The sequence below is a fragment of the Acetobacterium sp. UBA5834 genome, from assembly GCF_002435675.1.
Classification (GTDB): domain Bacteria; phylum Bacillota; class Clostridia; order Eubacteriales; family Eubacteriaceae; genus Acetobacterium; species Acetobacterium wieringae.
Map to the genome: position 1 here is coordinate 57,672 of NZ_DJGY01000012.1, position 97,581 is coordinate 155,252.

Genomic DNA, 97,581 nt, shown 5'->3' on the forward strand with positions numbered 1-97,581 from the left:
GACTGGCTGAAAAACTGGTGGCCTATCTGGAAGAATTCAAAATGTTACGGCAGCTTTATGACGGCCGGGAAATCGAGATCCTGCCGCTGGCGGGAAAACTCATGGGGAGTTATCCAGAAGCGGTGACAAAAGGAAGTGGGGAGAATTAAGATGCAGGACAATCGATGGGTAATGAACCGGGCTGGTTTGGTTAACTTCTGGTATTATGATGAAGAAACCTTTGATTTTCCCCAGGGGCGGCTACTATTGCGGGGCTCTAATGGCTCGGGAAAATCAGTGACAATGCAGAGCTTTATTCCGCTGCTGCTGGATGGTAATAAAAGTCCGGAGCGGCTGGATCCCTTTGGTTCAAAGGCTCGAAAAATTGAGAACTACATTCTGGGGGATGATGAAAATGGAAAGGATGAATCCATCGGCTATCTTTTTATGGAATTTAAAAAGAAGCACTCCAACAATACTGTCACGATTGGAATGGGGTTTAAGGCAAACCGGGGAAAGCCCCTAAAATCCTGGGGTTTTTCCATTACTGATGGCCGTCGGATTGGTGAAGATTTCTTTTTATATAAACAAATGGGTGAGAAGATACCGCTGACCATGAAAGAGCTGGAAAACCGGATCGGAGCCGGTGGCCAGGTGGTGGAGGGTCAAAAAAACTATATGAAGCTGGTGAACGATCTGGTTTTTGGATTTGATGATCTGGACGAATATGATGAGCTGGTAAAATTACTGGTTCAGCTCCGCAGTCCCAAGCTATCCAAGGACTTCAAACCAACAGTGATCTATGAGATCATGGAAAATTCACTACAGCCGCTGTCAGAGGACGATCTCCGACCAATGTCCGAGGCCATTGAAAACATGGATAACATCAAAAGTCGTCTGGAAGTTTTAAAGGAATGCAAGAGCGCCGCCGATCGGATCCGCCAGGCCTTTGACCGCTATAATCATTTTATTGTGCTGGATAAGGCCAGACAGTTTCATGACCAGCACCTTCGTTTGGAACAGGAAAAGAATCTAAAACTTAAAAAAACCCGAGAGATCAATCAGGCGGGAAAAGCAATTACCAGTCTGCAAGAAAAAATCAGCAGTCTGAAAATTTTGCTTCAGACCCAGCAGGAAAAAAAGCTGGAACTAGAAAACCATGACAGCGTGAAAATCCGGGAAAAGATCATTCAAACTGAAAAAGAAGTCGAGGAACTGGTCATACAGCGGTCTGAAAAGGATAAGCAACACGAAACAAAAAGGCAGCAGGAGCGGGATCTGGACAATCAGGTAGCCAGTTGCCGACAGGAAATTGAAGCCGGAGAAAGCAGCATCATCAATCAGCTGGCAGAGATGGATGGTTTGGCAGAAGCCTTTGCCTTTGATGAACATGATTTCATGCGGGACGAAGTCAAAAAAGATATCACCGAGCCTTTTGATTTCGACTATGTTACGACCACCTTGAAAAATCATACCCAGACCATCAGTCGGGCGGTTAAAGCGCTGGAAAAGGAAAAACAGATGTCGGAAGTGTATGACAAACTGTTGATGGAGCTGGATGAACTCAAAAAAGAATTGGGTGCGAAAGAACGCCTGCTGGAACAGGCGAACCGCCAGTTAACAGAAATTCAGGATGAATGTCTGGAAAAGCTGTATCAATACAATCAGAATAATCAGGAATATATTATTTCAGCCGATGGTTTAACGCAGCTCTCCCGGGAAATTCGGCAATTTGGCCCGGAAAGCAATTTTAACGACATCGCCCAGATTTTTCAAAAAGAGCTGATTGGTCTAGAACAGGTAAAACGGAATCAGCTCTACCAGGAACAATCCGAATGGGCAAAAATAGACCAGCAAAAAACCGAGAAAGAAGCCGAAATTGATGTCTGGAAAAAGATGAAAGACCCGGAACCCTTCCGCACAGAAAAAGTAAAGAACAACCGAAAAAAACTGGTGGAGTTGGGGATTCCTCATCTGCCGTTGTACAAGGCGCTGGATTATGTGAAAGGGGTGGACAGTTCGACCCAGGCGGCCATTGAAGAAGCTTTAGCCGATATGGGAATCCTGGATGCTCTGATCATCCCCACGGCTTATCGCGAAAAACTGGCATCAATACCGGAGCTGACCGGGGATAAGTACCTTTATCCAGCCCCCCAGTTTATGGTACACAGCATCAATCAATATCTGAAGGTGGAGCCGTCACTTACCGAGATTGCGCCGGAAGAGGTGGCAAACGTATTGACCAGTATTCTCATTGATGAAAACCATCATACCCACTTAGATGAAAAGGGTCATTATCGTTTGGGAATTTTAAGAGGAAGGGCCAGTGGTCTGGAAACACCCAAATTCATTGGTTCCTCGGCTAGAAAAAAGTATCGTGAAGAAATTCAGAAGACGCTGGAAGCGGAATTGGCAGCCATTATGGTTCGTCTGGCAGCAAGCAGTGAAGCGCTGGCTAAAATTAATCAGGAAATTGAAACCTTGAAGCGGGAGTTTTCCGAAGGTCTCCATCCGGAGGATCTGGTTACGGCGGCTAAGGTGGTTAAACAGGCTGTTTTTGACTACGAGATGGCTTTAAAAACAGCGGAAAAGAAGACCGCTGAAGAAAAAATCTTGTTTGATGCGGTGAAAAAAATAAAGCAAGAGGTTTTCGAGATCACCCGTAGAATCACCCTGCCTTTGAATCTGGAAGCCTATGGCGAAGCCGAAGCTTCGGCTTTGGCCTATCGTGATGAGCTTCATGGTCTGGAAAAGCAAAAGCTGCAATTAAATTATAGTCTCGACAGCTTAAGGGTGGCAGAAAATCGGTATCAGGAAGTTTTGCAGGAAATTGATGATGTGCTGTATGAGATCAATGGCATCAACACTCGGCGGGCTACCATGGAAATGATGCTGACGAATCTTAATGAGCAATTAAAACTCACCGATTATGAGGCCATTAAGTCCGAACTTGAACAATGTCTGACAGCATTAAAGGAACTCCCAATCGAAAAAGAAGACGCCGCTATCCAGCTGGAAAGAGAAAAAATGGGCGTTAAGCATATGACCAGGGAGCTTTGCGATCTGGAGCAGGTACTTAGACAGCATGAGCAAATCGACTTAATTATGGAAGCGGCCTTTAAAGAAGAGCTTGATCTGGGCTATGTGGTCAAATCGCCGGAAGGCGATCTGTTTGGGATCGCCGTGAAGATGCTTAATAAAAATCCGGTTGCCGACAAACAAAGCAAAGAGCAGGCTACTCGCAAAATCGTGGAAAATTTAAATATCAATAGCCAATACCTCCGGGATTATTCGCTGAACAGTCAATATATTTTTGAAAAAGAATGGTATGACGAAGAAGAGGAGGCGGTAAAAAAAGCCCATGAGATCAGAAGTCGGCTGAACATCACGGCGAAAGTCGCCGGGATGGTGGTCAATTTCTATGATTTATCTGAATATTTGAAAGATAGTCTGGAGGAAACTGAAAAGCTTCTGAAAGAAAGTGACCGGGAACTATTTGAAGACATTCTGGTTAAGAATATCAGCAAAAAAATCAGTGCCCGGATTTTCCACAGTGAAAAATGGGTCGATAACATGAATCAGCTGATGGAAAAAATGGACACCTCGATGGGGCTCAGTTTTAGCCTCAAATGGTCCAGTAAAAAAGCTGAAACGGAAGAACAGCTGGATACCAAAAAGCTGGTCAACCTCCTGAAAATGGATGGCAATCTGTTAAGGGCTGAAGATCTTAATGCCCTTTCTGAACATTTCCGATCAAAAATTGCCCTGGCTCGACGAGCCCTGGAAGAGAAGGAGGTCAATCTGACCTTCCATGCGATTATGAAGGATATTCTGGACTATCGAAAATGGTTTGAATTTAAACTGTTCTTTAAAAAAACCGGGCAGCTCAGTAAGGAACTGACCAATAACGGCTTCTTTAAATTTAGCGGTGGCGAAAAGGCAATGGCGATGTATGTGCCCTTATTTTCGGCGGTTAACGCCCGGTATGAGGCCGCCAGCAAAGAAAGTGCCCGGATTATTTCCCTTGATGAGGCCTTTGCCGGGGTCGATGAGCAAAATATCCGGGATATGTTCCGGCTCCTCAATGAACTGGATCTCAGCTATATCATCAATTCCCAAATCCTCTGGGGCGATTATGACACCGTTGATGCGCTGGCGATCAGTGAGTTGATCCGGCCGGATAACGCCGATTTTGTCACCGTGCTGCGTTATCACTGGAATGGTAAGGTGCGAAAACTGGTGATCGATGATGCTTCATGAGTTTGTCGCCTATTTGCAAGCCAACCCCGGTTATCACCGAATTATGAAACAGATCCGTGAAAAATACCAATCCCTTGGTCATCTGGGCGGCACCATCCGATTGGATAAAATAACCAGTGACGAACGGGAGGTGCTGAGAAGTCTGTTTAAAAAGAATTATCTTCAGAAGAGTGCTGCTTTTTCGGTGGAAAAATTTATCAGTGCTTTTGAAGAGACAAAATATCAAGGGGTAGATTTTGAAGAAGTGCTGACCTGCTATTTTGGTGAAAAGCTGAGCTGGAAAAAAGATTTAAGAAGCCAATATGCTGACGAAAGAAGCTGCTTTTTTCAGGAAATCATAGAAGCCTTTAATGAATCACCGGCGGCCTTATGGTTGGAAACTGTTTTGGCGAATAAAAATAATGCCTATGCACTGCTTAATTTAAAGTATAACGAAGATCCGGAGCATTTAAAGAGACTCCTGATACAGGTTGGCCAAGGCTTGAATCAGTGTGTGGTAGAACCGGAAAAGATTCGGCTGGCCCTCTTTGCTTCGCAAATCACCAAAGATCCTCATGCCTTTGATATGAATCGGGATAGTGGTCGCTTGCTGCTTTACGCCTTAGCAAGTTATTATCAACTTGATTATCCCAAAAATGCGCAAGCCCAGATGGAACTTTTATACCGGGCCGGTCTTATTTATGATGAGGTTTCCAATTATACCATTGGTCGAGGAATAAGGGCTTTTGTAGGGGATAAAATCCATTTGGGCTGGGTGGGTTTTGCTGAAGCTGGTGAACCACTGCATATTTCGCTGTGGAATATCAGCAAGATCGACCGGGTCAGCTGCTTCAAGAAGCGGATCTTTGTTTTTGAAAACCCGACCGTATTTAGTGAAATTGCCGGGATTCTGGAAGATCGACCCGGCTCGCTAATTTGTTCGACGGGTAACGTCAAGGTAGCTACCTTATTGCTGCTGGATAAAATTGTTCAAGGGGGCGGTGAGATTTATTACAGTGGTGATTTTGACCCGGAAGGGTTGCTTATTGCCGATAAGCTTAAAAAAAGATACGGTCCACAATTAATCTTATGGCATTTTACCCCGGAAGCTTATCAAAAGATCCAGTCAAGAAAGATGATCTCGGCAGCCCGCTTGAAAAAGCTGGACAGCATTGAATCACCGGAATTAAAAAAGCTGGCTGAAGTGATAAAAAAATCCGGTTACAGTGGTTATCAGGAAATGCTGGTGGATCAATATCGCAACGATATTGAAATACTTTGAGGTGTCGAAAAGAATGAATGCGTCAATTTATCAATCGGCTTCAAGTAAAAAAGAACCCTCTAAATAAAGAGGATTCTTTTTTGTGAGAAAGGAGTTCATGAAAAGAAAATCTATGTTAAACCAGAGGATTATTGAGGGATAATCCTTTGGTGAAAACCCGGCAAAAAGATGGTAGCGGTGTATCGTGCAGTCTTAGTTTACCGCCAGTCTGTGGTCGGGTCTTGATTATTTTGTGATAGTTAGGTGAAGATTTAATTAAATTGAAATTAACAATGTGCTGGTATAATTTTAGAAACTGGCCGCCTAGTTATGAACGACCAGGCAGAAACAAAGAAAGAGGGAGCCAATGAAAGACTATCGACCCGATGATTTTGATTTTAATAAAACCCTGGGTGAAATCAGCGCCGGGATCAAAAAACCCAATATTCTCATCTGCGGCGCCACCGGGGCCGGAAAAAGTTCGGTGGTGAATTATGTCTTTGGCGAGAACCTGGCCCAAATCGGCCATGGTGTTCCAGTCACCCGGGGGATCACCCGATACCAACGGGAGGATACCGGGGTGGTCCTTTATGACACCGAAGGCTATGAAATCGGCACCGAGAAAATTTCCCAATACAAGGCCAATGTGGAAGACTGGGTCAATGCCTTTGGCGATACGGCCATTGCTTCAGCTAAAGAAGCAGGTGTCAGTCAGGAACTGAATAACCGGATTCACGAGGTCTGGTATTGTATTTCGGCTGGAAACAAACGGGTTACGGATATGGATATCGATGTAATCCAGATGCTTAAAGCTAAGAAGCTGCCGGTGGCAGTGGTATTGACTCAAATTGACAGCCTTGATGCCGAGGAACTTGCGGCGATGGAAGCGGCCATCAGAGAGTATTGCCAGGTGGATTTTTTTCGGGCCAGTGCATCTGCTGATCCGGACGTGATTGCCGCCTTGCAGGATTATCTGCAATGGGAGGAACTGATTGGTTGGGCCATTGATCATCTCGATGAGTCCTTGCGGGAAGGGTTTATCAGTGCCCTCAAAGGAAATCTGGCGGCTAAAAAAAGACTGATCAATCACAAGATTATTCCCCTCTATACCAGTGGTGCAGCCGGGGTCGCCTTAACGCCAATCCCTTTTTCGGATGCGGCGCTGCTGGTGCCGATCCAGATTAAGATGTCGCTGCACATCATGAAAACCTATGGACTGGATCAGAAGCTGGGAAATCTATCGTCATTGGTGGGCTCGGTGGTGGTTTCGGAATCCGGCCGGTTATTGGCCCAAACTCTCAGTACCAATCTCTTTAAATTGATTCCCGGGGTCGGAACCGCCATCGGCACCACCGTCAACACGGTAGTCGCCTCCAGCTTTACCGCCGCCATGGGTTATGCCATTTCGGAGATCTGCTTTCGCTGTGCCACCGCAGTGTTTGAAGAAGGCAAAGAAATTGTCTGGGCCGATTATTTCAATGGCGAAAATATTGCGACTTTAATGAACGAATGGTTCAAGGTTTCCCGACATGGCTAAACGCTGCGAAACTAATGTGCTAATTTTAGGAAAAACCGGGGTCGGGAAAACGTCGCTGTGCAATTATATTTTTGGCGCTGAAGTGATGAAGACAGGGGCTGGTCGGCCGGTCACCGGGATGGGGATTTTTACCGAAACGATCCCGTTGAGCCCCGAGCTGGTTCTTCATCTTTATGACTCCTGGGGCCTGGAAGCGGATAAATCGGAAAGTTGGAAAGCTCTGATCCAGGAGGTGCTGGAGCAGCATGATGTCCGGGAGATTAAAGACTGGTTCCACACCATTATCTATTGTTTGTCGGCCAAAGCTGCCCGGGTGGAAGATTTTGATCTGGACATGATCAAGGCTCTGGGCAAGGATGGCAATCCGGTGCTGGTGGTATTGACTCATTGCGATGTGATGAATGTGGAAACCGCTATTGCAGCGATGCGAACAGCGATCACAACCAAAACGGGAGTGCACAACCGGGATATCATCGAGGTCGCAAGCCACGCCAAAATACTGCTCAGCGGCAAGACCACTCAGACCTTTGGCAAGGAAAAAATCATTCATCGGATCAAGGTCAATCTGCTCGATTCCATTTCCGGTAAAATGCCGCAGATATTGGCAGCCATCGGCCAGGAGAAAATAAATAATTGGTTCAAAGATTGTCAGGAAGTGGTCCAGCAGCAGGTCAGTTTTTTAAACCCGACCTCCGGAAAAAAAGAAGTCAGCCGCAATGAATATTTCGATATCTATGCTCAGGATATTTTTGATGAGATTGGCCGGGAATCGGATGCGCTTTTTAATGAAGCCTTTGAATTCTATACGGTCTTCAGCCGCCAGTTTTCCGGCAATGCCCTGGTGGAAGTGACGGATCAACAGCGCATGCCCCAGATTACCCATTTTCAGATTAAAAAAAGCGACAAAATTGGCACCTCAATTGCCGGGGCGGTGTTTTTGGCTATCCCGGTGGTGGGACTGCTGGGCAAATTTGCCATCCAGGAAAAAACCCGGGCCTATTATCGGGAAGGGTTGCGGCACAACAAGGCCTTGTTGGAAGACCATCTGCAAGTCTGCGTTGAGATCTTGGCGCAGGAATTAAAAAAAATTAATTCCGGATTGGAATGTGAAGAATAATCGCCGGGTTTTGGGGTATATAATCAGGCAACGTAAATTTTCATAAGAAGGAGAAGCAGAAATGGAACTGGTAGATAAAATTGGCGTGATCTATTGGAGTTATAAAGAAAGCACGGAGATCATGGCTGAAAAAATTTCCAATGGTATTGACGAAGCCGGTGCAAAAGCAATTCTCGTCAATGTGGTTGACTTTGATATTAATACGATTGACAGCTATTATAAAATTGCCCTGGGGTGTCCGGCGATGGAGGGGGAAACCCTGGAAAAAAGTCAATTCGAGCCGTTTTTTAAAGCGATTTCCGGTCATTTAAACGGAAAAAAGATTGCCCTGTTTGGCTCTCACGGATGGGGTGAAGGGGAGTGGATGCAGATCTGGGAGAACCAGGTGAAAGATTTGGGAGCCCTTCTATTTGATCATGGTCTGACCATCCTGGGAGAACCCGATAAAGCCGGGCGCCGCCGTTGTGTTGAGTTTGGCAAGGCTTTTGCTGAATTTTAAAGGCACATACAAAACATTGAGTTAAAAAGAAAGCCCGGGAAGTTTTTACTTCTCGGGCTTTTGTCACAACATGGGGTTTTAATAAGACTTAATCAGATCCGTCAAATAATGGAACAAGGGGGGTGTTCCATTATCTGCCGGGTGATTGATGTGATTTTGTGGGATGAAGAGCGAAATGGAGTCTTAGTTCATCCGGCTGACAAAGTCAGAGTACGCTTCAATACCGTGTTCGTGAACGTCGAGGCCTTCAATTTCAACCACTTTTTCAACCCGGAGGCCAACTGTTTTCTTAAGGCCATAGAACAGCAGGAAGGAAGTTCCTAAGGTCCAGGCAGCAACCGACACGACACCGATAGCCTGAACAGTTAACAGATCGATTCCACCGCCATATAATAATCCCAGAATGGCATCTTCTGTGCCTGGCAGGTAGTTGGCAAATAAACCAACCAGCAAGGTACCGGCTACACCGTTCATACAGTGAACGCCAACAGCCCCAACCGGATCATCGATTTTAAGCTTCTGATCAATGAACGGAATCCCAAAGGTGATAATCACACCGGCGATGACGCCAATGACAATCGCGCCCCAGAGGGTTACAACCAGACAACCGGCGGTAATGGCAACCAGACCACCCAGCACACCATTAAGGGTCATGGAGATATCCGGTTTTTTATAACGGGCCCAGGTTAGTGCCATAACAGTGATTCCACCGGCAGCAGCGGCCAGATTGGTGGTCATGGCGATATGGCCAATATCCAGGTTGACTGCCAGGGTGCTACCACAGTTAAATCCAAACCAGGCAAACCAGAGAATAAAGACGCCCAGGGCACCCAGGGTTAAACTGTGACCGGGTATGGCATTGGCTTTGCCGTCTTTGTTATATTTACCAATTCGGGGCCCGACAATGATGGCACCCATCAGCGCCGTCCAGCCACCTACCGAGTGAACAACGGTTGAACCGGCGAAGTCAACAAATCCCATGGAGCTGAGGAATCCGCCGCCCCAGGCCCAGTGACCAACGACCGGATAAATAATCAGGCTGACAAAAGCGGAGATTATACAGTAAACCGAGAATTTCGTTCGTCCGGCGACTGCCCCGGATACAATGGTGGCGGCAGTGGCACAAAAGACCGTCTGGAAAAAGATAAACAGTTCTGGAGTAACCGCCTCAAAAGCCGAAACATTGGTCAGATTTTCGGGGTTGAAGAAACCACCCATGCCGATGAGTCCACCGACGTCCGGACCAAACATAAAAGCAAAACCAAAACAGAAAAATAAGATGGAGCCGATCATAAAATCGACAAAGTTCTTCATGATGATGTTCCCGGCATTTTTAGCCCGGGTAAAGCCGGTTTCGACCATGGCAAAGCCTGCCTGCATAAAGAAGACCAGGACTGCTGCCAAAAACACCCAGACAATATCGATGTATTGTTGTAATGCTAATAATTCCATAATAATAACCTCTCTTACTTGAATTGAAAAACACAAATATAATCATGCAAATGGAAGCAAAATAATCTAATGCGGTATAAAAAAAGAAGACAGCTTTAATAGTTCATTAAAACCTATCTCCTTTGATAGTTTTGTTTCGCTTCTCTATTCATCTTATATTGCATCAACGCCGTGATCACCGGTACGGATCCGGACAACATCGGCAACATCGTAGACAAAAATCTTTCCGCCGCCGATTTCGTCATCTGCTGCGAGTCGGTCTTTGATGATCTTAATGATAATCCCGGCGGTTTCAGCATCAGTTACCGTTTCTACTTTAATTTTAGGTAGAAAGTTAACGGTGTAAGCAGTGCCTCGATAGGATTTTTGATAACCCTTCTGGTTTCCATAACCCATGATATTGGTAATCATCATGCCCTGAACATCACAGGTGTTTAAGATTTCTTTTAAATCTTCCAATCGTTCAGGTTTAATGACTATTTCAAGCTTTTTCATATTGAACCTCCTTATCGTCTAACATGAATGGATAATTGGGGGGAGGGGTATACCCCCCCAGCCCCGATTACTTTTATTATTGGGAATTAAATTATACGTAGAATAAAATATCTTCGTAGGTTGGGAATGGCCAGTATTTTTCGGCGACAATTTCTTCTAACGAATCAGCAGCGGTGCGCAGAGCGCCCATCGCAGGGATTACTTCAGCACAGAAGTAATTGGCTTCAGCCTGTTCCCCTTCGCATTCTTCGGCGGCTGCCAGCGTTGTTTCCAGGGTGTCGATAGCTGTGATAAAGGTACCAAAAAGAGTGGACAATTTTTCAGCCAAGGCGGTTTCTGCACTTAAATCGATGGAACCAATGGCTTTTTTAGCGGTAAGGGTATCAACCACTTCTTTGGTATAGGTAACAATGGCTGGGGAAATTTCCCGTTTAGCCAGGCTCAGCATGGTTAAAGCTTCGATGTTGATGGTTTTGATGTATTCTTCCAGCAGGATTGTCTGACGGGAATCCATTTCGGCAGGAGTGAAAATATTATGTCGTCCGAATAAGGCCACATTTTTTTCGGAAGTAAATTCGGCCAGGGCTTCGGGGGTTGTTTTTAAGTTGGGCAGACCACGGCGGGCAGCTTCCTCAACCCATTCATCCGAGTAGTTATTCCCATTAAAGACAACATTTTTATTTTCTTTAACAGATTTTTGAAGCAGAGCATCCAGTGCTGCATCAAAATCTTCGGCTTTTTCCAGAATGTCAGCATAATCAGAAAGGACATCTGCAACAATGGTATTTAAGGTGATGTTTGGACCGGCGATGGATTGGTTTGAACCAAGCATTCTAAACTCAAACTTATTACCAGTAAAGGCAAACGGAGAGGTTCGGTTTCGGTCAGTTGCATCGATGATGAATTTTGGTAAGCTCTTAACACCAAGCTGCATGACCAGGTCTTTGGCTTCAGTTACGGGTTCGCCTGTTTCGATGGATTTTAACACGGCAGTTAACTGCTCACCCAGGAAAACAGAAACGATGGCTGGTGGGGCTTCATTGGCACCTAAACGATGGTCGTTACCAGCAGTTGCTACAGAAATTCGTAACATTTCGCTGTATTTATAAACGGCTTCGATGGTGGCACAGAGGAACAGCAGGAATTGTTTGTTTTCTGATGGGTTATCACCAGGATTTAATAAGTTTTCGCCAGTGTCAGTCGACATTGAAAAATTATTGTGTTTTCCGGAACCATTAACGCCGTCAAATGGTTTTTCATGTAACAAACAAGTCAGATCATGACGGTAGGCAACCCGTTGCATGAACTCCATAATGAGTTGATTATTATCGGTGGCAACATTGGTGTTGGTAAAAATTGGGGCCAGTTCATGCTGGGCTGGCGCAACTTCGTTATGACGGGTTTTGGAAGCGATTCCCAGGCTCCATAATTCACGATCCAGCTCTGCCATATAGTTGGCAACACGGCCACGGATACGGCCAAAGTAGTGTGTTTCCATTTCTTGACCTTTTGGTGGTTTGGCACCAAACAAAGTCCGGCCAGTCAGGATTAAATCTTTACGCTGTTTGAACATGTCCCGTTCAACCAGGAAGTATTCCTGTTCTGCACCGATGGTGGTGGTTACCTTCTTGACGTCTTTACCAAACAGTTTTAGGATTCGTTTAGCATTTTCATTGAGGGTTTCCATGGAGCGTAACAGCGGTGTTTTTTTATCAAGCACTTCGCCGGAGTAAGAACAGAAAATAGTCGGGATATAAAGGGTGGTTCCCTTAATAAAAGCATAAGAGGTGGGATCCCAGGCGGTATAACCACGGGCTTCAAAGGTGGCTCGTAATCCGCCGGAAGGGAAGGATGAGGCATCCGGCTCGCCCTTGATCAGTTCTTTACCGGAGAATTCCATAATCACCTTGCCATCTTCAGTGGGGTTGATAAATGCATCATGCTTTTCAGCAGTGATACCAGTCATTGGTTGGAACCAATGGGTATAATGAGTGGCACCCAGTTCTAGTGCCCAATCTTTCATGGCATTTGCCACGACTTCAGCAACGTTTTCTTCCAGAGGTAAATCCTCTTTCATTGTTTTTAACAGAGAAGCGTAAATGTGCTTTGGTAAGCGCTTGCGCATCACTCCAGCATTAAAAACCTTTGATCCGAAAAGATCAGATACATTTTCATTATTTGGCACGAGCGTGTCCTCCTAAAATATAATTTGTATAATTATAACATAACTGTCACCATTGTCAGAGATGTTACAATAAAAGCTAATTAAAATCAAATCGAAGGTCTCTTACTAAAAGATAATGGCAGTCCTTCTTTCTGACAAGGCATTGCTTTTCAGCTGGTGGATCTGAAAAGGTCAATAATTGCCGGCAAAAAGTGATTAAAAAAAAAGCGCCTCAGAAAGTGTTCTTACACTCTCAAAGCACCATTGCTATCGTCACTCTCGTGGCAGTTACTACTATTTAATTTAAGCTTATTATAGACGATGGAAGAACGCTTGTAAAGAAAAATTTGCAAAAAATTACATGTAATGGTTATCAACTTGGAAAGACTTCAGGAATGATTTACAAAAACAAAGGCCTACTATATAATAGAGCTAAATAATACATGATAACAAAGAGAAGTGTCTGCTATTTTTGTCGGCACAGGCTGATGATTAAAAAGGAAAGGAAATTTAAAATGAGTATCGAGTTTAAAATGGATGAAGAAAAGCACATTAAGGTGCTGGATGCTTTATTGGGTGATCCAGATCTGATGATGGCTTTAAATGCTGCTGAAGACTTCGAAGCTGGATATCGTCTGGTGGCGGAACGAGTGCCCGGTTTAAGTCTGGAAGAATTTGCCGGGTCGATGGAGATGATCCGCCAAATCGTCATGGCCCAAATGGCAAAAGGGCCGGTTCAGTAAACAAAGACCGGAATTTTGCTGAAAACCCATAAAACATAAGGTTAATGGGTTTTCAGCGGTAAACTGAAAACCTTGTCAGGCAAAATAAAGCAAAAAAAAATTGAAACCGCAGTGAAAATATGGTTTAATGATAGAACCACTCACTGAAGTACATTGTATACAAAAATAGAATAAGAAGTGTGCAAAGAACAAAGGCGTTCGATCCTCCTGAAATTTTTATGGCAGAGGGGATCATTTAGCATGTTCTTTTTTTGTTTGTTGGTCGATGGCAGAAAACCTGTGGATTCAGGGGACAAGTGGGTAAACATACAGAAAGCAACGATAACCGCCGATTGCGGCCTGGTTTGATCTTAGGAAGCGATAGCATAACTAGGTGAACACATAAAAATTAAATAATCGGTTTTTAAAATAATTGGAGGTTTTAAAATGAGCTTAGCAAAGAATATAATTGAAGCGATGAAATTTATTGAAGCGAATGATGTAAAATTTATTCGGCTTCAGTTTTGCGATCTCTTTGGGCAAAATCGTAATATTGCGATAACGGCGATGCAAATCGAACGGGCCTTGGCCAATGGGATTCCCTTTGATGCCTCGTTGGTGGTGGGTTTTTCAGAGTCCCGGTATACGGATCTGATTCTGCATCCGGATATCAGCACCATGCAACTGCTGCCCTGGCGGCCACAACAGGGCAAGGTAGCCAGAATTCTCTGTGATATCCGTTATCCCAATGGGGATATTTTTGAGGCGGACAGTCGCTATATTTTAAAAGAAACCCTCAAACGGGCCAGAGACCTGGGCTATCAGTTCAATACCAGCGCTGAATGCGAGTTTTATCTCTTCAAGCAGGATGAGAACGGCGATCCGACCACAATTCCCACCGACCAGGCCGGTTATTTTGATCTGGCACCCTATGATCGGGGTGAAAACACCCGCCGGGAGATTTGCCTGACCCTGGAAGATATGGGTTTTGAAATTGAAAGTTCCCGCCACGAAGCTGGTCGGGGTCAGCATGAAATTGACTTTAAGCACGATGACGCTTTGTCGGCCGCCGATAAAATTATGACCTTTAAAACGGTGGTCAAAACGGTAGCTCAGCGCAATGGGGTCCACGCCTCATTTTTACCAAAACCGCTGATGGAAGAACCTGGCAGTGGAATGCACATCCATGTGTCGCTTTTAAAAAACGGCCAGGATATTTTTGAAAACCGGGATGGCGTTCTGAGTAGCGAAGCCAAACAGTTTATGGCCGGCGTGCTGGCGCATGTTAAAGGGATGACGGCTATTGCCAACCCTCTGGTAAACAGCTATAAGCGTTTGACCGGCGGTAAGGAAGCGCCCCGGCATATCGGCTGGGGCTTTGGTAACCGCTCCCCACTGATCCGGATTCCGCTGGAGGCAGATGAGTATTATCGGTTTGAACTGCGGGGGCCGGATCCCACCTGTAATCCGTACCTGACCTTTGCCATTATTCTGGCGGCCGGTCTGGAAGGGATCGATAAAGAGATGGTGTTGATGGATGAGTTAAAACTGGACGAAGATGAAATCACCAGAGATCCCATGGCGGTTCAGAATATCCAGGAGCTGCCGATCACCTTAATGGAGGCTCTGACGGAGATGGATGCTGACCCATTGATTAAAAATGTGCTGGGGGAAAACCTGGCCGCAAAATACATTGAATTGAAAACCGCTGAATGGATGGATTACATTAAAACCGTTCATCCCTGGGAAATTGATCGCTACCTCTTAACTTATTAATCTGAAAAAAATCAAACCGGCAGGAGGTGAAGGGGATGAGCAGCGTATTATTAGTATGTAAGCAAGATGACGTGATTCGTGGGCTGGCTGATATTCTCCGGCCGATGAATTTTCAACTGATTGATTCGGCCAACTCAGCCGCCGAAGGGCGACGGAGACTTCAGGAAATTGAATATGACCTGGTAATCGTCAACACCCCTTTAGGCGATGAATTCGGGGTTGATTTCGCCGTTGATATTCTGGAAAAATTCATGGTCGGAGTGATCCTGATCGTCAAAAGTGAACTGGTTGATCACGTTGAAGAAAAACTGACGGATACTGCGGCTTTTGTGGTCCCCAAACCGCTAAACCGGCAACTGTTGGTCCAGAATGTCCGCTTTGTCTGCCAGTCCCGGGAAAAAATCCAGAAGCTGCAAAGTCAGAACCAGGCCTTGAAAGCTAAAATTGACGATCTTGGGGTGGTTTATCGGGGCAAATTGTTTTTGATGGGCCATCTGGATATGACTGAAGATCAGGCGCACCGCTACATTCAAAAAAAGGCCATGGATATGCGAACATCCCCTCGAAAGGTAGCGGAACAGATTATCAAAACCTATGAAAAAAAGTAAAGTGGTGAACGCGCTATATTAATAAATCTTAAGTGGTATAAAAATGATTGAAAATTTCATAGTTGATATGATATACTTATGAAAATAAATGAGTTGTGATTGAGATCGGCTGATTATGGAATCCTGTTTGGAGGAACTTCAGTGACAAAAGGACAAATTGAGGCGAAAATAAGCGAAGCAATTAGTAAGTTTGAAATTGAGCAAATGGGCAGAGGGCCGGAGAAAATCAGAACAATTATTTTTCAGGATTTGATTATTGTGAGGCTGACCGGGTTTTTAAGTATTTCAGAAAAAAGCTTGGCGCAAAATAAAGAAGGCATTGAACTGATCAAAAAAGTGAGAACGGCCTTATTCGAAAATGCCCAGGAATCATTAATTGAAGCGATTAAATCGGTGATCGATGTGGACATCATCAGTACCTATTCTGACGTTAGTACCAAAACGGGGGAAAAAATTATCGCCATTGTTGCTGATCGCAATATCGAAGAAGATTTATAAATTATAGTTGGAAGATCGATTGAAGGGTTCGAAACCAGTCAAAAAATAAGCCAACAGCAAGAACTGTTAAAAGTTTTTGCTGTTGGCTTTTTTGTTTAAAAACGGGAGGTTAAAGGGATGGATAGAAAAACAATAAGGCGATTAGACGCACCATCGACCATTGGGATTATTGGCGGGGGGCAATTGGGGCGAATGCTGGTGCTCGAAGCCAAGAGATGGGGCTTAAATGTCATTGTACTGGATCCCAAAGAAAATTCTCCAGCGGGTCAAATTGCGGATTTTCAAATGGTTGCAGAATTTGATGATTTAACGGCATTAAAACTGTTGGCGCTGAAAACGGATGTAATGACCTATGAGTTTGAGCATATCGACGTAGCGTTATTAAGTATCATTGAAGAAGAGGGGGCTACCATATATCCCTCAGCCAAAACCCTGGGTATGATCCAGAACAAATACCGACAAAAATCACGATTACGAGATCTCGGCATTACAGTGCCTGATTTTTATCGGATTGAAAATTTAGCGGAGCTGGTATTTATTTTTGACAGACTTGATCAAAAGCTGGTCTTAAAAACCTGCACGGGTGGTTATGATGGCAAAGGCAGCCGGGTTATCACAGACCGCTGTGAACTTGAAAAAACTTGGGCAGAGTTTTGTGACTATGGTGTGATGGCCGAGGAGTTGATCCATTATGAAAAGGAAGTGTCAATCATTTTTGCCATGAATCATGATGGTATCCGGTTTTATCCGGTGGCCGAAAATACCCATGATCAGGGAATCCTGATCAATTCTTTTGTTCCGGCCAATATTTCGCTTGAAATGGAGAATCGCATTAAGACAATTGCCGGAAAAATTGCTGAAGAACTAGACGATTATGGGGTTTTTTGCGTTGAATTTTTTATTGATGACAGGGCTAATATTTTTGTCAATGAAATTGCCCCCCGACCACATAATTCGGGCCATTATTCGATTGAAGGCTGTGTTGCTTCGCAATTTGAACAGCTGGCCCGGATAATGACCGGGATGCCATTAGGATCGACGGAACTTCGCTTACCCTGTGCGATGTACAATATCCTCGGGAGCAAAGCGACAACCGGCAAATACCAGATCGGCGGTCTCGATTCAGTGATGGCGCTGACCGATTGCCATTTGCATTTATACGGAAAGCCAGAATCGGGAGAAGCAAAAAAGATTGGTCATATAACCGCATTGGGGGATTCTGTTATTGCGGCAAATAGTAAAGCAGAAAAGGCCTTGAGCCTGATAAAAATAAATCGTATAAGGAGTGCTTGATATGTTAAAAATTCCAAGTAGCATGGCGACCCAGCATCCGGATAATGCCAATCGCTATATTAATATTCAACAGGAACCCGAAGAAGCGATTCAGGGCTTGACCGCTCAGGAAAAAGGCGGATTGGGGATTGAAGAAATCATGATTGATTTTGAAGGAAAATTGACCCCTTATCATCAAACCTCCCAAATAGCCTTGGGTTTAATCGGTCAAGGGATCATCCCGGGTGAAGCGGTGGCCTTAACCCCCAGAATTCCCAATGCCAAGAAAGAGCCGGTTTTCCGGCAGCTGATGAGTATTATGTCGCTGGTGGAAACTAACGTTCTGTCTTATCAGCAAACGGGGGTACAGGCAATCACCGAAACCATTGTGCCAATGGTCGAAACCGGGATTGAATTGATTCATTTGCAGGAACGCATCAACTCGGTCATCGAACTGGGAAATAAAAATTATGAGATTCAATTTCCCCTGAACAGTATCAAAATTATCCCGCTGATTGAAAGCGTTCCTGCCCTGGTTAATGTCGATGCGATATTGACTGAGTATTATCAGAATTCGCTGAATGATGGACATCCAATCGAGCGGTTAAGAATCATGTTGGCCCGATCGGATTCGGCTATGTCTTATGGCATGATCGCATCGGTGTTGTCGGTTGTGATTGCCATTGATAAAGCCCTGAAATGGGGTGAAGCAAACAAGGTTGCGGTATCACCGATTTTGGGGTGTGGAGCTCTGCCCTTCAGAGGCCATTTCACGGCCGAAAACCTGGACCGCATCTATGAAACCTATGCCGGGGTCAAAACCTACACCATCCAATCAGCCTTAAGGTATGACCATGGGGCCGAAAAAACAAAAGCTGTTGTTAATTGTCTTAAGAAAAACAGTGACCAGCACGGGCGGCGAAACTTTGCCCCTGCCGACCTTGCCTTGATGCAGGAATCCATCGGTATTTTTACAAAATATTATATGGATACCTTTGTCAAAACGATTGATATTGTCGCTCTATTATCTAAGTATATGCCTAAAAATCGGGATCGGCTGGCAAGTGTCAAAACCGGGCTGGAATATATCAGAGAAATTGCCAATATGCAGGAAATAGCTGATCTGGTGGAAGATCAGGAATTGAAAAAAGAACTGCTGGAGATTAATACGAATGTGAAATGTTCGGTGCCGCGAGCGATTTCCTTTACCGCAGCCCTCTATACCCTGGGTCTGCCGCCGGAGTTTATCGGGGTCGGCAGAGGCTTGCAGGAAGTGCAGCGGAAATACGGTGAGGAGGGTATCACAAAGCTGATTGATTTTTACCCCCAATTGCGAGCCGATCTCTCCTTTGCCGCTCAATATGTCAATGTCAAGAACGCCAAGGGAATTATTGATGAACAGGCCCGGGTCGCCTACCAGGAGGATTATCAGTTGGCCTGTGAGATCCTGGAGATTGACAATGCTGTCGATGATAAAAGCGAAAATGCCTGGTATCAGATGTTGCTGAAATCAATCCGGCCGATTATCCTGCACTTGATCGAAAAAGAAGATCCGGGTCAGGGTCAGGAGGAAGAAAAAATCCTCAATGATTGGATCATAAAAATGGCGACGATTCGAGGGAGTCTCGGTTAAAACCCGAAGATCATGGTCGGGCATTGTGATCAAAACGGAATAAGCGTTAAGGAAAGAAGGAAAGATGATAAAAGAAACGAAGCATGCTGCGGCGCCAATGGTTGGCATTATTATGGGCAGCAAATCAGACTTAAGGGTAATGCGTGAGGCGGTTCTGATCATGGAAAAATGTCAGATTCCCTATGAAATAAAGGTCGTTTCGGCCCATCGAACCCCGGAGCGGATGGTTGATTATGCTAGAAATGCACAAAGCAGAAGCCTCGAGGTGATTATTGCCGGGGCCGGTGGGGCAGCTCATTTGCCGGGAATGGTTTCAGCATTGACGGCCTTGCCGGTTATCGGGGTACCGGTAAGATTGGCTGAGTTGGATGGGTTGGACTCCCTGCTGTCAATTGTGCAAATGCCCAAAGGGGTGCCGGTGGCCACCGTGGGCATCAATAACGCCAGAAATGCGGGGATACTGGCCGCCCGGATCCTGGGCATCAAATACCCGGAAATAAGAGCGAAACTGGAAACTTATGTAATCAGTGAAAAAGAAAAGGTTGGCTATGATTTGGCGGACGAGGTCAAAGAAAGCATGGACCCGGAAAGTAAAAACGAACCAATCAATCAGGGTAGAGGCTGACGAAGTCAAGCTAATCGCGCAGCCATGCTTGATGAATAATTAATACCGATTAAGATAAAGAACCTTCCCGAAAACTATGAAAACAATATCATCGAATTTTTGAAAAAAAGATGGATCAATTCCGGTGACTTTATGTTATAATGCTATGGGTAAAAATGATCCCAAAATGAACAAATTAAAAGCGAATTTAGGTCATAGTATAGATAAGAAATGCAATTGTTCTGATTGTATTTTCTGGTCTGAGGTTGATGGAAGGAATGAGAATAGATGTCGATTTCTGTATTAGTTGGCGCCCAGTGGGGCGATGAAGGCAAAGGCAAAATGGTGGATTATTTCGCCAAACAGTCTGATTTAATTGTTCGGTTTCAAGGGGGCGACAACGCTGGTCATACGGTTATTAATGATTATGGTGTGTTCAAACTTCATTTAATTCCCTGCGGTGTTTTCAACAAAGACTGCCAATGTTTAATCGGAACCGGCGTGGTGGTTAATCCGGATGTTTTGCTTGAAGAAATGCAACAGATCATCGCCGCAAAGGTCAGTCTTGACGGACTTAAAATATCGGCCAAAGCACATATTCTCATGCCCTATCACCAAAAACTGGACGAACTGATGGAAGCCAGCGGCGGGATTGGTACAACCAAGCGGGGCATCGGTCAGGCTTATGCTTATAAAGCAATGCGAAAAAGCCTGCGCTTTGAAGATCTTTTGAATCTTGACAATGCCAAAAAGAAACTGGAAACCATTGTGCCAGTGGTCAATGACCAGATGGCTTCTTATAAGATAGAACCCTACACGGTGGAAGCCCTGTTTGCCAAATGTCAGGATTGGGCAAAAACCTTTGGTCATATGATTGTCAACCCGGTTGGTTATTTACACGACATGATTGACGCTGATAAACGAATTCTTTTTGAGGGTCAATTGGGTGCCATGAAAGATATCGATTTGGGAATCTTCCCCTATGTGACCTCGTCCAATCCGATTGCGGCCTATGCGGCCGTCAGCGGTGGTTTTCCGGCCAAGAAAATTGATAAGGTCATTGGCGTGGCCAAAGCCTTTTCCAGTGCTGTTGGCGCCGGTCCTTTTCCGACGGAAGAATTTGGTGGCACCATTGATATCCTGCGAGGTACCGGCGAAAAACCGGACGATGAGTTTGGTGCCAGAACCGGTCGTTCCCGTCGTTTGGGCTGGATCGATATTCCGGTCCTTAAATACACCCATGCCATCAACGGATATGATGAACTGGCTTTATGTAAAATTGATAAATTGGATGATCTGCCGGAGATTAAAATCTGTGTTGATTATAAATTAGATGGAGAATTGGTAACCAGTTTTCCCAACACCGAAGACCTGGAACGGGTCGAACCGGTTTATATTACCCTTCCCGGTTGGATGAGTGATACCACAAAAATCCGCCGATTGAAAGATTTACCAGAGAATGCAAAAAAATACATTAAAACAATTGAAGACTTGGTTGGAACGACCATTGCCTATGTCGGCGTTGGCCCGAATCGAGAGGACTTAGCAATTCGATAAATGTGCTAAATTGAAATACCTGGTTGCGTGCAATCAGGTATTTTTTGGAAATAAAGAATACGGAGGTAGACAATGTCTTATTACAAACGAGATAAGCGGGCCTGGCTGGTGCTGTCGGATGGCAGTGTTTTTGAAGGCTATAATTTTGGGTGCGAAGGCACCACCATTGGCGAAATCGTCTTTACCACAGGGATGACCGGTTACCAGGAAGTGTTGACGGATCCGTCTTATTATGGACAGATTGTGCTGCAAACCTATCCTTTAATCGGAAACTATGGAATCAATAGCGACGATATGGAATCAGAACGAAGCTGGATCAACGGTTATATTACCAAAGAATGGTGTGAAGAACCGTCGAATTTCAGAAATACGCACAATATTAACGAGTTTATGATCGAACAGGATAAAATCGGGATCTGGGATGTGGACACCCGGGCCATTACCCGGGTAATCCGGGAACATGGTACCATGAACGGTGCCATTACCACCGAAGATATTGAAACGACTAAAGAAGCGCTGATGGAAAAAATCCACGCTTTTAAAGTGGTCAATCCGGTTCAGGCCGTGACCCGCAAAAACAAGGGCTGGTATTACAGCCAGGTCAACCGGGCGAACCACGTGGCTCTGATTGATTATGGGTATAAACATAATATTTTGCGGATGCTGCTGCGTTTAGGCTGCAATGTGACCGTGATGCCGGCCAATACCACGATTGAAGAAATTCGGATGCTTAATCCCGATGGGATCATGCTGTCCAACGGACCGGGCGATCCGGCCGAAAATATTGAAATTATTGAAAACCTCAAAGATTTTGTTAAATATGGCAAGCCTATTTTTGGCATCTGTCTGGGCCATCAGTTACTGGCACTGGCCATGGGCGGCGAAACCTTTAAGCTTAAATACGGCCATCGGGGTATGAATCAACCGGTTAAAGATGTTACCAGAGACCGGGTTTTTATTACCAGCCAGAACCATGGCTATGCGGTGGTACCGGAAAGCATTCCCGCTGAAGTGGGAAAAGTGACCCATTTCAACCTGAATGATGGCACCTGCGAAGGGGTTGAATATCCGGACATTCATGCCTTTACGGTCCAGTTCCATCCCGAAGCCAGCGCCGGCCCCAACGATACCGGCTATTTATTTGAACAATTTACCGATCTGATGGAAAGGGGGCAACAAGGATGCCTTTAAGAAGCGATATTAAACGAGTCCTGGTAATCGGCTCCGGCCCGATTGTCATCGGCCAGGCAGCTGAATTTGATTATGCCGGCACCCAGGCCTGTAAAGCCTTAAAAAATTATGGGTTGGAAGTCATTCTGGTTAATTCCAATCCGGCAACGATTATGACCGATAAGGCCATGGCCGATAAAATCTATATTGAACCCCTGACCCTGGAAGTGATCAGACGGATCATCCTGATGGAAAAACCTGACAGCATTCTCTCCACCCTGGGCGGCCAAACCGGGCTGACCTTATCGATGCAGCTGGCAAAAGAAGGATTTTTGGATGCTCACGGCGTCAAGCTGTTGGGTGCCAACCTGGAAACCATTGAAAAAGCTGAAGACCGTCAGGCCTTTAAGGATATGATGCGGGAAATCGGCGAACCCTGTATTCCCTCCGAAGTGGTTGTCACCATTGAGGATGCGGTTCGTTTTGCCGCCACCATCGGTTATCCGGTGATCGTTCGTCCGGCCTTTACCTTAGGTGGTACCGGCGGCGGGATTGCTAATAACCAGCAGGAGCTGGAAGAAATCGCTACCCACGGCATTCGTTTATCACCGATCAGCCAGATTCTGGTCGAAAAAGGGATTGCCGGCTGGAAAGAAATCGAATTTGAAATCATGCGGGATGCCAAGGGCAATGTCATCACCGTTTGTAGTATGGAAAACTTTGATCCGGTTGGGATTCACACCGGCGATTCCATCGTCGTAGCACCCTGTCAGACCCTTAGTGATAAAGAATTCCAGATGTTGCGAACCTCGGCGCTGAAAATTATTTCCGCCCTTGGGGTTGAAGGGGGCTGTAACTGTCAGTTTGCCCTGAACCCGGAAAACTTTAATTACGCCGTCATTGAGGTAAACCCCCGGGTTTCCCGTTCATCGGCGTTAGCCTCAAAAGCCACCGGCTATCCGATCGCCAAGGTCGCCAGCCAGATTGCCATTGGCTTCTCGCTGGATGAAATCATCAATGAGGTTACCGGAACCACCACCGCCTGTTTCGAACCAGCCCTGGATTACATTGTCGTTAAGTTCCCGCGTTGGCCCTTTGATAAATTTGTCTATGCCAAACGAACCCTGGGTACCCAGATGAAGGCCACCGGCGAAATCATGTCGATTGGCTCGAGCTTTGAACACGCCATGATGAAGGCTGTCCGCTCCATTGAATTAGGTCTCGAAACCCTGACCATTGAGCGACTGGTGGAAGCCAGTGATGAGGACATCATGAGGATGCTGGCCGCTTCCGACGATGAACGTTCCTTTGTGGTCTATGAAGCCATCAAACGGGGGGTCTCGATGGATACGATCACCCAGATTACCCGGATTGACAAGTGGTTCCTTGATAAACTGCGCCATCTGGCGGTGATGGAAAAGGACTTAAAAACCCTGGGATTAACCGACGAGCGGGTTCGGGTGGCCCGGGAGCTTGGGTTCCTCGATAAAACCATTGAAGAATTGTCCGGCCAGAAAATTGCCGAAGTCAAAAAAAGTTACGCCTCCTTTAAAATGGTTGACACCTGCGCTGGCGAATTTGCCGCCCAGACCCCCTATTTTTATTCCACCCGGGATAAAGAAAATGAAGCGGCCCTCTTTATTGCCGATCATCCGACGGGCAAAGAAAGGGTGCTGGTGCTGGGGTCCGGCCCGATCCGGATCGGCCAGGGGATTGAGTTTGACTATTGCTCCGTGCACTGCGCCTGGGCCCTGCGGGAAAAAGGCTACGAAGCGATCTTTATCAACAACAACCCGGAAACCGTGTCGACTGACTTTGATACTTCGGATCGTCTTTATTTTGAGCCGCTGACCAAAGAAGACGTTCGTTCGGTGGTGGAAACTGAAAAGCCGATTGGGGCCATTGTCCAGTTTGGCGGCCAGACGGCCATTAAGTTGACCCGCTATTTAGAGGAAATGGGTGTGCCGGTACTGGGTACCTCGCCAGCTAATATCGATGCTGCCGAAGACCGGGAGGTTTTTGATCAGTTGCTGGAATCCTGCCAGATTCCCCGGCCCCAGGGCGAAACCGTCTATACCACGGCTGAAGCGGTGGCCGTGGCCGAAGGCTTGGGCTTCCCGGTACTGCTGCGACCATCCTATGTCCTCGGCGGCCAGAATATGATCATCGCCTACGAACCGGAAGACGTGGTGGAGTACATGGATATTATCACCGCTGTGGAACTGGAAAACCCGGTATTGATTGACAAGTACCTGATGGGCAAAGAGGTCGAAGTCGATGCCATTTGCGATGGCGAGAGCTATCTGATTCCCGGGATCATGGAACATATTGAACGGGCCGGGGTCCATTCCGGTGATTCGATTTCGGTTTATCCGCCCCAAACCCTGGATGCCCGCACCCGGGAGACCATCATTGACTACACTGGCCGGTTGGTCAAGGCCCTGGATATTGTCGGAATGGTCAATATTCAATATGTCATTTATGAAGATGAAGTCTATGTGATCGAGGTCAATCCCCGATCCTCCCGAACGGTGCCCTATATTTCCAAGGTTACCGATATTCCGATGGTCAACATTGCCACCAAGATGATGCTCGGCGACAAGCTGGCCGATCTCGGTTATGCCCCGGGTCTGCAACCAGAAGGCGACTACGTGGCCGTGAAGGTGCCGGTCTTCAGTTTTTCCAAGTTGCAGGATGTTGATACCCAACTGGGACCAGAAATGAAATCCACCGGCGAAGTTTTGGGGGTCGCCAAAACCTTTGCTGATGCCCTGTATAAAGGTCTGGTGGCTTCCGGCCGGAGTATGGAGCGTTCCGGCGGCGTGCTGCTGACCGTTAAAGACCGGGATAAAGAAGCAATTGTCGAAATTGGCCGCCAGTTCCATGAAATGGGCTTTACCATCTACGGAACGGTCGGTACCGCCCTGATTCTCAACGAAAACAATATCCCCACCAAGGTGGTTCGTCGATTGGCCGAAAGCAAGCCCAATATTGGCGATCTGATTGAGAGTGGTAAGCTCAACTATGTCATTTCGACCTCCAGCAAGGGCCGGATGCCCCATCATGATGACGTCCGGATGCGTCGCAAATGCGTGGAAACCTCCATTGCCCTGCTGACCTCCCTCGATACCGCCCAGGCGCTCCTGGATTGTCTGAAATCCAATCGCACCATGGCCGAAATCGAACTGGTGGATATTAAAGATATTCGCTAAAAAGCGGGATTCTTAACAAAAGAACTTATTCAATCGCATTGAATAAGTTCTTTTTATTTGGTAGAATGGAAGGAACGATATAACAACAAAAACGAAAGGATAACAGATGATTGTCAAATCAAAAAAGATTAAAGCCAGTTTTATTGCGATTGTAACTGTTGTTCTTTTTTTTGCGCTGAGCTGGTATTATGTTACTCTGATCGATAACGCCTTAAAGGCGCAGACCTTTTTATATCTTTCCGAAGTTGGCACCCGGGGGGCGGCCCTGGTTGAGAGCAAGGTCGATAATGAGTTGGAAAATCTGGAGACCACCGCCCGACTGATCGAAGCCCATGGCGACTATGATCAAAATGCCATGCTGAAGCTGATCACGCTGCAGGCGACAAAAGGACACTATAAACGGATGGGGATTGCGTTGCCGGATGGTACATCACTGACAACCGATGGTTTGTCAGTAAATGTGGCAGAACGGGATTATTTTAAGGAAGCCATCAATGGCAAAGCAACTGTTTCTGATACCATCAACGATTACACCGATGACAAGCCCATCAATGTTTATGCCGTCCCGATTTACCGGGGCACCGAGGTGGTGGGACTGGTACTGGCTTCGGTCAACACCGAAGATTTAAAAAAATATCTGGAAGTGGAAAGCTTTGCGGGTCAGGGGTATTCTTATATTGTCAAGGCCAATGGCGATGCAGTGGTCACCTCGACGCATGTCAATAGCCCCGGCGACTTTGAGAATGTGCTGGAGCGCATGCAAAAAGCCGAGCTGCGGGATGGCGACACTTTCGAGACCATTGCAGCCAACATGGCCGCCGGTAAAAGTGGCAGTTTTACCAGCTTTTATGGGGGAATGGAGCGGCATACCATCTATAAACCGTTGGCTATCAATGACTGGTATATGATGACTGTGGTACCAACCCAGGTGGTCAGCACCCAAACCCAGCAGATCAGCTGGTATTCCTTTTCGCTGATTGTTGCGGCGCTGCTGGCGATGACTTTGTTGTTTGTGATCATTCTGATTTTTCAATACCGCTCCAAGCGACGGCTAGAGCGGGTTGCCTATGTCGACGAGATTACCGGCGGTAACAACTGGCAAAAATTCAAACAGGAAGCTACGGAAATTCTGGAATCAAAAAACTGCAATCAATGTGCCTTGTTAACCTTTGACATTGACCGCTTCCGTTTTATTAATGAAGAGTATGGCCATGAAAAGGGCGATCAGGTGTTGCGACTGGTGGTTGGGATTCTTAAAAAGCGGATGGCCAAGCAGGAAACCTATGCCCGGGTCTCGGGCGATCATTTTGCGATTCTTTGCGTCTGTGACGATCAGGATAAAATAATCCGGCGGATTAAAGAATTTATCCAGATTTTAAATGACAGGCGAGAGACTATCGGGATTAAGGAAAAGCTGTCCTGTCATTTTGGTATTTATATCATTGAAGATAAAACCGGGAATCTGGAAAAAATCCGAGAAAAGGCCAACATGGCCCGGATTGCTGCCAAGACGGCGGAGAACCAGCGTTGGTTTTTCTATTCCGATGCTTTCCGGAAAAAAATTGGCGATGAAAAAGAAATTATCGATCAAATGGAAGATGCCCTGGAAAACCAGGAGTTTGAAATGTATCTGCAGCCCAAGTACAATCTCCACACCAACCGCTATTGTGGTTGTGAAGCCCTGGTACGCTGGCGAAACCCCCACAAAGGGCTGATCTCACCCGGGGAGTTTATTCCCATTTTTGAACAAACCGGGTTTATTAAAAAGCTGGATATGTTTATGCTGGAAGAAGTATGTCGCATTCTGAAACGCTGGGAAACAGACGGTTATCCGGAAATTTCCATTTCTGTTAATCTTTCCCGTAAGAATCTTAAACAGAGCGATTTTGTTGAACGGGTTTTAAACATTACCAATCAGTATCGGATCAAGCGGAGCAATCTGGAAATCGAGCTGACCGAATCCAGCATTTTTGAAAATGTTGATCGGATGATTGAGATCGGCGAAGCTTTTCGTCTTTACGGTTTTAAAATGGCCATGGATGATTTTGGCTCCGGTTACTCCTCCATCAATCTGCTGGGTAATTTACCCCTGGATGTCATTAAAATGGATCAGGGTTTTTTCAACAGTCATCTCAAGCGGGAGCAGAATCTGATTGTGGTGGAGTCTGTCATTAAGATGATAAAAAAACTGGGGATGACGGTGGTGGCCGAAGGGATTGAAACCGAAGCCGAGGTCGATCTGCTGCGGTCTTTGGGCTGCGATATTATCCAGGGCTATTATTTTGGCAAGCCGATGACGGTTTTTGAATTTGAAGAACAGATTTTTTAAAATGCCAGAAGGTATTGGAAAAGGAAGATAATGGAAACTAAGAACATTCGTATTGGTGATATCTTAATTAACGCCGGCTTTATCCGAGAAGAACAGCTTCAGGAAGCCCTGGCCTACCAGAAGGTCGATAAAAGCAAGCGACTGGGAGCGATCCTGGTTGAATATGGTTATGTCACCGAGGATCAGCTGCTGACGGCTCTGTCCAAACGGCTGAATGTGCTGGTGTTGGACTTGCAGGATACCCCCATCGATCTGGAAGCTGCCGCAAAAATCCCCCAGAATATTGCCTTTAAATATACCCTGATTCCGATTGGTGAAGAAAACAACCACCTGGTGGTGGCCATGAATGACCCCCTCGATTTTTATGCCATTGAGGACCTGCGGCTGATTACCAATATGAACATCGATGTGGTGCTGGCCACCCGGGAAGTGATTCTCGAGACCATCCGCAAAACCTATACCGAAATTGAAGCCAAAAAAGCTGCCAAAGCCGCCAATAAAACCGTCGAGGGCAGCAGTTTGTCATTTGTTGAGGATATTCTCACCAATGAGGGCGATGCCCCGATTGTCAATCTGGTCAATTCGGTGCTGTTAAAAGGCCATAACGCCGGGGCCAGTGATATTCATATCGAGCCCTTTGAAAAAGAAACCATTATCCGGTTGCGGATCGATGGCCTGATTGTCGACTACCTGACCCTGGCCAATAACCTCCACCAGTCCCTGATTGCCCGGATCAAAATCCTCTCCAATCTGGATATTGCCGAGCGGCGGGTGCCCCAGGATGGGCACTTCCGGATCCGTATTGATGGGGTTGAAATGAATGTCCGTAGCTCCAGTATTCCTACCGTCTACGGTGAAAAAATGGTCATGCGGTTTTTGAGTATGAACGTCCCCCTGGATCATGCCGGTCAATTCGGGATGAACGATGGGGATTATCAGAAAATCCTCCAGATGCTGCAAAGCCCCCATGGGGTGGTCTATATTACCGGCCCCACCGGTAGTGGCAAAACCACCACCCTTTATATGATTTTGGAAATGCTCAGTCAGCGAAATGTCAATATTGCCACCATCGAAGATCCGGTGGAACGAAACCTGCCCAAGATCAATCAGACCCAGGTCAATATTTTGGCCGGGCTGACCTTTGATGTGGGACTCCGCTCGATCCTGCGGCAGGACCCTGACATTATCATGGTCGGCGAAACCCGGGACACCGAAACCGCCTCGATTGCCGTCCGTTCGGCCATTACCGGTCATCTGGTGCTGTCCACCCTCCATACCAACGACGCCGTGTCGGCGGTAGTTCGGCTCCAGGACATGGGCGTCGAACCCTATCTGGTGGCCAACTCCCTGACCGGGGTGGTAGCCCAACGACTGGTCAAGAAAATCTGTCCCAACTGCCGCGAAGCCTACGTCGCCTCAGAGTTTGAAAGAGAACTGCTGGGAGAACCCCGGCTGACCACCCTCTACCGGGGTCGGGGCTGTCATATCTGCAACAATACCGGCTACAAGGGCCGAACCGCCATCCATGAAATTCTGGCGATTGATAAAACCATCCGCAATCTGATTTCCCGGAAAGAACCGATTGAGGATATTTATAACTATGTGGAACAAACCGGGAAGCTGATTCCGCTTAGAAAAAGTGTTGCCAATCTGACCATCCAGGGGATCACTTCGATGGAAGAATTTCTTAAATTATCATACTATGTGGAATAGGGAGGAGCCTGAGAATGCGTTTTTTAGATCTGGTCAACTATGGCCGCCGCAACGATTGTTCAGACATTCATTTATCCCGGGACCTGCCCCCGGTTTTTAGAAAAAACGGCAAGCTCTATCAAAGTGATTTTGAGCACAACCCGCAGATTATTGAACAGCTGATTTTTAGCATCCTGACCCCGGCGGAGCGCAAAAAGCTGGAAGATGGAAGTGACCTGGATTTTTGCCATGTTACCCCGGAAGGGCTGCGGCAGCGGGTCAATATCTATAAACAGCAGGGCAGCTATGCCGCCGCTATCCGCCTCCTTAACGATACCATCCCCAGCTTTGAGGAACTCAAGCTGCCACCGATTATCCGCAAGCTGGCATCGGAGCCCCGGGGCCTGATTTTAATTACTGGGCCCACTGGTAGCGGGAAATCCACCACTCTGGCTTCGATGATTGACTATATCAATGTCAACCGGGCGGTCCATATCTTAACCATTGAAGACCCGGTGGAGTATAAGCATGCCCATAAGCACAGCATTGTTCATCAGCGGGAAATCGGGGTCGATGCCAGCTCCTTTGCCGCCGCTTTGCGCTCGTCCCTGCGGGAAGACCCGGATGTTATTCTGGTGGGCGAAATGCGGGACTACGAAACGGTATCGGCCGCCGTCACCGCAGCCGAAACCGGCCATCTGGTGCTGTCGACCCTGCATACCATCGGCGCTGCCAATACCATCGACCGGATCATTGACGTCTTTCCCCCCCACAGCCAGCAGCAGATCCGCACCCAGCTGTCCAGCATTTTAAAAGGGGTCGTCACCCAGCAGCTGGTGCCCCTGGCCGATGGCGAGGGCCGGATGGCCGCTCTGGAGGTGCTGATCGGTACCGATGCAGTGCTTAATTTGATCCGTGAAAATAAAACCCACCAGCTGGCCTCGGTGATGCAAACCGGTGGCCGGGATGGGATGAAAACCCTCAATGCCGATTTGGCGATGCTGGTCCGCGACCAGAAAATAAGCTACGAAGTCGGCCTGGAGTGGGCCAGTGACAAGCAGGAGTTTAATCAGTATTTTGGGCGGTAGCCTGTTATTAAAATAACGTCAATTATAATTTGTAGGGGCGGTTCGTAACCGCCCGGACGCAGTGGATTCTTAAAACGAACCCAATCCCCAGCACTAACCCGTAGGGGCGGTCCGTGACCGCCCACAACACGGTTGAAAATTCAGAACCTGTTCATAAAATGAACAAGTTAAAAACACTTGGCTGAAAAACCACCTTATCCCATTAAAAATTTGTAAAAAGATTAACTTGACTTTTAATTGAAAAAGAATTACCCTAAGAGAGCGAAGAGCAAATCAGATGAAAGTCTGTGACGCAAAGCTTCAGGGTCTACGTTATGGTGGCGGTTTATACGCCAGATAATAGGACAGCCAGCTGCCACACATAGGGGTGGCTTTTTTTGTGCAAAAAAATTGAATGTTAGTATACGACATCAAGATAAACAAGCCATAATTATTATCGAAATGAGGGAGATTAATGAAGTGGTTTAAGCAACAGATCAGCGGCAAAAAAGGGTTTACCCTGGTGGAAATTATTGTGGTGCTGGTGGTGCTGGCGGTTCTGGCGGCTTTTACCATCCCAACGATGCTGAGATTTGTGGCGGATGCCAAAGGAAAAGCTTATATAGCTGAAGCGAGGGAAGTCTATGTGGCAGCCCAGGCCGTGGCGACGGAGTACAGTGCGACAACAGAGTTGAGCGATGGGGCGCCAACAAGTGGAGATTTAGTGGAATGGGAAGGCTTGAGCAACAGTTTAAGCTCATATACAATTCAGGAACGGCGCCAGTGGAAGCCGGGTGAAGACGAGTACGAGCTGTCTAGAGTTAGGGCTAGCCGCCAGATGGATAATTATCTGGGAGCGGATATTACAATTTCGAAATTTAATGTTATTAAAAATAAAACAACGACTCCAACTAAAACAGAAGTAATACCGGAGCAGTCGGCCTGGCGGGTAACGGTGGGATTGGACGAATCAACTGGAAAGACTGCAAAGGTAACAAAGGTCGTTTATTTTAAAAATGGCTACCGAATAACCATTGAAAAAAATAATGCACTGGTTGAAAAATATAACTATTAAATAGAATAAGCTACGATCAATTGAAATAGATCTAGTCAGTGTTCATAAGTCTGAGTGGTTTGGTAAAATCAGTATTGTTTATTATTTTGGATTGATATTATTGAGTATGAGTAAGGAAAAGAGGGGCGTATGAATGAGAAAAACAAAAGAGTGAGATTAGAAAAAGGCTTTACCCTGGTAGAGATCATTGTGGTACTGGTAGTGCTGGCGGTCCTTGCGGCTTTTACGATTCCGACGATGCTGGGCTTTGTTGAGGATGCTAAAGCAAAAGCGTATATTGCCGAAGCCAGAGAAGTGTATGTGGCAGCCCAGGCCGTGGCGACAGAATATATTGGAACTGGTCAAAACCTAGAGACGGGAAGCGATAATCCTGCTGATGCCTTGAACTCGTACTGGGTATCTGGTGCTAATAATAGTAGTAGTAACCCTAATAAAGCAGCAAGTTTGCAAATGAGAAAATACCTCAGTAATGATTTGAAAATCTCTAACGGTAATTACCGAAGTACTTATCAAAAAGGGGACTCCTACTGGTTCGTTATAATGGATAAGACACCCGGTAAGGAAGGTGCGGTAAAACAAGTGTACTATGTAAAAAATGATCACGTCATTTGGTATAGTGATGCAACGATTACGGTAGAAAAACTTATCAAAGAGGGCAATTTGCGGCCGAATGTCCCCTGGAATAAGAAAGATGGAGTGCCAACTCGTGTTTATTAATCACAAAGAAAGAAGCTTTATTGTATTTTAAAGGGGGAGTGATGGAATATATTAAAAAGAGAGTAAAACTACAGAAAGGTTTTACCCTGGTAGAAATTATCGTGGTATTAGTGGTGCTTGCTATTTTAGCCGCCTTTACCATTCCAACCATGTTGGGATTTGTGGCAGATGCCAAAGGTAAAGCCTATATTGCCGAAGCGAGAGAAGTCTATGTAGCAGCTCAGGCTGTGGCAACCGAGTATAGCGGAACAACGGATATGACGGATGGTAGTAACAATACTGGAACGGGTGGTGGAGATCCGTGGTCAAATGGTTTGGCCGTCAGTCTCAGTTCAGGCGAAGTTCAATATCGCTACAAGACTTTTCATCCAGGTGACAAGTTGTATGGAACATCCCAAGTCAACGCCAGCCATCAAATGTACCGGTATTTGAGTGCAGATCTGCCTTGGCTGGACGGAGTATATAATCAGAAGTCAATTTCCCAGATTAATTTGTTTAAGTATCAGGATGCCACGCCAGCTGGTCATCGCGCAGCATGGAGAGTAACAGTCGGTCCGGGGGATGATAATATAGATGGTACGGGCGCAAATAAGGATCAAAGAACCGCTAGGGTAACAAAGGTTGTCTATCTGAGAGATGGTTATCAAGTAACGATTGAAGGTAATAATGCTAGCGTTGTAAAAAAGTATGAGGTTGATATGACTAAGAGGGAGACGGACGACTTTGGTAATTCTATAGTAAAAGTCCCATAAGCTGATAAAAAAGAGTAAACTGATAAAACAGCAAGGATATACGTGAATAAAGATGTTTAGCCATCTAAGAATTTTTACCCCATGCGCACCATGGGCTGGGAGGTTCTCTGCCTATGTTAAAACGGTGTGGTTTGTTGAAAAACTTGTAACATTCTTGTAAAGTTTTAACTTGACTTTTAATCGGCTTTAAAATATGATTAAATTACAAACAGATAAAAGAGTAAAGGCAAAACGGATGAAAGTCCGGGACGCAAAGCTAAAGGGTCTAAGTCAGATGATAATCAATGCATCATGATACGACAGCCAGTTGCCACACGGTACCGTGTGGCTTTTTTTGACAAAAAAAGCCAGTACAATTCATTATTAAGATGAAATAATGGGTATTAAGATAAAATTAGAATGTTTTAATAATGACTTTCGTTTATAAATCATCTTTAGGCGCAGATGATCATATAGAGCAAAAATACAAAAAATAAGGAGTGACGCAAATGGAATTAATTAACAGAATGCGTAAAAACAGAAAAGGGTTTACCCTGGTAGAAATTATTGTAGTATTGGTGATCCTGGCGATTCTGGCAGCTTTTACGATTCCAACGATGTTGGGGTTTGTCAATGATGCAAAGGGAAAATCGTATATTGCTGAAGCAAGAGAAGTATATGTAGCAGCCCAATCGACTGCAACAGAATTCAGCGCTAAAAATCAAACAAGTGATGGCGATTTATCGACAGCTTTAGATTCAACAAAAGTTAAAGCTCAGGCAGCTGCCCCGGCCACAACGGATACTGATTATAAAAGTAAAATAGTGAGTTATCAAATGAATAAGTACATAGGTACAGATCTCACAATTTCGGCTAATGCTACACCAACTGCGGGAACTGAAGAATCAGCATGGACTGTAATTGTTGGAGATCCCACAGATGATACTAGTAAGGCAAAGACAACAGCGAAAGTAACAAAACTTGTTTATTTAAAAGGTGGTTATGAAGTAACCATTACTGGTGGGAACGCTACTGTTGTTAAAAAGTAGACAAGCTCTGCCCTATGCGCCATAGGGCATTCTCTCCCTATCCAAGGCGCAAACCCGTCATTGGGTTTGCGCAGGATAGGGTATTTTTTATTTTAAAATAACCAGGATTACGGCATTCCAGTAAGGCAGTGGGCGATCCAGCAGGGCAACGATCGTTGCTTATTTAGATCTGTGGTTATGATTAAACGAATTTAAATCCAATAATTTAAGTCAATCCAATTAATTTTATGATAGAATGATTCCGCCTGCATTTTAGTGCAGAAGATAGTTTGCCACAATCGGTTAATCATTTTGAGAGGTAATCCTTGCGTCCAATTAAAGACTATGAGTTTGCGTCCGCAGACCCTGAGCCAATCGGGTTTAGCCGGGGGTTTGTGCTGACGGTGGTGCTGATCCTCCTGGTGGTCATGCTGATTATTGCCGGCCTGGTCACCATTTTTCGTCAGACTACCAACGCCGCCAATGCCAAGCTGGTTTATCTGGCCGCCCGGGCCCGGGCCATTGAATTTCAGGCCGGGGGTCATTATCGGGTACCGGTTCAAGCCGATCTGACTGATCTGATTGGCGCCGAAATCAATCAGGAGGCCAAGATCCAGGTGGTTGACGAAAACCGGGATGCCACCATTGATTATATTATCTATAGCCGGAATGGTTGGGCAACCCGGTATTCTCCGGGTGAGACCAGTGCCGTCAAGCTAAACGAATAAAACGACCTTTTGAGTGGTCATTTCCAGGGAAGGGCTTGGTATGCTTGTATTTGTTAATAGTATCCTTTATTTATATATCTTTGTCATCGGTATTGTGGTGGGCAGTTTTCTCAATGTCGTCATCTATCGGGTGCCCCAGGAAATATCGGTAGCCAAAGGCCGTTCGTTTTGTCCCCATTGCCAGGCACTGATCAAGGGGTATCATAATATTCCAGTCTTTAGTTATCTGTGGCTGCGGGGCAAATGTGCCGATTGTGGTGGGCCCATCGCCCTCCGCTATCCCCTGGTTGAACTGTTTACCGGGCTGCTGGCAGTATTGATTTTTGCAGTCTATGGGTTTTCCTTTGCGTGGCTGGTGGTTTTTGTGGCCGGGGCGATTTTAATCTGCATCACGATGATTGATTTTGATACGATGACGATTCCCAACGGTCTGGTCATCGCCCTGATGGTTCCGGCTCTGGCCAGCTTTTTCATTTTCCCTGAAGTCGGACTGCTGTCCCGAGTGATTGGCATCGTTGTGATCAGCCTGCCGATGCTGGTGCTGACGCTGTTTGTTCCCGATGCTTTTGGTGGCGGTGACATTAAACTGATGGCCGTGGCTGGCTTTATGCTGGGCTGGGGCAACACCTTGCTGGCAGCCTTTATCGGCATTTTGCTGGGTGGTGCGGTGGCAGTGGTATTGCTGGTAAAAAAAACAGCGGATAAACATATGGCCTTTGGCCCCTATTTGTGCATCGGGATCATGACAGCATTATTGTTTGGTGATATAATAATACGATGGTATCTTAGCCTGTTCGGGCTATGATATTTCAGGATGAAATTAAAAGTTGCGAACAAGATTTGCTTTGATGTCAGTTTCACAAACAATTTTGTAACGTGTAGGCGAACAGTCGATAGACTGTACGTCGTACAGTGTAAAAATTGTTTCGTGCAAACTGGCAGCGAAGCTCGTGGCAGTTGATTATTCAACATCAATTACGGAGGCCCTATGCCGGTTTATAAATACACAGCTAAAAATTTACAGTCTCAGCTCATCAAGGGCACCATGGAGGCCACATCTCCGGAGCTGGTGCGGCGCACCCTGCGTCAGAATAATGAATTTGCACTGCATATTCAGGAGATTCAGGAGCACAATAAGATCTATAAATTAAAACCGATGGAAATATCGGACTTCTCCCGGCAGATTGCCAGTATGCTGGGATCGGGGATTACCATGATCCGGGCCATCAAGATTATGGAAGAGCGGGATATTAAACCGGCGATTAAAAAGGTTTATGGGGTCCTCTATCAGGAAATTCAGCGGGGAAATACTCTGTCCTATGCCATGGAAGCAACCGGTGGCTCGTTTCCGGAGCTTTTGATCAATATGTATAAATCCGGCGAGGCCAGTGGTCAGATGGAGGGCACCGCCCGGAAAATGGCCGATCATTATGAGAAGGAGCACAAGCTCCGGGGCAAAATCAAAAGTGCCATGACCTACCCGATCATTCTCTTTGTGATTACGATAATGGTGGTAGTGTTGATCTTTACCCTGATCTTGCCGCAGTTTTTTACCCTCTTTGAGGGCATTGAATTGCCGGCGATTACCCAGCTGATGATTAATATCAGCAATTCCATGACGACCTACTGGTATATCTATCTGATCGGATTATTGATTTTGATTGTACTGGGGGGCTTTTTAGTGACCGTTCCCCAGGTCAAAAAAGCGCTGGATCAGTTTAAACTAAAAATTCCCAAGATTGGCAAGCTGATGAAGATTATTTATACGGCCCGCTTTGCCAGAACCCTAAGCTCTCTGTATTCCAGCGGTCTGGCGATGATTAACGCCCTGACCATCAGCGGCGCCACTATTGGCAACAGCTATTTACAGTCCCAGTTTCCCCAGGCCATTGAACAGGTGCGCAACGGTGAGCCACTGTCGGCTTCAATCCAGACCATTGAGGGCTTTGATGCCAAGCTGGTATCGACCATTTATATCGGCGAAGAGTCCGGGAACCTGGATGACATGCTGGAATCCGTGGCGGATTCGTTTGACTATGAGGCCGAAATGGCGACCACCCGGCTGGTCACCTTTATTGAGCCGATAATGATTATTATTATGGCCTCAATTGTCGGCGCCATCATTTTATCGGTCATGCTTCCAATTATGACCTTGTACCAAAATATCGGATAGGAAGGCTTTATATGCAGACACTGGTCTATTTTTCAAACGATGGCATTCAGGTCCTCCAGGGGACAATTAAAAAGGGCCGTCTTAATATATCCAATTATAAAATCCTGCCAGTGGAGGCCGGTGGGCTGATTAATGGGGTTATCACCAATGAAGAGGTGGTGAAAGAAACCATTACCGCAGCACTAAAAGAAAATCCGCGTTTGTTTAAAAATATGAAACTGGTTATCGACAGCAGCCTGATTGCCACTAAAAATGTTGAGGTGCCCAAGCTCAAACCAAAGGAACTGGCTGCCGTAGCGACCACCGAGTTTGAAGATACGGCCGGTAATTATGATGAGCTGGTGGTGGATTATACCCGGATTCCCGGTATGTCGGGAAATAATCTGTTTTGCTGCGGGGTTGAAAAGCGGGTGCTGGATTCCTATGTCACCTTGTTTGCCAGCCTGAAGATACAGATAAAGAGCATTGATGTCGGCCTCAACAGCCTGATTCAATATGTGACGGCCACTAAAGACTTCAAAAAAATGACCTTTGCCCTAAATATTCTGGACGGGAAAAACCTGGTTTCGCTCCTCTTTGAAAATGGTATTTATATTTTTTCCAACCGGTCGCGGTTACTTTCGGAGCGGGGCACCGATGCCTTTGCCGATGAGCTGTCCGGGAAGCTGTCATCCCTGATTCAGTTTAACAAATCCCAGAAATCAGAACATACCCTGAATATGAGCCTTTATGCTGGGTTGGATGAGTTTGAACTGAGCAGGCTCCGGGAGTTGAATTTCGATCCCGAGCTCAATCTGTTCATTATTCCCCAGACCCCGAACATAAAGAGTGGCTTTGTGATCGATGAATCCTTTGATTTTGGGTCTTTTATCTATCCCATTGCCGGATTTTTTGACGGCCTAAAGCCCCTTAATCTGTTTACGGCGTTCAAAAAAAGCAATGTGAAAAAAAAGGAATTACCCTTTGAATACAAGGTCTTAATCCTTCCGGCGGCCATGATCCTGATCAGCCTGGTTGTATTTGGGGTCTTCTTTGGCTTGAAATACAGTGCCCAGAAAAGTTTGGAAGCATCCAATGCCTATATCAGCGATGCCAACAATCAGGCGGAGTATCTGCAGGCTACGGAACTGGCAGAGGAGGTTAGTGGGATTCAGTCAGAAATTTCAAATGTGGAAGCCATCACTGCGGCAATCAGCAGTAACCCCAATCTGGGGGCTCAGACCATGACTACCCTTTCAACCATGGGCAATGGAGTGATTGCCTTGAGTTCTCTGGATTACGATGGCAGCACCGGGGCAATCCAGATCGTGGCCATCGCCAATAACGAAAAGGAAGCGGCCCGCTATATTGAGCGATTAAAAAGCACTGGCTATTTTACCGAGGTGGAATATACAGGCTATGCGGAAATCTCATCACAGACAAGTACAACCACCCCGACAACGACGACATCAACGACATCAACGTCCAGTGGATTTGGGTTTGTGGCGGTTGCCTATCTTAAGGCAGGTGGTAGCCAATGAAAAAGTTGACGCAAAGAGAAAAGTTGCTCATCTATATTTTGGGCTGCTTTCTGATTGGTTTTTTCAGTCTCTATTTTGTAATGTTACCAAGCTATAGCAGTTATCAGGTGGTTCGTGATCAGGCGACGGAGGCCCGCTTTACTCAGGAGTCGATGGTGATGGCCATTGATAGTATTCCATCCACCATGCAGGCCCGGGATGACGCCACCACCAATCTGGCCAGTCTAAAGGGGCCGTTCCAGCCGAAGCTGACCAATGAGGGATTGGATAAGTTGTTGACTCAATTATGTCTGGACTATAGTTTATCGCCCAAGGTTTTGGCGATCGAAAGTAATGCGTTGGCTGGGGTGGAGACATTTACCGCCTACATACCAGACCAACAGGCGTCGGCATCAGTGGGCACGGAAAGTACAACCACCGATTCAATATCAACAGAAGATATAACCGCTGCTGCAAAAGAGGTGGTTAGTAGTAGTAACGAAACAACTGAAACAACAAGCTCTGAAAGTACGGATTCGGAAGCCAGTGGGGATGGAGCTGAAACCTGGACCGGGGTGGTGAGTATGGAGCTCGCCGGCACGCAAACAAACTTTTATCGCTTGCTGGATGCCGTAGCTGCCCGGCCGGATATGGTGATTACAGCGTTTGCCATTGCCCCGGAAGCGACAACAACGGCGGGAACAACAGCCACCACAGTGCCACAATTAAATGGCGGTAATATTAGTATTAGCGTAACATTTACGGTATATATGATGGAAAAGTAAACAGTCATTAAAAGCAGGTATTGTTGATGGTATTAAGATCGGCTGGCACAATGTCAGTAACACAAAGGCTTTTTGAAATATAAACCATATGAATTGGGTGGAGGGCTACCGTGAGTATTAGAATCATTGAAAAACTAAAGAATCAACAAGGCAGTTCATTGGCGTTTGTTCTGATTATCGGTATGATTATCATGATTATGGTGGCCTCGCTGCTGGCCGTGGCCAACAGTGATTTTACCTTTACCCAGGAAACAGTGGAGAGCCGTCAGGCCTATATTGATGCCAAGTCGGTGATTGAGTATGGGAAGATTGAGATTAATGAGCGGATGAAGTGGCTGGACACGGAGAATAAAATCCTTAATGAGTACTATCAAACCAGAGCGGCTATTCTTCAGCAGAAAAACCCTGATACAACAGCCATCGACAATCAAATCCGAGTTAAAATTGATTATATAAAAAGTAATATGAAAATTTCATATTATATTGGCGGCAGTAGTGAAGCAGTATCGACAACGCTTAGCAAAATTGATCCGGATGATGTCAATGCTTTGGGTATTCTTACCGTAACTTCTGTGAATGAGCCTGAATTTGGGGAAGACTTTACGGAAACCATTTTTGCTTATAATATAGATACCCAGAATTTGCGGCGGGAACTGGATTACAAGGTAGATATTTCGCTTGCAATGATAAACGGGGGTACCGTAATTGTAACGCCAACTGAACCGATAAAACCGGTTGATAACACTGGTGATTGGTTGCAGACTACAATTAATGCTAAATACAACCCTGATGCTAATATCCAGTGTGAAATTCAGTCTCAGGGGGAACAAAAAAATATATACGATTCAGTACAAAAAACCTTAACGCTCAATAAACCGGAACTGAATTTGGATATCGGAAAAAACAATAAAAAGTTTGAATGGATTGAGTGGAATACTTTGAAATTGACGGCTGCAAATATTGCTGTTTCCACACCAATGCCAACAGATCATGTGTATGGTGGAATATTTTTTATGACTGCTCAGGCAAGTGATGGATCCTATGGTGACATTATATTTAAAGATAATTACAACCAAGCAAATGGTGACAATAAAACAAATACACTTCGAGCAAAAAATGTTATCTATAAGGGTGACTTAACGATTGAAGATTATAACACCCTTGATATTTATTGTGAAAATTTGTATGTAACTGGAAAAATTATTATGAATTCGCCAAAAGGAACAAATGCGAATTTCTATGTCCATGGATTAACAGGTTCAGACAGCAAAGCGAAGAATATCTATGTTGGTGGCAGTATCGAAGTCGGTAATCTATCAAAAATTTCGTGGAATGCCGAAAACATCTGGGTGAAAGGTAATATTTTAACTCGGTCTACTCAGGCTAGCCTGGAATTCAAAGGTTTTAATTATCTTGAAACTGGCGATGTTAGCTTAAATGACCGTACGCAATTATTGGTAACAGGATCAAATCCAGAAACCAGCCAGATGAAGTCAAAATCAATCACGAATGCGGTAAGTGCTTATTGCGAATTGACTATTAATATTTCAAATCTTTGGTTATTTAGCTGCGATGATTTAGCAATAAACGGGTATTCAAAGATGTCACTAACGTCAAATGTTGTAAAAATTAATAAGAATTTGACGCTATATGAAAAGGTGAGGAGTTTTGAAGTGAAAACGCAATACTTTGACTGTGCAGGTATGACAAGTATCACTAACATCGAAAATGATTTGCATATTACCCGGATCAATGATCTTAAACCACTTAATGTCCGTTTTGCGGGGGGGTATAAAGAAATTAGCACTGCTGGTCCAACACAGAGTCTTTTTATTGGAGAAGGAAGTAAACCAGCAACCATGGTAGTTTTTGGAAAACCTACGAATGATAGCGTTGAAGGGTCTATTTCGATGACTGGTTGGTTCAAGGCAGGGCCTCAGGTCTGGGCGGAAAGTATTTATTTTGATAGCAATAGAATTAATGTCGATGAGAGGGTTAATTTCATTTATTATGGAAACCAGTCAGGGCAAAAGACGAACCTTCATATCAGATCAAAAATTGATTATCGCAGTGTTTCGGCAGGAAGTTATTTGGGGGTAAGTGGCTTATATCCAGCGGGTTTAACAGATCCTAAACCTTACTCAGCACCCGATTTTAAAAGCGCACCTACTTCGACTGGAGGAACGATCCCCGGCAGCGAACCTGGAAATGGCAACAGTAGTCCAGGCGGTGGAGACACGCAAACAGATACCGATAGGATCAAAGAAATCTATTATTGAGGAGGGCAGCGTGAAAAAAACAATAAATGATCAGCGCGGGATCACTTTAATTGAAACCGTTGCGGCCACTGCGATTATGGCAATCATATTAGTGACAATTGTCGGTGCGTTGTTTTATGGTCAGAAGATGATCGTTTTTACAGATGCAAAAAATAATGAAGCAGCCCAGGCGCAAGAATTAGTCGATAGTATTATGACATCTCTGTCAAAAGGAATCATCCCAACTGATACGTTGTTGGGGGCAACAAATGTTGTAGAAAATGCAGGAGAAAAATTTGTTTATGATGGATCAAAACCTAAACAGTATTATTATACCGAAACAACTTTGAATGGCGAGGCGGGTTATACTATTAATGTGCGGGTTTACTATAATAATGGTGATTCTCACGTGGATTTAAAGGCCTTTGCTAAAAAATTTAAAACGGGTGATATAATATGAAAGATCTGAGGAAGAATCTTGATAAAAATGGTTTTTCATTGGTAGAGTTAATAGTTACACTAGTTATTGTTGTTATTCTGACGACAACGGTGATCTCAGTTTTTCTCATGTCCCAGAAAATCTATACCCGAGGTGGTGATATTTCCTATAAACAGAAAAGTATCACCAATATTGAAACTGATCTCCAAAATGCCTTGGCTACGGCGACAGGTATTACGGTTACCAGTACACAGCCGACATCAGCTGCAGTTTATGGGATTGGCTTTAACAACCAGGGCCAGTGTGTGGAGGTTATTGACGGTGTTCCCTATCAAACCGACCAGATCACAGCAATTAGCTTTGATGTTAGCAATAGCAATACTATGAATTACGAAATTGTCCCAAAGCAAGAGATGTCGGTTTTAAAAGGTGGTATCGTCATGAACAATATGAAAAGCGCAACTCTGAACACCCAACTCAATGGGGACGATAAGAAAGGCTTTCTGGTGATTACGCTGGTTAATTAAGGGTGATCTTCAACAGTCAGATGCCGTCTAATTTATTATATTCAGAGCGATAGGAAAAAAGAGGTGTGTGATGAATAATAAAAAGGGCTTTACCTTAACCGAAATGATTGTTGTTCTGGTCATTCTGGCGGTTTTGGCAGCTTTTGCCATCCCGACTATGTTGGGTTATATATCCAGTTCCCAAGAAAAATTATGTGATATTACCCGTCTTGATATGGTGCGTTTATATAAAACTTCACTGATCGGGAAAGAAGCCAGCGCGAGTAAATCAGGATTTGAGTTGTTTGCGGGAGATAACTGGGGTTCTCTTTCACAATGCCCGGCAGGTGGGGAGTATACTTATAACGCTAGTTTAGGTGCGGACGGAAAAATTATTGCAGAAATTTTGTGCAGTAAGCATGGATCGGCACATGTATTGACGGCCGATGACGTCACAATGGGAACTGATAGTCCGTGGTGGAAGCAGCATATAGTGGGATATACAGGATCAGCGACTGACATTATTGTCCCTGGTACCTATGATGGTGTCACCATCATAGGTATCTATCAAGGAGCATTCAAAGGCAAGAGCTTATCAGCAGTATCATTTGACAATGATAGTCAAATAACACGGATCCATAGAGAAGCATTTATGAATAACAACTTAACTGAGATAGAGTTTCTGGATAGTATAAATCACATTGATGGGAAAGCGTTTTACAATAATAGCATAACAAAGATCACTATAGGTTCGGGAGTAGTGTTGGAGGAAAAGGTGTTTGCAGACAATGAGGAGTTTAAAACCGCCTATACGACGGCAGGTAGTAGTGCCGGTACGTATGTGTATTCAGATGGGGAATGGACAAAACAAACATAAGTTTACGCGTGCCACTAACTTACAAACTTATGATCATCATTGACAACCGGAGGACCTTATTGCCATCGGGTTTGGGACTTGATTGAAAAAATTGATGATGCCAGAGATATCTGCTATAATAAAACCGTATGAAATAGAGAAAATGAATGCAGTGAGGCTGATTAAATGAAAATCGAATCCATAAAAATCAAAAACTACAAAGTATTACGAGACGTTGAAATCAAGGAGATCCCCAGCATGGCGGTTTTTCTCGGGGTGAATGGTTCGGGTAAATCAACCTTGTTTGATGTATTTGGTTTTCTAAATGATGCCTTGATGACGAATATCAGAGCAGCACTGGCGAAACGCGGCGGTTTTTATGAGGTGATTTCCCGGGGCGAAAAGGGTGATATCGAATTTGAAATAAAGTTTCGACCTTCGGCAGAGGAACCACTAATTACCTATGAACTCGTTGTGAGTTTGGATGAAAAAAAGAACCCGATCATAAAAAAAGAGGTGCTGCGGTTCAGACGCGGTCAAGTGGGTTCCCCTTGGAAAGTTCTGGATTTTGCTTATGGCGAAGGAACAGCAGCAGTAGGCGAATTAAATACTTATGATGATGTTAAAAATGCCAGCCGAAAAGAACAAAAACTGGATTCCCCAGATATCTTGGCGATCAAGGGATTGGGACAGTTTAAGGAATTTGTGGCAGTATCGCAGTTGCGACGTTTGATTGAGGATTGGTATGTATCGGATTTTCAAATTGAGGATGCACGGATACCCCGGGATGCTGGTTACAGTGAACAATTATCAAGAACGGGAGACAATCTGGCGCTTGTAGCGAAATATTTGTATGAAAACTATTATAGCGTTTTTGAGAACATTCTGGAAACAATGAAAGCGAGAATACCGGGAATCACAAACGTAGAGGCTCAGGAAACAACGGATGGGCGAATTGTTTTACGCTTTCAGGATGGGAATTTCAAAGATCCATTTATTTCCCGTTACATGTCTGATGGAACGATTAAGATGTTCACCTATTTAATTCTTTTGAATGATCCATCACATCATGCGCTGTTATGCGTCGAGGAACCGGAAAACCAACTTTACCCACAACTCTTGAGTGAACTGGCTGAGGAGTTCAGATTGTATTCTGTCAATGAAGGTCAGGTTTTTATATCCACCCACTCACCGGATTTCTTAGATGCAGTTGAACTTGATGAACTTTATTGTCTGGTTAAAAATAATGGCTTCACGGAGATAAAAAAGGCATCAAACAATGATTTGATCAAGTCATTGTTTGAAAGTGGTGATTTTCTTGGTGATATATGGCGTCAAGGCTTGCTGGAGAAAGTCATATGATGTTGGTGTTTTTACTGGAAGAAAAATCGATGGCTGAGCTTTTGGAAATACTGCTTCCTAAAATACTTCCTCCAGAAGTTGGTTTTATTACGATTCCTCATCGAGGAAAAAGTGATTTGCAGAAATCAATACCGAATAAACTAAAGGGATGGAATGATCCATCAGCAAAATTTGTAATTGTACATGATCAGGATAGTTGGGATTGTATAGAATTAAAAAAACATATAAGAGGCTTATGTCAGGGCTCAAAAGATGATGTTTTAATAAGGATTGCCTGTCATGAGATGGAAGCTTGGTATTTTGGTGATTTGACAGCTGTGTCAAAAGCTTATGGTAAAAATGTGAATAAGCTAGCGACTAAAAATAAATACAGAAATCCTGACGCAATCGGAAATCCTAAGGATGAGCTGAGAAAGTTGTTTCAGGAACATCAGCAAATTTCAGGTGCCAGAAAAATCGGTGAATTTATGGATATAGAAAGAAATATCTCTCCAAGTTTCAGGTGTTTTGTGAATGGCATTAGACAGATCTTAAGCAGTTGAAGAACGAAGAATAGATTTAAAATTTCTTGCAAAGCATAAAATTAAGGAGAAAATATGAAAAAAGTAGAGTTTTACGAACCAGCTGGCTGTGCCAGCGGCATTTGTGACCCGATGATCGAGGCCGATCTGCTTCGTATTGAGCATATGGTAAAGGATTTAAGAGAACGGGGTGTTTCGGTAACCCGCTACAATGTGATGGATGATATGCCGTCCTTTATGGAAAGCTTTATTGTCAAAGAAGCCATTGCCACCAAGGGGATTGAGTGTCTGCCGTTGACCATTGTTGATGGAAAAATCGAAATGATGGGAAAATACCCCACTGATTTTGCTCTGGCAAAATGGGCGGGATTGCCCTGGAGCGATCTTGAAATTTATGCGGAACGGGAAAAGCGGGGAAAAACTGTGTTTTTGGGCTTTGGTGAGGAAGTGAAAGGGAACGACTGCGATGATAGCGATTGTAGCGGCGATTGTGATAGTTGTGGCTGATTGGTAAAATAATTCGTAAAAAAAAATGAAATGCGAGAGCATTTCTTTTTTTTGCCAAAAATTACCACAAGAATTTATTATCGCAATTGTATATTTATTAACAAGGAGAATATTAGCAAAGGATTTCGGTGAAAACGTGGAAAAATAAGGCAAAAACCGGAATTGGCCTGCAAATATTTATATTGAAAAAGTTTGTATTTTACCCTAATAAAGTGGTAGAATAATATGCAATGTGAAAAGAAGGAGAATTTAGTATGCAATTTGACCGAAAGCTGCAGCTTGCAACGGACTTATACCAATTTACCATGGGAAATGTATACGTTCAGGATGGTAAGGAAAAAGAAGAAGCAGTCTTTGACGTTTTTATTAGAAACAACCCATTTGCCGGGGGTTACACCGTTGTAGCCGGATTAGAGCAGGTGATTGAATACATCAAAGGCATTCGGTTTACCAGTGAAGATACGGCATTACTGAAAAAGAATCATCCTGAATTTTCACCCGCTTTTTTAACTTATCTGGAGAACTTTAAATTCGAAGGGGAAATTTTTGCCATTCCGGAAGGGAGCATCATTTTTCCGATGGAGCCGATTATTCGGGTCAAAGCGCCGCTAATCCAAGCTCAGATAGTGGAAACGACGATTCTGAGCATTGTTAATCATCAGACCCTGATTGCCACCAAGGCTGCCCGGATCATTGAAGAAGCCCGGGGCGATGTGGTAATGGAGTTTGGGTTACGCCGAGCCCACGGAACCGAAGCCGGTTTTTATGGCGCCCGGGCCGCCGTTATTGGTGGCTGTGCCGGAACCAGTGTGGTGGAAACCGAAGCAATGCTTAATCGGCCAGCGATGGGAACCATGAGCCACAGTTTTATTCTCAGCTACGACACCGAGCTGGAAGCATTTGAAAAATATGTTAAATATAATCCCGATAATGCCACCCTGTTGGTGGATACCTACAATACCCTGGAAAAGGGCGTGCCCAACGCCATCAAGGTTTTTAAAAAAGCCCTGGCTGAAGGGGCGATTACTGGTCGCTATGGAATTCGGATCGATTCCGGGGATTTGGCATATTTCAGTATTGAAGCCCGAAAAATGCTCGATGAAGCCGGACTTCACGATGCCGGGATTGTGGCTTCATCAGATCTGGATGAACATCTGATCAAAGATTTAAAAAGCCAGGGGGCAAAAATCAATTCTTGGGGTGTTGGCACCAAGTTGATTACCGCCTATGATTGTCCAGCTTTGGGTGGTGTGTATAAACTGTCGGTGATTTCCGGCAAAGCAAAACTGAAGGTTTCCAACGATCCCGAAAAGATCACCAATCCCGGATACAAAAAAATCTATCGTATCTATGGGAAGAGTAATGGGATGGCCCTGGCGGATCTGATTACCCTGGAAGATGAAACCATCAATGAAGATGAACCACTGACTATTTTTCATCCGGTGCATACCTGGAAAAAACGAATCATCAATGATTATTATATCCGGGAACTGCTGGTGCCGGTTTTTATCAATGGAAACTGTGTTTATCAATCGCCGACGATTGCAGAGATTCAACAGCACTTAAAAGATGAAAAAAATAGTTTATGGCCAGCGTTTAAGCGGATGGTCAATCCCCATGTTTATCATGTCGATTTATCTGAAAAGCTTTGGGCGCTGAAACAAAAGCTGTTAAGTGAGGCTGAATAAAATTTAATTTGTGATGATGACTTAAGAAAAATGGATACAATCATGAAAACAAAAATAATAAATATAGAAGTGCTTGATGAGTCGACTTTAGCGGACTTGGAAGCGGTCGCCAGTCTAATCAGAGCTGGGGGCACAGTGGTATTTCCCACCGAAACAGTTTATGGCCTGGGTGCCGATGCATTAAATCCCCAGGCGATTAAAAAGATCTTTGCGGCCAAGGGCAGGCCGGATGATAATCCGTTGATTGTTCATATCGCCAGCCTGGATGAGGTGAAGCCATTGGTTGCCAATATTCCAGCAAAGGCGGAAACACTGATGAAGGTGTTTTGGCCAGGTCCTTTGACAATTATTATGGAAAAAGCGGTCACCGTTCCAACCGAGGTAACCGGTGGATTGAATACGGTGGGGGTTCGCTTTCCGGATCATCCGATTGCCCAAGCCTTTATCAAAATGGCTGGCTGCCCGATTGCTGCACCCAGTGCCAATCGTTCAGGTCGCCCCAGTCCAACCCAGGGAAAGCATGTCCTGGAAGATCTGGATGGTCGGGTTGATGGCATGATTCTATCTGCAGATACGGAGCTGGGTTTGGAATCCACGGTGATTGATATGACAGTGGAGCCGCCAGTAGTGTTGCGGCCAGGGGATATTACTCTGGCAGAACTACGAGAAATTTTAGGTGAGGTGGCGGTTTCTGCCAATGTAACCGAAAATGTGGTGCCGGAAAAGATTTCATCCCCAGGGATGAAATACACCCACTATTCACCCAAGGGTGAACTGGTTGTGGTTAAGGGAAGTCCGGAAGAAATCCGGGACAAGATTAACCGGGCGCTTTCGCATCACAAAGGAAAGGCGATGACCATTGGGGTGCTGGCCAGCGATGAAACCATGGGCTTTTATCGGGAAGGCCTGATTATTTCCCTGGGCAGCCGAAATGATCCCAAAGAGATGGCCAAGAACCTTTTTTCACGTCTTCGTACCTTTGATGAATTGGGTGTTGAAAAAATATTTGCCGAAGATATTCCCTTGAACAATGAAACATTGGCATTAATTAATCGGCTGTATAAGGCGGCTGGCTATGCCTTTATATAAATAGGAAGGAAAATAAGAATGAAACTTGCAATTGGATCAGATCATGGGGGACTGGCATTAAAAGCGGTCATTAAACCATTTTTAATCGAACAGGGACACGAGGTGGTTGATTTCGGAACCGAAACAGCCGATTCTTGTGACTACCCCATTTACGGGCAACGGGTTGGCGAAGCGGTCAGCTTTGGAGACTGTGATCGGGGTATCGCAATTTGCGGAACAGGTCTGGGGATCTCCATGGCGGTTAACAAGGTGCCAGGTATCCGGGGTGCTTTGTGTACCAATGAGTTTATGGCTGAAATGTCAAGAGAACACAATGACGCCAACGTCCTGGTGTTGGGAGCCCGAGTTTTGGGCGAGGGTCTGGCATTGCGGATTGTCAAAGTCTGGCTGGAAACGGAGTTTGGCGGAGACCGTCATCAACGACGGATCGATGGAATTACAGCCATCGAAAAAAAATATTCAAAATAACAAAAAAATAGATTTGCTGTATATACAAGTCTATAAAATTGTGATATTATATGTAAAAGATTTCACGAAAAAGGATAAATATTAGTTTTTTTCTTTTAGTTTGTAGATTAATTAACAAATGAGATGGCAAAAAATAACAGGAATATAGCGAAATATTACTGCAAAGGTTTGGAGTGTTGAATGAAGCGGGAAAAAGAGAAACCGTATAAATACCTGGCGATGATCTCACAGATTGGGATATCAGTCCTTGTCCCGGTCGGCATTATGATTTTTATCGGCAAGGTTCTGGATTTCTATTTTCATACTGGCAACATGGTGGTGATTATTTTAGCGGTGCTGGGAGTCATGGCTGGTTTGCGAAACATGTATGTAATCCCCCTGCGGATGAGCGAAAAGGCTCAGAAAATAGCTGAGGAAAATGAGACGGATGAAGAACGGGCCGCCAGAAAAAAGCGTGCCCAAGACTATCGGGATCAGATAAAGAAGGAAGATGCAAACGATGAAAACGATACAGAGTTTTAACAAATTATCTTTAGAAACACGAATAATGATTGAAAGCGGATTGGTCAGTCTTGGTTTGATGCTGTTTAGTTTTCTCACCAAAGATCCCCTGGCATTTGCCCTGGGTGTTCTCTTTGGTGGCGCTTACAGTATTCTCAATTTTCGACTCATGCAATTAACTTTTGACAAGGCAATGAAAATGCCATCGGCGAGGGCTCAAAAATATGTTCAGACCAGATATTTTTTGAGATACCTGATAACCGGTGTTGTTATATATGTGGCAATTATTAATCCCTGGGTAAACATCATTGGTGTGCTGCTCGGGTTGGTTGCCGTAAAAATTTCAGTTTTAATCAATACAACAGTATCAAAAAAAAACGTCTTGATCAATGAGGCGTAAAAATCCAAAAACACAATAGACGTTTTAAATTTTAAAACGTCTGGACAATGAGGTGAAAAAACAATGGAAGGCCCAAAAATTTACGGGTATATCTACGGATTCCCAATCACACAAACACTTGTGAACACCTGGATAATCATGGTGATGATTCTGGTTGTGTGTGCTATTTTGACAAAAAATATGCAAAAGCGTCCAGGAAAAGCCCAAGTCATTGCTGAAACCATTGTCACGGTTATGGATGGTTTAGTCGGCCAAACGATGGGAAAAGATAAGATGAGATTTGCTCCTTGGATGCTTGCTCTAATTATGTTTCTTGCGTTTTCGAACACGTCTGGAATCTATGGTCTGAGATCTCCGACAGCCGATTTAAACTGTACAGTTGGCCTGGCTTTGATGACATTTTTTATGACCCAGTACAATGGTTTAAAATCAAAAGGACTGGGAGGCTACCTCAAGGGTTTCCTTGAGCCAATGCCGTTCTTGCTGCCAATTAATATAATTGGTGAATTTGCCAACCCGGTGTCCCTGTCTTTCCGTCTTTTCGGAAACTTGCTGGGGGGCGGGATTATCATGGCGCTACTGTATTCAGCGTTAGCAGGACTTATGTTCTTCCCGATCGTAATTCCTGTACCATTCCATTTCTATTTTGATATCTTCTCAGGATTATTGCAAAGCTTTATCTTTACAATGCTATCCATGGTGTTTATTTCTGGGGCTATGGATTAATGGGAGAGAAAGGGAGGAAACGGTATGATTGGTGATGCGAATATTGTAGATTTTTTATTGCAGTTTCTCGGCCAGTTTGATGGCATTGATGTGATCAAAGCATTTTCAGCCATTGGCGCAGGGACTGCCATGATTGCTGGGGTAGGACCTGGTATTGGCCAGGGATTTGCCGCCGGTAAAGGTGCAGAAGCAGTGGGAATTCGGCCCGATTCCCAAAGTGATATTATTCGAACAATGCTACTTGGTGCAGCAGTTGCTGAAACCACAGGTATTTATGGGCTCATCGTCGCATTGATTCTGCTCTTTGCGAATCCCTTTATGGGTTAATCGTCGTACTGATTTTAATCACTACGAATCCCTTTTAGAAGGGAAGGAAATTTTTAGGAGGAACGTTTAATTATGGAAGGTTTAGATTTTATTAAAGCGTGTTCAGCCATTGGTGCTGGTATTGCGATGATCGCTGGGGTAGGACCTGGTATTGGTCAGGGATTTGCCGCTGGTAAAGGTGCTGAAGCGGTTGGTCGTCAGCCAGAAGCACAAAGTGACATCGTCAGAACCATGCTTCTTGGTGCAGCGGTTGCTGAAACCACTGGTATTTATGGGTTGATTGTTGCATTGATCTTATTATTTGCAAACCCATTTCTTGGTTAATTAAAAATAATTTTAAATTTCGGTTGAAATTAGGAGGAAGAAACACAAATGGAAGGTTTAGATTTTATTAAAGCATGCTCAGCTATTGGTGCCGGTATTGCGATGATCGCTGGGGTAGGACCTGGTATTGGTCAGGGTTTTGCCGCTGGTAAAGGTGCTGAAGCGGTTGGTCGTCAGCCGGAAGCACAAAGTGACATCGTTAGAACCATGCTTTTAGGTGCAGCGGTTGCTGAAACCACTGGTATCTACGGTTTGATTGTTGCACTGATTTTACTTTTTGCCAATCCTTTTCTTGGTTAATAGGTGATTCTGTAATGAAATACGTTAATGCTTATGAATTAGAAAGGGGGCTATAACATTATGGTTGAATACGCAGGCTTAGTTGGAATTGACTTAAAACTCTTGGCGGCAACGATCGTTAACTTTATCATTTTCTTTTTGCTATTAAAAAAATTCTTCTACGAAAAAGTTAAAGATATTATTGCAAAAAGACAAGAGGATGTTTCGGCTGAAATCGTCGGTGCTACCGAAAAGAATGCCGCAGCAGCGAAATTAAAACAGGAATACGAAACATTATTGGCGGATATCCGTTCCAAAGAACGTGAAATTATTCGTGATGCAAATGTGGAAGCACAGGCTCAAAAACACGATATTATCGAAAAAGCTCATGCTGATGCAAAACTGATCATGGAAAAAGCCATGGCTGAAATTGAAGTTGAAAAACGTAAAGCGATGAATGAGGTTAAATCAAACATCGTGGATCTGTCACTCTTTGCAGCTGAAAAGATTATCCACAAATCCATGGATCAGAAACAGCATGAAAAGATGATTCTTGACTTTATCGATAAGGTAGGGGAAGCTAAATGAGTTTAGTAGCGAAAAGATATGCCCAGGCCTTATTCGACACTGCCGTCGATAAAAACATTGTTGATGGAATGTATGATGAGTTTTCTTCGGTCATTGATCTTTTCAAGTCTGAAGCCGGATTAATGAATCTGATGTTAACCCCTTCAATGAATACTTCTGAAAAGAAAGGTGTTCTTGGCCGGGTTTTTGGAGACTCATATAATCAGTACTTGAGAAATTTTTTAAACATTCTTTTGGATAAAAATCGTTTTGAATTTCTGTTAGAAATCCACGATACATTCAAACAGTTGGTGTTACCCTACAAAAACACAGTGGAAGCCCGGGTTCTAACCGTGGTACCCCTGGACGAAGCCCTTCGGGTCGCTTTGGAAGCCAACCTGGCCAAACGTTTTGATAAAAAGGTGATTCTTGAAAATGTCATCGATGATTCAATTCTTGGTGGTGCGGTGGTTTATGTTGGGGATCAGGTAATTGATGGGAGCATCAAAAATCAGTTAAGTCAAATGAAAACACAAATGAACAGTCTAAGACTACATTAAAAAGAGGTGAGTAAAGTTGAATCTCCGACCAGAGGAAATAAGTCAAATTATTAAAAATGAAATAGAGCGTTATCAAGATAAGCTTGAAGTCGTCGATGTCGGTACGGTCATTCAAGTTGGAGACGGGGTTGCCCGTGTTCATGGTCTTGAAAATGCTATGGCAGGTGAGCTTTTAGCTTTCCCGAACGAGGTTTACGGGATGGTATTAAATCTTGAAGAAGATAACGTCGGTTGTGTTCTTTTAGGTTATGATGATAACATCGTTGAAGGTGACATTGTTCGTTGTACCGGTCGTATTGTGGAAGTGCCAGTTGGTGACGCCATGATTGGCCGTGTTGTTAATGCTTTGGGTTTCCCCATTGATGGAAAAGGCCCAATTGCCACTGACCACCATCGTCCCGTTGAGGTTAAAGCACCTGGGGTAATCGAACGTGAATCAGTAAATCAACCGATCCAAACCGGATATAAAGCGATTGACTCGATGATTCCCATCGGCCGTGGTCAACGTGAGTTAATCATTGGTGACAGACAAACCGGTAAAACCGCACTGGCGATTGATACCATCATCAACCAGAAAGGTGAAGATGTTATCTGTATCTATGTTGCCATCGGCCAGAAAGAATCAACCGTTGCCCAGATCGTGGGACAATTGGAAGAAAACAACGCCATGGATTATACCATCGTTGTTTCAGCCAGTGCTTCACAATTGGCACCACTGCAATACCTGGCACCATACGCTGGGGTTACCATGGCGGAATATTTCATGAATGAAGAACAAAAAGATGTTCTGATCATTTATGATGATTTATCAAAACATGCGGTTGCTTACCGGGCCATGTCCCTGATTCTCCGTCGTCCACCAGGACGTGAAGCCTATCCAGGGGATGTATTTTACCTCCATTCACGGCTTCTTGAACGAGCTGCCAAGCTTAAAGCGGGCGGATCGATCACTGCTCTGCCAATTATTGAAACCCAGGCAGGTGACGTTTCGGCCTATATCCCAACCAATGTAATTTCGATTACAGATGGTCAGATCTTCCTGGAAGCTGAACTTTTCCGTTCCGGTATTCGTCCAGCCGTTAACCCGGGGATCTCGGTATCGCGAGTTGGGGGTTCCGCTCAGATTAAATCCATGAAAAAGGTTGCCGGACCACTGCGAATTGAGTACGCTCAATATCGTGAGTTGGCATCATTTGCCCAGTTTGGATCAGATCTGGACGAAGCGACCAAGGCTCAGCTGGCAAAAGGGGAACGAATCGTTGAGATCCTGAAACAGGATCAATATGATCCAATGAATGTTGAAGATCAGGTTCTGATTCTTTATGCAGCAACCAATGGTTTCCTTTTAGATATTGAAGTTAAAAATATTCGTGAGTTTGAAAAAGGTCTGATTGCATACGCCCAGAAGAATTATGCACAAATCATGGCTAAAGCAAAAGGTAAGGATGGCCTTTCGGATGAGGTTGTTGCAGGTTTTGCTGAATGTATTGAGGCTTATAAAAAAGTTTTCAGTAAATCTGTATAGATTGTCAGCGGAGGTGATTCTGAGTGGCAGAAAATGTACAAGATATTAAACGTCGGATAAAAAGTGTAAACAGTACAAAGCAAATCACCCATGCCATGGAACTGGTGGCTTCGGCTAAACTGCGAAAAAGCCGTGAACTGGCCGAAGGTCGTCGCCCTTATTTTGAGGCCATGATTGAAAGTATGGGACGCATTGTTGAAAAAAGTGGAAGCACCCGAAATGTTTTCATGAACCAGCGTGACGTTAAAAAAGTTGCCTATATTGTCCTGACTGGTGATAAGGGTCTGGCTGGTGGCTACAATGCCAATGTTTGCAAACTGGTTGAGGATCACATAACAAACAAAGAAGATGCTTATATTTATGCCGTTGGATCTCGTGGTCGGGATCATTTCAGAAACCGCGACTACACGATTCAGGGTGAATATCTCGGAATTTCCGAACGACCAAACTTTTTTAATGCCCGGGAAGTGGCGGCAGTAGTGATGGAAGGATTTAAAAAAGGTGACTATGACGAAGTTTATGTTGTCTACACCAAATTTATCTCTACCATTTCACAACATGCCAGCCTCATGAAATTACTTCCTCTCAGCGTGGAAGATCTCAAACCGGCAAAAAAAGTGGAAGCGGTCGAAAATGAAGGAAAAAGCAAAGATCTTACCGTCATGCTCTATGAGCCCGATCCGGAAGAGCTGCTAAATCAGCTGATTCCGAACTTTGTCAGTAGCACCGTCTATGGCGCAATGATCGAAAGTGCCGCCAGTGAACAAGGCGCCCGTCGAACCGCCATGGAATCGGCAACAACCAACGCCAATGAGATGATCGATGGTTTGACACTGAAATACAACCGTGTCCGTCAGGCAGCAATTACTCAGGAAATTTCTGAAATTGTTGGTGGGGCGGAAGCATTGAAATAATAACAATTTGCATAGGGCAGGATCACAATTCCTGCCAGACAGAAAATTATTAAGTGCAAATTAATTTGCACAAGGAGGTTATAGGGAATGGCCCAAAATATAGGGAAGGTTGTTCAGGTTATTGGACCAGTTGTCGATATCAAGTTTCAAAAAGATCAACTGCCAAAATTGAACAACGCAGTAAATATTGAACTCAATGGACACACCCTGGTTGTTGAGGTAGCTCAACAACTTGGAGATGACATTGTCAGATGTATTGCAATGGACTCTACAGATGGTCTGGTCAGAAATCAGGAAGCTGTAGATACTGGAGCATCAATTGCCGTGCCAGTAGGGAAAGCAACCCTTGGCAGAATGTTTAACGTTTTGGGTGAACCAATCGATGGAAAACCCTTTGATACGACTGGCGTGACGATGCACCCAATCCATCGTCATCCACCCAGCTTTGAAGAGCAACAAACCCAACCAGAAATGTTTGAAACCGGCATCAAGGTCGTTGACCTGATCTGTCCTTACGTTCGAGGTGGTAAAATTGGTCTGTTCGGTGGTGCTGGTGTTGGTAAAACCGTACTGATCCAGGAACTAATTAACAATATTGCAACCCAGCATGGTGGTTTATCCGTTTTTGCCGGTGTTGGTGAACGTACCCGTGAAGGAAATGACCTTTACTACGAAATGATGGAATCTGGGGTTATTGATAAAACATCCCTCTGCTTTGGTCAGATGAATGAGCCACCAGGAGCCAGAATGCGTATTGCCTTAACTGGTCTGACCATGGCAGAATATTTCCGTGATCAGGAAGGTCAGGACGTACTGCTGTTCATCGATAATATCTTTAGATTTACCCAGGCGGGTTCAGAAGTATCGGCGCTTTTAGGTCGGATGCCAAGTGCGGTTGGTTACCAGCCAACTCTGGCAACTGAAATGGGTGCCTTACAGGAACGAATTACCTCTACCAGCAAGGGCTCAATTACATCGGTTCAGGCTGTTTACGTACCTGCCGATGACTTAACTGACCCGGCACCAGCGACTACCTTTGCCCATCTGGATGCCACCACGGTACTTAACCGGGCCATCACCGAAAAAGGTATTTACCCAGCAGTAGATCCATTGGATTCCACTTCTCGTATTCTTGATCCCAAAATTGTTGGACAGGATCACTACGACACGGCTCGTGAAGTACAGGAAATTTTACAACGTTATAAAGAACTGCAGGATATTATCGCAATCTTGGGGATGGATGAATTATCAGACGCTGATAAAATTACCGTATCCCGAGCGCGAAAAATTGAGCGTTTCCTTTCTCAACCATTTAACGTTGCGGAACAGTTTACCGGTACTCCAGGGGTTTATGTAACCATTGGCGAAACAATCAAGGGCTTCAAAGAAATCCTTGAAGGAAAACATGATGATTTACCAGAAAGTGCCTTCCTGATGGTTGGGACGATCGAAGACGCAGTTGCAAAAGCAAAAAAAATCAAAGGTTAGTTGAGGTGAGTTTTAATGGCTGAAACGTTCAGATTAAAAATCATTGCTCCAACCGGTATCTTTTTTGACGATGATATCGAGCGTATTGTCATCCGGGGAACAGAAGGGGAGTTTGCCGTGCTTGCAGAGCATACACCGCTGACAACCTCAGTAGCCATTGGTACCTTTAATATTATTTTTGGCGATAAAAAAAGTAAAAGCGGCACCCTTTTAGGGGGCGTTGCCACCATTAATCCCAGAGAAACCATTATTTTAACCGATGCAGCTGAATGGCCGGAAGAAATTGATCTTAAACGGGCTCAGGAAGCAAAAGAGCGGGCACTACAACGTCTTAAGGACGACAAGTATGATGCGGCTCGGGCTCAGGCAGCTTTGGAAAGAGCAATTGCTCGTATCAATTCAAAAGAAGGTTTATAATTAAACAATTTATAATAAAAAGACCATCGGGATTCGATCAGGGATCCCGGCGGTCTTTTTTTATTGGGGCAAGTATTTTAATGCGCTTTTTTTTGTGCTATAATTCAAGTTGAAAGTTAAGACCATTGGGTGTCAATCGAGGAATGGTTAAATTGAGAATGAACAAGGCTGCAATGGAGAGAAAACTTAAGCGATCATGGCAAACGGAGGATAAAGAATGAATATTTGTATTATTGGTTTGGGTATTTTAGGAATAACCTACGGCTCGATTCTGTCCGACTCGGACGTCAATGTCATCTGTGTTGATACCGATGAGGAAACAATCGATATGTTATCCGAAGGCGAATTGCCAATTTATGAACCGGGCTTAAAAGCATTGGTGTCAACCTCAGTATCAACTGGCCGCTTGTACTTCAGTTCGAATATTCAAAGCGCTATCAAAAAAAGTGAGATTATTTTTATTACCTGTGAAGTGCCAACCAATGATCATGATTTTCCAGATCTGCGCTTTATGAAGCCGATTGCCCAGAGCATTGGCAACCATATGGAAACCCCGATAACGGTGGTGATTAAATCCACCGTTCCCCCGGGTACCTGTCAGATCATAAAACAGACCATTCAAAAAACGCTGGATGAACGGGAAGCAGATATTGCCTTTGATGTGATCAGCAATCCTGATTTTGCCCGGAAAGGTTCGATGATCAAGGATTGTCTGGTACCGGATATGGTGGTGATCGGATCGGATTCAAAAGCAGCAGTGGAACGGTTAAAAAGTGTTTATGACAGTCTTCACGTCCGGGAAGAGAATTATGTGATTACGGATCCCCAGAGCGCAGAAATGATCAAATATGGGGTCAACGCCTTTCTGGCCACCAAACTCTCGTTTATTAACGAGATGGCTTTGCTGTGTGAAAATGCCAATGCCAATATTCTCGATGTTTCCAATGGCATGGGTCGGGATGAGCGAATTGGTAAAGGCTTTCTGGAAGCCGGTCCGGGCTATGGTGGCAGCGATCTGCCTAAGGACTCCAAGGCCCTGGTGGAAATCGCTAAAGCCTATGGCGAAGATTTTATGGTGCTTAAAGGTGCCATTAAAGCCAATGAAAAACAGAAAAACAAGATGGTGGAAAAAATTAAGCGGACAATGGGCAATCTGGACGGAAAAACCATTGGCATTTTAGGTTTGTCCTACAAACCGGAAACGACTGACATGCGGGAAGCGCCCTCGATTAATATTGTTAAGGGTTTAGTTGCCGCTGGGGCCAGGATCCAGATTTATTGTCCGGAAGGAAATCAGGAAGCCAAATGGCGGTTACATAACGAAAAAGATGAGATTAGCTATTGTCACAATGTTTATGAAGCGGCTCAAGATGCCGATGCCCTGGTGCTGATTACCAGTTGGCGGGAGTTTAAAGGGATGGATCAGGAGCGGGTTCGCACGGTGATGAAAGATCGCTTTTTCTTTGACTTCAGAAATTTGTTTGGCGATGAACCGCCTAGAGGCTTTATATATTCAGGCTTGGGGATTCCAGAAAGGGAGATAAATTAGCATGAAAAAAGTACGCAAAGCGGTGATTCCAGCAGCAGGATTGGGTACCCGGTTTTTACCAATTACCAAGTCAGTGCCAAAAGAAATGCTGCCAATTGTGGATAAACCAACGATTCAGTATATCATTGAAGAGATTGTGGCATCAGGAATTGAGGAGATACTGATAATCAACGGCCGCAATAAAGACAGCATCATCAACCACTTCGATAAGGTGCCAGAACTGGAAGCGCTGTTAAAAGCCGGTGGCAAAACTGCGGCGCTGGAGCAGGTGGAAGCCATTACCAACATGGCAAAAATCTTTTCAGTGCGACAGAAAGAAGCCAAAGGTCTGGGGCATGCAGTCCTTTGTGCTAAAGAATTTGTGGGCGATGAACCCTTTGCGGTGGTTTTGGGGGATGATATTGTCTATAACGATGAAAACCCAGCCCTGATGCAAATGGTCGATGTTTACAATGCCTATGGAGCCTCAGTTATCGGGGTACAGCAGGTGGCGCCGGATCAGGTCGACAAGTATGGAATCGTATCCGGTGAGGCGGTCAGTGACCGGGTCTTTCAGGTTAACGATCTGGTTGAGAAACCGGCCATCGGCACGGCACCATCAACCCTGGCAATCCTGGGACGGTATATTATCACCCCGGGGATCTTTGAGGTGCTGGAGCACACTGGTAAGGGGGCTGGCGGTGAAATTCAACTCACCGATGGACTAAAAACCCTGGCCACCATGGAAAAAATGTTTGCCTACGACTTTGCTGGCAAACGCTATGATGTGGGTGACAAGCTGGGTTTTCTCCAGGCCACGGTGGAATATGGTTTAAGAGACGGTAAACTGGGTAAAGATTTTAAAAGGTATTTAGAAACCCTGTTAAACGACAAATAAACAGCCGATTCCGATTGGCATGAAAACGGGCCGATGCCCCGATTCAGAGACAGTCATCCGTAATGGATTGGAGAAAGGAACACGATGGACTATAAAAAAGCGTATCAAAACTGGTTAGATCAGTTGGAACTCAGTGGAGAACTCCGGCAGGAATTGGAAGCCATCACCGATGAGAAAGAAATTGAAGATCGCTTCTATACCGATCTGGAATTTGGCACCGGTGGCATGCGGGGGAAAATGGGTGCTGGCACGAACCGCATGAATATTTACACCGTCGCCAAGGTGACGTATGGCTTAGGAAAGTACTTGTTGCGGCAGGATATTCAGAACTGGGAAAAGGGGGTCGTCATTGCCTATGATTCCCGTCACAACTCCCGAAAATTTGCGGAAGCGGCCGCTGGGGTGCTGGGTAAAATGGGCGTTACCGCCTACCTTTTTGAAGAACTGCGGCCCACTCCGGAACTGTCATTTGCTGTCCGCGAGCTGGGAGCCGCTGGCGGGATTGTGATTACAGCGTCCCATAATCCCAAGGAATATAATGGGTACAAGGTCTATGGGCCCGATGGCGGTCAGATGGTAACCGCTTCGGCGGATGCCCTGATTGCCGAAATCGCCAAGATACCGGATGTTTTTGGCATTCCGATGATGACATTGGCAGAAGGCCGTAATCAAAAGGTCATCAAAATGGTTGGTGAAAATATGGATAATGCCTTCACGAAAGCGGTTACCGCTATTTGCAAGCCCAATCCCAACAGTGAATTGAAAGTTGTTTACACGCCACTGCATGGATCTGGTAATCAGCCGGTGCGTCGGGTGTTGGCAGAACTCGGTTATCGGCATGTGACGGTGGTACCAGAACAGGAATTGCCGGATGGCAATTTTACGACCGCACCCTATCCCAACCCGGAAGACCGATCTGTCTTTACCTTGGCCATGGCGTTGGCCGATGAATGTGGTGCCGATATTATTATTGGCACCGATCCCGACTGTGATCGGGTTGGTGTGGTAGGCCGAAATCAAAAAGGGGAGTTTGAAGTCTTTACCGGCAACCAAACCGGGGCCCTTTTGGTTGATTATTATCTTAAAACCCGCATCGATCTGCCGGATAACAAGGTGGTGATTAAAACGATCGTTACCAGTGAACTGGGTGGGCTTGTGGCCAAATCGCATGGTGCTGGCGTTTTAGATGTTCTGACCGGTTTTAAATACATCGGTGAATGCATGACTGATTTTGAACAAACCGGCGATTATACCTTTGCCTTTGGTTACGAAGAAAGTTATGGTTACCTGGCGGGCAATTATGCCCGGGATAAGGATGCCGTGGTTGCTTCAGCCCTGGTTTGTGAAATGACCGATTATTATAAGAAACAGGGTAAGACTCTTTACGAAGCCCTGATTGAGTTATATGAACAACATGGTTATTTTATCGAAGATGTGGTGGCCTTGACCCTTGAGGGAATCGAGGGGAAAACAAAGATTAATCAAATTATGGAAAAATTCAGACAAGTCAGCTTTCCAGGTTTTGCCGATGCCAAACTGATTTGTTTTAACGATTATGAAGCAGGCATCAGCACGGACATGGTTTCGGGAGTGAAAACAACAATTGATCTGCCCCGATCAAATGTTCTGAAATTTATTTTTGATGACTATTCCTGGTTTGCCCTGCGGCCATCAGGAACTGAGCCAAAACTAAAGATTTATTTCTCGGTAACCGGGAAGACTGCAAAAGAAGCTGGAGAAAAGAAGGATCTGCTTAAACAGCAGGTAACGGATTTAATCTAAGCGTTACAATCACAGGTGTTAGCAGAGTAAAAGAAGAAAAGAAAGGCGTTATCCCGATACTTGGGATAACGCCTTTATACGTTTAGGTTTGATAAGTTTTTATAATTAGATTTAGTAAAATAATCTGCACTAATTACTGCTCTCTGAAGACGCGTCATCGCCGCCGCTGCTATTGTCGGTGGTACCTGAATCCGTTGAGCCTGAATCACTGCCTGAATTGGAGCCCGATCCAGAGTCAGTACCAGTACCAGAAGCAGAGTCACCTGAACTGGAATCAGATCCCGAAGAACTGCCGCCCGAACTGGAAGCGCCCGAACCGCTGGAGCTTCCCGACGAACCGGACCCTGAGGACTCAGTGTTGGAATAGGATGATCCCGAACTGCTGGAGTTGGAATAGTCACTGCTGCTGTCACTGGAACTGGAATCAGTGTAGGATGAGGATGAGCCGGTACCTGCGAAGTAGGCAATGGCATCACTGATTTCCTTGACCCGGGCTGATGGCACATAAGCTGTATAGTTACTAGAACCCGAGCTGGTGCCTGATGAAACGCTGGTGTTTGAACTGGTGGTGGGAGCGCTGACGTTGGTTCGATTACCAGTACTGGCGGAGGTGCTGTCAGCGCTGGCGTTTTGTGTTGCGGTGGTAGAACTGCCGCTGGTTGATGCGGTGTCCGTTGTGGTGGTCGTCTGAACGGGTCCATAAATAAAGGCATGGAGGGCAATGACGTTATCCACCAGACTGGTTGGTACCACATAAGAAACACTGCTGATCATGGCGGTGGTTGCATGGGCGTCAGTAGGCAATCGGAACTCCAGAAATTGCTTGTCCGGAGAGTCTAAAAAGGCCTTGGCATAGGTTGTTATTTCGCTAATTGAAAGGGTGGTTTTGATGTAGGGATAGACCTTGCTTAATAGACTGAGGCCGGTGGTCATATCGATATTGAAGGCTTTGTCAGCAATTTGTCCGACAACTTCCCGCTGTCGTTCGGTTCGATGGAAATCATCGTCACTAAAGCGGTTTCTGGCATAGGCCAGGGCCTGAACCCCAGTGATGGTTTGAACACCCGTTGTTTCCAAATAGGGGTCAGCCTTGCCAACTTTGTCGTTGACATCGTCAATATATTTATTGGTCCATTCCAATACGTCTTCGTTCTGAACATTGACTTCGACCCCGCCCAGGGCATCAACGGTATCGACCATCGCATCGAAATTAACAATGACATAATCTTTAATGTTTAAATCAAAATTCTCGTTGAGGGTTTTAACAGCCAGTTCCGGTCCGCCATAGGCATAAGCAGCATTAATTTTATCAAGACTCTCATAGGTGTCTTTGGTTTCCGGTATCTGAACCAATAAGTCACGCATTACTGAGGTGACCTTGATGTTGCCGTTGCGGAAATCCATGGAGACGATCATAATCGTATCGGTACGATCCCCTTCAATGTCGCTGCGTCCGTCAACGCCAAAAACAGCAATATTGACGGTATCGATATCGAGGTCGTTATTGACGGCCAATTCGGTTTCATCCATCTTGGGTTCGGCGACCATTTCATTTATCTGGCTGATGGTATTAAAGCCATATACTAGTCCAGTGCCTATTAATGAGACGATCAAAAACAGGATGACTAAAATTATTTTCTTTTTCATGAAGGTTCCTTTCAAATTAGCGAACTAAAATCATATCAACCAATAATACCATAAATTTGCTTAAAAAAACATTGAATATTATTAAGGAAATAATAAATTGTGGGAAAAACAGGATTATGTGGGTAACGGAATAATCTTAAATACCTGAAAGAATCTAGAAAAAAATAGACTTTTATGGGGATATCAAGTATAATGACAATGAATTTTTATGGCTTAACTGCATAAAAACAGCGAAAAATCAGAAAAAAATAACAGTAAAAAGAATGATGAAATAAGGTGAAATATGAAAATTTTATTAACCGGTTCCAATGGACAGCTGGGTCGGGAGTTAACCCGGCAACTCGCGAAAAAAAAGATTGACTTTGTTGGATATGATATTCCCGAGTTTGATATTACTGATAAAGAAAAAATGACGGCCATTATTACCAGTGAACAGCCAACCGTGATCATCAATTGTGGGGCACTGACCAATGTGGACGGCTGTGAAACCCAAAAAGAATTGGCCATGGCCATTAATGCGACTGGCCCCCGATATTTAGCAGAAATCGCCCGGGATCGGGATATTGTGTTGGTTCAGGTTTCGACCGATTATGTTTTTGATGGGAGTGGGATTATTGAAGCAGGTGCGGTACGGCCTTATCGGGAAACCGATCCCACTGATCCCAAAACGGTCTATGGCGAAAGCAAAGCGGCTGGAGAAAAAGCCGTTTCTGAAATAGCGCCCAAGTATTTTATTGTCCGGACAGCCTGGCTGTATGGAGACGGCAACAACTTTGTTAAAACGATGCTGGAGCTGGCTTCAAAACATCCAAAATTGACGGTGGTCAATGACCAGATCGGTTCGCCGACCAGCACCGTTGATCTGGCGGCAGCGATTATTGATTTAATCCATACCGATCATTACGGCATTTATCACGGCACCTGTGAAGGACAATGCAGCTGGTACGATTTTGCCATCGAGATCTTCCGCTTATCAGGGATTGACATCCCGGTGGAGCCGGTAACCTCCGAGCAGTTTGTCCGGCCAGCGCCCCGACCTAAATACTCGGTGTTGGAGAACAAAGCGCTAAACGACCTGCAGCTGAACCTGTTCAGACCCTGGCAGATTTCCTTGGTCGAATATCTGGATAATTTAACGAAGTAAGCATTTAAAAGCGTACCCTTCATGGTTTTGCGGCAACCCGCCTCAGAACTTACGGTACGCCAGGAATCTGAAAATAATTTACAAGAGAAGAGGTTATTATGAAAGGTATTATATTAGCCGGAGGTTCCGGCACCCGACTTTATCCCATCACCCGGGCAGTGTCCAAACAATTATTGCCCATCTATGATAAACCAATGATTTACTACCCCCTGGCAACCTTGATGTTGGCGGGGATTAAAGATATTTTAATTATTTCCACACCCCACGATCTCCCGATGTTTGAACGACTTTTTGGTTCCGGGGAGGAATTGGGGTTGAATTTTGCCTATGAAGTCCAGGAAGCTCCCAATGGTTTGGCCGAGGCTTTTATTATCGGTGAAAAATTTATTGGGGACGACAGTGTTGCCTTGGTTTTAGGGGATAATATTTTCTATGGTCATGGCTTTACGGATACCATCAGAAAAGCGGCAGAGTTGCAAAGTGGGGCAGTTATCTTCGGATACCCGGTAACCGATCCGGAACGTTATGGGGTGGTTGAGTTTGCTAAAGATGGAACCGTCCTCTCCATTGAAGAAAAGCCGGCAAATCCAAAATCCAATTTTGCGGTGCCGGGGCTTTATTTTTATGATAATAAAGTAGTAGAGATTGCCAAAAATATCAAACCCTCGGAACGCGGGGAACTGGAAATTACCACAGTTAATGAAACCTATTTAAAACAGGGGAATTTAAAAGTGGAACTGTTTGGTCGTGGTATGGCCTGGCTCGATACCGGTACCCACGATAGTTTAATTGAAGCCTCCAATTTTGTTGAAACGATCCAGAAAAGACAGGGGCTTTATGTATGCTGTGTCGAAGAAATTGCCTACTTACGAAATTTTATTGATAAAGAACAGTTGTTAAAACTGGCAGAACCGCTGAAGAAAACAGCCTACGGTCAGTATCTGATTCAGCGTGCGACAGGCAAGTAGGTGGACTGATGGCAAAGATAAATGTAATTAAGACAAAAATTGACGGACTGGTGATCATTGAACCATCGGTTTTTGGCGACCATCGTGGTTATTTCATGGAAACCTACAATGAAGAAGAATTTCACAAAGCCGGTTTAACGATGCGCTTTGTTCAGGATAATGAATCTAAATCCGGTAAAGGCGTCTTACGGGGGCTGCATTTTCAGACCAAATTCTCCCAGGGAAAACTGGTACGGGTGACCCGGGGCGAGGTTTATGATGTCGCCGTCGATCTGCGAAATGGCTCACCCACCTATGGGCAATGGGCCGGGGTGTTGCTGACTGAAGCAAACAAGACCATGTTTTATATCCCGGAAGGCTTTGCCCATGGCTTTTTAGTGGTTTCTGACGAAGCCGTGTTTAACTATAAGTGCACTAATTTATATGCCCCGGAATATGATGGCGGAATTCGCTGGAATGATCCGGAAGTAGGGATCCAGTGGCCGCTGGATACAATCGATGAGGTGCTGCTTTCAGAAAAAGACGGACAGCTGCCCTTCTTAAGCGAGATCCGAGATAGCTTAAGATTTGAATAGATTGAATTTGATAGAGATAGAAATGGAGTAATCATGAAAACAGTATTAGTCACCGGTGGTGCCGGATTTATTGGCTCAAACTTTGTAAAATACATGCTCGATCAGCACCCGGATTATAAAATCGTTAATGTCGATGCGTTAACCTATGCTGGAAATCTGGAAAACTTAACGGATATTGAAAAGAATCCCAATTATGTTTTTGAACGTGGGGATATTGTCGACCGGCCGTTTATTCAGAATCTTTTTAACACCTATAATTTTGATACGGTCGTGAATTTTGCTGCCGAATCCCATGTTGACCGCAGCATTGAAGATCCGGAGATCTTTATTAAAACCAATGTGATGGGAACCCTGGTGCTTTTGGATGAAGCCAAAAATCACTGGCAAACCGGAAAAGATGACTGCGGCTACCCGACCTATCGGGACGGTGTTCGCTATCATCAGGTTTCCACCGATGAGGTTTATGGGGCCCTGGGAAAAACCGGGATGTTTACCGAAACCACCCCGATTGCGCCCAACAGTCCTTACTCGGCATCCAAGGCCAGTGCTGATTTGGTGGTCCGATCCTATGGACAGACCTTTAAGCTGCCAATCACCATCAGTCGTTGTTCCAATAATTATGGACCCTATCATTTTCCGGAAAAATTGATTCCGTTGATGATTTCTAACGTGGTGGCCTTAAAAAGCCTGCCGGTTTATGGCGATGGCATGCAGATCAGAGACTGGCTCCACGTTAAAGATCATTGCAGTGGCATCGACACCATCCTGGAAAAAGGGGTGGCTGGGGAAGTCTATAATATCGGCGGCAATAATGAAAAAGCGAATATTGAGATTGTCAATTTAATTATTGAAAATGTTGGGGAAATGCTCCGCTCCGGGAAATACCCAATTGATAATGATGGTTCAAAAATCAGCAAAGAACTGATTACCTATGTCGAGGATCGCCTGGGACATGACCGTCGTTACGCCATTGATAACACCAAAATCACCACTGAACTGGGCTGGGAACCATCCTATACCTTTGAACAGGGGATTGTTGAGACCATTGAATGGTATCTAAACAATCAGGAATGGCTGGAACAGGTGAAGTCGGGTGACTACCAGCAGTATTATCAAAATATGTACGGAAAAAAATAAAACTAAGAAAAAGTAGAATAGATGTAAATGAAAAAGCACAGTTTTTGTGCTTTTTCATTTAAAATAAGAATGAGGTGTCAGTTTGTATTTGTTTAAAGATTTAATGGATTATATCAGAGATTTGGTTGCAAATCGGAAACTGATTCAGAAATTTTCCATCAATGATTTTAAGTCCCGGTACGCCGGTTCGTTTTTGGGCATTATGTGGGCCTTTATTCAGCCGACGGTCACCATTGCCGTCTACTGGTTTGTTTTTGATATCGGTCTGAAATCGGCTCCGGCTGGCGGGATGCCGTTTATTTTGTTTTTAATCACCGGGATTATCGTCTGGTTTTTCTTTTCGGAATGTCTGGTTAATGGCACCAATTGTTTCAGGGAATACAGTTATCTGGTAAAAAAGGTAACCTTCAATATTAAAATATTGCCGACGGTAAAAATCATCTCCTCTCTTTATACCCACATCTTTTTTATTGCCTTTGCAGTGGTGATGCTGTTGTTATACAGTCAACCAATCAGCCTGCACTTTATTCAGATCCTTTATTATCTGATCTGTCTGATTGTCTTTTTAACCGGTTTGACCTGGGTAACCGCCTCGCTTCAACCCTTTTTCACGGATATTCTGCAATTTATCAATGTGGGCATGCAGGTATTGTTCTGGGGAACGCCGATTCTTTGGGATGTAAACATCTTTCCGGCAAACTTGCTGTGGATTCTAAAACTGAATCCTTTGTACTACATTGTCCAGGGCTATCGGGAAAGCTTTTTTGGAACCGGCTGGTTTTGGGAACATCCCGTGATGACAGCCTACTTCTGGGGCTTTAGCTTTGTATTGCTGCTAGTCGGAATCGCAGTGTATCGAAAATTAAGACCGCATTTTGCTGATGTCTTATAGAAAATATTGATCACGGATCAGTGGAGGAAATTATGTCAGATGTGGCAATAAAAATAGAAGACGTTACAAAAATATATCAGCTCTATCAACGGCCGATGGATCGCTTAAAAGAATCCATGAGCCTGTTTAAGAAAAAAGAATACCATCATAAATTTTACGCTCTGAATAATATCAATCTGGAAATTAAAAAGGGTGAATCGATTGGGATTGTGGGTAAGAATGGATCAGGAAAGTCGACCCTACTGAAGATTATATCCAGCGTTTTGACCCAGAGCAAGGGTAATGTGTATGTGGACGGCAAGGTATCCGCCCTGTTGGAACTGGGAACCGGATTTAATCCCGAATATACCGGCATTGAAAACATCTATTCCAATGGGCTGATCATGGGTTACAGCAAAGAAGAAATGGATGAACGGTTGGATGATATTGTCAATTTTGCGCAAATTGGCGAATACATTTATCAGCCGGTTAAAACTTATTCCAGCGGTATGTTTGCCCGGTTGGCCTTTGCTACCGCCATTAATGTTGATCCGGAAATACTGATTGTCGATGAGGTATTAGCGGTTGGTGATGCAAAATTCCAGATCAAGTGCATCAATAAAATGGAAGAATTCAAGGCCTCGGGAAAAACAGTGCTTTTTGTATCCCACACCCTGGAACAGATCAAACGTTTCTGTACCAAAGCGGTGTGGATTGATCAGGGTGAAATGCGGATGTTTGATGAGGTCACCCATGTCATTGATATGTACGAAAGTGAAATGCTCAGAGAATCGATGGAACAGAAGGCTCTTGAAGAGGGCAAACAGCTACAGGATAACTACGAAATTGAAGCCCATCTGGGAAAAATCACGGCCATGCATTGTAATAAAGAAACCTTGAACACCTTTGATGATTTTATAGTGGACATTGAGTATGAGCTGTATGATGATATAAAAAGCGAGCCGTTGGTGGGGGTGGCTTTTTATACCATCGACCGGCAATATATTTTTGGACCAAATACGCATTTGGATGGGGTGAAGATACCAAAAACAAAAGGAATCCATCATGTCCGTTATGTTGTGCCCAATCTACCACTACTGGGTGGAAAATACGAGGTTGATATCGGACTTTTTGCCAACAAGAGCATTGTCAATCTGGACTATGAAACAGCGGCCTTTGTAATTGCGGTAGTAGCCGATTATTTTACCGAGGGTCTGGTTCATATGGAACATCAATGGGAAATCATTTAGTTTAAAAGAAAGGCTATGGGAATGAGAAAGAAAACAGTTATCGAACAGGAAGAAATTAAATATTTTATCGACAAAATTGTTAAGGATGAAGCGAGTCAATGTGCCACGGTTCAGGGCTGGGCCTTTAATACCAAGACCAAAGAGCCGGTCGAACTTTATTTATTGGGAAGAGAAGCCGTCGGGGTTCAATTCAAACGGGATTTCAGAATCGACGTCAATAACAAGTATGCCTTACCGGATGATGCCAAGGTTGGCTTTATTATCGAGTTTGATAAAAACACCTATGGTGAAAAACTAAAACTTAAACTAAAAGATGACAATAATATTCGCATTGTGCCGATTAACTTGAAGAAGAATTATGATTATTTAAAAAAGCCGAATCTATTTAATGCCAAACGATTGGCTGGTGTGACAACCCGAACTGTCGGATATCTCAGTCGCAACGGTTTAAAAAATACGATCCGGAAGATCAAGTTTGAACTGAAGTATAAAAATCAGGAAAACTATGATTTCTGGATTGATGTCCATGAAGATTATGACAAGAAAAAAGTTATGGCAGAAATCAGCGGTTTTTCATATAATCCTAAGGTTTCCATCGTGATGCCAGTGTATAATGTAGAGGAACAATGGCTCAGGGCCTGCGTCGATTCAGTTTTAAATCAATATTACACCAACTGGGAGTTATGCATCGCCGATGACAATTCGACAGATGCCCACATTAAACCCTTGCTGGAAGAGTTCAAAACGCTGGACTCCCGCATCAAGGTGGTTTACCGGGAAGAAAATGGACATATTTCAGAGGCCTCAAACTCAGCCCTGGCGATCGCCACCGGCGAGTTTGTGGGTCTATTGGATAATGACGATACTCTGGCCGAATTTGCTCTCTACGAAGTGGTTAAGTTATTAAACGAACACCCGGAAGCAGATCTTATTTATAGCGATGAAGATAAGCTAAGTGAGGACAATAAACGGAGCCAGCCGTTTTTTAAAACGGACTGGGCACCTGATATTCTGTTGGCGACCAATTACATCTGTCATTTTGGGGTTTATCGTAAAACCATCATCGATGAGATCGGCGGCTTTAGAAAAGGCTATGAAGGGGCTCAGGATTATGATCTGGTGTTGCGCTTTACTGAAAAAACTGACAAGATCTTCCATATTCAAAAGATTTTGTATCACTGGCGGATGATCAGTAATTCCACCGCCGTCAATCCGGACTCAAAAGGTTATGCCTTCGAAGCAGGCCTAAAGTCTCTTGAAGATGCTCTGGAAAGACGGAAAATTAAAGGGACGGTCAGTCATGGGGCTTTTCCTGGCGTTTATAACATTGACTATGAAATTGTCAATGCGGGCTTGGTATCGGTGATTATTCCTACCCGGGACAATGCTGCCGATTTAAAAGCTTGTATTGATTCGATTTATGAAAAAACGATCTATGAGAATTTTGAAATTATCGTCGCTGATAATGGCAGCGAAAAAGAAGAGACCTTCAGATTGTTTGAATACTATACAAAGAAATACCCACAGCAGTTTAAAGTGGTGCGGATTGATATCCCGTTCAACTTTTCAAAAATAAATAATCTGGCAGTCAAAGAATCAAACGGTGAGTATCTATTGTTTTTAAATAATGACATCACGGTAATTACCAAAGGCTGGATGAAACGGATGGTCAGTTATGCACAACAGGAACACGTTGGTGCAATTGGGGCAAAACTTTATTATCCCGACAACACCATCCAGCACGCTGGCGTCTTATTGGGAATGGGGGGTGTTGCCGGTCATGGCCATGTGGGATTCCCACGCGGTGATTATGGCTATTTTGGTAAACTGGTCACAACCAATAACTATACTTCGGTGACGGCCGCCTGTATGATGGTGAAACGGGAAGATTTTGACCGGGTTAATGGTTTTGAAGAAAAATTGACGGTAGCGTTTAATGACGTGGATTTCTGTCTCAAACTTTATGAAGCGGGAAAATTTAATGTCTGGCTGCATGATGTGGAACTCTATCATTATGAATCAAAATCTCGGGGAGCAGAGGATACCTATTCTAAATACAAGCGCTTTAACAGCGAAATCAAATACATGAAAGATCATTGGCTGAAATACATTAAGAATGATCCTTACTACAATCGGAATTTAACGCGGGTTGATGGAAATTACGCAATTTGTGTGGATATTGTGGGTTATGTAAAAGGAAAAACAATCGAAGATGAAGAGAATGAGATTTAACTTAAGAACGCAAAAGATGTAACGAAAAAATTGACGATACAATATAATTGTGATATTATCGTTACAACTATCAGTATAATGACAACAGGAAATTTTAGAGAAAGGAGGAAAATAATGACGCAGATAAAAAACATCCGCAAGCAGGTTACGCTGGGAGTGGTTATGATCCTTGTGCTGTTCACGTTCTTTTCGTATTTCAGTTTGACAGTGGAGGCAGCAAGCACGACCATCGTGGTTAATCCGGGACATCAGTCAGGAACCGATACGGGAGCCGTTAATAAAACAACCGGTATCACGGAAGTGGACCTTAATAATGCGTTGGCCATTAAAATTGTTACAACCTTACGAAATAATGGTTATAATGCGATGCTAAGTCATCAGATTCCAGGAAACCCCGGATTGCCAACCATGTTGGCAACAACAACCAATAATTCGACAGCGGTATGTAGTGCTGCCAACAGTTTAGGAGCTGATTTGTTTATCAGTGTTCATCATAACTCCGGGGCAGCGACAGCCAGTGGTTATGAGTTTTACTGGAGCAGTTATCATCCGTCGGTTGACAACAATGGGATTTATCAGAAAGCTGGGTTATGGAGTGATGGGTCACTGGCTGATTTGGATGCAACACCACCAACCATTGCCTTAAAGTCCAAGGAATTGGCCAATCTGATGAATACTAATTTCAGTAAAAATTTAACCTATGTTCCCAGCCGGAATAAGATTGTGGAACGGGATGATGCTTATACCAGAAAAACAAGCATGCCTTCAGTGCTGATTGAAGCCGGATTTGTGTCAAACAATGCTGAATCGCAGAAATTAGCCGATGGAACCAATCAGCAAAAAATGGCGGATCAGGTTTTAGCCAGCGTCAGTGAGATTTTTGGCGCCGCAACCGCACCAATGACAGCCAGCGGTTTTACAACCACGGTGAGTGGTGATAAAATTACAGCCACGGTTAAGGGCGTTTCGGCACCCAACGGGTTGCAGGTTGTTTATATCCCGACCTGGAGTGATGATTGTGGTCAAGATGATTTGAAGTGGTACACGGCCACCAAACAAAGCGATGGATCTTATAGCGTGACCATTGATGTAAAAGATCATGGTTATACCAGCGGAAATTATCAATTGCATTGTTATGGCGTGGACTCGAACGGGAAGTATACCTTATTAGGTCAAAGTACAGCGACTGTTAATGCATCTGTTCAGGAAAAAATGAGTGCCAGCAGTATAGTAGCAAGTGTGACAGGGAACACGATTACGGTTAGCGTAAAAGGCATCAAGGCCCCAGGTGGTATCACCGATTTGTTTATCCCGATTTGGAGTGAAACCGGCGGTCAGGATGATTTAAAATGGTACACTGCCACCAAACAAACGGATGGCAGTTATAAAATCACCGTTGATATCAAAGATCACAAATATGATGGCGGCATCTATAATATTCATGCTTATGGAAAAGATAACACAGGTTTAATGACATTTTTAGGTAGCACGACAACGGCAGTGAAGGTTAATTCAATGACGGCAACCAGTGTCACCGCAGTGGTATTAAACGGAAAAATTACTGCAACCATAAAAGGCATTACGGCTCCTTATGGCATTACTGAAATGTTAATCCCTGTCTGGAGCGAAATCGGTGGTCAGGATGACATCAAATGGTACACAGCGACGAAGCAAAGTGATGGCAGTTACAAGATAACGCTGGATATCAAAGATCACAATTACGATAGTGGTGACTATATTCTTCATGCCTACGGAAAAGACAGTAATGGAAAAATGACCTTTGTTGGGGCTGCAAAAGCAAACATTGTAGTTCAGCCGATGACAGCAACCAGTGTTACGGCCAGCGTTTCTGGCAATAAGATTACGGCAACGATAAAAGGGATTAATGCACCAGGTGGGATCAAACAGATTTCGGTACCAATTTGGAGCGATATTGATGGTCAGGATGATCTGGTGTGGTATAACGCGGATAAACAAAGTGATGGCAGCTACGTAGTCACAGTTGATATTAAAGATCACAAGTATGCCAGTGGTACTTATAGTATTCATGCTTATGGAACTGAAGTTAGCGGAAGAATGACCTTGCTGGGGAATACTACGGCAAATGTTACGGCGGCAAAACCAATGACAGCTTCAACTGTAAAAGCCATAGTTAATGAAAATATTATTACAGCCACAGTGAGCGGTATCACAGCGCCCAATGGAATAAAAAGCATTTTAATTCCAACCTGGAGTGATATGAATGGTCAGGATGATATTAAATGGTACACCGCCACCAAACAAAGCGATGGCAGTTATCAGGCGATAATAGATGCCAAGAATCACAATGGGAACAGTGGTAATTATTCAATCCATGCCTATGGAGTCGAATCCGATGGACGTTCAGTATTTCTGGGCAATACTTCGGTGAGTGTCCGTTATGTAGAAACCCCGATTATGGGAACTTCTACAGTGACTGCGGCACAACTGGTAGCTTATTATAAGGGAACTGGAAGTGTTTATCCACAACTTTATAATGACCTTGGTGTTAATCTGGAACGATTTGCAGAGCTTTATGTACAGGAGTGCAACGCTGAAGGCGTTCGAGCTGAGGTTGCCTTTGCCCAGGCAATGCTGGAAACCGGAAATCTTCAGTTTGGTGGGGATGTCAAGGCTTCCCAATTCAATTTTGCTGGGCTGGGAGCCACTGGCGGCGTACCTGGATTTGATTTCGCAGCAGTATACGGAAGTAGCAGTACCGGTCTTCAAACTGGAATTCGAGGACATGTACAGCATCTGAAATGTTATGCCAGCAGTGCGGCGCTCAAGCAAACTAAGGTTGATCCGCGATGGAATGATTCATTGCGGTTAAAAGCCATTTCAGTTGAAGAACTGGCCGGAACCTGGGCAGCTGACACGACCTATGCAGGTAAGGTTAAGGCGATTATGAAAAAGTTTTAGTTAGTAAAAAGACGGAGCTGAAGAAATTCAGTTCTCAGACTGTCAAAAAAGTCAGCTTTGTTTAGCTGACTTTTTTTGATAAAATTGAATCAACAAAGACAAAGATGGATAGGCAAAGTGTTAAAACGGGAAAAACTGGAAAGAGATGTTGTTGAACTTGTCAATACAGACTTATTGGTTCCATCCGATCATTTACTCAGGAAAATTGATGGAGCGGTGGATTTCACACACATTTATGATTTTGTGGAAGACTTATATTGTGCTGATAATGGACGTCCCAGCGCGGATCCAGTGGTGCTGATCAAAATGGCTTTGATTCAGCATTTATACGGCATCCGTTCCCTCCGTCAAACCGTTAAAGACATTGAAATGAACATCGCCTATCGTTGGTTTCTGGGTTATACCCTGAATGAGACCATTCCCCATTTTGCCACGGTGAGCTATAACTTCAGACATCGTTTCAAAGAATCGGTCATTGAAGATATTTTCACGTGGATTCTGTATGAGGTGGAGAGAGCAGGCTATCTTAAACCGGAAGTGGTTTTTGTGGATGCCACGCATATCAAAGCCAATGCCAATCTGAAAAAGCGCATTAAAAAGGCGATTCCGGGAGCGGCTCGAACATATGAAGACCAGCTACTGGAAGAAGTCAATGCTGATCGAGAGGATCATGGAAAAAAGCCATTTGATGATACAAAGCCACCGGAAGACCGGAATGTGACAGAATCCACAACTGATCCGGATTGTGGAGTCTTTAATAAAGGCGAACATAAGAAATGTTTTGCCTATGGTGCCCATACTGTGTGCGACCAGAATAATTTTGTCCGGGATGTGGTGGTAACTGCAGGAAACCATCATGACAGCCAGATCTTTGATGCGCTGTATAAGAAAGTGACTGGACGCTATCCGCAGATCCAGGTCATTACAGCGGATGCCGGTTATAAACGCCATGGATCTGCAAGACAAATTTTGATGACGGCCGAATTCCTTCAGTGCCATACAAACGCCCCATGACAAAGCCGAATTATCACAAAAGTTATGAGGATGTCTATGATGAATATAATGATTGGGTCATTTGTCCGGAAAACCGAACCTTGTATTATGCCACTACGAATCGACACGGTTACCAAGAATACAAAAGCATCCCATTTAATTGCGAACGTTGTCCAACCAGACATTTATGTACAGAGAACAAATCCTGTGAAAAAACGGTGACCCGACATGTCTGGCAGGATTATCTTGAAATGGCGGAAGATATTCGCCATTCACCGATTGGAAAAGCAACTTACTCACTCAGAAGCCAGACCATCGAACGGGTTTTTGCAGATGCCAAAGAGAAACACGCCATGCGTTATACGCTTTACCGGAGCTTGAATTCAGTTGCCAGCTGGGTTCGGCTTAAATATGCTGCCATGAATTTGAAAAAGCTGGCGCTTTGGAAATCCAAAGCTTGGCTTCTTTTTTGGCCGGTCACGCAAAGAACCCGATTTTCAGTTTGAAAATCGGGTTCTTTGACAGTCTGGGAGCTGAAGAAATTCAGCTCTGTTTTTTTATAGCAAAGTATTGACGCAGAGAATGATTCAATGATAGGGTAATGATACGTAAAGTAATTATAAAAGGGGAGCTATATGATAAAAAACACTGACTGGAGAAGTTCGATAAAAGCATTGACCATTCTGGGGATAATTATTCTGCTTTTTTTATCAGGTCAAAGTCTGGTACAGGGAGCAGACGAGACAAATAACCTTGTTAAACAGGTTATCATAGTAAAAAATGAAAAGGGCGAAGCAATTGATCAAGCAGTATTCAGTATTATAAACGACAAAAACGAAATCATCGAAACCTGTAGGAGTGATGAAATGGGTCGGGCGGAGATAAAGAATACATCAGAGGGACTGTATCTGCTAAAGCAGATAAAAACGATTGATGGATACGAATGTATTGAAAGAAAATTGGAAATCAACAATAAAAATCCGACTGTGGAAATACTGATTATTAATCAACTAAAATTAGATAAGTCGGCACAAGAGTCTGACTCGGAACGGGTTCAAAATAAAGCGGAGTTTGAAACGGACGCGGTGCTTTTGGATGATTCGCTTGATTCGAGAATAAAAACAGATGAGAATTTGGTGAACGCAGATCAAAAGCCAGCTGAGAAAACGACAGAAATATTGGCAGCCGCGCTTGCTGTTGATGATATAAAAGTAAAGGTCACACAAGTGGCAGAAAATAAAACACAATTTATTGTCAGCACAATCGGCTGCGCTGGGAAAACAGGGATTAGCCAGGTTTTGTTTCCAACCTGGACAGCACGGAATGCTCAGGATGATTTGCATTGGTATCAGGGAATCCGCGAGAAAAATGGCGAGTACAGCATCACCATCGACAGTAAAGACCATGGATTTGAAACCGGCACTTACCAGATCCATACCTATATTCATGGACAGCAGGGCGAAGTATTAAAAGTTATTGGAAGTAAGTATGATCTTGCGGAATCAAAGCCGGTTATTTCTGCGACTGATGTTAAAAATAATTGTTTTAAGGTAAGTATTTCAGGGCTAAGCAACCGCTATGGCGTCAGCGATGTTGTTGTGCCAACCTGGACACAGATCAACGGTCATGACGATCTGCGCTGGGAAAAAGCTACCTATGTAGGAAATGATACCTGGGAAGCGGTGATAAATATCGCTGATTATAAACAAAGCTATGATACCTTTATCAGTCACGTCTACGTTACCGATAAAAATGGACAACAGAAGTATCTCGGAGCGACAACGAAAATCAGTGACAATCCGTTTATAAAAGATCCATTAAAAGTTGCGGCACATCAGCAGGAAAATGATGGATCGAAGTTTGTCATTAGCACTCAAAACTGCAGCAAAAAGCCGGGGATTAAGCGAGTCGATTTTGCGGTGTGGACAAAACGAGATGGTCAGGATGAGATTAAATGGTATCAGGGGGAAATCGGCGCAAATGGAGAGTATCAAACTTCTGTGGATATTGAAAATCATGGTTTTGAAACTGGCCCGTTCAGCATTCATACTTATCTAAGGGATAATTCTGGAGAAGTAATTACTATTTCAGGATCTTCTTTTACAATGCCAAAGCTTAACCCAACCATCGAGTATGACAAGGCAGTGCTAAATAATACCTTCAAAATCCGGATCAGGAATGTGGGAAGTGAAAACGGTGTGACCGCCATCATGATGCCAACCTGGAGCCGTTCAAATGGTCAGGATGATCTGCGTTGGGAGCCGGCAACCTATATTGGCAATCACACATGGGAAGCCAACATTAATCTGCGAAACTATAACATTATTGTTGATGCGTTTATTTCGCATGCTTACCTGGTTGATAAAAACGGAAAAATGGTTTTTGTTAAGGACTCCAGTAAAACGATTTTACAGAATACGGCAACAGTATATGGTTTTTATAATTATCCGCTGGATAAAAATTATAAACCCAATCCCAGCGATCCCACCGATTGGTTTGGACCACGCTGGGGTGATATTCACGAAGGGGTTGATATCCCGGCACCCTATTATGCCTCCTGCTATGCGGTTGGCAATGGTATTGTCGAAAAAGCCGGTTTTTTTATGGGCTATGGTCGCTACGTCCGAATCCGCACCACTGATCGCTACGGTGAAAGTGTTTCCTTCTTTTATGGACATCTGCAGGAAATTAACGTGGGTGTGGGACAGTCGGTAAGTAAGGGCCAAAAAATTGGCTCAGTCGGGGGCTCTGGTTATAACGCCCAACGAACCTATATCGATAATGCCTATGGACCGCATCTGCATTTTGGAGCAATCGCCAATGCTGATGATGCCTGTGTCGATCCGGAAATATGGATTGACTTTCACAACCCTTACAGCAATGCAAATTGAGATAGTGCCCAAAAGAGAGACTGGGAAAAGTTCCTGGTCTCTTTTTGTTTAGTAAAGGAAGATCCTATGTTATAATAAAACGGATTATGGACAGAATAAAGGAAGGTTTTATGAAGTGTGATGTTTCAGTAATTATACCAAATTTCAATGGGGAGAATTTTATCGCCAATTGTCTGGATAGTATGATGGTACAAAGTTTTAGTACATTCGGACACATGGAAATCATAGTTGTCGACGATTGCTCCAGTGACGGGAGTGTCGATATCATAAAGAATTATGAAAATGTAATGTTATTGGAAAATCCCGTTAATTCGGGTTTTGATAAGTCGGTTAACCAGGGGATTCTGGCCAGTCGTGGAAAATACTGTTTGCTTTTAAATAATGATGTGGTGGCGGATCCTGATTTTGTGAAATATTTATATTTGCATATTGATGATAATCCCCGAATCTTTTCGGTGAGTTCAAAAATGATTCGTTTTTATGAACGGGATAAGCTCGATGATACCGGCGATTTTTATAATATTCTGGGCTGGGGATACAAACGGGGCGATGGCCAATCGGTCAATGCTCATAATAAGCCAACAGCAATTTTTAGTAGTTGTGCCGGGGCGGGGATTTACCGTCGATCGATTCTAAATGAGATTGGCTTGTTTGACGAAGCTTTTTTTGCCTATATGGAGGACGTTGATATCGGATACCGTGCATTGATCAATGGTTATAAAAATCGATATGAACCCAAAGCAATCTGCTACCATATTGGTAGCGCAACTACAGCAGAAGGCCAAAAGTACAGTCCCTTCAAGGTTCAGATTTCAGCCCGCAATAATATTTATGTCGCATATAAAAACATGCCATTTGTTCAATTACTGGTTAACAGCCCGTTTTTATTGTTGGGGTTTATCGTTAAATACATAACGTTTGCCAAAAGGGGCTTTGGCCAGGATTATCGAGCTGGGATTAAAGAAGGTCTGAAAAAGCATCGAATCATGACGAAGGTTCCTTTTCAGTTTCGAAATCTGAAGCATTATTTTTTTATTGAAGTCCAATTGATAGTGAATGTATTTAGACAAGTTGAAAATAAAATAGGCAAGTAAAACAGTTTTTAGATCGGCCCTTCCATATTTGTGGGGGGTATGGTAAAATATAATGTCTTTTGAAAGACAAAATGGCTTAAGAAAGGCTGAAAATGGATTTATCGATTATTATTGTTAATTATAAAACAGAAGAATTGACATCAAATTGTATTGATTCAATTATAAAAAGTAATACCAGAGGATTGTGCTATGAAATTATTCTGGTCGATAATGCTTCTGATGATGGCAGCATCGAAGCCATTGAAAAGCAGTTTCCAGAAATAACCATTGTCAAAAACAGCGAAAACCTGGGCTTTTCAAAGGCCAATAACATCGGTATGGCGGTGGCAAAGGGCGACTATATACTCTTGCTCAATTCCGATACCATTGTTGATCTGGATACCTTAAAAGGTGCCCTGGCTTTTATTAAAGATCACAAACATATCGGGGCATTGGGTTGTAAGGTATTGCTGCCATCAGGAAAACTGGATCCGGCCTGTAAACGAAGCTTTCCGACACCGATGAACGGACTTTATCACAGTCTCAATCTGGACCTGGCCTTTCCCGAAAGCACCCGTTTTGGGGCCTATAATCTGACCTATGTGGATGAAAATAAAACCTGTTCCATTGATTGTATTATGGGGGCGTTTATGTTGGTTCCCAGAGCCGTAGTCGATACGGTAGGGATGCTGGATGAGGATTTTTTTATGTATGGGGAAGACGTCGATTGGTGTTATCGGATCAAACAGGCCGGGTATCAGGTCATGTATTATCCGGAAGTTCGAATTTTTCATCACAAAAAAGCCAGTGGCATCGGCAAACGAAATCCCAAAGTGATTGCCGCATTTTATGATTCGATGATCATTTTTTATAATAAACATTATCAGAATAAATATAATCGGTTTACCCGGTGGTGCGTGATTACAGGAACGACAATCATGAAAAAAATGGCCTTAGCAAAAAATAATCGCAGAAAATAAAAACAGGGAAGGGAGACAGGCATGATAAAAAGCAATCAGCGTTTTTTTAATTTTATATTGGTGTTGTTTGATTTGTGTGTGGTGACAGCGTCTCTTTTATTTGCCTGGTATATTCGGTTTGTCTCACCTTTCTTTGATGATGGCGTGCGGACCATGAACCTGAGGGCTTATATTGATTTGCTGGCAATCATTATCCCCCTCTATCTTGTTCTTTTTCTGTTCTTTGGCCTCTACAAACCATATCGCAAACAGCGTTTTTTTAAAGAATGCCGGGAAATCGTCTTTGCCAACATTATTGGCATTGCGATTTTAATGTCGGCCTTATTTACCATGAAAAGCATCCATTTTTCACGGTATATGCTGGGGATTTTCTTTATTACCTCTACGGTGATGATGATTTTGGAGCGGGGATCGATTCGCAAAATTCTCCGAATGGCCCGGGAACGGGGTTTTAACATCAAGTATATTATTATTGTGGGTGCTGGTAGTATTGGTCAAACCTTTGCTGCAAAAGTCGCTGGAGATCGTCAGCTGGGTTATAAGGTAACCGGGTATGTTGATGATTATTATCACAAAAGCGATAAAGATGGGATCCCGATCCTGGGAAAAACCCGGGAAATGAATGAAATTCTGGAAGAATATCAGGTGGATGAGGTCATTATTGCCTTGCCGAATACCAGTTTTAAACGAATCGATGAAGTCATTGATATCTGTGAATACCAGGGTGTTAAAACCCAGATTATTCCAGATTATTTTCACTTGATTCAGGGAACAACAGCTTATTTTGATGAACTGGATGGTATTCCATTGATCAATACCCGTTACATCCCCCTGGATCAGCCCTTGAATAAATGGATCAAGCGAGCAATTGATATTATTCTTTCAATTCTAATTTTAATTCTGGTTTCACCAATTATGTTGGTTACGGCAATTCTGGTTAAAGTAACCTCACCTGGGCCGATTATCTATAAGCAAATTCGGGTGGGGATGGGCCGAAGGGAATTCTGGATTTACAAATTCAGATCGATGCGTTGTGATGCCGCCATTCCTGGGGAAATCGGCTGGACCACTGAGAACGACCCGCGTAAAACAAAATTTGGTGCATTTATCCGAAAAACCAGCATTGATGAACTGCCACAGTTCTACAATGTACTTAAAGGGGATATGAGTATTGTCGGACCCCGACCCGAGAGACCCCATTATGTCACCCAGTTTCAACACGAAATTCCTAAGTATATGATCAAACACCATGTTCGGCCGGGGATCACCGGTTGGGCTCAGGTTCAAGGCTGGCGTGGGGATACTTCGATTCATAAACGGATCGAGTGTGATATCGAGTATATCGAAAAATGGACGCTGTGGTTTGATATCAAAGTATTTTTTATGACATTTAAAGCGGTGTTTGAGAGTGGGTATTAAGTTGAATGGAATATTAACAAATAGAAAGATCAATATTTTCATTTTAATAATTTTGTCATTAATATTAGCCGGTTTTAGTGAATTGTTTTTTTTAATGATTGAAAACAAAATTGCGATTGAATCGTTCCAATCATGGTCAGGAATTGCCCAGATTATTCAGACTTTCGATTTTGTCAGGTTATTCTTTTTTATGAGTATTGGAATTGGCTTGAGCATTTTGGTGAATCATTATGGAATGGAAAAATTGGCCGACCGTGCCTATCGATATCGTTTTTGGATTTCGGCGATATTGGGGATTTTCCTTATTTTTTTTGAAATTCATGGCTCATCAATCTTGTATTGGCAGAATTATTTAACTAATTTAACCAATATTTCACAACCATTGATTGGCATATCAAGAGCAATCCGTAGTGACGAGTGGGCGGTCAATACACCGATGATGCTGTCGCAGTATTATAATCATTCGGGTTTGTTTCCTTATTTCAGTGAAACCATTCGGGGGGCACTAACCGACACCTTTATCATATATGGTCAACCGGTAAGAGATATTGCGATATTTTTTCGACCATTTCATTGGGGTTATTTACTGTTGGCTCCGGCAAAAGGGCTGTCATTTTTTTGGATCGGTCGAACCATTGCCTTGTTTTTAGTATCCTTTGAATTTGGGATGATCCTCACGAATAAGAGTAAATTGCTGGCCTTGATTTATACCCTGATGGTTACCTGGTCTCCCGTTGTGCAGTGGTGGTTTGCCATCAACGGTCTGGTTGAAATGCTGGTTTTTGGTCAACTGGCGTTGATCATGATCACCCTGTATATGAATAATCAGAATTACTATCGACGGTCACTGTATGCCTTGGTGATGTTAATTTGTGCCGGTGGATATATTTTAACCTTTTATCCAGCCTGGCAAGTACCACTGGTATATGTATTTCTGGCATTATTCATTGGCGTTGTGCTGGAAAATCGGAAGCATTTTGTCTGGAATAAAAAAGATATTGGAATTGGCGTTGGTTTGATTCTATTATTGAGTTTGGGCATGATTTATATTTTGTCTAAATCTGGAGGAACAATTGACTCGGTGATGAATACGGTTTATCCGGGAGGAAGTGCTGAAACCGGGGGAAACCAGGGGTTGCGATTGTTTTTATATCCGGGCAACCTGTTTTTTGCTTTTTCACGGGAACTGACGTATGCAAATCCCTGTGAGCTGGCAGTTTATTTTGATTTCTTTCCGTTGGGAATTGTTTTGTCTGCGTGGGTAGTGATAAAACAAAAGCAGCAGGATAAATTCCTGATCCCGCTGCTTTTAATAAATGCCATGATGATAGTATGGTGTTTGTTTCCGTGGCCGGAATGGTTGGCAAAAATCACCTTGCTCAGTTATTCAAAGCCGGTTCGAGCTTTTTTGGCAGTAGGATTCATAAATATTTTATTGTTGATCCGGGCCCTTGCTTTATTTGACGGTGCGTTTTCAAAATGGTTTAAAGTGGGTAGTGCACTGCTCATAAGCCTCGGAATCACGCTATTGGCGTTTAAAACATATGACGGTTATCTTGATCTGAAAATGAGTATGATTAGTTTACTTCTTTTGTTTGGATCATTTTACGTCATCTTAAGTGGAAACAAGGAGTGGGCCCGTAAGACGTTATTGGTGATTGTCTTTGGTATCATTTTTATTGCAGGATTATTTGTGAATCCAGTTGTTAATGGACTGGATGCGATTTACCAGACGAATTTAATCAATAGAATTCAACAGATCAATACGACGGAAAACGGATTATGGATTGTCGATTCGGGAGCGGAAATTGGTTTTCCAGTGATTAATTTTCCATTAATGGCTGGCGCACCAACAATAAACTCCACAAATGTGTATCCGAATCTGGAAAGATGGCATCTACTGGATCCGGATGGATCAGCAGAGGAAATATATAACCGTTATGCCCATATCAGTGTCAATCTGATTAACACAAGTAATGAAACACACTTTGAACTGAAATCGCCAGATCTTTTTGAAGTGAATTTAAATATTATGGATCTGGAAAAACTAGAGGTAACCTATGTTTTCTCAAAACGGGATTTATCGATACTTTCAAATGAGGCTGTAAGCTTTACGGAGTTAGCAGATGAAAACGGATTTAAGATATATACAGTAAATTATAATTAAAGGAGTAATGATGGAAAAAGGACAAAAAACAGCGATTTTAATCCCCTGTTATAACGAATCTAAAACCATTGAAAAAGTAATCAAAGATCATCAGGCAGTCATGCCTCATGCTGATATCTATGTATATGACAACAATTCCAGTGATGGGACTGATGAAATTGCCAGAAAGGCTGGCGCCATTGTGCGCTACGAATATCGACAGGGGAAAGGGAATGTGGTTCGATCGATGTTTCGGGATATTGATGCCGACTGTTATATTATGACGGATGGAGATGATACCTACCCGGCTGAATTTGCGTTGGAACTGGAACAACAAATTTATCAAAAACGGGCCGATATGGCCATCGGCGATCGGCTGTCCTCGACCTATTTCACGGAAAACAAGCGCCCTTTCCATAACATAGGGAATGTTCTGGTACGAAAATTAATCAATGTTTTGTTTAAGGCTGAAGTAAAAGATATCATGACCGGAGCTCGGGGCTTCACCCGAGAGTTTGTAAAATCCTTTCCGGTTACATCAAAGGGATTTGAAATTGAAACGGAGATGACAATTTTTGCCCTGGACAACAATTTTAAAATAGTTGAAGTGCCGATTGACTATCGGGACCGACCAGAAGGTAGTGTCTCAAAACTCAATACCTATTCAGATGGGTATAAAGTGTTGATGACAATTGGAACCTTATTTAGAGATACCAAACCCTATTTGTTTTTCTCGATGCTTTCATTAGTGTTGTTGATTATCAGCGGGATCTTTTTTACGCCCATTTTAATTAATTATTTTGAAACCGGTCTGGTCGACAAATATCCGACCTTGATTGTCATTTCGGCCTTGTGGATCATCGCCATTATCAGTTTTTTCAGTGGTGTTATTCTGCAGGTGTTAAAAAAGCAACATCGTCATAATTTTGAAAGGCATTTGAATCTATTGAATGAGATTTGGAGAAAAGAAGCCTAAGCAGATCGTGTTGACGGTGGTCTTCCCAACGTTGGAATAAGCGAACGTGAGTAATAAAATATAAAGTATAAAGAGGAAAAGCGATTGGAAGAGAGAGAAATCGAATTAACGATATTAATGCCGTGCCTGAATGAAGCGGAAACATTGGAGATTTGCATAAAAAAAGCGATGTCCTTCTTAGAAGATAACAATGTCGATGGCGAAGTGCTCATTGCCGATAATGGCAGTACCGATGGATCTCAGGAAATAGCCATCAGAAACGGGGCTCGGGTTGTCAATATCGAACAGAAGGGGTACGGGAGCGCACTAAGAGGTGGGAGTGAAAACGCCCGAGGTCGATATGTTATCATGGGCGATGCAGACGATAGTTATAATTTTTTAAACCTGATGCCGTTTCTTGAAAAACTGAGAGAAGGCTATGAACTGGTAATGGGAAACCGCTTCAAAGGAGGAATTGAAAAAGGGGCGATGCCGCCGTTGCACAAGTATTTGGGAAATCCGGTCTTATCATTTATCGGGCGGATTTTTTATCCCAGTGACATTAAAGACTTCCATTGTGGGCTTCGGGGCTATAACCGAGCGGCGATTCAGAGTCTTCAGTTGCAAACGACAGGAATGGAGTATGCCAGCGAAATGGTTGTTCAGGCGACCTTGCATAAGTTAAGAATGATAGAGGTGCCAACGACCTTATCACCGGATGGTCGGTCACGTCCCCCGCACTTAAGAAGTTGGCGGGATGGTTGGCGGCATCTTAAATTTTTGATGATGTACAGTCCCAATTGGACATTTTTGTATCCTGGCATTATTTTATCAGTCATTGGATTGGTGATGATGGTGGCCATTGGCGTCGGGCCCACAAAAATCGGTAATGTGAATTTTGGAATCAATACCATGATGTATGGATCGGCAGCATTGCTGGTTGGGGTTAATATCAGTTTATTTTCAATGTTTACCAAAGCCTATGCATTAAGCTCAGGATTTATACCCAATAGTCCGAAAACCATTGGTATCCTGGAAAAGTTTACCGTTGAAAAAGGCGTTGTAATTGGGGTTTTGTTAACCTTACTGGGGATTGTGGCGACGATTATTGCCTTTGTTATTTGGGGCAACAATTCGTTTGGCAATCTACAGCCAGAATCAATAATGAAAATAACAATTCCGGCGGCTACGCTGATTGCCATTGGTATTGAATTGATTTTTGCCAGTTTCTTTCTGGGGATTTTGGAAATTGAACGAAAAAAATAGGATGGTTTCAGACAGGCTAGAGAAAAGATCTAGGTTGTCTGTTATTTTGTATTGAAAATAATAAGTAATTGAGGAGGTGAAAAGAGGATGTCAAAAAGTTCAGGAAACCTAAAGAATCGACTGTGGTTATTGATCGAAAAATACCGGTTGGTCATTTTCATGATTGGTTTTATTCTGGTCAAACAACTGCTGGTCATTGGCATACCTCTTTTTGCCCATGCCGGAGCCGGACACGATGATCGCTTAATGATCAATATGGCCAATTCGTTAATTCAGGGAGAGTGGTTAGGTTCATACTCGGAAAAGACGTTGGTCAAGGGGCTGTTTTTTCCGCTTTTTTTAGTTGCAAATGATTGGTTTGGAATCCCCTATTCGTTGTCAATTCCAGGAATCTATTCCATCGCATGCGTAATTTTTGTTTTTGGGATCAAACGACTGTTTAAAACTGAATTTCCGCTTTATTTAATTTTTTTGGCGTTGCTGTTTAATCCGATCTCATTTGCCGATGAAACCTTTCTCCGGGTCTATCGAAATAGCTTAACTGCCGCTCAGGTTCTCGTCATCAGTGGCGGGATGTTTGCCGTTTATTTAAACCGCTTTGAAAAAACGGCAGTTCAGCTGGTCTGGGCAGTTATTGCCGGACTGGGTTTGGCCGCTTTATGGCATACCCGGGAAGATGGGATCTGGATTATTCCATTGGTGCTGGGCGTCATTATTATTACCGGCATAACGATTATTCTAAAAAAAGAATTATCAATAAAAGAAAAACTGAAAAAAGGAATGACTACAGTAGTTCCGCTGGGAATTCTAATCGTGTCGACGATTATTATTTCCAGTATTAATTATGCGTATTATGGAATTTACACCACGAATGAGCTCAATGACAGCAATTTTACGAAGGCAATAAAACTCATTTATGCAGTGCAACCGAGTGAAGAAATTGAGCGGGCTTCAGTTCCCAGAAGTACAATGACTAAAATTTATGCGGTATCCCCATCGTTAAAAAGTATAAAAAATGAGTTGGAATCAAGTCTGGATCGATGGTCCTGGTACGAAAAAGAGGCCAAGGTAAGACAGGTAGAGGACGGTTTTTTCTTTTGGGCGTTGCGAGAAGCGGTTTCCAACTCGGGCTATTATAGCGATGCTGTAACAGCCAATGACTTTTATGAAGCGGTGGCCAGTGAATTGGAGGCGGCCTTTGATAGTGGCCAGCTTATGCGTCGGCCGACCATGCCATCTGCTTTGATGTCTCCCTGGCGGGATGAATATGGGAGAAAACTGGCCAGTGCTTTTTTAAGAACAACCCAGTATGTTACCGGGTTTGAAGCGGTCAAAACCAGTATGGTTGACAGTATTGATGATGGACAGAATGGGATCTTACTTTTTGAAGACATTACAAATAATGCGGCCCGAATAGAGGGTGAACCAATTCCATTGAATGTAAAAGTCAGACTTGTATTAATGAACAGTATTACTGCGATTTATCAGAGTCTGGGCGAAGTGGTCTTTATGGTGGCGCTGGTAGTCTATGGCCTGCTTTCGTTTTTTGTACTGATAAAAAAAATGCGTGACAAGTATCAGCTAATGGACTGCTGGCTGGTTTTATCGGCCTTGCTCTTTAGTGCGGCTGTACTGGCTGGTGGTGTCGCCTATACCGATATTTCGGCTTATGTAGCCATTTCATATTGGTATCTGGCAGGGGCCTACCCATTGGTTATCGCATTTAATGTTATCGCACTCTATAAAATGATGGAAGTATTTGTAAAAATGAGGTATGAGAGAGAAAAATGAGTAAATCGGATGAGAACAGAGGAACACTGAGATTAAAAAACTATTTGTTTTTACATGCAAGTTTATTATTATATTCAATCGGATCGGTTTTTTCAAAAATGGCCAGCAAAGAAGTATTTCTTTCCTGGGCGTTTATACTTTATTATGGGTTGTTTTTACTGATATTGTTTGTTTATGCCATTCTCTGGCAGCAGATACTCAAACGCTTTCCCTTAACGGTGGCTTTTGCCAACAAAGCGATAACCATTTTGTGGGGAATTGTCTGGGGATATCTGTTTTTTGGAGAAGCGCTGCGCTGGGGCATGCTGTTGGGTTCGGTGATTATTGTTTCAGGAATATATTTGGTGGTAAGTGATGACAAATAACGAATGGATTTATTATGCCCTCTATTTGTTTTCGGTTTTAGTGGCTTCCCTTTCGCAAGTTATTCTCAAAAAAAGTGCCATGATTCATTATGAAAGTCGCATCCGAGAGTATTTAAACCCCTATGTGATCGGGGCCTATTTTTTCTTCTTCGGATCATCGTTGTTAACCACCTTTGCGTATCGCGGGGTGCCGTTAACAATGGGACCGGTTTTAGAATCAACCGGCTATATTTATGTTGGGATTCTGGGGATGCTGATTCTAAAAGAAAAACTCAGTCGGCGTAAAATTATTGGCAATGTGTTGATTGTCGGGGGGATTTTTGTTTATGCGTTTATCTAAGGGCGTTGTTTCGAGTGATCATAAACGGATCAAGTGCATGGCGCAAATCGGTGTTTAGAAGGTAGAGTGAAATGATGAATAGTGACCGTTTTGGAAAAAAATATGGAAATCGAGCGATTCAAAATTTAATCGAATCCCGAAAAACGAATCTGATTCTCTTTTGGGTAATAGTAGCAGTTACATTTGCTTACATGGTGTTTTTAAACAGTAAGACCCCTTTAATTGCTGATGATTTTGTCTATACATTTATTTTTGCTACCTCAACGCCGGTAATGAGTTTTGGGGATATCGTTACCTCGCAGATTTCCTATTACATGACCTGGGGAGGGCGGGTGGTGGCTGAAACATTGACACAATTCTTCATGTTTTTAGGAAAAGATGTTTTTAATGTGGCCAACAGCCTCTGCTATATTGTCTTTTGTCTGGCGGTTTACTTTTTGGCAATGGGTCGCAGAATCCGCTTTGAATTAGTGTTGTTAACGACAATCTTAGTCTGGTTTTTTATCCCAATGTTTGGTCAGACGGTGATGTGGTTAACCGGCTCCTGCAATTATTTATGGTGTGGTACCATTATTCTATTGGCACTTTTGCCATTCCGGCTGTATGAAGAAAAACAGACCAGGCTGTTAAACAGCATCTGGTTTGCCGTGTTGATGATTCCCTTGTTTTTTACCAGTGGGATTACCAATGAAAATACGGCAGGTGGGATGATTCTAATTATGCTGCTGTACTGCGGCGTTAACATTAAACGCAAAATTCGGATTCCTGCATTTGCTTATACGGGGTTATTGTTTTCAATCGCTGGCTTCTTATGTATGCTTTTTGCACCAGGAAACAGTTTGCGGGTGGCAAATGAATCGGCGGTTGCCGAGGTCACCATGATGGTGGGATCAAACCCGATTATCACCCGGCTTTCATATTTTGCCTATAATCTTTATGCCCTGATGCCGCTGGTGATTTTGGCGGCGATTGCTTTTGTCATGCTAAGAAATGAAAAAGATCGAAACGCATGGGTGAATTTTGGGATTTTTACTGTGGCAGCTGCAGCGGCCATGTTTGTGATGCTGGCACCACCAAAGTTTCCGCCTCGGGCGATGTTTGGATTGGCGGCATTTCTGATTATTGCTGTGGTATATGCTTTTGGGCAACTCGAAATGACCGAAGAACGGATCAGGAAATTTGTAATCATTCCCGGTTTGGCAGTGTTGTTATTTTACATCATGTCCTGGGGGTACGTGGGCATCGATGCCATTACAGTTAATAAACAATATGTCGCTCGGGTTCAAATCATTGAAGAACACCAAAATGAAGCTCTGATTCAGGTGCCGGAAATTGTCCCCTTGTCCAGTCACAATGGGATGTATGGATTAAAGGATGTCCAATTAGATCCCAACCATTGGGTAAACCGTGCCCTGGCTGATTATTTTGGTGTTCCCAATATCGTTCGCCAGCCATAATCCGGAAAAATCAAAGATAATTCATCGCAAAGTAAGCGCACCAAAAATAAAAGCCACCCGTTGTCAAGGACAGCAGGTGGCTTTATGATTTTAATAGGACAGTTCTTCCACATCAGATCCGGATGAATTCGATGTGCCTTTGACAGCTGTTTTGATCTCATCGCTAATCTCTAAGGCAGTATCCGAAGGGGTATAGTCGGTTTCGTAGACAAATTGATAAAAGGCTTCAATGTTTTCGGCTAAGGTGTTGGGGACAACATAGGAAACCCCGTCGAGCATATCCAGGGAAATCAGGTCATCGGTGGGGAAACGACTTTGCTCGATATCTTTTGAAGGCATTAAAGCCAAATTGGCACCATATTTGAGCATCTCGAGGGTGCTTAATGAAGTTTCTACATAGGGTAAAGTCGCCATCATCAGATTATATTGATCCTGAAGATTCAGATCAAGTGCTTTTGACAAGACCTGCTCAAAGACAACCCGCTGACGGAGGGTTCGATCAAAGTCGCCATCGCCGACATAACGCACCCGACAGTAGGCCAGGGCCTGGGAACCATCGACGATCTGGGAGCCGGTTTCTTCAAGGAAGGGAGAACCGGTCGCAACTTTTTCATTGACATCCATCAGATATTCATTGACCCATTCCAGCTCTTCGTCGGTTTCAATATCGATGGTGACCCCACCGACGGCGTTGACCATTGAAACCATGGCGTTAAAATCAATGGTGACATAATCGGTGATGGTGGTATCAAAATTCTGATTGATCGTCTTAAGGGCTAAATCCGGTCCGCCATAGGCGTAGGCGGCATTGAGTTTATCATATTCGTATTTTTTGTCGATATAAACATAGGTATCACGCATCAGCGAGGCCACCTTGACCTTGCTATGTTCATAATCGGCAGTTGCTATCATGATGGTATCCGTTCGGTCACCTTCAACATCATCACGACCGTCGACGCCGAAAACGGCAACATTAACAATTTTATGCTGTTTGGCAAAGTTAGCCGCTTCACTGCTGATTCCATACTTGCTTAAATTTCCTTTCAGGTCGCTGGTGACATTCCCTAAGAAAAAGGCGTTAACGGCAAAAGCGGTGGCCATCAGAAAAATAATGATCAGCAGAATAGTACGGAAAAACTTTTTTACAAAGCCATTGGATTTTTTCTTTTTCTTTGGTAATGGATTGGGTAAGATTACCGGCTTTGTTTTTGACTGCTTTGATTTGGGTTTCGCTTTTGTTTCTGATTTAATGGTCTTAAGGGGACGGGTATCAGGCCTTGGATTCGTGTTGGATGTCTTTTTTGAGCCTGGATTTCGTCTGTTTTTAATCACACTCTTTTTTTTATCGTTCAAATTTTTACCTCGTTGGGAAAGAACTCTGTTTGCAGATCGTTTTACAGACGCATCGGTGCCGGTAATTTGCAAAGTGTTTTCCCATCTTTTACTTAAAAATAAATTCTGATTACGCCAATTTACGACTACTGGTAGGCTATTATATCATAAATGTAAATATTTGTAAAAATAATATAAATAGAAAAAACAAACATTAAATCTTATTATACATTTTAGGAAAACTTTGTTATAATAGATGCAAAGATTGATAGCGAATATAGGAGTAGGGTTAATATGGCAAACGAACAGGAACTCAATGAAAAGAATGAGTACTTTGAATATGTAGAATCGCGCATTGAAAATTTAGAAAAACTGATTTTAAAAAAAGATGAAGAGTTAAAATCACTAATCCTCAAAACGGTTCAAAATGGCCCAGCACAACCTGAGAAAAGCGCAGCTGGGGCTACCGCTCTGCGCCCAGAAGCCAACCATTTCGAGCGGGTCTTCGATGATTTGAAGGAAGAAGAATCCCGCTTTTTGAAAAGTGAAGGTGAAATTCCCAATTATAAAGCCGATGAGTTGAATATCCAGCTGGCCAATATTGAAAAGCGGGAAAAAATGGTTCAGGATATGCTGGATTCCTTAGGGACGGCTCTGGCTATTTTGAAAAAGCGACACGAAGAAGTGAATCGAAAAGAAGAGACACTCAATCGTGAATATCAGAAGCTTCAGGAAATTGAAGCTTTGTATCGCAACACAGAAGGTTTGGATGCGCTGACGTCGACCTTTGGAAAAGTAACGATTGATAAGGGTAGTTCACGAGAAAACGATGGAACAATCTTTATAAATGACAGCAAGGAGTGATTTGATGAAATTAAGTTTTGGTAAATGCTGGGGTTTGTTAATTTTTGATATCATTGGCTTGGCAATCGCTGGCTATGCTTTTTTATTGGGTTATCAGGTTTTAATGACACTTGAAAACGCCAATGCTTATATTATTCTGATGGGTTTCTTTGTCGGGATTAAGACAATTGTGCTGGCTTTGTACGATTTAAACAGAAACTTATTGCGAAAGAATATTCCCTTCATCGGCGGCGGGATTACAATTCTTGGCAACGGAATTATTTTTACGATGTGCTTTTTTCTTATTCCAGATGTACCGACAACATTTTTTATTGGTTTGGCTGTGGCGGACTTCTTAATGATAACGCTGTGTCATCTGTTATGGTGGGTTCTGATTGGTAAAGATGATGATTATACCCGAGAACAGAGTGTATCTTCAGATGAAGCACGAATGCCTAAGAAAGAAAAAAAGAAGACGGCTAAAAAAGACCGGAGTAATGATCAAAAACAGGAACCGGTAAAAATGGATAAAAATTCAGGGAAAAAAGTGAAAAGCGATAAAAAAACCTGGTTATCCCGAAATGATGAAGAAGAGTCAGAGTACGACAGCATCTTTACCAGTTTGCTGGAAAATGAAAAAAGAGGACAGCAACGCTATGTGGAGTCCCCCAGAGCTGATGAGCCGAGGGCTGTTGCAGAGGAAAAACGCTATCAGACCAGTGATTTTCTCAATGAAATCAAAGAAAATTTAAAAAAAGAAAACAAACCGCCATTAAGTCAAACTGAGGCTATGAGTGGAACCCGACAAAAACAAGTAAGCCAGGACCAATCGTCACAAAAAATGCCAGCAGGATTACCCCCAATGGAATCAGACGGGAAAAAAGCAGTGGGGATTGAGGCAAACTCGCCGATGGGTAATCAAGCACCGGAAGCGACCATGATACTGTCAACTCAGAAGCCGTTAATCGAAGTTCCTAAAAACAGCAGCACGGAGCTGTTTGGTGATTTACCATCAGTTAAAGAAAAAAAATCTGATCTTCAAAAAATGGCAGTCAATAATTTAGGTGCTGCCGGAATTAAAACAACAGAAGTGGATGATAACGAAGAGGGCTTTCTTTCCATTGAACGGCGACTGGGCTATTTGTTTCATGAGATCGAAAAATCAATGAAGGAAACCCAGTATCTCCAGGGGGCTATCAGTGATTTTCAGAAAGAAGTGGAAAACTATGAACCCATTGCCGGGGATGAAAAAATTGTGGCCGCCGGTAATCTGATTCGCGAAAAGTTGAAAATGATTATTGATAAACAATTCGTTGTTGATGAGGTTCTGGATGATCTGATTCGGCTATCCAAACTGATTAATAAACGGATCAATGATTTGGATATCATTGAAGCGGGCCTGAACCAGCGCAAGATTGCATTGGATCAAAAAGATTTGCTTTTGGTTGAAGCCCGAAACCGAGCGCCAGTGGAGAAAGAGGTTGAGATTCTCCCGGAAGAAGTAGTGCTGGAAAATCTGGAGGCCGAATTCATCGTGGCTGAAGGGGACTACGAGTCGATCCGCAAATATCTGACTGAGAATCCGGAAGAATAAACACAATAAGCTGATGAAAAGAGATGATCTGATTGTACGCTGAGCGTGTACGAGCTTGGCGTACAAATGAAGTTAAGCAGTCGTCTCCATATTGATACTAAAGAATAGATTAAACCATCCTTTACTATAATCGATGGTTTTTTTTATTGCGAAGTTTTTATAAAAATGATATACTGCTACCTGTATGAAAGTGGGTGTATTGGCTAAAGATGCACCAAAACTTATTATTATTAGGAGGAAAAGAAATGAAAAGAATCGCAAAGCTTGGTGTTTTGGTAATGGTAGCGGCAATGGTATTTTCATTAGCTGCTTGTTCCAGCGGAACAAAAACTGGCAGTGATACGAAGACATATGTAATCGCTACAGACACAACCTTTAAACCATTTGAGTATGAAAATGAAAAGGGTGAACGGGTCGGAATTGATATCGATCTTTTAGCAGCAATTGCTGAAGATCAGGGTTTCGAATATGAATTAAAGGCCGTTGGGTTTGATGCTGCTCTGGGTGAAGTATCAACAGGTCAATCGGATGGGATGATCGCCGGTATGAGTATTACCGATGAACGGAAAAAAACCTTTGATTTTTCCGAACCATACTTTGACTCAGGTGTCGTAATGGCAGTATCTGCTTCAAATGACACAATTAAGTCTTATGCAGATTTAAAAGGACAAAAAGTAGCAGTTAAAACCGGAACGGAAGGGGCAACCTTTGCTGAGTCAATCAAAGATCAATATGGATTTACAACTGTTTCTTTCCCGGATTCAGCCAACATGTATGAAGATGTAAAAGCTGGAAATTCAGTTGCCTTGTTTGAAGATTATCCAGTTGTCGGCGATGCCATTGCCAGTGGTGTACCACTTAAAATGGTTACTGACATGGAAAAAGGAAGTTCTTATGGTTTCGCTGTGAAAAAAGGTCAAAATCCAGAGTTGATTGAGATGTTTAATACTGGATTGGCTAACTTGAAGGCTAATGGAAAGTATCAGGAAATCCTGGACACCTATATCAAAAAATAATCTGTTAGAAAAAACTTAACACATTATTAATTTGAAATCATCTGTCAGCATACACTTCTGGCAGATGATTTCTCTAAGTTATCTAAAAGTGTTTACTTGCGTGACTTCTTGCGTGTGAGTAAAGACTGTTGGACAACTCAAACTATTGAAGGAGGTTGACGTGAGTATTCCAGAATTAATTGTACAGTATTGGCCCCGCCTGATGGCAGGATTGGTATTAACGGTTGAAATAACAATTATTTCGCTATTTTTTGCAGGTATTTTAGGCCTTGTTTTTGGTCTCTTGTCAGTATCAAAGAAAAAAGGTTTGAGAGCAATTGCTCTGGTATATGTGGATATTGTTCGGGGAACGCCATTATTGGTACAGGCGTTTTTTATCTACTTTGGGATTCCACAGGTTTTGGGAATTCAATCAGATCCGGTAATTTCTGGGATTATCACCCTTAGCCTGAACGCTGGCGGTTATCTCGCCGAAATTTTCCGGGGCGGGATCGAGTCCATCAGCAGAGGGCAGATGGAAGCTGCCCGGAGCCTGGGTTTACCCTACGGAATGGCGATGCGGAGTGTCATTCTGCCTCAGGCAGTCAAAACGATGACACCAGCACTGATCAATCAATGCATTATTACCTTGAAAGATACATCACTCCTTTCGGTCATCGGGGTAACCGAATTAACCCAGACCGGGCGACTGATTATTGCCAATAACTTCCAATCCTTTGAGGTATGGGCGATCGTTGCGGTGATGTATTTTGTGATCATTATGATCTTATCAAAGATCTCAAAACGACTTGAAAGGAAAATGTCTTATGGGAAAAGTAAAAATTAAGAATCTCAAAAAAAGTTTTGGCGATTTAGAAGTCCTGAAGGATATTAACCTGGAAGTTAAAGAGCAGGAAGTGATTTGTATTATTGGTGCGTCTGGTTCGGGAAAGAGCACCTTATTGCGGTGTATTAATGCCCTGGAAGAAGCCAGCAGTGGAACTATTGAGGTCGATGGGAATGATATCACCAGGGCCGATGGTAATATCAACAAATATCGGCAGGATATTGGAATGGTCTTTCAGCAATTTAATCTCTTCCCGCATATGACAGTTTTGAAAAACATTACCTTTGCGCCAGTGGCCCTTAAACTTAAAACCAAAGAAGAAGCTGAAGAAACGGCACGAAAACTACTAAGAAGCGTTGATCTGGAAGAGAAGGCCAATGTTTATCCGGAACAGTTATCCGGGGGACAACAGCAACGGGTAGCGATTGCCCGGGCCTTGGCCATGAATCCGGATGTTATGCTCTTCGATGAACCCACCTCGGCCCTCGATCCTGAAATGGTTGGGGAAGTTTTAAATGTTATGAAACAGCTGGCAAAAGATGGGATGACCATGATCGTCGTTACCCATGAAATGGGCTTTGCCCGAGAAGTTGCCGATCGGGTGATCTTTATTGATGAAGGCTTTATTGTTGAGGAAGGCCCACCCAGCGAAATCTTCGGGAATCCTAAAAATCAGAGAACCATCAATTTCCTGAACAAGGTCTTGTAATGGCAATTGCAAAAACCATTAAAATAGAGTTTAAATATAAAAAACCATCTCTTTGAGGTGGTTTTTATATTTCGATGATAACGCTTTAAAATTAAGGGTATAATTGAAAAAAACGATCAGGAGGGGTAAAAAGTGATAGTAAAAGAGTGGTTTATGAATGGGTTTGACTGGATCAAAACAAAGATTATGGAGAATAAGCTGCGAACCGGAGCCTTGCTGTGCCTACTGTTGGCTCTGGCTGGCTTTTTCTTGCCATTTATGAGTGCAAAGATGAGTGCTTCTGTCACCGGGATCATGACTAATACCTTGGAAGTCATTAGTCCGGAGTATGATATGATCAATTTTTCGCTGAGTGACTTTGTACTGCAGGAACCCATTGACGAATTTGAGATCTATGGAGTGCCCCTCGGAAATATCAAAGTATTGGATCAGTCGGTGCTTGATATTTTAAGAAGTCCACTGCCTGATAAAGGCTATGTCAGTAGCATCAACGAAGCCTTAGCAAGTCCGGCGTTGGACTACCTGGTAGATCCTCAGGTTCAACAGATTGTGATAACCCGTTTTAATAATGGCGAGGCGATCAATGGGATTCTCAAAGATTTATGGAATGTCATCCAAAGTGCCCGAAACATTGCCAGCCAGGTTAATGATATCACCATTTCGGCCCGGCAGTCCATGGATCAGGTCAATGCGACCATGGCCATCATCGATTCCTATAAAGCCACAGCTAATGGCGGAATCTTGATTCTTTTCCTTGTTGTCATTGGTTTAATGGCACTGATTCTGTATAAACGGGCCAGTATTAAACTGTCAATTTTTATATCCGGGGTTCTGTCAGTGTTGTTTTTAGGAGTTGGAATTGGTACGGCTGTTGCCAATAACCGCATTAATGAACAGCTCAGTAGTCTGGCCAGTCAGGTAAATAGTGGTATTATGGAGACTTTACGGGCGATACTGACGGGTACCTTTGGCGATGTGGGAACTTTTATTGCAAACTATATCAGTGGTCAGGCAAATTTTGTGGCCCTGGCATTTACCCTGCAGTTAGAAGTCGGCTATTGGATTATTCTGCTGGGATTGTTGGGAGCTTTGGTACTATTGATTGTGCTTGCGAAAAAAGAACGGATAATCAAAGATGAAACGGAAATGGAGATAGTCCTTGATGAATCAGCACTAGCAGAAGAAATTGATGAAGCCATTGAAGCCCAGAATGATGAGCAGGTAAGAGTCGTGTTAGATGAAACAACAAGGTAGTGTCAATAATTTTTCGCA

83 protein-coding genes, 1 pseudogene and 2 riboswitches (1 of these 86 cut by a window edge) are annotated in these 97,581 nt (G+C 43.7%); of the genes and pseudogenes, 79 read left to right on the forward strand and 5 right to left on the reverse strand.

Going from position 1 to position 97,581, the window contains the following annotated elements; translation table 11 throughout:
* The 6 genes from B3F51_RS02755 to B3F51_RS02780 all read left to right on the forward strand — a co-directional run.
* Positions 1–149: the 3' portion of a TIGR02678 family protein gene (locus tag B3F51_RS02755; protein WP_286945339.1), read on the forward strand. It extends 997 nt beyond the left edge of the window; only the last 149 of its 1,146 coding nucleotides appear in the window; its start codon lies off the left edge, out of view; it ends in the stop codon at positions 147–149.
* Between the two features lies 1 nt (position 150).
* On the forward strand, positions 151–4,239 hold the full coding sequence (locus B3F51_RS02760; protein ID WP_286945341.1) for a TIGR02680 family protein: 4,089 nt from the start codon (positions 151–153) through the stop codon (positions 4,237–4,239).
* A complete protein-coding gene (locus B3F51_RS02765; protein ID WP_286945342.1) occupies positions 4,226–5,500 on the forward strand; it encodes a TIGR02679 domain-containing protein in 1,275 nt (424 codons plus the stop codon). The genes B3F51_RS02760 and B3F51_RS02765 overlap by 14 nt, the downstream gene beginning before the upstream one ends.
* 346 nt (positions 5,501–5,846) lie before the next feature.
* Positions 5,847–7,016: a YcjF family protein gene (locus B3F51_RS02770; protein WP_148636821.1), complete on the forward strand. Its 1,170-nt coding sequence runs from the start codon at positions 5,847–5,849 to the stop codon at positions 7,014–7,016.
* Positions 7,009–8,133, forward strand: a complete 1,125-nt coding sequence (locus B3F51_RS02775) for a GTPase (protein WP_148636819.1) — start codon at positions 7,009–7,011, stop codon at positions 8,131–8,133. The genes B3F51_RS02770 and B3F51_RS02775 overlap by 8 nt, the downstream gene beginning before the upstream one ends.
* A 61-nt stretch (positions 8,134–8,194) precedes the next feature.
* Entirely contained in the window at positions 8,195–8,632 is a 438-nt protein-coding gene (locus tag B3F51_RS02780) for a flavodoxin domain-containing protein (RefSeq protein ID WP_148636817.1), read from the forward strand.
* 183 nt (positions 8,633–8,815) lie between these two features.
* On the opposite strand, the gene B3F51_RS02785 is transcribed toward B3F51_RS02780, so the two are convergent.
* From B3F51_RS02785 to B3F51_RS02795, 3 genes are all read right to left on the reverse strand, one after another.
* Positions 8,816–10,084, reverse strand: a complete 1,269-nt coding sequence (locus B3F51_RS02785) for an ammonium transporter (protein ID WP_286945345.1) — start codon at positions 10,082–10,084, stop codon at positions 8,816–8,818.
* A gap of 153 nt (positions 10,085–10,237) precedes the next feature.
* Positions 10,238–10,579: a P-II family nitrogen regulator gene (locus B3F51_RS02790; RefSeq protein WP_070371664.1), complete on the reverse strand. Its 342-nt coding sequence runs from the start codon at positions 10,577–10,579 to the stop codon at positions 10,238–10,240.
* A gap of 91 nt (positions 10,580–10,670) precedes the next feature.
* Positions 10,671–12,704: a glutamine synthetase III gene (locus tag B3F51_RS02795; protein ID WP_070371760.1), complete on the reverse strand. Its 2,034-nt coding sequence runs from the start codon at positions 12,702–12,704 to the stop codon at positions 10,671–10,673.
* Positions 12,705–13,258: 554 nt separating this feature from the next.
* Here B3F51_RS02795 and B3F51_RS02800 point away from each other — a divergent pair.
* The 47 genes from B3F51_RS02800 (at position 13,259) to B3F51_RS03030 (ending at position 61,549) form a co-directional block, all read left to right on the forward strand.
* Positions 13,259–13,486, forward strand: coding sequence for a hypothetical protein (locus B3F51_RS02800; RefSeq protein ID WP_286945348.1), 228 nt, complete (start codon positions 13,259–13,261; stop codon positions 13,484–13,486).
* Between the two features lie 426 nt (positions 13,487–13,912).
* The gene (gene glnA, locus B3F51_RS02805) at positions 13,913–15,241 is read left to right on the forward strand and encodes a type I glutamate--ammonia ligase (RefSeq protein ID WP_148636809.1); all 1,329 of its coding nucleotides are present in this window, start codon (positions 13,913–13,915) and stop codon (positions 15,239–15,241) included.
* A 35-nt stretch (positions 15,242–15,276) separates the two neighbouring features.
* Positions 15,277–15,849, forward strand: a complete 573-nt coding sequence (locus tag B3F51_RS02810) for an ANTAR domain-containing response regulator (RefSeq protein ID WP_070371661.1) — start codon at positions 15,277–15,279, stop codon at positions 15,847–15,849.
* A 141-nt stretch (positions 15,850–15,990) separates the two neighbouring features.
* Entirely contained in the window at positions 15,991–16,347 is a 357-nt protein-coding gene (locus B3F51_RS02815) for a DUF2294 domain-containing protein (protein WP_070371660.1), read from the forward strand.
* A gap of 117 nt (positions 16,348–16,464) precedes the next feature.
* Positions 16,465–17,640, forward strand: a complete 1,176-nt coding sequence (locus B3F51_RS02820) for a 5-(carboxyamino)imidazole ribonucleotide synthase (protein ID WP_148636807.1) — start codon at positions 16,465–16,467, stop codon at positions 17,638–17,640.
* Position 17,641: 1 nt separating this feature from the next.
* A complete protein-coding gene (ppcA, locus tag B3F51_RS02825; RefSeq protein WP_148636805.1) occupies positions 17,642–19,252 on the forward strand; it encodes a phosphoenolpyruvate carboxylase in 1,611 nt (536 codons plus the stop codon).
* A 64-nt stretch (positions 19,253–19,316) separates the two neighbouring features.
* The gene (gene purE, locus B3F51_RS02830; RefSeq protein ID WP_148636804.1) at positions 19,317–19,877 is read left to right on the forward strand and encodes a 5-(carboxyamino)imidazole ribonucleotide mutase; all 561 of its coding nucleotides are present in this window, start codon (positions 19,317–19,319) and stop codon (positions 19,875–19,877) included.
* Between the two features lie 267 nt (positions 19,878–20,144).
* Positions 20,145–21,413, forward strand: coding sequence for an adenylosuccinate synthase (locus B3F51_RS02835; protein ID WP_148636802.1), 1,269 nt, complete (start codon positions 20,145–20,147; stop codon positions 21,411–21,413).
* A gap of 72 nt (positions 21,414–21,485) precedes the next feature.
* Positions 21,486–22,604, forward strand: a complete 1,119-nt coding sequence (gene carA, locus B3F51_RS02840; RefSeq protein ID WP_026393394.1) for a glutamine-hydrolyzing carbamoyl-phosphate synthase small subunit — start codon at positions 21,486–21,488, stop codon at positions 22,602–22,604.
* Positions 22,595–25,795 carry a carbamoyl-phosphate synthase large subunit gene (carB, locus tag B3F51_RS02845; protein WP_286945354.1) on the forward strand — a complete coding sequence of 1,067 codons (3,201 nt, stop codon included), beginning with the start codon at positions 22,595–22,597 and terminating at the stop codon, positions 25,793–25,795. Before carA ends, carB begins: the two co-directional genes overlap by 10 nt.
* Before the next feature lie 106 nt (positions 25,796–25,901).
* On the forward strand, positions 25,902–28,124 hold the full coding sequence (locus B3F51_RS02850) for a bifunctional diguanylate cyclase/phosphodiesterase (protein WP_286945355.1): 2,223 nt from the start codon (positions 25,902–25,904) through the stop codon (positions 28,122–28,124).
* A gap of 30 nt (positions 28,125–28,154) precedes the next feature.
* A complete protein-coding gene (locus B3F51_RS02855) occupies positions 28,155–29,837 on the forward strand; it encodes a GspE/PulE family protein (protein WP_286945358.1) in 1,683 nt (560 codons plus the stop codon).
* Between the two features lie 14 nt (positions 29,838–29,851).
* A complete protein-coding gene (locus B3F51_RS02860) occupies positions 29,852–30,904 on the forward strand; it encodes a type IV pilus twitching motility protein PilT (protein ID WP_286945359.1) in 1,053 nt (350 codons plus the stop codon).
* Positions 30,905–31,161: 257 nt separating this feature from the next.
* A riboswitch (cyclic di-GMP riboswitch) is annotated at positions 31,162–31,264 on the forward strand.
* 94 nt (positions 31,265–31,358) lie between these two features.
* Positions 31,359–31,958, forward strand: a complete 600-nt coding sequence (locus B3F51_RS02865; protein ID WP_286945362.1) for a prepilin-type N-terminal cleavage/methylation domain-containing protein — start codon at positions 31,359–31,361, stop codon at positions 31,956–31,958.
* A 129-nt stretch (positions 31,959–32,087) separates the two neighbouring features.
* Positions 32,088–32,675, forward strand: a complete 588-nt coding sequence (locus tag B3F51_RS02870; protein ID WP_286945364.1) for a prepilin-type N-terminal cleavage/methylation domain-containing protein — start codon at positions 32,088–32,090, stop codon at positions 32,673–32,675.
* A 41-nt stretch (positions 32,676–32,716) separates the two neighbouring features.
* Positions 32,717–33,427 (forward strand): prepilin-type N-terminal cleavage/methylation domain-containing protein, encoded by a 711-nt coding sequence (locus B3F51_RS02875; protein ID WP_286945365.1) that lies wholly within the window; start codon positions 32,717–32,719, stop codon positions 33,425–33,427.
* A gap of 215 nt (positions 33,428–33,642) precedes the next feature.
* Positions 33,643–33,742: riboswitch (cyclic di-GMP riboswitch) on the forward strand.
* 173 nt (positions 33,743–33,915) lie between these two features.
* The gene (locus B3F51_RS02880) at positions 33,916–34,455 is read left to right on the forward strand and encodes a type II secretion system protein (RefSeq protein WP_286945367.1); all 540 of its coding nucleotides are present in this window, start codon (positions 33,916–33,918) and stop codon (positions 34,453–34,455) included.
* Positions 34,456–34,760: 305 nt separating this feature from the next.
* Positions 34,761–35,162, forward strand: a complete 402-nt coding sequence (locus tag B3F51_RS02885) for a hypothetical protein (protein ID WP_286945369.1) — start codon at positions 34,761–34,763, stop codon at positions 35,160–35,162.
* Between the two features lie 40 nt (positions 35,163–35,202).
* A complete protein-coding gene (locus B3F51_RS02890) occupies positions 35,203–35,967 on the forward strand; it encodes a prepilin peptidase (protein ID WP_286945371.1) in 765 nt (254 codons plus the stop codon).
* A gap of 183 nt (positions 35,968–36,150) precedes the next feature.
* Positions 36,151–37,335 carry a type II secretion system F family protein gene (locus B3F51_RS02895; RefSeq protein ID WP_286945373.1) on the forward strand — a complete coding sequence of 395 codons (1,185 nt, stop codon included), beginning with the start codon at positions 36,151–36,153 and terminating at the stop codon, positions 37,333–37,335.
* A gap of 11 nt (positions 37,336–37,346) precedes the next feature.
* On the forward strand, positions 37,347–38,855 hold the full coding sequence (pilM, locus tag B3F51_RS02900; protein ID WP_286945375.1) for a type IV pilus biogenesis protein PilM: 1,509 nt from the start codon (positions 37,347–37,349) through the stop codon (positions 38,853–38,855).
* Entirely contained in the window at positions 38,852–39,619 is a 768-nt protein-coding gene (locus tag B3F51_RS02905; RefSeq protein WP_286945377.1) for a hypothetical protein, read from the forward strand. The genes pilM and B3F51_RS02905 overlap by 4 nt, the downstream gene beginning before the upstream one ends.
* A gap of 110 nt (positions 39,620–39,729) precedes the next feature.
* Complete coding sequence (locus tag B3F51_RS02910; protein ID WP_286945379.1) at positions 39,730–41,898, forward strand: hypothetical protein; 2,169 nt, start codon at positions 39,730–39,732, stop codon at positions 41,896–41,898.
* A gap of 10 nt (positions 41,899–41,908) precedes the next feature.
* Positions 41,909–42,337: a PulJ/GspJ family protein gene (locus B3F51_RS02915; protein ID WP_286945381.1), complete on the forward strand. Its 429-nt coding sequence runs from the start codon at positions 41,909–41,911 to the stop codon at positions 42,335–42,337.
* The gene (locus B3F51_RS02920; protein ID WP_286945383.1) at positions 42,334–42,843 is read left to right on the forward strand and encodes a PilW family protein; all 510 of its coding nucleotides are present in this window, start codon (positions 42,334–42,336) and stop codon (positions 42,841–42,843) included. Before B3F51_RS02915 ends, B3F51_RS02920 begins: the two co-directional genes overlap by 4 nt.
* Positions 42,844–42,913: 70 nt before the next feature.
* Positions 42,914–43,699, forward strand: coding sequence for a leucine-rich repeat protein (locus B3F51_RS02925; protein WP_286945384.1), 786 nt, complete (start codon positions 42,914–42,916; stop codon positions 43,697–43,699).
* Between the two features lie 165 nt (positions 43,700–43,864).
* Positions 43,865–45,040 carry an AAA family ATPase gene (locus B3F51_RS02930; RefSeq protein WP_286945386.1) on the forward strand — a complete coding sequence of 392 codons (1,176 nt, stop codon included), beginning with the start codon at positions 43,865–43,867 and terminating at the stop codon, positions 45,038–45,040.
* Positions 45,037–45,582: a DUF4276 family protein gene (locus B3F51_RS02935; protein WP_286945388.1), complete on the forward strand. Its 546-nt coding sequence runs from the start codon at positions 45,037–45,039 to the stop codon at positions 45,580–45,582. Before B3F51_RS02930 ends, B3F51_RS02935 begins: the two co-directional genes overlap by 4 nt.
* 54 nt (positions 45,583–45,636) lie before the next feature.
* Positions 45,637–46,068 carry an arsenic metallochaperone ArsD family protein gene (locus B3F51_RS02940; protein WP_070371635.1) on the forward strand — a complete coding sequence of 144 codons (432 nt, stop codon included), beginning with the start codon at positions 45,637–45,639 and terminating at the stop codon, positions 46,066–46,068.
* Between the two features lie 254 nt (positions 46,069–46,322).
* The gene (locus B3F51_RS02945; protein ID WP_286945390.1) at positions 46,323–47,756 is read left to right on the forward strand and encodes a nicotinate phosphoribosyltransferase; all 1,434 of its coding nucleotides are present in this window, start codon (positions 46,323–46,325) and stop codon (positions 47,754–47,756) included.
* A gap of 42 nt (positions 47,757–47,798) precedes the next feature.
* Positions 47,799–48,845 carry an L-threonylcarbamoyladenylate synthase gene (locus tag B3F51_RS02950; protein WP_286945391.1) on the forward strand — a complete coding sequence of 349 codons (1,047 nt, stop codon included), beginning with the start codon at positions 47,799–47,801 and terminating at the stop codon, positions 48,843–48,845.
* An 18-nt stretch (positions 48,846–48,863) separates the two neighbouring features.
* Positions 48,864–49,313, forward strand: a complete 450-nt coding sequence (gene rpiB / locus B3F51_RS02955; RefSeq protein WP_228877819.1) for a ribose 5-phosphate isomerase B — start codon at positions 48,864–48,866, stop codon at positions 49,311–49,313.
* 180 nt (positions 49,314–49,493) lie between these two features.
* The gene (locus tag B3F51_RS02960; protein WP_228877817.1) at positions 49,494–49,835 is read left to right on the forward strand and encodes an AtpZ/AtpI family protein; all 342 of its coding nucleotides are present in this window, start codon (positions 49,494–49,496) and stop codon (positions 49,833–49,835) included.
* The gene (locus tag B3F51_RS02965; protein ID WP_228877816.1) at positions 49,813–50,214 is read left to right on the forward strand and encodes an ATP synthase subunit I; all 402 of its coding nucleotides are present in this window, start codon (positions 49,813–49,815) and stop codon (positions 50,212–50,214) included. Before B3F51_RS02960 ends, B3F51_RS02965 begins: the two co-directional genes overlap by 23 nt.
* 63 nt (positions 50,215–50,277) lie before the next feature.
* A complete protein-coding gene (gene atpB / locus B3F51_RS02970; protein ID WP_286945395.1) occupies positions 50,278–50,940 on the forward strand; it encodes a F0F1 ATP synthase subunit A in 663 nt (220 codons plus the stop codon).
* A gap of 24 nt (positions 50,941–50,964) precedes the next feature.
* The gene (gene atpE / locus B3F51_RS02975) at positions 50,965–51,267 is read left to right on the forward strand and encodes an ATP synthase F0 subunit C (protein WP_026393411.1); all 303 of its coding nucleotides are present in this window, start codon (positions 50,965–50,967) and stop codon (positions 51,265–51,267) included.
* A gap of 72 nt (positions 51,268–51,339) precedes the next feature.
* Complete coding sequence (gene atpE / locus B3F51_RS02980; RefSeq protein WP_026393412.1) at positions 51,340–51,591, forward strand: ATP synthase F0 subunit C; 252 nt, start codon at positions 51,340–51,342, stop codon at positions 51,589–51,591.
* Between the two features lie 48 nt (positions 51,592–51,639).
* A complete protein-coding gene (gene atpE, locus B3F51_RS02985) occupies positions 51,640–51,891 on the forward strand; it encodes an ATP synthase F0 subunit C (protein WP_026393412.1) in 252 nt (83 codons plus the stop codon).
* Between the two features lie 60 nt (positions 51,892–51,951).
* Positions 51,952–52,458, forward strand: a complete 507-nt coding sequence (gene atpF / locus B3F51_RS02990) for a F0F1 ATP synthase subunit B (protein WP_070371628.1) — start codon at positions 51,952–51,954, stop codon at positions 52,456–52,458.
* The gene (locus tag B3F51_RS02995) at positions 52,455–52,997 is read left to right on the forward strand and encodes a F0F1 ATP synthase subunit delta (protein WP_070371627.1); all 543 of its coding nucleotides are present in this window, start codon (positions 52,455–52,457) and stop codon (positions 52,995–52,997) included. The genes atpF and B3F51_RS02995 overlap by 4 nt, the downstream gene beginning before the upstream one ends.
* A 16-nt stretch (positions 52,998–53,013) precedes the next feature.
* Entirely contained in the window at positions 53,014–54,522 is a 1,509-nt protein-coding gene (gene atpA, locus B3F51_RS03000) for a F0F1 ATP synthase subunit alpha (RefSeq protein WP_070371626.1), read from the forward strand.
* Between the two features lie 23 nt (positions 54,523–54,545).
* Positions 54,546–55,436 carry an ATP synthase F1 subunit gamma gene (gene atpG, locus B3F51_RS03005; RefSeq protein ID WP_250934386.1) on the forward strand — a complete coding sequence of 297 codons (891 nt, stop codon included), beginning with the start codon at positions 54,546–54,548 and terminating at the stop codon, positions 55,434–55,436.
* Between the two features lie 87 nt (positions 55,437–55,523).
* On the forward strand, positions 55,524–56,924 hold the full coding sequence (gene atpD / locus B3F51_RS03010; protein ID WP_070371624.1) for a F0F1 ATP synthase subunit beta: 1,401 nt from the start codon (positions 55,524–55,526) through the stop codon (positions 56,922–56,924).
* Between the two features lie 15 nt (positions 56,925–56,939).
* Positions 56,940–57,341 carry an ATP synthase F1 subunit epsilon gene (gene atpC / locus B3F51_RS03015; RefSeq protein WP_070371623.1) on the forward strand — a complete coding sequence of 134 codons (402 nt, stop codon included), beginning with the start codon at positions 56,940–56,942 and terminating at the stop codon, positions 57,339–57,341.
* A gap of 217 nt (positions 57,342–57,558) precedes the next feature.
* The gene (locus tag B3F51_RS03020) at positions 57,559–58,890 is read left to right on the forward strand and encodes a UDP-glucose dehydrogenase family protein (RefSeq protein ID WP_148636760.1); all 1,332 of its coding nucleotides are present in this window, start codon (positions 57,559–57,561) and stop codon (positions 58,888–58,890) included.
* Between the two features lies 1 nt (position 58,891).
* The gene (gene galU, locus B3F51_RS03025) at positions 58,892–59,767 is read left to right on the forward strand and encodes a UTP--glucose-1-phosphate uridylyltransferase GalU (protein WP_286809365.1); all 876 of its coding nucleotides are present in this window, start codon (positions 58,892–58,894) and stop codon (positions 59,765–59,767) included.
* Positions 59,768–59,851: 84 nt separating this feature from the next.
* Complete coding sequence (locus tag B3F51_RS03030; protein ID WP_286945400.1) at positions 59,852–61,549, forward strand: phospho-sugar mutase; 1,698 nt, start codon at positions 59,852–59,854, stop codon at positions 61,547–61,549.
* A gap of 129 nt (positions 61,550–61,678) precedes the next feature.
* Here the strand turns inward: B3F51_RS03030 and B3F51_RS03035 are convergent, their stop codons facing one another.
* Positions 61,679–63,196: an LCP family protein gene (locus B3F51_RS03035; RefSeq protein ID WP_286945402.1), complete on the reverse strand. Its 1,518-nt coding sequence runs from the start codon at positions 63,194–63,196 to the stop codon at positions 61,679–61,681.
* 283 nt (positions 63,197–63,479) lie between these two features.
* Between B3F51_RS03035 and rfbD the strand changes: the two genes are divergently transcribed.
* The 20 genes and pseudogenes from rfbD to B3F51_RS03135 all read left to right on the forward strand — a co-directional run bounded on the left by rfbD (position 63,480) and on the right by B3F51_RS03135 (position 89,989).
* Positions 63,480–64,340, forward strand: coding sequence for a dTDP-4-dehydrorhamnose reductase (rfbD, locus tag B3F51_RS03040; protein WP_286945404.1), 861 nt, complete (start codon positions 63,480–63,482; stop codon positions 64,338–64,340).
* 98 nt (positions 64,341–64,438) lie between these two features.
* Positions 64,439–65,308, forward strand: a complete 870-nt coding sequence (gene rfbA / locus B3F51_RS03045) for a glucose-1-phosphate thymidylyltransferase RfbA (RefSeq protein ID WP_070371617.1) — start codon at positions 64,439–64,441, stop codon at positions 65,306–65,308.
* Positions 65,309–65,316: 8 nt separating this feature from the next.
* Positions 65,317–65,883: a dTDP-4-dehydrorhamnose 3,5-epimerase gene (gene rfbC, locus B3F51_RS03050; RefSeq protein ID WP_070371616.1), complete on the forward strand. Its 567-nt coding sequence runs from the start codon at positions 65,317–65,319 to the stop codon at positions 65,881–65,883.
* A gap of 33 nt (positions 65,884–65,916) precedes the next feature.
* Entirely contained in the window at positions 65,917–67,020 is a 1,104-nt protein-coding gene (rfbB, locus tag B3F51_RS03055) for a dTDP-glucose 4,6-dehydratase (RefSeq protein WP_070371615.1), read from the forward strand.
* 82 nt (positions 67,021–67,102) lie between these two features.
* The gene (locus B3F51_RS03060) at positions 67,103–67,912 is read left to right on the forward strand and encodes an ABC transporter permease (RefSeq protein WP_139142364.1); all 810 of its coding nucleotides are present in this window, start codon (positions 67,103–67,105) and stop codon (positions 67,910–67,912) included.
* A 32-nt stretch (positions 67,913–67,944) separates the two neighbouring features.
* Positions 67,945–69,141, forward strand: a complete 1,197-nt coding sequence (locus tag B3F51_RS03065; protein WP_286945405.1) for an ABC transporter ATP-binding protein — start codon at positions 67,945–67,947, stop codon at positions 69,139–69,141.
* Between the two features lie 21 nt (positions 69,142–69,162).
* Entirely contained in the window at positions 69,163–71,373 is a 2,211-nt protein-coding gene (locus tag B3F51_RS03070; protein WP_263992902.1) for a glycosyltransferase family 2 protein, read from the forward strand.
* Positions 71,374–71,487: 114 nt separating this feature from the next.
* Positions 71,488–74,313, forward strand: coding sequence for a GBS Bsp-like repeat-containing protein (locus B3F51_RS03075; protein ID WP_263992903.1), 2,826 nt, complete (start codon positions 71,488–71,490; stop codon positions 74,311–74,313).
* Positions 74,314–74,430: 117 nt separating this feature from the next.
* Positions 74,431–75,812: pseudogene (locus B3F51_RS03080) on the forward strand (IS1182 family transposase).
* Between the two features lie 129 nt (positions 75,813–75,941).
* On the forward strand, positions 75,942–78,197 hold the full coding sequence (locus tag B3F51_RS03085; RefSeq protein ID WP_070371611.1) for a GBS Bsp-like repeat-containing protein: 2,256 nt from the start codon (positions 75,942–75,944) through the stop codon (positions 78,195–78,197).
* Positions 78,198–78,307: 110 nt separating this feature from the next.
* Positions 78,308–79,291 (forward strand): glycosyltransferase family 2 protein, encoded by a 984-nt coding sequence (locus B3F51_RS03090; protein ID WP_286945409.1) that lies wholly within the window; start codon positions 78,308–78,310, stop codon positions 79,289–79,291.
* A gap of 92 nt (positions 79,292–79,383) precedes the next feature.
* Positions 79,384–80,250, forward strand: coding sequence for a glycosyltransferase family 2 protein (locus B3F51_RS03095; protein ID WP_286945410.1), 867 nt, complete (start codon positions 79,384–79,386; stop codon positions 80,248–80,250).
* 21 nt (positions 80,251–80,271) lie between these two features.
* Positions 80,272–81,669: an undecaprenyl-phosphate glucose phosphotransferase gene (locus B3F51_RS03100; RefSeq protein WP_070371608.1), complete on the forward strand. Its 1,398-nt coding sequence runs from the start codon at positions 80,272–80,274 to the stop codon at positions 81,667–81,669.
* A 190-nt stretch (positions 81,670–81,859) separates the two neighbouring features.
* Complete coding sequence (locus B3F51_RS03105) at positions 81,860–83,836, forward strand: DUF7657 domain-containing protein (RefSeq protein ID WP_286945411.1); 1,977 nt, start codon at positions 81,860–81,862, stop codon at positions 83,834–83,836.
* Positions 83,837–83,846: 10 nt separating this feature from the next.
* A complete protein-coding gene (locus tag B3F51_RS03110; RefSeq protein WP_139142362.1) occupies positions 83,847–84,791 on the forward strand; it encodes a glycosyltransferase family 2 protein in 945 nt (314 codons plus the stop codon).
* 84 nt (positions 84,792–84,875) lie between these two features.
* Positions 84,876–86,036 (forward strand): glycosyltransferase family 2 protein, encoded by a 1,161-nt coding sequence (locus tag B3F51_RS03115; RefSeq protein ID WP_175440948.1) that lies wholly within the window; start codon positions 84,876–84,878, stop codon positions 86,034–86,036.
* Positions 86,037–86,123: 87 nt separating this feature from the next.
* On the forward strand, positions 86,124–87,827 hold the full coding sequence (locus B3F51_RS03120; RefSeq protein WP_286945413.1) for a hypothetical protein: 1,704 nt from the start codon (positions 86,124–86,126) through the stop codon (positions 87,825–87,827).
* The gene (locus B3F51_RS03125; protein ID WP_070371604.1) at positions 87,824–88,192 is read left to right on the forward strand and encodes an EamA family transporter; all 369 of its coding nucleotides are present in this window, start codon (positions 87,824–87,826) and stop codon (positions 88,190–88,192) included. Before B3F51_RS03120 ends, B3F51_RS03125 begins: the two co-directional genes overlap by 4 nt.
* Positions 88,182–88,532, forward strand: coding sequence for an EamA family transporter (locus tag B3F51_RS03130; RefSeq protein WP_070371603.1), 351 nt, complete (start codon positions 88,182–88,184; stop codon positions 88,530–88,532). Before B3F51_RS03125 ends, B3F51_RS03130 begins: the two co-directional genes overlap by 11 nt.
* Before the next feature lie 71 nt (positions 88,533–88,603).
* The gene (locus B3F51_RS03135) at positions 88,604–89,989 is read left to right on the forward strand and encodes a DUF3329 domain-containing protein (RefSeq protein WP_286945416.1); all 1,386 of its coding nucleotides are present in this window, start codon (positions 88,604–88,606) and stop codon (positions 89,987–89,989) included.
* 90 nt (positions 89,990–90,079) lie between these two features.
* Here the strand turns inward: B3F51_RS03135 and B3F51_RS03140 are convergent, their stop codons facing one another.
* The gene (locus B3F51_RS03140; protein WP_286945419.1) at positions 90,080–91,342 is read right to left on the reverse strand and encodes an LCP family protein; all 1,263 of its coding nucleotides are present in this window, start codon (positions 91,340–91,342) and stop codon (positions 90,080–90,082) included.
* 273 nt (positions 91,343–91,615) lie between these two features.
* Here B3F51_RS03140 and B3F51_RS03145 point away from each other — a divergent pair, with 273 nt between their 5' ends.
* The 6 genes from B3F51_RS03145 (at position 91,616) to B3F51_RS03170 (ending at position 97,563) form a co-directional block, all read left to right on the forward strand.
* A complete protein-coding gene (locus tag B3F51_RS03145) occupies positions 91,616–92,185 on the forward strand; it encodes a hypothetical protein (RefSeq protein WP_070371600.1) in 570 nt (189 codons plus the stop codon).
* Positions 92,186–92,189: 4 nt separating this feature from the next.
* On the forward strand, positions 92,190–93,758 hold the full coding sequence (locus B3F51_RS03150; protein ID WP_070371599.1) for a hypothetical protein: 1,569 nt from the start codon (positions 92,190–92,192) through the stop codon (positions 93,756–93,758).
* Between the two features lie 209 nt (positions 93,759–93,967).
* Positions 93,968–94,774, forward strand: coding sequence for a transporter substrate-binding domain-containing protein (locus B3F51_RS03155; protein ID WP_338076041.1), 807 nt, complete (start codon positions 93,968–93,970; stop codon positions 94,772–94,774).
* A 160-nt stretch (positions 94,775–94,934) separates the two neighbouring features.
* A complete protein-coding gene (locus B3F51_RS03160; RefSeq protein WP_070371597.1) occupies positions 94,935–95,600 on the forward strand; it encodes an amino acid ABC transporter permease in 666 nt (221 codons plus the stop codon).
* Positions 95,581–96,309 carry an amino acid ABC transporter ATP-binding protein gene (locus tag B3F51_RS03165; protein ID WP_070371596.1) on the forward strand — a complete coding sequence of 243 codons (729 nt, stop codon included), beginning with the start codon at positions 95,581–95,583 and terminating at the stop codon, positions 96,307–96,309. The genes B3F51_RS03160 and B3F51_RS03165 overlap by 20 nt, the downstream gene beginning before the upstream one ends.
* A 132-nt stretch (positions 96,310–96,441) precedes the next feature.
* A complete protein-coding gene (locus B3F51_RS03170) occupies positions 96,442–97,563 on the forward strand; it encodes a hypothetical protein (RefSeq protein WP_286945422.1) in 1,122 nt (373 codons plus the stop codon).
* Positions 97,564–97,581 lie beyond the last annotated feature (18 nt).

Bases quoted from the DNA above. Each gene is read 5' to 3' on its own strand.
- B3F51_RS03020 (WP_148636760.1), top strand. From the start codon at position 57,559: ATGAATATTTGTATTATTGGTTTGGGTATTTTAGGAATAACCTACGGC.
- galU (WP_286809365.1), top strand. From the start codon at position 58,892: ATGAAAAAAGTACGCAAAGCGGTGATTCCAGCAGCAGGATTGGGTACC.
- B3F51_RS02810 (WP_070371661.1), top strand. From the start codon at position 15,277: ATGAGCAGCGTATTATTAGTATGTAAGCAAGATGACGTGATTCGTGGG.
- B3F51_RS03150 (WP_070371599.1), top strand. From the start codon at position 92,190: ATGAAATTAAGTTTTGGTAAATGCTGGGGTTTGTTAATTTTTGATATC.
- B3F51_RS02940 (WP_070371635.1), top strand. From the start codon at position 45,637: ATGAAAAAAGTAGAGTTTTACGAACCAGCTGGCTGTGCCAGCGGCATT.
- B3F51_RS03165 (WP_070371596.1), top strand. From the start codon at position 95,581: ATGGGAAAAGTAAAAATTAAGAATCTCAAAAAAAGTTTTGGCGATTTA.
- B3F51_RS03120 (WP_286945413.1), top strand. From the start codon at position 86,124: ATGTCAAAAAGTTCAGGAAACCTAAAGAATCGACTGTGGTTATTGATC.
- B3F51_RS03125 (WP_070371604.1), top strand. From the start codon at position 87,824: ATGAGTAAATCGGATGAGAACAGAGGAACACTGAGATTAAAAAACTAT.
- B3F51_RS03105 (WP_286945411.1), top strand. From the start codon at position 81,860: ATGAGTATTGGAATTGGCTTGAGCATTTTGGTGAATCATTATGGAATG.
- atpC (WP_070371623.1), top strand. From the start codon at position 56,940: ATGGCTGAAACGTTCAGATTAAAAATCATTGCTCCAACCGGTATCTTT.
- B3F51_RS03075 (WP_263992903.1), top strand. From the start codon at position 71,488: ATGACGCAGATAAAAAACATCCGCAAGCAGGTTACGCTGGGAGTGGTT.
- B3F51_RS02765 (WP_286945342.1), top strand. From the start codon at position 4,226: ATGATGCTTCATGAGTTTGTCGCCTATTTGCAAGCCAACCCCGGTTAT.
- B3F51_RS03155 (WP_338076041.1), top strand. From the start codon at position 93,968: ATGCACCAAAACTTATTATTATTAGGAGGAAAAGAAATGAAAAGAATC.
- B3F51_RS02790 (WP_070371664.1), bottom strand. From the start codon at position 10,579: ATGAAAAAGCTTGAAATAGTCATTAAACCTGAACGATTGGAAGATTTA.
- B3F51_RS02935 (WP_286945388.1), top strand. From the start codon at position 45,037: ATGATGTTGGTGTTTTTACTGGAAGAAAAATCGATGGCTGAGCTTTTG.
- rfbC (WP_070371616.1), top strand. From the start codon at position 65,317: ATGGCAAAGATAAATGTAATTAAGACAAAAATTGACGGACTGGTGATC.
- B3F51_RS02770 (WP_148636821.1), top strand. From the start codon at position 5,847: ATGAAAGACTATCGACCCGATGATTTTGATTTTAATAAAACCCTGGGT.
- B3F51_RS02860 (WP_286945359.1), top strand. From the start codon at position 29,852: ATGCGTTTTTTAGATCTGGTCAACTATGGCCGCCGCAACGATTGTTCA.
- B3F51_RS03130 (WP_070371603.1), top strand. From the start codon at position 88,182: ATGACAAATAACGAATGGATTTATTATGCCCTCTATTTGTTTTCGGTT.
- rfbA (WP_070371617.1), top strand. From the start codon at position 64,439: ATGAAAGGTATTATATTAGCCGGAGGTTCCGGCACCCGACTTTATCCC.
- B3F51_RS02960 (WP_228877817.1), top strand. From the start codon at position 49,494: ATGAAGCGGGAAAAAGAGAAACCGTATAAATACCTGGCGATGATCTCA.
- B3F51_RS02865 (WP_286945362.1), top strand. From the start codon at position 31,359: ATGAAGTGGTTTAAGCAACAGATCAGCGGCAAAAAAGGGTTTACCCTG.
- atpE (WP_026393411.1), top strand. From the start codon at position 50,965: ATGATTGGTGATGCGAATATTGTAGATTTTTTATTGCAGTTTCTCGGC.
- B3F51_RS03110 (WP_139142362.1), top strand. From the start codon at position 83,847: ATGGAAAAAGGACAAAAAACAGCGATTTTAATCCCCTGTTATAACGAA.
- B3F51_RS03030 (WP_286945400.1), top strand. From the start codon at position 59,852: ATGGACTATAAAAAAGCGTATCAAAACTGGTTAGATCAGTTGGAACTC.
- B3F51_RS02945 (WP_286945390.1), top strand. From the start codon at position 46,323: ATGCAATTTGACCGAAAGCTGCAGCTTGCAACGGACTTATACCAATTT.
- B3F51_RS02850 (WP_286945355.1), top strand. From the start codon at position 25,902: ATGATTGTCAAATCAAAAAAGATTAAAGCCAGTTTTATTGCGATTGTA.
- carB (WP_286945354.1), top strand. From the start codon at position 22,595: ATGCCTTTAAGAAGCGATATTAAACGAGTCCTGGTAATCGGCTCCGGC.
- atpF (WP_070371628.1), top strand. From the start codon at position 51,952: ATGGTTGAATACGCAGGCTTAGTTGGAATTGACTTAAAACTCTTGGCG.
- B3F51_RS02950 (WP_286945391.1), top strand. From the start codon at position 47,799: ATGAAAACAAAAATAATAAATATAGAAGTGCTTGATGAGTCGACTTTA.
- B3F51_RS02875 (WP_286945365.1), top strand. From the start codon at position 32,717: ATGGAATATATTAAAAAGAGAGTAAAACTACAGAAAGGTTTTACCCTG.
- B3F51_RS03085 (WP_070371611.1), top strand. From the start codon at position 75,942: ATGATAAAAAACACTGACTGGAGAAGTTCGATAAAAGCATTGACCATT.
- glnA (WP_148636809.1), top strand. From the start codon at position 13,913: ATGAGCTTAGCAAAGAATATAATTGAAGCGATGAAATTTATTGAAGCG.
- B3F51_RS02965 (WP_228877816.1), top strand. From the start codon at position 49,813: ATGAAAACGATACAGAGTTTTAACAAATTATCTTTAGAAACACGAATA.
- B3F51_RS02895 (WP_286945373.1), top strand. From the start codon at position 36,151: ATGCCGGTTTATAAATACACAGCTAAAAATTTACAGTCTCAGCTCATC.
- B3F51_RS02775 (WP_148636819.1), top strand. From the start codon at position 7,009: ATGGCTAAACGCTGCGAAACTAATGTGCTAATTTTAGGAAAAACCGGG.
- B3F51_RS02905 (WP_286945377.1), top strand. From the start codon at position 38,852: ATGAAAAAGTTGACGCAAAGAGAAAAGTTGCTCATCTATATTTTGGGC.
- atpB (WP_286945395.1), top strand. From the start codon at position 50,278: ATGGAAGGCCCAAAAATTTACGGGTATATCTACGGATTCCCAATCACA.
- B3F51_RS03035 (WP_286945402.1), bottom strand. From the start codon at position 63,196: ATGAAAAAGAAAATAATTTTAGTCATCCTGTTTTTGATCGTCTCATTA.
- ppcA (WP_148636805.1), top strand. From the start codon at position 17,642: ATGTTAAAAATTCCAAGTAGCATGGCGACCCAGCATCCGGATAATGCC.
- B3F51_RS02925 (WP_286945384.1), top strand. From the start codon at position 42,914: ATGAATAATAAAAAGGGCTTTACCTTAACCGAAATGATTGTTGTTCTG.
- rpiB (WP_228877819.1), top strand. From the start codon at position 48,864: ATGAAACTTGCAATTGGATCAGATCATGGGGGACTGGCATTAAAAGCG.
- B3F51_RS03090 (WP_286945409.1), top strand. From the start codon at position 78,308: ATGAAGTGTGATGTTTCAGTAATTATACCAAATTTCAATGGGGAGAAT.
- rfbB (WP_070371615.1), top strand. From the start codon at position 65,917: ATGAAAACAGTATTAGTCACCGGTGGTGCCGGATTTATTGGCTCAAAC.
- B3F51_RS02890 (WP_286945371.1), top strand. From the start codon at position 35,203: ATGCTTGTATTTGTTAATAGTATCCTTTATTTATATATCTTTGTCATC.
- atpE (WP_026393412.1), top strand. From the start codon at position 51,640: ATGGAAGGTTTAGATTTTATTAAAGCATGCTCAGCTATTGGTGCCGGT.
- purE (WP_148636804.1), top strand. From the start codon at position 19,317: ATGATAAAAGAAACGAAGCATGCTGCGGCGCCAATGGTTGGCATTATT.
- B3F51_RS02880 (WP_286945367.1), top strand. From the start codon at position 33,916: ATGGAATTAATTAACAGAATGCGTAAAAACAGAAAAGGGTTTACCCTG.
- atpD (WP_070371624.1), top strand. From the start codon at position 55,524: ATGGCCCAAAATATAGGGAAGGTTGTTCAGGTTATTGGACCAGTTGTC.
- pilM (WP_286945375.1), top strand. From the start codon at position 37,347: ATGCAGACACTGGTCTATTTTTCAAACGATGGCATTCAGGTCCTCCAG.
- B3F51_RS03145 (WP_070371600.1), top strand. From the start codon at position 91,616: ATGGCAAACGAACAGGAACTCAATGAAAAGAATGAGTACTTTGAATAT.
- B3F51_RS02820 (WP_148636807.1), top strand. From the start codon at position 16,465: ATGGATAGAAAAACAATAAGGCGATTAGACGCACCATCGACCATTGGG.
- B3F51_RS02930 (WP_286945386.1), top strand. From the start codon at position 43,865: ATGAAAATCGAATCCATAAAAATCAAAAACTACAAAGTATTACGAGAC.
- atpE (WP_026393412.1), top strand. From the start codon at position 51,340: ATGGAAGGTTTAGATTTTATTAAAGCGTGTTCAGCCATTGGTGCTGGT.
- B3F51_RS02870 (WP_286945364.1), top strand. From the start codon at position 32,088: ATGAATGAGAAAAACAAAAGAGTGAGATTAGAAAAAGGCTTTACCCTG.
- B3F51_RS03135 (WP_286945416.1), top strand. From the start codon at position 88,604: ATGATGAATAGTGACCGTTTTGGAAAAAAATATGGAAATCGAGCGATT.
- B3F51_RS02920 (WP_286945383.1), top strand. From the start codon at position 42,334: ATGAAAGATCTGAGGAAGAATCTTGATAAAAATGGTTTTTCATTGGTA.
- B3F51_RS02835 (WP_148636802.1), top strand. From the start codon at position 20,145: ATGTCGATTTCTGTATTAGTTGGCGCCCAGTGGGGCGATGAAGGCAAA.
- B3F51_RS03100 (WP_070371608.1), top strand. From the start codon at position 80,272: ATGATAAAAAGCAATCAGCGTTTTTTTAATTTTATATTGGTGTTGTTT.
- B3F51_RS03065 (WP_286945405.1), top strand. From the start codon at position 67,945: ATGTCAGATGTGGCAATAAAAATAGAAGACGTTACAAAAATATATCAG.
- B3F51_RS02785 (WP_286945345.1), bottom strand. From the start codon at position 10,084: ATGGAATTATTAGCATTACAACAATACATCGATATTGTCTGGGTGTTT.
- B3F51_RS02760 (WP_286945341.1), top strand. From the start codon at position 151: ATGCAGGACAATCGATGGGTAATGAACCGGGCTGGTTTGGTTAACTTC.
- B3F51_RS02795 (WP_070371760.1), bottom strand. From the start codon at position 12,704: ATGCGCAAGCGCTTACCAAAGCACATTTACGCTTCTCTGTTAAAAACA.
- B3F51_RS03070 (WP_263992902.1), top strand. From the start codon at position 69,163: ATGAGAAAGAAAACAGTTATCGAACAGGAAGAAATTAAATATTTTATC.
- B3F51_RS02995 (WP_070371627.1), top strand. From the start codon at position 52,455: ATGAGTTTAGTAGCGAAAAGATATGCCCAGGCCTTATTCGACACTGCC.
- B3F51_RS02780 (WP_148636817.1), top strand. From the start codon at position 8,195: ATGGAACTGGTAGATAAAATTGGCGTGATCTATTGGAGTTATAAAGAA.
- B3F51_RS02855 (WP_286945358.1), top strand. From the start codon at position 28,155: ATGGAAACTAAGAACATTCGTATTGGTGATATCTTAATTAACGCCGGC.
- B3F51_RS02800 (WP_286945348.1), top strand. From the start codon at position 13,259: ATGAGTATCGAGTTTAAAATGGATGAAGAAAAGCACATTAAGGTGCTG.
- B3F51_RS03095 (WP_286945410.1), top strand. From the start codon at position 79,384: ATGGATTTATCGATTATTATTGTTAATTATAAAACAGAAGAATTGACA.
- carA (WP_026393394.1), top strand. From the start codon at position 21,486: ATGTCTTATTACAAACGAGATAAGCGGGCCTGGCTGGTGCTGTCGGAT.
- rfbD (WP_286945404.1), top strand. From the start codon at position 63,480: ATGAAAATTTTATTAACCGGTTCCAATGGACAGCTGGGTCGGGAGTTA.